The following is a 115,343-nucleotide window of genomic DNA, read 5'->3' as shown; positions in this document are numbered from 1 at the left end:
GAATGCCTGACCATGGTCGATGTCATGCGTCGCGGCGGCGTGCGTGCCACGCTCGTCTCGATCATGCCCACGCGTGAGGTCGTAAGCTCGCTGCAGATCCCCGTGACCTGCGACGCGCTCTTTGATGAGATCAATTTTGACGAGTACGACTGCGTCGTGCTGCCCGGCGGCCTGCCCGGCGCCACCAACCTGCGCGCCGATCAGCGCGTCTGCGACGTGGTCTGCGAGTTCGCCGCGACCAAGCACATCGCCGCCATCTGCGCCGCCCCGTTTATCTTGGGTGAGCTCGACCTGCTCGAGGGGCGCCACGCCACGTGCTTCCCTGGCTTTGAGAAAAGCTTCCCCGAAGGCGCCTATACCGGCGAGAAGGTTACGCAAGACGGCAACATCATCACCGCCAGCGGCATGGCCCAGTCGCTCCCCTTTGCGCTTGAGCTGCTGCGCACGCTCGCCGGCGACAAGGCCGTCGAGAAGGTCGCCGAGGGCATTCAGCTATGATTTTGGCTTCGCAATCACCGCGCCGCATCGAGTTGATGCGCGAGGCGGGCTATGACATTCGCATCATTCCTGCCGATATCGACGAAACGCCGTTTGATGGCGAGGCCCCGCTTACGCTCGTTGAACGCTTAGCACGCGCCAAAGCCGCCGCCGTTGCCGCCGAGCATGCCGAGCCCAATGAGCTGACGGTCGCGGCCGACACCATCGTCACCTTTGACGGCAAGATTCTGGGCAAGCCGGCAACCGAGGACGAGGCGTGTACCATGCTCCGTGAGCTTTCGGGCCGCACACACCAGGTCGCAACCGGCGTCTGCATCGTTAAGGCAGGCGATACGGCCGCCCCACATGCCGCCGAGAGCCTGTCCTTTGTCGATGTGACCGACGTGACGTTCTACGAGCTCAACGACGAACAGATCGAGCACTACGTCGCCTCGGGTGAGCCCATGGACAAGGCCGGCGCCTACGGCATTCAGGGCACAGGAGGACGCATGCTCGTGCATGATATATCGGGCGACTTCTATAACGTGGTGGGCCTACCCATCGCTCGCGTCGCGCGCGCGATTCAAAAACTCTCGTAATTGCATCTGGCGCTGGGTATCCCCCAGCGCCTACAATTTTGGCGTACCGTACGGATCCCGACCGGGCACATGGCGCGGCGGAAAACCGATAGGAGTTAAACATGGATACACTGCTCGAGGCCATTGACGTTTGCGATGTCGATGGCTTTTGCTTTGGTAACTATACCGACGAAAAGGCCGGCACCGGCTGTACCGTAATCGTGGCGTCCGAGGGCGCTACCGGCGGTGTTGACGTTCGCGGCGGCGCTCCAGCATCGCGCGAAACCGACCTGCTGCGACCCGAGAACACCGTCGACAAGGTCCACGCCGTCTGCCTTTCGGGTGGATCGGCCTTTGGCCTCGAGGCTGCAAGCGGCGTCGCTCGCGAGCTTGAGAGCCGCGGCATCGGCCTTCCCGTCGGCCCCACGCAGGTGCCCATCGTGTGCTCCAGCTGCATCTTCGACCTCGCCTTTGGCGATCCCGCCGTTCGCCCCGACATAGAGGCCGGCATCGCCGCCGTACGCGAAGCACTCGACAACACCCCCACCAAGCTCGAACAGGGCAATGTAGGTGCCGGCACGGGTGCCACCGTCGGAAAGCTCATGGGGCCCACCACCTGCATGAAAGCCGGCCTTGGCGCTGCCGCCGTGGCGCTCGGTCCCGTTAAGGTAGGCGCCGTGGTTTCGGTCAACGCCTGCGGCAACGTGGTCGACCCCTTCACCGGCGAGTGGGTCGCCGGCATGCGCGCCGCCGCCGATAGCGACCAGATCGTCGACATGGAACTCGCAGCCTTTGCTGCCGCCGGATCCATGCAGATGCCGCTCGACCGCACCAACACCACCATCAGCTGCATCGTCACCAACGTGGAGCTCACTAAGGCCCAGGCCACCAAGGTCTCCCAGATGGCAGCAGACGCCTACGCGCACGCCATTCGCCCCACGCATACCACCAACGACGGCGACACCATCTACACCCTCGCCAGCGGCAAACTGGGCGCCCAGGCAAGCGCTGCCGTTCCCCTAGACCTGCTGGGCATGCTCGCCGTAAGGGCCCTACAGACCGCCATCGTAAACGGAGCCAAAAACGCCAAAACCTCCCACGGCATACCCGGCGCCGCAAAGTAAACTAGCTCGTCCGGTTGCCCGGTGGGTTTTGGTTATGTTTGCTGCTCTACAGTCCTGGCTCGCACGAAGAGCACATTAAGTGCTCTTCGGCTCGTGCGGAACTCGCGACAAACATAACCAAACCCCACCGGGCAACCTACCAACCAGATTCTTTTCAGCCCAGGCCCCTGTGTACCGCGCGTCGAAGATCTTCAAATTCAAATAACCTGACAATCGATTCTTATAGCAGAGGCCCCTTGGCCTTTAGTTTGCTACAAGTTCCGCACGAGCCGGAAAGCACTCAATGTGCTTTCCGTGCGAGCAGGACTGTTCGCAGTAGCAAACTAAAGGCCAAGGGGCCCTGTCAACCTATCAGCAGCGATTACTCAGCAGTTAGTTGAATTTGAAGATCTTTGAGGCAAGACGGTATAGGCCGAGTGTGGTTTTGTCTCCGGCACGACCGCGGAGGTTAGTGAAGAAGCCGACCACACCGTAACGTGCACGACGATACATACGCTCGTCATAGGCCTTCAAATCATTCCACAGCGTCTTCAGACGCTCATCGGCACAATCCTCGTCGGAAAGCTTGGTGAGCACCGAGCAGATCGCCATCATCATGGTGAAGTAGCCCATCATGTACGAACGCAGACGCGACGACTCGACATCGCTGTACAGGTGGTACGACTCCATCATGATACGCGTAACACGGAACTGCTGGTCCAGACGCTTGACCATCGTGGCCTGGTTGACACTCTGGCCCTCGCGACCGATAAAGTAGCGATAGAGGTCGATGTCGGCGTAGTACATGGTCTTGCAACGCGGCAGCGGCACGTAGGCGTAGATGTTGTCCACATAGAACGTGTGCGGCGGCATGGGCAGGTTGGACTCGCGCAGCACATCCGTGCGATAGCACAGGCTGTGCATGAGCAGATTCTGGTCCAAACGGAAATGGCCGATCTGGTCCCAGGTAAAGATCTTTTTTCGAGGCAGGGCAAACTTGTAACCAATGGCCGTATGCGTACCCTCGTAAACCTTCTCGTACACGTAGTTCGAGATAAACAGGTCAACGCGCTGGTCGCGCTCTTCAAAGCCGCGCAGAATCGACAGCATGGTCGAAAGGGCAGCGCCGTCAAGCCAGTCGTCCGAGTCGACGACCTTGTAGTAGGTGCCCTGCGCCTCGCGCAGACCCGAAAGGACGGCAATACCGTGGCCGCCATTCTCCTGGTGCACCGCGCGGATGATTCCAGGATAACGGGCCTCCCACTCGTCGGCCTTGGCGGCCGTCTCGTCCTTGGAGCCGTCGTCCACCACGATAATCTCGATATCGGTGGCGTAATTGCTCCCCTCCAAGATGGAGGTGATGCAATGGTCCATGTCCTTGGCGGCGTTATACGAGGGAATACCGAATGTTATGACTTTATGCATGGCAGGCGATAATCTCATCCGAAAGATCGAGGGCGGAATTGGTCACGGCATCCATATCGTAGTAACGATACTCGGCCAGACGACCCACCGGGTGGAAGTTTGTCAGGTTCTGGACGCGCTCAAGATAGCGCTCATAGAGCTCACGGTTCTCGGGCTCAAGAATGGCGTAATACGGCGTCTCGCCCGAGCCGGGCGTATAGGCCTTGGAGTACTCCTTCATGATGGTGGTCTTGCCGGGCAGGACCTGACCAGTCATGTTCTTGAACTCGGTAATGCGGGTGTAGTCCTCGCTCGTGGTGTAGTTGACGGTGCCCACGGGCTGGAACTGATCCATATCGAGCGTCTCGAACTTCATGTCGAGCGTGCGGTACGGCAGCGCGCCCAGGTCGAGGTTGAACAGCTCATCGAGCGGACCGGTATAGACGATCTCGCCGCCGTAGACCTTGCCGTCGACCTTGACGGTTGTCTCGTCGATCTCGAAGAGATCGCGAGCATCCACGTCGCAGAACACATCAATCAGGTCGTGGTCGAGCATGTGCTCAAACAGCGCCGTGTAGCCATCCTGCGGCATACCCTGGAAGGGGGCCTGCGGGAAGTAGCGGTCATCGTCGCCCACAAAGACGGGAACGCGGCCGGTGATCGAGGGATCGATCTGGTCGGGCGTCTGGCCCCACTGCTTCATGGTGTAATGCAAAAAGACGTTCTCGTAGACGTAATCGGCGACCTCGGCCAAGTCGGGGTCGTTCTTCTTACGCAGCTCCATGATGGGCACTTTGACATCCTTGCCAAAGGTCTCCACGAGCTTCTGATACAGCTCCTCGCCGCGCTCATCACCAAAGGCGAGCTTGAGACTCGCATGGTTGAAGGGCACGGGCATAAGGGTACCGTTGATGTTGGCGAGCACCTTGTGCTGATAATCCGTCCACTTGGTAAAGCGCGACAGGAAATTATGCACGCGCTCGTTAAAGGTGTGATAGATATGCGGACCGTACTCGTGGATCAGGATTCCGGCCTCGTCAGTGCAGTCATAGGCATTGCCCGCAATGTGGCTACGGCGCTCCAAAACGGCAACACGATAGCCGATGGTCTCGGCAAGACGGCGGGCGCAAACGGCACCGGCATATCCAGCACCGACGACAATCATGTCGTACGCGCCGGCGTTAAAGCCTTCAGGCAGGCCTGAGGTAATCTGCATCGATACTCCTTGTCAAAAGCCACGGGCTCGTTAGCTGGGCTTTTCTCGAACATTCTTCGAGACATATTTATCAGAGCGATTATAGCGCTAATGCGTCCTATAATGAGCTTGCCACACAAGGAAAGCTCAAGCACAGCGGCGAACATAATTGAAAGGTAGACCCGCTAGCAGCGGGTTTATTCGTGAACAGCCGGGCGCCTGGAGCTTAGCGAAACGCTTGTAAGGAGTAACATGAGCGATTTCCTAAACCGTATGAAGTCTGCCGCCAAGGCCGACCTTAAGACCATCGTCCTGCCCGAGGGCGAGGATCCGCGCACCATCGTCGCGGCCAACAAGATCATCGAGGAAGGCCTGGCCAACATCGTCATCCTGGGCGATCCCAACGAGATCAACGTTCCCGGCGCCACCGTCATCGACCCGCGCAATGCCGAGAAGCACGAGGAGTACGCACAGAAGTTTGCCGAGCTCCGCGCCAAGAAGGGCGTTACCATCGAGCAGGCTCGCGCCCAGGTGATGGACGCCACCTACTTTGGCACCATGATGGTCAAGATGGGCGACGCCGACGGCCTGGTCTCCGGCGCCTGCCACTCCACCGCCGACACCCTGCGCCCCGCGCTTCAGATCCTCAAGACCGCCCCGGGCACCAAGCTGGTCTCGGCCTTCTTCGTGATGTGCACCGACACCCCGCAGTTCGGCACCGACGGCACGCTGATCTTCGCCGACTGCGGCCTCAACATCAACCCGTCCTCCGACGAGCTCTCCGAGATCGCCATCGCCTCCGCTCACTCCTGGTCCACCTTCATGGGCAATGTTGAGCCGCACGTGGCCATGCTCTCCTACTCCACCATGGGCTCCGCCGGTGGCGAGGTCGCCAAGAAGGTCCAGGAGGCCGTGAAGTTCTGCAAGGAGAAGGCACCCGAGCTCGCCATCGACGGCGACCTGCAGCTCGATGCTGCTATCGTCCCCACCGTCGCCCAGCTCAAGGCTCCCGGCTCCTCCGTTGCCGGCAAGGCCAACGTGCTCGTGTTCCCCGACCTCGAGGCCGGCAACATCGGCTACAAGCTGGTTCAGCGCTTCGCCGGCGCCGACGCTTACGGCCCCATTCTGCAGGGCATCGCCAAGCCGGTCAACGACCTGTCGCGCGGCTGCTCTGCCGACGACATCGTGGGTGTCGTAGCCATCACCGCCGTCCAGGCTCAGATGGCTGAGTAGCGGACGCACTCGCCCGAAGGCCGTACGGGCTAACCCCTGAAAACGTCCTCGACCAATGAAACGCCCCCGTTCTGCTCCTTCGGAGCTACGAACGGGGGCGTTTCTGGTCTGCGGAATGTTTTCAGGGGTTAGCCCGTACGGCCTTCTACTGCCACGAAGCATTCAGAACATCTGGAGTGGACGGCGGCTTGGCTACGAGCTGGGGCTGAGGATCTGAATGAATGGGTGTCGTTGCTGGGAGCGCTGGCGTTACTGGTGATGATCACTTTGGGACTCGAATTTCCGCCTGCTAGCAAAAAGGCCTCCTGAGCTGCTGCTCAGGAGGCCTTTCGTTCAATCGCAAGCGAACGCACTAGTTATTCGCGGTCAAACGCTCGACGTCGTGGGCGATCATGTATTCCTCGTCGGTGGGGATGACCATGACCGTGACGGAAGAGCCGGCGGCGCTGATGACCTGCGGGCCGTTACCCACGGCCTCGCGGTTCTTGTTGTTGTCGATGCGCACGCCCAGCCACTCGAAGCAGTCGCAGAAGGCCTTGCGGATCGACCAGTCGTTCTCGCCAATGCCGGCGGTAAAGGTAATGGTGTCCACGCCCGCCATGGAAGCGATCATGGAGCCGGCCTGCTGCATGGCCTTGTAGGCGAACATATCGAAGGCGAGCAGGCAGCGCTCGTCGCCCTCGGAGGCGCGCGTACGGATGTCACGGGCGTCGTTGGAGATGCCCGAGATGGCAAGCAGACCAGACTGCTTGTTCATCATGTCATCGACTTCCTGGTAGCTGTAGCCGCCCTCGCGCTGCAGGTAGCACACGGTAGCCGGGTCAATGGAACCACAACGGGTGCCCATCATCAGGCCGTCGAGCGGCGTGAGGCCCATCGTGGTATCGCGGCATACACCGTCCTCGATGGCGGCAAGCGAGGCGCCGTTGCCCAAATGGCACGAGAGCAGGCGGTGGCAGCGCGAGCCCAGGATCTCCTTGGCCATCATCCACTCATAGCGGTGACTCGTGCCGTGGGCACCGTACTTGCGCACGTGGTACTTGTCGCACACGTCCTTGGGCAGCGCGTAGGTGTAGGCGACCTCGGGCATGGTCATGTGGAACGAGGTGTCGAAGACGGCCACGTTGGGCAGCTCCGGATACTTCTCGCGGCAATATTCGATTGCCGCGGCCTCGCCGTAATTGTGCAGCGGGGCGAGCGGAGCAACCTCGAGGATCTTAGCCATGACCTCATCGTCGACGACCGCGGAATCATCGAAGTGCCAGCCACCCTGAACGATACGGTGGCCGATGCCATCGATCGTAAAGTCGGTCTTCTCGAGCTCCTCGAGCACGCGCGCAATGGCGCAGCGATGATCGGGAAAAGGAATCTCCTCGGTCTGCTTGGCACCACCGTTCTCGGAGTGGCCAAAGATGCCCATCTCCGAGCCGATACGCTCGCAGTTGCCCTTGGCGAAAACCTCGCGGGTATCGGTATCCAAAAGCTGATATTTAAGGCTCGAGCTGCCGGCGTTGACAACAAGTACGTTCATGAGACTCCTTTGCAGTGCGATACGGTCGGCGCAGACCCCTTAAGGCGGCCGCATGTTAATAAGAAGTTATCACAACTTGATAAATAGCTATCAGGCATATCGCCCAACGAGTACAAAAGAGGAGCTGAACGGCGCTCGGTCGTCCAGCCCCTCCCCTCTTGCAATTACTTGCCGTTGACGATGCGCTCGACGTCGGAAGCGATCATGAACTCCTCGTCCGTGGGGATGACAAAGATTTTGACCTTGGAATCCTTGGCAGACAGGCACCATGCGCCGTCACCACGCAGGGCGTTGCGGGCATGATCCATCTTGACGCCCATAAAGGCCAGGCGGTCGGCCACGCCGGCGCGGACGGCAGGAGCGTGCTCACCGATGCCGGCAGTGAAGACCAGGGTGTCCATACCGCACATGGAGGTGGCCATCTCGGCAGCCTTGGCGGCAATCTTGTAGACGAACATATCGAAGGCGAGCTGGGCCTCGGGGTCACCGGCAGCGGCGAGCTCCTCGACGTTGCGGCAGTCGTTGGTCTTGCCGCCGGTCACAGCCAAAAGGCCGGACTTCTTGTTCATCATCTCGTCGACCTCGTCGAAGGTGTAGCCGCCCTCGCGCTGCAGGTAGCACACGGTAGCCGGGTCGATGGAGCCGCAGCGGGTGCCCATCATGACGCCGTCGAGCGGCGTCAAGCCCATGGTGGTGTCCATGCACTTGCCGTCCTCGATGGCGCACAGGGAAGCGCCGGAGCCGATATGGCACACGACGACCTTGCGGGCCTCGCCGTTGGTCATCTCGGCGACCTTCTTGGAGATGTAGCGGTAGCTGGTGCCGTGGGCGCCGTACTTACGGATGTGCAGCTTGTCGCAGACGTCCTTGGGCAGGGCGTAAGTCTTGGCGACCTCGGGCATGTTGAAGTGGAAAGCGGTGTCGTAAACCGTGACGTTGGGCAGGTCGGGATACTGCTCCAGGCAGTACTCGATAACGTTGGCCTCGGGGTTGTTGTGCAGCGGGGCGAGCGGAGCGACCTCGCGGATCTTGGCGAGGACATCCTCGTCGACGAGGGAGGAATCGCCAAAGTACCAACCGCCCTGAACGATACGGTGGCCGATACCCTCAATCTTGACGCCGTTGGCCTCGAGGTCCTTCAGGACAACCTCGATGGCGACCTTGTGGTCGGGGAACTCGATGTTCTCGGTCACCTTCTTGGAGCCGTTGGCAGCATGGGTGAAAGTGCCGCCGGTAAAGCAGACGCGCTCGCAGGAGCCCTTTGCGGACACCTTATGGGACTTGGTATCGATGACCTGATACTTAAGGGTCGAAGATCCTGCGTTGACGACCAGAACGTTCATGTGTCTCCCTACTAACAGGCGGTGTGGCGCCGCCAGGTTACATACGCTTCAATAATAAACCCAAACGCCCTCGCGCTCGGGTTTATTGCGTTGATATATAAGTTATCGGTGCCCAAATACTCATGTCCTTTGGCTTGTAAGACGAAAGAGCGCGGGGATATACACCAAAGAAGAGGTTCCGAGTGCGACAAGCAATATGACTCGAATGCCCGCGATGCTGCTCAACACAGCATTGAACAGATAGAAAAGGATGGCGCCCACCGCCACCATCTGGCTTTGAACCGAAATCAGTGAACAGCGCATCGAAGAATCGGCTACTTTTTGAAAAATTGAGTATTTAATTGGAGCAAATAACGAGTACGCAACCGTCTGCAGCACATAGAACACGGGCAGCAAATTAGCCGGAGTAAGGGGAATCAAAAACAAAGCTGTCAGGAAAAGGCGCACGATGCCGCAAATACGCGCAAAGCGGCCCTTGTCGACATGAGCAATCGCGCAGGGCACAATAAGTCCCATGGAGGCCGAGGCAAGGAGCTGGACCGCAATGGTGACACCCGAAGCGACGGCATTCATTCCGCGACCCGCAAGCAGCAGTGAGAAAAAGTCTTCCAGGGCGACAAAAGCAAATGCCTGAGAACAGTCCATGATGAACGCTGAACGAAGAATGCCATTACCCGCAATAGCGGCACCGATCATCTTCGGGCTAATCCCATGTTCAGGTGTCGTCGCAATGCCCCCTCTTCGCATCTCAGGAATGCAGACAACGACAACCAACGTCAACACCATTGCGATGATATCTGCCGAAAGACCAATGAGATATGCACCGACGGACGAAATGAAACCGCCCACGCAAGCGGAGATGGCACAAGAGGCATAGAAAACAAATCGCTCAACGACATTAAGTCTTACGAGCTGGTCCTGAGAGACGCTGTCAATGTAAATCGCTTCGATGGATCCGCTCACACACGCAACGGCAAAACCTTTGAGAGCGAACGCACCGACTAAAAGCAGGGGAGAACGGACGAGAAGCAGGGCGGCGTAGTATCCAAGCATCCCCACGACGCCAACGAGACCGCTTGTCTTTCGTCCAAACCTATCAGCAATATAGCCAGTGGGAACTTCAAGGATGAACTTGCTCACTTGATATGCAATCATCATGCTAGAAATCGATACCATCGAAAGTCCGACGAACTCAAGGTAGACAGTTAGAAAATACAAGATGGTGCTGAAGTTCGACAGAAAAACGAACGTCATATAAAGCAAAACCGTACGGTTTTTCATGCTCCGCCCTCCAAGAGTCAGCAATCTAAATCGGAATCTTGGAAAAGCATGAGGGCAAAGCTGTCAGCTATGTGTTACAAGGCGTCAATAATCACTTGATGCCTCGAAGCCAATTAATCTCACGAAGCAAGATGACGCAATAGGTGCAGAAAAACCGTCTGGTGTCGATCAGTCCAGGAATTTTGCCGATAGCAAAAGTAGATGGGCAAGGTTACATCACGCGAACCTTCAATGGAGCACTCACTCACTTCTGACCCATCCGATGCGAGAGAGGACCCAGACAAACTCAATATCAATCCCCCGGCTTGAAGAAACTCAGTCTGAGCCCTGCTTCCGTATTCAACATCACGGAAGCGAAAATTGACGAGCTGGGCTTCGGGACATTGATTGATTGCATTGAGACAGGGTGACAAATTAATGGGAACAGCGAGCCTGCCGCCCAGTAACTCGCGAATGGTCATGGCGCCCACAGATTGATGACCCGCTGGGCATGAAAGAACCTTGAGCTCCTTTTCACCCAAATATTTTGAAGAAAGGACGCTGTCCCGTGGTTCCTCGAATGAGATAGCCGCATCCGAAATGCCAAGCACAAGTGATTCAAAGCATGTAGCCGTTGGCTGATGCCACACATCAAGGTGAATCTGAGGGTGCGAGCGTTCAAACGAGTCATACCAGCTTTCGGCAAAAAGGCGCCCCCGCCCATGAAGGCAGGGGGCGTAAAGACGAAAGTGGCCATCGGGCGAAACGCCGTCGCCCCTCGATTGAGCGTACTTTTTGAGATCGTCGACTTGTGCCAGGATCACGCGTGCACGACGCGCAAATTCTCTGCCCGCCGGAGACAAAACAGCCTCCCCCGCCGATCGGTCAAGCAAAACAATCTGATACTCAGATTCCAACTTTTTGATTGCCGACGAAACGGCCTGCGGACTCACATGAACGGCGCGAGCTGCTTTGCGCACGCCGCCATAGTTCGCCACCGCTTGAAGGTATTCGAGTTGAGAAAGCTGCATAGATTACTCCAAAGGCAGCCAAGTCGACGGACCAAGCGCCCTCAGATGAGGTTCTCGCCCAGGTTTTTGCCGCCGAGGACGTGCATGTGGAAGTGCATGACGGTCTGGCCGGCGTTGACGCCCTTGTTGGAGATGACGCGGAAACCGTCCTCCAGACCCTTGGCCTTGGCGACCTCTTGGATGGCGTGAGCCATGGCGCCCATGGTCTCGGCAGGCACGTTGTCGGCGATGTCGCTGTAGTGCTTCTTGGGGATCACGAGCGTGTGGACCGGCGCCTGGGGGTTGAGGTCATCGAAGGCGATGACCTGGTCGTCCTCATAGACAACGGTCGAGGGGATCTCGTGGTTGGCAATTTTACAGAAGATGCAATCACACATAGCTGGTTCCTTTCTCACAGACCAAGGTAATTATATTTGGTCGAGATGCTTAGAACGAGAGGTTGTCGTCCGTGTTGGCGGCTTCGCCGTCGGCGAGCACGTCGTTGCCGTCGACGTCCTTAAGGAGCACCGAGACCTTCTGCTCGGCATCGGACAGGCGGGTGCGCAGGCTCTTGAGGAGCTCGACGCCGCGGGTGTAGCTCTCGAGCGACTCCTCGAGCTCCATATCGCCCGACTCCAGGCTGCGGATGATGAGCTCCAGCTCCTGCGAGGCCTGCTTGTACGTAAGCTGCTCTACCGGGGTCTTCTCTGCCATATCTGTTTCCTTTCCTAAGGGTCTATCACTGCGAAACGCGGTCTACTCGACCGCGTTGACGGTTGCCGACACGTTACCGTCCGCCATGCGCACGCGGATGGCGTCGCCCGGCTTAAAGGTCTGGGCACTTATAGCCACACCATCGTCGCTGTACGCGATGGAATAGCCGCGGGCAAGTACCTTAAGCGGCGACAGGGCATCGAGCGAAGCCGCTGCACGGCCCAGGTCGGACGCTGGTTTGCTGAGCATCGTGCGCCCCTGATGCTCCAGACGGGAACTCGTAAGCGTGAGCGCATGGCGTTTGCCGTCGAGCCCTGAGGTGCTTGCAACCAGACGCTCGGGCAGACGCTCGAAGTTGGAGCGGAAGACCCCGACTGAGCGTACTATGGCGCCCGACAGGCGATCGGCAGTCAGTGCAAGCTCCGATTCGCGACGCTCGACCATAAATGTGGGGTCGTTGAGGCACGGGCGACACGCAGCGGCATCGAGCGCATCACCCAAGCGAGCCGTATAGGTATCCCAGGCACGGCGACCGCGCTGATCGAGCATCTCCAGGTCGACCTGGGCCGACCCAATCATCGATGCCATCGCGGCACCCAGACGCTGATGGCGCGCCTCGAGCACATCGGCCAACTCCGTCATAGCCGGCGCCACCGATTCTGCCGCCGCCGTGGGCGTGGAGGCGCGTCGGTCGCTCACCATGTCGCAAATCGAGGTGTCGGGCTCATGGCCAATGCCGGTCACCACGGGCACAGGACAAGCCGCCACCGCGCGGGCAAGCTCCTCGTCATTAAAGGTCATGAGGTCCTCAAAGGAGCCGCCGCCGCGCACCAGCAAAATACAGTCGGGCGCCGGCGTAATGGAAGCGGCGCGGCGCAAGCCCTCAATGAGCTCGGCCGGCGCACCCTCGCCTTGGACCTTGGCGCCCACGCAGACAAGCTCGACGAGCGGGTTGCGACGGCGCAGCGTACGCTTGACGTCGTCGATTACCGCACCGGAAAGCGAGGTGACGACCGCCACGCGTGAGCAAAACACCGGAATGCGGCGTTTGCGGGACTCGTCCATCAGTCCCTCGCGACGTAGCTTTTCGGCCAACTGCGCCACCTGTTGACGCAGCAGACCCTCCCCCGCCAGCGAAAACGAGCGAGCGACAAAGCTCATGCGGCCCGTGGCCTTATAGAGATTGAAGCTGCCCTTAAAGCTCACCTGCATGCCGTCACGTAGATCGAAGGTACGCTTGAGATAGGCGCCCTTCCAGATGATGCAGTCGACGGCGGCCGAGTCGTCCTTAATCTGGAAGTAGCAGTGGCCGCTTCGGGCATTGGGGCCACGGAAGCCCGTGACCTCGCCCAGAACGCTCAGCTGCGGAATGGCATCGAGCGCACCGGCGGCGATCTCTACCGCCTGGCTCACGCTGAGTTCCTTACGCTCCTGCTCGTCCGAACCGTCGAACTCGGCGGAAACGGCATTGCCGGTCAGATTCCAGCCTGCCACGCAGCCTCCTTTCGTCATCGTGCACAAGGGCTCCGGCCCTGCGCAAATTCAAGTCCAACACATAGTACAGCGCCGCGGGGACACAAATCCCCGCGGCGCCCAGCGACCCAATTTGTTATCGGTTGGAGTTTCTGTTGTAGCGAGCCATAAGATAGAGCAGCTGAATAATCGAGGTGAGCGCCGCAGCCACGTAGGTGAGCGCGGCTGCCGTCAGCACCTTCTTGGCACCGTTGACCTGCTTGGAACTCATGCCCGACTTCTCGATGTACGCCACGGCGCGGCGACTGGCGTCAATCTCGACCGGCAGCGTAACCAGCTGGAACAGCACGCTAAACGAGAAGAAAACCAGCGCGAGGGTCGTGAGCCCCGCAATGTTCATGAACAGGCCCATGAGCAGCACGATGGTCCAAGTGTTCTGGGTAAAGTTGACGACGGGAACCAAAGCGGTGCGCACCTTCATCATGGCATAGCCACTTTGACGCTGCGCGGCATGGCCTGCCTCGTGACAAGCGACAGCAACGCTTGCAACCGAGCCGCCCGAACGGTTGGCGTCCGAGAGGTACAGGTTGTTATCCTGCGGGTTGTAGTGGTCGGTGAGCTCACCAGCGACGCCCTTGATACCCACGGCATTGCAGCCGTTGGCGTCGAGCATGCGGCGCGCGACCGCAGCGCCCGTGTCGCCGTCCGAGCGAACCTTGGACCAGGTTTTGTACGTCGAGTTGATATAGCTCTGCGCGGCAAGACCGAGCACTGTACAAACAAGAACAACCAGCAGGTACAGCGGGTCGATGCCAAAGCCATATCCATAGTAATAGGGCATGCGAATTCCTCCGAATCGAGTTACACGTTGGAGGCATTCTACCCACTCGACTGACCAGCAAATCAACATCGATGTTTTGGCAATGTCAGCGAAAACGGTCGAGAGCGAGCAAGGTGACGTGAAAGAGAAGCGTCGCGTACTTTGGTACGCGAGCGACGATTGAACGTCAGATTGCCGCTCTCGGCCGTTTGCAGCGTCGAGCTGTTACGCGGTTTGGTAAAACCGCGTAACTATATGACTATAGAAGCTCGATTTTGCCGTCCTTCACCGTCAGCCCCATATTGCCCGAGAGCAGATCGTCCAGGCGCGAGCCCACAAGCTCAAAACGCCAGCCTTCGCGCAGGGGGCTCTGCTCGGGATGCTCAATATAGTCGGCCAGGTCATCGCGCGAGGCAATGACCGAGGTCGCCACGCCCGAGCGCTCGGCAACCAGGCGGATGAGCGCGTACATCAGGTCCGTCACGCTCTCCAACTCCGGAGAGATCTGGCGATGCCCGCGCACCATGAGCGGCAGGCGATCGTGCGGGCAGCTTGCGCCGCGCTTGATAGCCATGAGCGCACCGTCCACGTCGCGCTCCCCCAGCTGATCGGTGCCGCGGATGCTGCGGAACTCCTCAACGCGCACGGGATTGCGCTTGACGAGCGCAAGCAGCGTGTCGTCGGACATGACCCACTTGCGCGGGATGTTACGGCGCTCGGCGCGGTCCTCGCGCCAGGCGGCGAGCTCGCGCGCGATGCCCAGCTGGTGGCGGCTACACGAGTTGATGCGCTTGACCTTGCGGAATGCCTCGTGACGGTCGGCGCGATAGTGCGACTCGTCAGCCAGCGGGCGTAGCTCGTCGAGCACCCAGTCCACACGGCCCAGCTCGCGCAGGCGACTCATCATCTCGGTATAGGCGACGATCAAGTACTTGACGTCATCAATCGCGTACTCAATCTGCTTATCGGTCAGCGGGCGACGCGACCAGTCGGTCAGCGACTCGGTCTTGGGCAGCGAGACGCCGCAAAACGTCTGAACAAGCGCGCCATACGAAATCTGCTGGCGCTCGCCCAAAAAGGCGGCGGCAACCTGCGTATCGAAAATCGGTCGTGGCAGCACGCCCACGGTATGGAGCATAACCTCCATATCCTGCGAGCAGGCGTGAAAGACCTTAGTCACGCTCTCGTCGGCCATAAGCTCGGCCAGCGGCGATAGGTCGTCAATCACCAGGGGATCGACCGCGACGCTCTCGGCAGGGGTGGCAATCTGAACCAGGCACAGGCGCGGATGGAACGTGCGCTCGCGCAAAAACTCGGTATCGACGGCAATCGCGTCGAACTCACGGGCGCGCTGGCAAAAGTCGAGTAGAGCCTGATGTGTGGAAATGTACATATCAACCCATCGAATAAGGTTAGGCCCGAAAAACACGGGTAGGATATCGGCATTGCCTTACAACTATACTCGGTTAGTCACAGAACGGGAACGTAAGTATGCGCTGCCTTATCATCCACAACCCGGCATCGGGCCCCAGCTCAGATGAAATCTACGCATTCACGCACGCCCTCGCGCAGGGCGGCGACGAGGTCGTGATGCGCTTTATCGGCGATGGCATGGAGCCCGAGGACGCCGTGGCAGACGTGCGCGAGTTTGACCGCGTGGTCGTTTCGGGCGGCGACGGCACCGTCTCCAACGTGCTCGATCAGATGCGCGGATGCGGTGTCCCCACGCTCGTCTTCCCCTCCGGCACAGCCTGCTTGTTCTTTAACAACATCGGTAATGCCCCCGAGGCAGCGGCGCTTGCCAAGGCTTGCCGCGCCGGTCGCACGGTCAAAGTAGACATGGGCGAGCTCTTTTGGCTCGACGAGGACGGCAACGAGAAGCGCCACGGCTTTATCATCATCGCCGGCTCGGGCTTCGACGCCGAAATCATGATGAAGGCCGCTCCCACCAAAAACGACATCGGCGAGATCGCCTACTTCCTCTCTGCGCTCGCCACGCCCAACCCCACGGTGGCGCACTTTACGATTGAGCACGACGGCATTGTCGAGGAGCTCGACGGCATCTGCTGCATGGCGGGCAATACCTCGGTCATCCAAAACGACATCAACCTGTTCCCCGACTGCCGCATGAACGATGGCATGGTCGACATTGCGGTCATCGAACCCGTGCGCACCGTGCAGCTGTTGCCTACTGTGATCACCGCTGCGCTTGACCCCGCCGGTAAGGTACTCGGGCGCCCGCAGTTCAAGATCATCCAGACCAAGGAAGCCAAGATCACCTGCACGCCGTCGTTGGGCATGCAGTTCGATGGCGAGATTATCTCCAGCAATTCGGGCGTCTTTGGAGCCCGCGCGCTTCCGCAATGCCTCGACCTCATCGTCGACGAATTCTCCCCGCTCGGAAAATAGGAGGACCCTATGAACGACAATCCCCTGCTCGGCTTTATCATCATCGTTTTGGCCATGCTCGTCGGCTATGCGATCAACGTGATCCACCGCCGGAAGAAGTAATTCCACATTGGTATGATATTCATCCAATTATCGTCTCCCCTGCTGTTTATGCATTTGCCAAACAGCGGTGGATTTTCTTTGCGCCCCGTGCAAGATGCTTTATTCAGGTACAGTAATTGCAGGGTGCCTTTATTTAAGTAAAGCTACAAACCGAGTATAATTAACCGCTCATCGCATATTTCATTACGCTTATCGAGTAAGTTTCTTTCATAGATGAATATTGTTTCCAGTTCGTTACGCTAATGGGGTGTCTTTATTGGCTGAAGCCCTCTGGCGACAGAGGGCTTTCGCACGCTGGGAGGGAAAATGAGGAAAACTCACCCCGTCAACGCGCTCAAGAAGCTAGGCATAGGCCTCGCCTTTGGAGCTGCAACCATCATGTCCATGCCGACATCTGCGCTCGCCTGCACGCAGATGTACATGGGCAAAGATTTAACAGCCGACGGCAACACGTACTACGGCCGCGCCGAGGACTTTGGCCCGCGCTACCTCAAGCACTTTGGCATTGAGCCGTCGCATGCCCCCGGGTATACCTACGGCTCAGACGAGTCCGACTTCTCATACAGGTCGACCAAGACTACATATCGTTATAGCTACGTGCGCGATCATCCTTCGCAGTGGCACGGGCGCTATGATGCCTACTCTGAGGCAGGCATCAATGAGAAGGGCGTGTCCTGCTCCGCAACGCTGACCACCAACATGAACGATAAAGCCGCCAAGGCAGACCCCCTGACCGACACTGGCATTGGCGAGTATAGCTACGGCAGCGTTATCTTAGGCGAAAGTGCCAAAGCACGTGAGGGTGTCGAGCTCCTCGGCAAGATCATCGACGAGCAGGGCGCCAACGGCAACGATCAGATTATCATCGCCGACAGCAACGAGACTTGGCTGTTTGCCGCACTTTCCGGCCACCAGTGGATCGCCATGAAGCTCGCCGATGACGTCGCCTCACTCAACCCCAACATCGGCGGACTCAATTACGATGTCAACCTTGATGACGCCGAGAACTGCCTCCACTCCGAGGGCATCCAGACCATGCCCGAGAAAAATGGCTTCGCCGAGTACACCGACGGCAAGTTCGACGTTGCCAAGACCTATGGCAAAAGCGTCGCCGATTCCGGCGTTCATCAGTGGACTCGCTATGTCCAGGGCCGCGATTACTTCATGGCCCCGTTGACCAAGGGTGCGGATTACGACATCGTCACGGTTAAACCGAAAAAAGGCCCCGACCAAATCGGAGCCATGGTCAGCGAGATCCAGCCCCTGTTCTTCCAGCCCGGCAAGTCCGACTGGAACACCTTTGAGATGATCCGTGCATTTGGCAACCGCGGCGAAAATGTCCCCGGCCTCAACGCCAACACCGACGGTGTCTACGCCATCGGCACCGAAAGAAGCACCGAGACCAACCTCTTCCAGATCCGTCAGGGCATGGACCCCGAGATCGCGACCATTCAGTGGGAGATGCTCTCCCGCGCCGCCTACTCCGTCGCTATTCCTCTGTACTCTGCACTGCTCACCGAGGTCAGCCCCTTCTTCAGCAATCAGGATGTCTCCTACGATCACTGCGAAGAGACGGACATCGTGAACAACGAGGAGCCCGAGAACTCCATCAACTACGTCCTCATGGACATTAGTTCCCTCTGCTACGAGCACCGCGAGCAGCTCGGCACCGGCGTTCGCGCCTACCTCGACGCTCTCCAGAACGAGCTCATCGAACAGAACCTTGAGGTCGATGCTGCTATGCAGGCCGAGACCACCACTGAGGGCCGCACCGCCCTGGCAAACAAGGCCGGCAAGGCTGCCACTGAGAACACCTACGTCAAGTGCAAGGCCCTGCTCCAGGAGATGCGCGCTTATCTGAAGGCTGAGGATTTCAGCACGCCCTTCACCCCGAGCGACCTGAACACCGAGACCAACGGCCTCAAGGTGTCCATCACCTACGCCAAGGACGCTCTTGCCACCGACCCGGTAACCCCGGATCAGCCTGGCACTCCCGAGCAGCCTGGTACTCCTGAGCAGCCCGGTACCCCCGAGCAGCCCGCTAAGCCCGAGCAGCCCACCACCAAGCCCGAGAAGCCTGGCAAGTCGGACACCACGACCACGGTAACCACCAACAAGGCGAACACCAAGGGCGGCCTGCCCACCACCGGTGATCGTTTTGATGGCCGCGTGGTGGCTGCATTCGCCATCGCTGGCGTTGCCGTCATCTCCGCGGGCGGTTACTTCCTCTACCGTCGCAATAAGGAGTAACGTCCTAGCTGAGCGGGCAAGGCAGCAATGGCAGCCTCGCCCGCTCAGCCCGCTCATTTGACCGGTGGGAAACCCGCCTGAAATCTTTTTAAAAAAGATTTCCCCGCACGCACTTCGCTGTGCTATAGTGCAGCGCAACAGCAACTAGGTGCGACCGTGCCACGGCATCACGAAAGGAGCCACCAACATGAAGAACACGATGAAGTCTCTCAACAACTGGTGGTGGCGTGATGCGAATACGATCGGTCGACAGTGAGTCCCTCACGCCTGTTTTTGCGCTCTAGGTGATTGGAAGGCCTCCGGTTTCGACCGGGGGCCTTTTTCTATCTCGAGCCCGATCGCATTCGCATCACGCGCCTCCGCTTTTCCCTTGCGCTTCCCTTCAGAAAGGATTTTCACCATGTCTCAGAACACCACCGCCACTCAGCCCCGCACCGTCCAGACCGCCGACCGCGGCAAACTCGACGTCCGCGCTCTCGTCCTGCTCGCCATCCTGCTCGCTGCAGGCTTCATCCTCAACTTCACCGTCGGCAAGGCCATCTCGGGCATCTCGGGCGGCATGATCAGCCCCGAGTTCATCATCTCGGCCTTCTGCCTCACCATCCTGGTCGTTCGCCCCAACATCGGCCAGGCGCTCGTCATTGGCCTCATCTCGGCTGCCGTGATCCAGATCACCACCACTTCGCCGTTCGTCGATTTTGCCGCCGAGGGCATCGCCGCCATGCTCATGGCCGGCATCGTCAATGCCGCCGGCAAGAACGGTCAGGTCAAGACCGCCATCGCCATTGTTGCAACCTTCCTGACCACCTTTGTCTCCGGCGCCATCTTCATGGTCATCAAGATGGCCATGCTCGGCGTGGTCGGCGAGCTCGCCGCCGCCATGCTGCCCGTCGTCGCCATGACCGCCGTCTTTAACGCCATTCTGGTCGGCGCCCTCTACTTGCCCATCCAGAAGGCCCTTAGGCTCAATTAACCCGCTCGGCTTTACGAGCCACCCCATCTTGGCGTTCATTCGTCACTCGCGTACCCAAGTACGCTTCGCCCCTCTTTCGCGCCAACCTGGGGCCCCTCGTAAAGCCGTCTCCGCACTCCACCAACAAAGACTGTCCCAAACGACTAGCTTTTGGGGACGTTCTTAAACAACTGGTCATTTAAGACTGTCCCCAATGACTATGAAAGGTATCCATGGAAACGATCATCAACGTCGACGATGTCTCGTTCTCCTATGGCACGCAGACCGAGCAGGCGCTAAGCCACATCTCGCTCAGCGTGAACAAGGGAGATTTCATCGGCATCATCGGGCCCTCGGGCGCCGGCAAGTCCACGCTTGCCGCCTGTCTGTCGGGTGCTGTGCCCCACCACTACACCGGCACGTTCTTTGGGTCCGTCATGGTTGACGGCCGCGACACCTGCGAGGTCTCGCTGACCGACGTATCGCAAATCGTCGGCAGTGTGCTGCAGGATATCGACACGCAGATGGTCGCCTCGGTCGTCGAGGACGAGATGCTTTTTGGCCTGGAGAACTTTGGTGTTCCCCACGACCAGATCGAGCAGCGCGTGAGCGAAACGCTCGAGACCGTCGGCATCAGCGACCTGCGCGACCGCGAGATCGCCACCCTCTCGGGCGGACAGAAGCAAAAGGTAGCCATCGCCGCCATCCTCGCCATGCGTCCGCGCGTCTTGGTTCTCGACGAGCCCACCGCGGCACTCGACCCCGCCAGCTCCACGTTGGTCTTCGAGACGCTACGTGAGGCAAACCGCGCACTTGGAATCACCATTGTCGTCGTTGAGCAAAAGGTCGCCCTGCTCTCGGAGTACTGCAGCCGCGTGCTCGTGCTCAACCATGGCGAAATCGCACTGCAGGGCGAGCCACACGAGGTCTTCGCACATACCGACGAGCTCCGTGCCATCGGCGTCGACTGCCCTCGCGTCACGCGTATCTTCAATAGCCTCGAGGCCGATGGTCTGGTAAGCGGCACCCCCTGCCTGAATGTCGAGGAGGCCGAGCAACTGATCGCGGGGATCGCGGATCCCGACCGTGCGACAAACGGCACCCAGGCACCCGCCGGCTCACCGCACGCACCGTCGTTGCGCCCGCACGCCAAGGACGCCGAGCCCGTGCTCACCTTCGATCATGTTGAGTTTGCCTATCCCAATGGCGGCGCCGCCGTACACGACCTCAACCTGACCCTCTATCCCGGCGAGCTCGTGGGCATCGTCGGCCAGAACGGTGCCGGCAAGACCACGCTCACCAAGCTGCTCACAGGCCTGCTTAAGCCCGCCTCGGGCAGCGTGCGCGTCACGGGACTGGATACCGCAGCCGTTCCCACGAGCCGCATCGCCCGCGAAGTCGCAACCCTCTTCCAAAACCCCGACCGCCAGATCTGCAAGGACACCGTACTCGACGAGGTCGCTTTTGGCCTGGAGCTTGCCGGCATCGACCGTGCCGAGGCACTGCGTCGCGCCCAGCTCGTCATCGACCGCTTTGGCCTGCCTGCCGATGAGGCACCCTTCTCGCTTTCGCGCGGTCAGCGCCAAATGGTGGCACTCGCCTCTGTCGTGGTCGTAGAGCCCAAGATCGTCGTGCTCGACGAGCCCACGAGCGGCCTTGATTACCGCGAGTGCATGACCGTCATGGAAACGGTGCGCACCATGGCCGAGCGCGGTTGCGCCGTTATCATGGTCTGCCACGATATGGAAGTCGTCTCGGATTTTGCCGAGCGCATTGTGGTAATGGCCGACGGTCGCATCCTCGACCGCGGCCGCACGCACGAACTATTCTCGAACATCGATCTCATGCGGCGTGCCTACGTGGAGCCTCCCCAGGTTATTGAACTCTCGCGCCGTCTGGCATCTTCCGTTTCGCCCGCTTTTGCGCAGGTGAGTGAGGTCACCGATGTCGTTCGAATTACCAAGGAGATGGTCCACCGTGGTTAACGTCATCGACTACATGCCGGGCGATACGCTACTGCATCGCCTGAACCCCGTCGTCAAACTGGGCCTCGCCGCCGCCATCATCGTCGGCATCTTCTTGTCCGACACCTACGTGGCGCTGTTGGGCTTTTTGGCGCTCACCCTTGTACTGGGTGCCTATGCCGGCGTCGTCAACCGTCTGTTCTCGCTGCTCAAGTTGCTGATTCCGCTCGCGCTTATCATGCTGGTGCTCCAGCTGGCCTTTATGCGCGATGGCAACGTGGTGTGGGGCTTTATCACCGACACGGGCCTCATCACAGGATCGAAGGCCTGTCTGCGCCTACTGGGTGTGGCGTTACCACTCATCCTCATGCTCATGGTGACCAAGCTCAACGACCTTGCCAACGCCTGCGTCGAGGTGCTGCACGTACCGTATCGCTATGCCTTCACCTTTACCACGGCGCTGCGCTTTGTGCCGGTGTTTGGTCAGGAGATGAACGCCATCATGGAGGCGCAGACCGCACGCGGCGTCGAGTACGACACCAAGAACCCCATCAAGAAGCTTAAGCTCATGCTGCCACTGTGCGTGCCACTGCTCATCTCGAGCGTGGGCAAGACCGATGCCACAGCCTTGGCGGCAGAACAGCGCGGCTTCTATCTGCGCACGCGCGCCAGCTCGTACAAGCGCTACCCCATCAAGGGCCTGGACATCGCCGTGCTCATCGTCAGTATCACCCTCATCGCCATCGGCTTCCTCTTCTAGTTCACCACCGACAGCAACCGCCCAACGCAAAAGGCCTCGGCTCGCACCAAACGAGCCGAGGCCTTTACTGTTTCACCAGATAAAACCTACCAAAATAAACCTGTCCCTTTTTGGCGGGTCGGAAGCTAGAGGCGGTAGGGGGCGCCGCTGCGGATGATGGATTCGCGCACCAGGACATCCATGGCATCGAGGGTGATCTCGGGCATCTCTCGATACTTCTGCAGCACCGATAGCTCGGTGCAGGCCAGAATGACACGGTCGCAGCCGCTACGGGCGAACTCCCACATCACGCGGTCGAACTTATCCATATCGGGCTCACGTCCGGCTTTCACATCATCGTAGATAAGCGACATCACATCGTTCTGGCGTTTCTCGCTGGGATAGACGACCTCAACACCCGCAGCCTCGCATTCGCGGCCGTAGACGCCCGCGCCCACGGTTCCGTCGGTGCCCATGATGCCAATCTTGTGCACCGGCTCGGCCGGCATACTCAGGTTGGGGTCGAACTCGCACTCCCCCATCACCGCACCCGCAAGGGCATAGCGCACCGACTCACGCGGCATGTGAATAATCGGCACCTTCGTAAACGACTGGATCTGGTCGTAGAAGTAGTGAGACGTGTTGCAGGGAATGGCAATGTGCGCGCAGCCCAGCGACTCGAGTGCCTGGGCACACTCTTTCATGGTCGCCAGCAGCTTGGCATGCTCGCCGGTCTTAATGGCCAACGTGCGGTCGGGCATGGTCGACTTGGAGAGCACCACCATGTCGATATGTTCCTGATCGCAGGCAGCAGCCGTATGACGCACCACCTGGTCGTAGTAATACGACGTGGCCTCGGCGCCCATGCCACCGATAACTCCCAGCTTTTCCATCGCCGCCTCCTTGGTGACGCTTGCGCAATTGCGCGTATCATACCCGCGCCCGCCCGATGCAAACCGGACGGGCGCCGCGCTCATCTACTTGTAATACGTCTTGAACAGCTTAAAGTGGCGCAGCTTGGTGTGCCACATGCGCAGCCAGCGGTTAAAGACAAAGTCGCCCTTCATAAACGAAGGGTCGGCGCCCTTGCCTTCCTTGTCCAGGCGATGCACCTTAGCGCGCAGCTCGGGATCCTTGACGTATTTGTCGACGACGCCCATGGGGACGACCATCCACAGCGCCTCGTCCTGCGCCGTCACAAACTCCGGCTCAAACGGGCGGTTGAACACATACTCGTCCACAACATACTTGGCAACGTTAAAGCCACTGTTGGTGACGTAGTAGTTGCTGCGACCTTGGCGCGTGTTGAAATCGAAGAACTTAAACGAGCCGTCGCGCTCGTCGTACTTAACGTCAAAGTTGGAATAGCCCACAAAGTGAAGGTCCTCGAGCAACTTGCGCACGCCGCCCATGAGTTCATCATTGGGCTCGGTGATGATGCAGGCGTGATTACCGACGCCATGGGGCTGATGCTCCTCGAGCAGCACGTGACCCAGGCACATCATGCGGACCTTGCCGTTGCGGTCGGAATAGCTGGTGAGCACGCGCATGTACTCGTCGTTGCCGGGCACGCGATCCTGCAAGATCAGGTCGTCGGTGTAGCCGCTGGCATACGAGTCGCGAATGACCTGTTCCAGCTCGGCACGGTCGGCAATCTCATAGGCCTTTTTCTGGCCCTCGAACTCGTGCTGCCACCACATGATGCCGTCAGAAGGCTTCAGGATCATCGGGTAGGGAAAGTCGATCTGGTCGAGCACCTCGGCGGGAGCCTCACCCTGAGCGTTGAGCATCGCCATGGTGAAGGTAAAGGTATGCGGATAGGGCACGCCATGCTTCTCGCACAGCTCGTAGAAGATCTCCTTCTTCTGGCACTGCTCGAGCATGCTGTAGGGCGCGTAGGGAGCGACGATGTTATCCGCCAGCTCATGAGCATCCTTGGCCTGAGCCACGAGGGCAACATAGTTGTCGCCACAGCCCACAAGGACAATCGTCTTGTCGGCATGCGCTTGGGCAATGCCGTTGACGGTTTTGAGCATCACGGGCATGGTGTCGATATCTACGTTGGGCGTGTAGTCGATAATCTGGCTGCGGTACGCGGGACCCGTCTGGTACTTGCCAAAAACCAGACTCTTGACCTGGTACTCCTCGTAGAAGGCGCGCGCCACCGAATAGGCGTTGATGTCGCCACCGAGCAGCACGGGAATGAACTCGCGCTCTGTAAATTGCAATGCCATGGAAACTTCCTATCATGAACTGCCCACACAACGGGCGGTCTTTGCGCAACTGATTTATTCTAGCGTGCCAAGCCGCCGGCGCCCAAAGCTCCACCGTATCTATGGCAATCGACGTAATCGTCCAGCATAAAGGCCGCACTCACCGCGATGGGGCCTTGTAGCTGCAAACCCCCTGTTGAGATAGCTTTCACGACCGAAAGCCCGTCCGCAAACAGGCCCCCGTAACGTTAAAGTTGAACTCTATGGTTTCTCAACAATTCATCATAACTGCAGGTCAAAGCCAAAGTCTCAAGTTCAACTTGACCCTTTGGAACCTTTAAGGTTCAAGTTGAGGTCGAAAGCAGTAGTAGAATACCGTTCGAACCATAACCTACGATTGATTGCAGAGGGACTGGATGCAGCATTCGAATCATCGCACCGCAGCGCTCATTGCGTCGAAGCCGGCTCGTATCATCACGAGCGTCGCGCTCGCCGTTGCGCTGACGGCCACACCGATGCTCTCCCCCGTTGCGGCGTATGCCGCCTCGCAGGCAACGCAGGACCAGCTTTCCGCAGCCCAGCAGAAGATCGAAGCCGCCACGAGCGCCTACAACGACGCCCGCACCAAACTCGATGACCTGCAAAAGCAGATTGACTCCAATGAGGCGAGCATCGAGGAAATCGAGGCTAAGCTTCCCGAGCAGCAGGCCAAGGCAAGCTCTGCCATGCGCGATCTGTACAAGTATCAGAAGGGCACCAATCCCATCGTGAGCTTCCTGGTCAACGCGCAGAGCCTGGGTGAGTTCATCACGACCTGCAAATACACCAACCAGATCACGAGCTCGAGCGTCGACGAGATCGAAGAGCTCAATAACATGCAAACCGAACTCGAGCAGAACAAGGCCGAGCTCCAGCAGGCCAAGTCTCAGCTTGAGGCGGAGCAGAAAAACGCCGAGGATGCGCTGGCGCAGGCCCAGCAGCTCCGCAGCGAGGCACAGGCAAAAGCCGAGCAGGAAAATGCCGCCGAGCTTGCCAAGCTTGAGGCCGATAAGGCCGCTGCCGCCGAGAAGCTCTCGGGCGAGGGCGTAAGCGGCAGCAATTCCAGCAGCCAGGCCACCAACACCAACACTACCATCGACACCACGGTGAACAACGCCAATACCGGTAGCTCCGATTACGATTCGTTCATTAATGAGTGGACGGGCCGCATCGACAATTATCTCGCCGGCTCCCCCATGGCAGGCCAGGGCTACAACTTTGCCGTCGCCGCTTGGAATACCGGTGTCGATCCCCGTTGGTCCCCCGCCATCGCCTGCATCGAGAGCACCAAGGGTGCTTATTGCGCCAATTCTTACAACGCCTGGGGCTGGAGTGCCCGTGGCGGCGGTTGGCGCAGCTTTGGCAGCTGGAGCGAGGGCATCTCCGCTCACGTCGCCTATCTGGGCGCCAACTACGGCTCCACCCTTACCCCGGCAGCGGCCAAAAAGTACTGCCCGCCCACGTGGCAGGACTGGTACAACAAAGTCGCCGCTCAGATGAACCGCATCTAAGTGCAACTGCAAAGGGCCCCAATGGGGCCCTTTTCTTTTAGGTAGCGGAGGTATCGACGACGCCGGTCGCATTGGCAACCGCGACTATGACGATCATGCATAGGAGCAGCACACCCAATGCCTTGAGCCAAAGTTTCGCGAGCTTCTTGCCGCGATAGCTGTCGAGCAGTGCGAATCGCCGACGAAGACGGCGCTTATCGAGCAACGCAAAATGCATAAGCACCATAAGGCCATCGACAAAGAAAAAATACTCGATTATGAGAAGCCACGTCGGGTAGCTTTGGTTTGCTCCCGTGGGGTGAAAGACGGCAAAGTGACTTCCGGCAAAGAACACAAGCAGTGAGAAGCAGACGAGCGTATTCCAAATACGCCCCAGAGACTCCGGAACGCGAGAGAGCAGACCGCATGCAACAGAGGCGGCAGGCCTAGGAAGCCCTGTGGGGTTCTGGAGCCCTTGGGGCGTCAACGCCGTCTCCAAGGCCGGAGCACGGACAAGCACAGGCGCAGGAGGCCGCACGGGGCGACTTAGATCGTATGCCGCGCGCGTCGCCCGTCCCAACGCTTCCGCGCTCGCAAAACGCTTGGCCGGGTCGAGCGCCATCGACATGCAGACGGCATCGGCAAGTGGAGTGGGAATGCCGCGCGCCTCGCATTGCTCGCGCATGTCGAGCCCTGGTTTAGGGTCGACTCCCGTCAAGCAGAAGAACAACAGGGCGCCAAGTGCGTAGACGTCGCTTCGCACGCTCGTCTGCCCAAACCCATACTGCTCGGGCGGCGCATAGGGCCGTGTCCCAAACTTGACGGTATCGGCATCGGCGCCATCGCGCCATACGCGCGCGATCCCCAAGTCGATAATCACCAGCGATGAAAACGTCAGGCCGTCATCAGGCGTATAGTTGGCACCTGTCACGATGATATTCGACGGCTTGAGGTCGCGATGGATCACCGGCGCCGACGTCTCCCCCGCTATTGCAAAACCGGTGTGGAGCTCGCCCACGGCATCGCATAGGGCAGGATACAATTCACGCGCATAATCGGGGGTGGCTCCCAGACGGTCCACCAGCGCCCTGAGCGTCTCCCCTTCGATGTATTCCATAACCACGTTGAGCTCGTCGCCCACACGATGACAATCGACGATTCTGGGCAGGTGCTCAAAACGCCTGCCTGCCCGCTGGGCGGCAAACAGACGCCCGTATGCCCCGCCGATTTGAGCCGAAGCATCGATGCGTTTACGGACAAAGGGGCCGAGCGAACCACCGCCGGTTCCTTCAAAGTACACGAGCTCGGTTGTTTCAACGGACGAGCGCTTAAGTACACGCTCCACGCGATAGCTGTCGTCGCGATCGAGCGACGCCAGATGTTCGGCAAGCGCTGCGGTCAGCTCGTCATCGGAATATGTTGTGGTCTGAGTATCCATAGCCTCCATCATAGCGCAGGGCGCAGACACCCCATGGCATCCGCGCCCCGTTCGTTTGCATCGTTGTTCGGCAGCTCCGCCGGCTCAGATATCAGCCGCTAACTCACCGTCTCCTCGCCAAAGCGATACAGCTCCTCGTTGACCTTTTGGAGGCTGCACCCGCGATCGATGCAAAAGATGATAATCGCATCACGGCGATCCTTGCAGTTAAGGACGCTTACCCCGGCAGCCGTCAGTGCACGGTTGGCCTCTTTGAGCGTCAGCGCCATCGCAAAGGCAATCTGCAGCACCTTATTGCGACTCGGATTGCGCGAACCAGTAAAGATCTGATAGCCAAAGGTCTCGTTGAGGTCGGCCATACGCACCACGCGCGAACGCTCCAAGCCCTTTTCCTGCAGCAGCTGCTTCAGGTAGTCCGAAAGCGACGGGGCGGCAAAGTCGTGCTCCCTGATATAGCCATCGATGTTCGGCGCATCGAGAAGCTCATTGAGCAGCTCCTCGGTCAGCTTTTTATCGGGCATACGACTTCACCTCCCCCAGTGCATGCAACATGCTAGAAACCGCTTACGTCCGAACGCTCCCAGCTAGCAACCTGGTCGGGAGACACCGTACCCAGCGCCTCGAACTTCCAGGAGCCGCCCGCCTTCAGATGATTGGTGTTTGCAAGAGCCGTTCCAACCTGGTTGCCATCGGCATCATACAGAACATACTCAATCTGAATGTAGCTCTTTTCCTTGTCCGTGTTATTGGTCAGCGTGCCCGTGATCTTATAGGCAAACTGATTGGAGGTGTCTTCAGCCTCGTCAGCAATGGTATACGGTTCTTGCGGTTCTTTTTGCTCCTCAGCCTGCTGTGTCGTCTCGGCAGGTTTTGCCGAATCGCTCGCAGACGAATCGGTTGAATTGCCACCCATAGAGCCCACGGCACCGACGATAACCAGCACTACGATGACGCCCAGGACAATCTTGCCGATCGGCTTCTTTCCCTCTTTTGCCATTATTCATCCTTCCTACGATCCGGCTACCGTGCCGGCACACAGCACATCGTAGAAAGGATTGAACTTGAATTCATTAGCTGAGAGCTAAGGTTGCGGTAAACGGCCAATGCAGCTATCCAGACGCCGAGCAAACGCACTTTGCGTGACCGTCTGCTGGCAGCGCATCAACCCACCGTGACGGATTTCCCGGTAAAGGCACTGATCATCATTAGGACAAAGAACACCAGGTAGCTGATGCTCAATAGGTACGCAATGATCAGGAAGACGACCCAGCCGACATTGGTCTTACCGTCGGCGCGGCGCTGCTCGCGAGAACGGCACAGCCAGACCGTCACGCCGATGGCGGTGATAAACAGTACGAGTGCCGCCGCAGCCAGCCCAGCAAACACAAACATCACGCCAATGCTCACAGCGATGACCGGAAGCAGCAGCAAACCGCATCCGCATCCACCCGGACTATATACGGCAGACTGTCGGCGTCGTTCCATCGTCACTCCAAGCCAAGCAATCGTTTGTAGACATCGAGGCCTTTGAGTAGGATTTCCTCGTCAAAGAGCATGGTATCAGTGTGAAGGGCGCTCGTGGCATAGGCGGGACAGCCATCCGAATCGATCGGATTATCTTGTCCCTCCGGCACGCCCGTACCCAGGAGGAAGAACACGCCTGGCAGATGGCGCTGATAGAAAGCGAAGTCCTCGGCAATCAGCAAAGGCTCATCCACGAGTTGCAGCTCGGACAAGACAGGCGCAATGTGGGCGAACAGCACGGGGTCGTTATCGACCGGCGGATAGCCCTCGGCAAAATCGAGGTCATATGTGCAGCCCGTTGCGACGCAGGCATCGTCCAGCACGCGGCGCACGCCCTCGCGCGCGCGGCCGAACATGTCGTCCGTAAACACACGTAGGCTGCCGGCAACATGGGCCTCCCCCGCCACCGCATTGCAGACGGTGCCGGCCTGCAGCAGGCCGAACTTACCAATGCAGGGCTCGTCGAAACCCAACTCGTCCATGAGCTCGCGCTCGGAAACCAAGAACTTGGCAGCCGCCAGCGCCGCATCGTGCGACTCCTCGACCGGAACGCCATAGGTCTTAGCAATATGGATGCTCGTGCCATGGATATGAATGTGTGTCTCACTCGAACGCGCCAGCAACGGACCGGAGCAGCTCGCCAACGTGCCGGCGGGCAGATCGGGCCACACGTGGAAGCCGAAGATGCGATCCACCCCGTAGCGCTCGAACACGCCGCTCTCGCACACCGTCTTGGCACCACCAGTCGTCTCCTCGGCCGGCTGAAACACAAAGAGCACATTGCGCTTAATGGCGCCCGGCTGCTCACGGATCGCACGGTCGACAAAGGTTGCCGCCGCAAGCGCCATGGCCATGTGTCCATCGTGGCCGCAAGCATGCATCTTGCCGGGATGGGTCGAAGCGAACACTGCCCCCGTTGCCTCGGCAATGGGCAGCGCATCCATATCGGCGCGAATCGCCGTGGCATGCACGGCGCCCGTGCCGGCATCGAAGAAAGCGCAAACGCAGCTGGGGCACGGATGGGTCACCTCGCAGGTGAGCGGTGCCAACACGCCCTCGATATAGGCGATCGTCTGCGGAAGATCGAAGTCGAGCTCCGGGATCCTGTGCAAGTCGCGGCGGTAGCGACAGAGTTCTTGGAGCTCGGCCATATTGGTTCCTTTCGTAGGTGCGCGTCGGCTGCTATCTATTGTGCCGCAAGATTGCTACACCCTTATTTCCAGCATATCCCTGCATTTTTTAAACGTTATATACGAATACTCTTGTTTGGTAAAGTGCAACGTGGTAGGGTCGTTACCACTTGATAGAGGCGCGGGCACGAAGAGCCGCGGGCGAGCCGGCAGGCTTTGACCCCGCGGGGAGGCGAAACCCGCCGAACTGGGTTTTTCGGGCACGAACAGCCTGGTGGGCCTGCGGGAAACACCCGCAGGACTGTCTGCAGCAATGCGGGAGCGCTATCCGGACATTGGGTCCACGCTATGTGGATTCGATGCGCAGGTAGCGCCGTCTGGATAGCGAGGTTTACGGGATATGTCATTGACTCCCAACGAGGCATATGCGGCCAAGCAGCCGTTTGTGGACAAGGAGACGCTCGAGCATATCGTCGAGCAGTTCCCCACGCCGTTTCATCTATACGACGAGGCGGGCATCCGCCGCAACATGCAAGAAGTGCGCGACGCCTTTGCATGGAACCCGGGCTTTAAGGAATACTTTGCCGTCAAGGCCAACCCCAACCCGGCGCTCATCTCCATTCTCAACGAATACGGCTGCGGCTGCGATTGCTCGAGCTATACCGAGCTCATGATCGCCCGCTCGCTGGGCATCACGGGGCATGACATCATGTTCTCGTCCAACGACACGCCGGCGGCGGACTTTGAGCTCGCCGACAAGCTGGGCGCCATCGTCAACTTTGACGACATCAGCCACATCGAGTTCTTTGAGCGTGTTGCGGGACCCATCCCCAAGACGGTCAGCTGCCGCTTTAATCCAGGCGGCCTGTTCCAGCTCTCCAACGGCATCATGGACAACCCGGGCGACTCCAAATATGGCATGACCACCGAGCAGCTCTTCGAGGCCTTCCGCATGCTCAAGGCCAAGGGTGCCGAGGACTTTGGCATCCACGCATTCCTTGCCAGCAACACTGTCACCAACGGCTACTACCCCAAGCTCGCGCGCATCCTCTTTGAGCTTGCCGTACGCCTGGAGCGCGAGACCGGCGCACACGTCGCCTTCATCAATCTGTCCGGCGGCGTCGGCATCCCCTACCTGCCCGAGCAGCAGGCCAACGACATTCGCGCCATCGGCGAGGGAGTACACGCGGCATACGACGAGATCCTGGTTCCCGCCGGCATGGACGATGTGGCCATCTGCACCGAGATGGGCCGCTTTATGATGGGCCCCTACGGCTGCCTGGTCACCAAGGCTATCCACGAGAAGCAAATCTACAAGGACTATATCGGCGTGGACGCCAGTGCCGTCGACCTCATTCGTCCCGCCATGTATGGCGCTTACCACCACATCACGGTGATGGGTCAGCCGGGCGGCGCCGACAAGGCCACAGCGCCCGTCACGAACACCTATGACATCACGGGCAACCTATGCGAGAACAACGACAAGTTCGCTATCGATCGCGAGCTGCCGCATATCGACATGGGTGACCTGCTTGTAATCCACGATACCGGCGCGCATGGCTACTCCATGGGCTACAACTACAACGGCCGTCTGCGCTCCGCCGAGGTCCTGCTGCGCCCCGATGGCTCGGCCGACCTCATCCGTCGCGCCGAGCGCCCGGGCGACTACTTTGCCACGCTCGACGTGCTGCCGTGCGGCCGAGAGTTGCTGGCCAAGTCGCGCGCCGAAAGTGCCCGCCGCCGCGCTCAGGACGAGCGCCTGGCCGTCGCCGCTCAGTGGAACAAACGCATCCAGATCGCGGAAGCGAAGGAGAAGAACATGGACATCCGCAATCTCGAGGGTTCAATCGTCGCCCTTGTCACGCCGTTTAAAAAGGACGGCAGTGTCGACTTTGACGCGCTCGAGCGCCTTATCGATTTCCACCTGCAAAATGGCACCGACGCCATCCTCACCCTGGGCACCACCGGAGAGAGTGCCACGATGACCGACGACGAGGACAACTCCGTTGTCGCCGCAGTGGTCAAGCAGGTTGCGGGCCGAGTCCCCGTTATTGCCGGCTCGGGCTCTAACTCCACGCAGACCATGCTCACTAAGTCGCTCACTTACCAGGGCCTGGGCGCCGATGGTCTGCTGCTCATTACCCCCTACTACAACAAGTCTAACGAAGAGGGCATCTACCAGCACTTTAAGACCGTGGCCGACGCCGTGGACATCCCCTGCATTCTGTACAACATCCCCGGCCGCTGTGGCTGCGGCATCAGCGAGCGCAACGTAGAGCGCTTGGCCGCGCACCCCAACATCATGGGCATCAAGGAGGCCTCGGGCAACGTCGCCTACGCGGCCAAGATCGCCCACCTGCTGTCAGACGACTTCCGCATGTACTCGGGCGAGGATGCCCTCACCGTGCCGCTCATGAGCCTAGGCGCTTCGGGTACCATCAGCGTGTGGGCAGACGTTCAGCCGCAGCTCGTGCACGACATGTGCCGTGCCTATCTGGACGGCGACGTGGAGCGCGCCCGCGATATCCAGATTGCCGGTCAGCCGCTCATCAACGCCCTCTTTAGTGAGGTCAACCCCATCCCCGTCAAAGAGGCGCTCGCTCAGATGGGTATGATCGAGGCAAACTACCGTATGCCGCTGTGCCCCATGGCCAACGACACGCGCGCTGCACTTACCGATGCTTTGAAGGGAGCTGGTCTGCTTGATTAAGACCGTCATTATGGGAACGGGCCGCATGGGCTCGCTCATCCGCACTACCGCCGAGGGCATTGTCAACGCCGCTGGAGAGGCCGTTTTTGACATCGTCGCCCAGATCGGCTTCGACTTGTCCGAGCTCGAGAACGCCCCAGCAGCCGACGTCATCATCGACTTCTCGAACGTTGCGGCCTTCAATGCTGTCGTCGCCTATGTCGAGCGCACGGGCGCGGCGTTGGTCTCGGGCACCACGGGCTACACGCCCGAGCAGATGGATCGCCTGCGCGAGCTGGGTCAGAACGCCCGCGTCATGCACTCCGGCAATTACTCCATCGGCATCGCGGCCCTGCGTCATCTGGTGGCACAGGCCACGCGTGAGCTGCCCGGCTTTGACTGCGAGATTGTCGAGACGCACCACAACCAAAAGGCCGACGCCCCCAGCGGCACCGCGAAGCTGCTGCTCGACGCCGTCGTCGAAGCCGAGCCCGAGGCAGGTTACCACCCCGTCTATGGCCGCGAGGGCATGTGCGGCGCACGCGACCCCAAGGAGATCGGCATGCACTCGCTGCGCGGTGGCACTGTCGCCGGCGTGCACGAAGTGAGTTTCTTTGGCCAGGACGAAGAAGTCACGCTCACACACCGTGCCACGAACCGCCAGATCTTTGTCAACGGGGCCCTGGCCGCCGCCCAGAAGCTCATCACCCGCGACCCCGGCTTCTACACCTTCGACCAGGTCATGTTTGCCTAACCAGGTATCAACCGTATCCACGAAAAGGAGAAACAGCATATGAGTAACGCAGCCGAGATGGATGCACAGGAGATTATCAACTACATCGCCACCGCGCCCAAGAAAACGCCCGTCAAACTGTACGTGCGCGAAAAGCCGGGCATGAAGGTCCAGTGGGGCAATGCGCACGTCTACGGCGGTCGTCGTGGCAAGACCGTCTTTGGTGACTGGGATGAGCTCAAAGCCATCCTTGATGCCAATGCCGATTCCATCGATTACTACGATGTGGAGAACGATTGCCGCAACTCCGCCGTGCCCATGCTCGACCTTAAGGGCATCAACGCCCGCATCGAGCCGGGCGCGATCATCCGTGACCGCGTCGAGATCGGCGATCGCGCCGTCATCATGATGGGTGCCATCATCAATATCGGCTCCGTCATCGGTGAGGGCTCCATGATCGACATGGGCGCCGTGCTGGGCGGCCGCGCCACAGTGGGCAAGAACTGCCACATCGGCGCTGGAACCGTGTTGGCAGGCGTCGTTGAACCCGCAAGCGCCACGCCCGTCATCATCGAGGACGATGTCATGATCGGCGCCAACGCCGTGGTCCTGGAAGGCGTGCACGTAGGCAAGGGCGCTGTCGTTGCCGCCGGCGCCGTGTGCGTCGAGGACGTCCCCGCTGGTGCCGTCGTGGCCGGCGTCCCCGCCCGCGTCATCAAGATGCGCGACGAGAAGACCGACAGCAAGACCGGACTCGAGGAAGGCTTACGCCGGCTGTAGAAGTTACGCGGTTTTACCAAACCGCGTAACGGCTCGACGCTGCAAACGCCCCTAAGCGGCAATCTGACGTTCAATCGTCGGTCGCGTACCGAAGTACGCTTCCCTCCTCTTTCACGTCACCTTGCTCGCCTAGGGGCGTTTTCGCTGACGTATGCTCAGTCTGCAACTCAATTCAGCTCCAAGCAAAAAGGCCGAAGTCCCGAAGGGTTTCGACCTTTGTTTTTCTGCAGCGTCCAAGCGCAGTTTATCTATTCTCGATGCTGCCGATGTTTTTGAGCTCGATGGAAATGAGGCCGTTGGGCTCGTTGACGAACTCGATGTACTCGGAGTTCGAGCCCATCTCGGCCGGAAAGCTGATCTCGATGCCCGTATCGGTACGAATCTTGTGGTTGCGCACGGCCGCACGCTCGACCTGCTTGCGCTCCACGGGCACACGCTCGGGCACCTTCTCTTCGGTCAGCGCCGCTCGTACGCTCTCCTTGATGACCGGCTCGTCCTCAAAGACCTCATCGACGATATCCCAGGGCGGCAGCTCCTCGTCATCCTCAACCTTCTCGGCAACGGCAGCCTTAACCTTAGCGAGCGCTACGGCCGTATTGGCACCGTGCTCCTCGGCGACTTCCTCGACCACGCGCGTCACGGTGTCGATGACCTCCTTGCCCGACACGCCCGTATCGCACTGCAGCAGACCGTCGGGAATGAGCATGCGGTCTTCGCCGGCAATCTTGCGCTTCTTGTCCACATAGCCGATCTCCATGGTGCTCGCACGCACGATGGCATAGCTTGGCACCTTTTGGGAAGGATTCGGCAGGATAGCATAGTGGCGCGCGATGTCGTTGCGTACCTCGCCCTCCTCGCGGCCCACCTCGTGCATAAAGGCCTGCTTGGAGCCCAGCAGCATCACGGCAAACCAGCGGGCATCCTCATCGTCGTCAAAGTCGGCCACGAGCACATCGGTGGACTCGGCTTTTTCGGCCTTGGTAAGCTCGGAGGAAATGAACTCCGCAATCTGCTGCGACAGGTCTACGAACTCGCGCTCGCCAAAGAAATAGCCCTTGAGCTCGCCGCCAAACGCAGAGTTCTCGGCAAACGCGGCGCGTTTATTGTCGGCCGAGGTACGTGCGCGGCGCAGATGCGTGGTCACGAAGTTGCGCACGGTACGGCTCTCGATATCGAGCTCGCGCTGGCTCATAACGTTGACGGCAGAGTCAAAGTCCAGGATATGCAGAATCGCATGATTGATTTTCATATACGGCATTCCGTTCTAGATTGAATTGAGCACGAACCAGTATAGCGGTCGAGCCCGCCCCAGGCGCATCGAAGATTGGTGCATCGGGGACAGGTTGCTTTGCACCAATGGCTAGCGCAGGAGCTCGGACTGCCATACCTCGAGCTGTTCTGCCAGGCTCTTACCACTAGAAGGCACGCTGAACTCGGGACGTTTGGGCAGCAGCGCACACTTAAGAATTGCCACGATGGTCTGCGAGACAAAGCGTCGCGTATCCTTGTCAAACCCTTGCGCAGCCTGGAGCATCACGGGCAGGCTCTCGCGCAGATTCCCAGCGATATCCGCAAACCGCTCAGCACCCGTAGCCTCAAACACGGAGAACAACGCATCTACAAAACGCTCGCGCTCGCTAGGCGAAACTGCAAGCAGCATCTCGCGAATGGAGCCATCAACGTATCGAGCACCGGCGGACAGGCGCTCACAGTACACGAAGTCGCGACCATCAACCACCCAGCTAAAGGGATTGTGCTGCAGCAGGCTGAACTCGGTGCTCTCAACGATGGCATAGTCCTCCTGCGTCTCGAACATCATGCCAAAGATCGACGACCGAGGTAGCGTCTTGTCGATTCGACCGGAAAGATCGGCAAAGGCGTTGCCGTTCAGAAACTCCTCGACGAAACCCGGACCATCATGGGAATACGCCTGTTCGATTCGCGCACGGGCGACATCGGAGCACATCGCCGCACCGTACACCGCAAGGTTTCCACCCTTGGAATGACCTCCGCACAAAAGCGGCCCGTCAATCGCATCCGCCGCCTCGTCCACATAACGCGCCGCGGATTCCTGGGCCGGCACAGGATACCGGAACGCCATGTTAAAGTCCTCTTTCCAGCCCACAATCGTGCTGTCGGTCCCCCGGAAGGAAAGATAGCTAAACCCCGCCGGAAACCGGAACGCCATGGCTGCAAACTGCTCTGTCGCCACCACATCGCTCACGGCACGATAGCCGCAAACGTGCACGCCACGGTAGCGAGGACTTGCTGCCACGGCCTCCAGCAAGGCCTTGCTCCCCTCCGGGTCCCACAAGTCGTCAATCATGTCCCGGTAGCACTCGGCACGCAGCAGCTCGCGTACGTCTAGGCCCTGCCAGTTCGTCAGCTCCGCCATATCACCCGGCAAACGCAAATAGGACAACCACGCAAAGACGAGGCTATCCACCGCGCAGAACGGCCTCTCCTCAAACGGATCAAACGCCGTCTGGGCATAGGTTAAAAAATTAGGCGAATCCGACATGGCCCTCCCATCAACTATGGTGCATTGGGGCAACTATGGTGCATTGGGGTCAGGTTACTTTGCACCAAAAAGGCGCCCGGGCCGTGTGGACCCGGACGCCTTCATTGTAGCTTTTCGCTCTAGCGAGCTTGATTTAGCAGGAGAAGTCGACGCTGTCGATGATGTCCTTGAGGGCCTTGGCGGAGGCGGTGAGCTCATGCTGCTCGTCATCGTTCAGCGGCACGGGGACGCGACAGACGACGCCGTCGCGGCCAACGACCGTCGGCATGGAGATGGCAAGATCGGACAGGCCATACTCGCCCACCATGAGCGAGGAGACGGGCAGAACGGTCTGCTCATCGCGCATGACGGCGGTGCAGATGCGCTTGACGGCCATGGCGACGCCATAGTAGGTGGCGTGCTTCTTCTCGATGATGGTGTAGGCGGAGTTCTTGACGTCCTCGGCGATGCGCTTCTCGGCAGCCTCATGCTCCAGATGACCGTGAAGCTCGCAGAAAGTGTTCAGCGGCACGCCGGCAACCTGGGCGCTGGACCAAGCGACAAACTCAGAGTCGCCGTGCTCACCCATGACATAGGCCTGGACATCGCGCGGGTCAACCTCGACGTGGGCACCAAGCATCTGCTGCAGACGGCCAGTGTCGAGCACGGTGCCGGAGCCGATGACATGGCCCTCGGGCAGGCCGGACATCTTGATGGCGGCATAGGTCAGAACATCGACCGGGTTGGAGACAATGAGCAGAATGCCGTCGAAGCCAGACTTCTTAATTTCGGGAATGATGGACTTAAAGATGTTGACGTTCTTGTTGACCAGGTCCAGGCGAGTCTCACCGGGCTTCTGGGCAGCGCCAGCGGTGACGACGATCATGGCGGCGTCGGCGACATCGGAATAATCGCCGGCGTAGATCTTCATCGGCTCGGCAAACGTCATGCCGTGCGCGATATCCAGGGCCTCACCCTCGGCGCGGTTCTTGTCCACGTCGATGAGGACCATCTCGGAGAACAGACCACTCTGCATCAGCGCGAACGCCGAAGACGAACCAACGAAACCGCAGCCGACAATAGCGACCTTCTTCTCGTTAACCATTAGAAACTCCCATCTCTCTCCACAAACAAGCCGCCCGGGAACGACCCGAGCGGCTTGCCGTAATCCCAATACATCCAATCGGGACTTTGATTATGCTCCTATTCGCAGCCAAAAATCGACCGTTTACCGAAATTGTTTGCAGGATTCGTAAAATAACTGCACGAAATCGGTTTCGAGCTATTGACGAGCGGAATAGCTTTCTAATACAGGCCCGCCTCGCGAATGGCCTCGACAGCCAAAGCGATCTGATCGGGCGGCAGGACCAGCGCCATGCGCACATGCCCCTCACCCGAAGGACCAAAGCTCGCGCCCGGCGTCACCACAACGCCGGCCTTCTCCATAAGCTCCTCGCAAAACGCCATGGAATCGGTGCGACCACCGGGAAGCTTGGCCCACACAAACATAGAGCCATGCGCGTTGGGACGCTCCCAGCCCAAGCCCTCAAGACCGTCGCACAGGGCATCGCGGCGCTCCTGGTACTTCAGACGCTGCGCCTCGACCTCATCGCGCGGACCGTTCAGGCAGGCGATAGCAGCCTTCTGGATCGGGAAGAACATACCAAAGTCGATCTGGCCGCGCAGCTTGGCAAAGGCAGAGACCACGTCCTCGCGGCCGACCAAAAAGCCGATACGCGCACCGGTAACGTTAAACGACTTGGAAAGCGAGAAGAACTCCACGCCCACCTCAAGCGCACCAGGATACTGCAAGAAGCTTCCGCCCGGCTCGCCGTCGAACACGATGTCGGAGTACGCGTTGTCATGGACGATGAGCAGGTCGTGCTCGCGGGCGAAAGCGATGATCTCCTCGTAGACCTCGGGCGTGCCCACCGAGCCGACCGGGTTGGCGGGCAACGACACGATCATATACTTGGCACGATCGGCCACCTCGGGATCGATGCCCGCCACATAGGGCAGGTAATTATGCTCGGCGACCAACGGATAGTACTCGAGCTTGGCATCGGCAATCTTGGCGCCCGCCTCAAAGACCGGGTAGCACGGATCGGGAACCAAAATGGTGTCACCCGGATCGAGCAGGGCCAGGCCCAAATGGCCCACGCCCTCCTGCGTGCCGTTGCACGACTGCACCATAGACGGCGTAATGCCCGAAACGCCAAAGCGGCGCTCATAGTAATCGCACACGGCTTGCTTGAGTTCGGGCAGGTCGCGCAGGGCATACTTCCACATCTCGGGGTCCTGGGCCGCTTGCGTGAGCGCCTCGACCACGTGGTCGTACGGCTTAAAGTCGGGCGTGCCCACGCTCATGTTGTAAATGGTCTTGCCCTGAGCCTTCAGCGCAAGCAGTTTGTTGTTGAGCGAGGCGAAGACCTCCGCGCCAAAGCGGTCGAGACGCTGCGATGCCTGCATGGTGCCACCTTTCGATATGAAAAACGCGGCGCTCCGACAAGAGCGCCGCGCGATACGGGCCATCAGATTGCAAAAGTGTAACGCTTGCACCCGCTGTTTTGGTTCAATTTGGCAACCTTAGTCCATCGGATTGAGCGCGTCAATCTGGGCGAGCCACAGGCGCGAGCTGGCGTCACTCGGCATGCGCCAATCGCCGCGCGGGCTGAGCGTGACCGAACCCACCTTGGGGCCATCGGGCAGGCAGCTGCGCTTAAACTGCTGGGCAAAGAAGCGACGGTAGAACGTACGCAGCCACGTGTGAACGGTCTTGACGTCGTAGGCGCCCTCGAAGCTCTTGAGCGCCATGCGGTAGATCTTGCCCGGCTCAAAGCCAAAACGCAGCAGGTAGTAGAGGAAGTAGTCGTGCAGCTCGTACGGGCCCACCAAATCCTCAGTCTTCTGCGCAATCTCGCCGTCGCCCGTGGGCGGCAGAAGCTCGGGGGACACCGGCGTATCGAGGATATCGAGCAAGACCTCGGCAATACGCCCGCCAAAAACATCAGCGGCATAGCGCACCAGATGGCGCACAAGCGTCTTGGGCACGCTCGCGTTGACGGCGTACATGCTCATGTGGTCGCCGTTGTAGGTAGCCCAGCCGAGCGCCAGCTCCGACAGGTCGCCCGTGCCGATGACAAAACCGCCGGCCTGATTGGCCAGATCCATCAGAATCTGCGTACGCTCGCGGGCCTGGCTGTTCTCGTAGGTCACGTCCTGCACGGCCGGATCGTGCTCAATGTCCTTGAAGTGCTGCTCCACAGCCGCGTGGATCGAAACCTCGCGGAAGCTCACGCCCAGGTCGCGGGCGAGCGACTCGGCATTCGACTTGGTGCGATGCGTCGTGCCAAAGCCGGGCATGGAGACCGCCGTGATACCCGTGCGTGGCAGTCCCAGTGCGTCGAAGGCACGCACGGTCACAAGCAGTGCCAGCGTGGAGTCCAAGCCACCCGAAAGACCGATGACTGCAGCCTTGGTACCCGTATGGGCAAGGCGAGTCTTGAGGCCCGCAGTCTGCAGATTGAGAATAGTCTCGCAACGCTCGGCCAGATCACCGTGGTCGGCCGGCACAAAAGGCGCGCGAGGGAAAACGCGGTCGATATCGCAGGCATCGCGCAGAACAGGCTCTTTGGCCAGCACGCCCTCAAACGAAAACTCAACGGTCGTGGCCTCCGGCGCATCGTCCGCGCGCGTCCACGTCGTCGAGCGGCGGCGCTCGGCAACCAGACGATCGAGGTCGACATCGGCCACCGCCATATCGCAAGTGAGCAGCTTGGTAGCAGCGAGCTTGGAGCCGTTTTCGTAGATAAGATTCTCGCCCGCAAAGACCATGTCGGTCGTGGACTCGCCCTCGCTCGCATCCGCGTAGGCATAGGCGCAGTACAGGCGCGCACTCTGATTGGAGATAAGGCTGCGGCGATAGTCTGCCTTACCGATAATCTCATCCGAGGCCGACGGGTTGAGAATCACCGTCGCACCGGCAAGCGCCATCTCGGTCGAAGGGGGTGCCGGCACCCACAGGTCCTCACAGACTTCAACGCCCAGCACCAGGTCCTCGGCGCCTTCATCACAGCAACGGTAGACAAGCCCCGAACCCAGCGGGACCGGACCCTGACCGGCAAATTCAACCCACACGGGATCCGCAGGCGCCGGAGCAAACCAACGGCGCTCATAGAACTCGCCATAGTTGGGCAAATACTTCTTGACCGTGAGGCCCAAAAGCTCGCCCGCGCAGCACACGGCGGCGCAGTTGTAGATATTCTCGGCAACTGCAACGGGAAGACCGATGGTAAAGACGACCGGCAACTCACGGGTTTCATCGAGGATGTGCACAAGTGCCGCCTCGCAGGCATGCAGCAGTGTGCGGTTATGGAACAGATCGGCCGCGGTATAGCCGCACAGATTAAGCTCGGGCAACACCAACGCGCGAACGCCGCGCTCGGCAGCCTCCCGAACAGCCCCCAGCGCAACCTCGGCATTGCCCTCGACATCGGCCACGCGAATCCGCGGCGACGCCGCCGCCACACGCAAAAAGCCATCGTTCTTATTAGCCGAAACGCAACATTGCCTTGTTGATCTGGACACTGGAGGCCCCTTCTACCCTGAGATTCAGTCTAACGGACGTTCACATATCTCTAACTAGCCAAAGCAACCTCCCAGTTTACTGAGACGCCAACCTGTGCTAAGAGCATGTATTCCAAAAATATCTTTAATTAAAAAAGGAGAAATCGATAATCGACTTCTCCTTTAAGCGAGGCAAGTAAATTCCGAAACTAATGGCAGAATTTATCCATGTAGTCCTCAAAGTCGAACACTTCTACCACGACGCCCTCTTCCTGAGACTCTTTCAGTTGCTCCAAGAGATCTTTGTTTATAACGTCCATGCAGAAACCTCCTCTATCTAATCAATTGTAGTATATCTGCTTTCATGCAATTATCAACCAACGTGTTTAATTGCTCCTCGTTTGCCGATAGTCCCTCTTTTTTCAAAATATCGCGCACCTCGTTCTTAGTAATCGGCTTTTCAAACAACGAAAGCAAAGCGAACGAATAATCATTAACCGCACACATTCTATGGGTGGCACAACTCAGCAGTACTCTTAACCCCTCTTTTGAGCGTCCGACTTCTTTAACAAACGAACTTTTAACCAATTGAAAACCATTATCGTGCATTACATAATCGGCATCGATATTTGTATTCAGCAATCCATAATGCAACAGTTCTTCTATCGCCCTTGTCAGCTCGAGGTCGCCCTGATCAAGAATAAGAGAAATGCTACAATCGGCCTCCAATAAACGGGCCAACTTAAGGTATACCAACTGGGAAACAGCATAGACATGATGGTATTCAGAATTATAGAAGTAGGCAAATGGCTCAACGAGCACGACAGAGGTCTTGGAATCCAGCCAGATTCGATCAGCTGGATTTAGACTAGTTAGCCGTCGCTTTACTTTGGTCAAATGTCCCTTATACCTGACAGCGTGAATAGAATCTAGGATCCAGGTCACCTCTGAAATATGAAGCCGCTGGGGCAAGTCAATTGTGTCGCTACCGTTTATGACCTCTTGCATATAAAAATCAATATGATGCTCATCAGATAAGGATTTTGCTTCATTTAAAGTTAAACCAGTGCCTGAAACATAATCCACTTCGAGGCGCAAATCCTCATATTGGGACTTCGGCATTACAGAGACACCATACTTATCGGGATGATTCCAAACATCCGACCCCATAACGAGACCAAAATTCGTAAATCCTCTCGTGGAATATGGAACACCACATACCTGTTTTGAATAATTCAAAACATTCTCTGTATAAGCTAAGGTGTTCAGAGCCTCTTCTTTAGTTTCGGTCGGAAAGCCAATCATAAAAAATAGATGAACAGGAATACCCGCATTGAGACAATCATGGATATTGCGATCAATCCAATCAACTCTCGTGTTCTTCTTCATTAGATCAAGAACTCTTTGGTTGTATGACTCGAGGCCAAACTGAATCTGCCTACATCCACTTTGGTATATCTTGTTAAAAACGTCTGTACTTAGGGTTGGAGAGAACCTCGTTTCTCCATGCCAGAAAAACGTTTTTCCCGATGCGTTTATTTCATCCGCGAGTTGCTCCATTCTTTTGCCTTCGAATGTTTCATCCACAAAAGAGAAAACTCTCGTGCCGTATTTTTCATTTAACCGACACATTATTTCAAATACTCTCGATATAGGCATCTTTCGGTAACAACCACCGGTAGCACCGGGAATGGTGCAGAAGGCGCAATGATTAAAACACTGCCTAGAGGAATAAACCGGCAATATTAGCTCAGGCATGAAGTATTTAGAAAGGGCGAAGCCATCGAAATCGGGAACTGTATCGTTGATAAATGTTTGCTCAATCCGATGGTTTTTATATATCTTTCCACCTTTAGCATGGCAAAGGTTTGGAACACAGTCGAGATTGTCATCACCAGAGTCAAGAGCCTCAAGAAGACGTGCAAGCGGCTCTTCGCCGTCATACATCATTATCGAATCAATGTATTCAAAAAAGGGATGCCATTCTTTCATGCAGTCATCTGCTAAACGAGTAATGTAATTGCCGCCCAATGAGACGTGTTTAACAGATGGACATTCTTCTTTAATCAGTTTCGCTAACGTAACTGCAGAAATCAATTGGAAACAGCCGCTCACCGAAATCCCAATAAACTCGATTTTTTCCCTCTGAATACGCTTAAGAAAGGCAGTTTCATAGAAGGAAATAAACGGATTATGCAAGGTATCCGCAAGCGATTTCATTATTTCTGGTGTCGAATAATAATCATAGGGCAGATCTATGGAGTTGAACGTGTATTTAACTCCATATGAGACGTGATTTATGATATAGAGTGCATTTCTAAAAATGTTTTCAGCATATTGTCTTTCTTTTAGATTAAAGTATCTCTTCGATCTGAAAATATCTTTTGCCTCGTCAACATTAAGTGCCGACTTTTGTATCAACTCGATTGTTAATTGAACATTCGAACTAAACGAATCCTTTGATTCCCGATACCTTTTACAGCACTCTTCGACATGTCTAAAAGATAGGAGGTCATCGTAAAATTCCACGTTTAAGTCAACAATGTCAACTTTGTATTGTTCAACCTCTTGAAGATATGACTTCAAAACAGGCAAGGCAAGATACGGCCCCACTGGACTCCATCCTGGGGGAAATACTAAAAGCGTTTTAGGCATATCAACGTCACATCTTTCGTAAGTAATTCAATTGAAACACAACTACCATCATAATTGAAAATACACCAAGTCCTGTAACGAGAATTGAGAACATCGCGATGCTCGTGAACAGCGAAACAAGAAGTGTTGAAATAACAACAGCAACCGATTGCAAAGACTCCCTAATTGAAAACAGGCTTATCGATTCAGATCCGTCTCTCGCCAAATCCTGCAGCGATGTTATGAGAAGCACATCTTGAATGGCGTTTCCGGCACCGACGATAAAAAGGAAAATAAACGATATCCCAGACGCATAGCGATAGCCAAACGCCAGATACGCACCGAGCGCAAGATACGTCACAAAACAATATGATTTAACGCAATCGGAACCACTGATTAAACGACCATATATTGTATTTCCGAACAACAGTCCGATTGTAAGACTACTCTGAAGGAATCCGTATTGTATCGATGACGAGTCAAATTGCAATTGCGCTATAGCTGGCAAAAGAGAATTCAGAGAGCCGAATGCCACGCCACTAGAAATATCGATTAATAGGAAACCAATTGCCAAGTGCTTCGCGCTAAGATCACTAAATGCAGTCCTGTTTTTTTCATTTTTGCTTATTCCCTCTTTATCATTAACCTCGATAACCGACGGAACATCTCGCAGCAACCAGAACGACGCGGCAAAAGAAAGCGCGTCTAATGCAAGAACAGCCTCCGCCCCAAATTGAGCGACAACAAAACCGCCGGCAACTGGCCCCAGAACCATCATTAAATTCTGCAGGAACCCAAACGAATTATTAATTACGTCGCGATTGATACTATTCGTATTGGCTCTTAACAACGAGTAAAAGCAGGGCATTTCTACCGTTCGGCAAAGCGATACCGCGCACGTAATAGCAAACATACTCCATTTACTATCAACAAAAATATAGCAAACGAATAATCCCGCGCGAATTAAGTCTGCCAATCTCATGGCCTGCAGTGTCCCGATACCCATCTTCTGAGGCAGCTGCGCGAGCGCAACTGAAAACAGAGAGGGGGCAAATCTGCAGCAGACCATCAAAGCAGTTGCAGAAACATCGTGAGTTACCTCGTAAATCAGCATTGGCAAAGCAATATTCGCACACCAATTGCCTATTTCGCTTATCCCTCTAGCAATATATAGGACCCGAACCGGACGGCTAGCTCTCAATACCGTGAACATCACGATTAACCTCGTATTTCAGGCCTCGTTCATCCCTTAATAGGAATCCATAATCAACCAAGCACCGCCTCAACACGGCATAATCAGGATAGAGCTGTGACAGTACACGATTAACCTGAAGCTCCGTATAACTTGTATTTAATTCAAAGAAAGAGACGGCCCATAGCAGCATGATTCTTTTATAGCTTTCCTTTTTTGGAATTGAAACCAGCTCGCCATTCTTGAGAAATCGTTTTTTAAAGTCTATTAGCTCATCCATTCACATCCTCCATTTCATACGCATCTAATACTAAAAATGCATACGCTTTAGGTCATAGCATTCAGCTTCTTTATTCGAACTAAACTCGAACTAATCTAAATTATTTGCTCAGACACTCTTCGAAAGCTCGCTTTTCACTCTGAGTAAAATGCCCTTCCCAGTCAGTCCACGAACAGGAAGGCAACTCACAACGAGCGGAGTCGAAGCCCTCTGCCGTCGGTCGTTCAAAATGCACGATGACCTTTTCGATATCGCCATCTGTAATCAGGTCAGAATGAATGACCTCGGTTCCATCTTCGAATGTCATATACGGGTACATCACGTAAACCACCTCGCAAACATAAATCCAGTTTAGCATCAAGTTATTGCACCAAAGACAGCAAGCCCCCTTGATGAGTTGATGGTATCTGTTAAATGTCACGTACGATTCACATCTGGTGGGTAACCTGATGGCTACACGAAACGAAGCAGATTTACACCGGGAGGACCCCGTATGACAACCAAGTACACCGACGCGCCGCGTACACGCGTCATGACTCCCGCCGCACTGAACAACGGCGTTCACGAAAACCATTCCATCGGCCAGACCATGGCCATCGCGCCCAAAAAGGGCCTGTTCGACGACATTTCCATTCCCCAGATCATCGCCGGCGCCGCAGCTGCCGCAACGAGCGTCGCGCTTGCCTCCAAGATCGGCATTGCCGGCTCGGTGATTGGTGCCGCTGTGAGCTCAGTCATCACCGTTGTGTCCTCGCAGATCTACCGCCACTTTATCTCTGCCAGCGCCAAAGCCATCAAAGGTACGCATGCCGCCGTCGACTATCCCGTCGGCGCCTACGAACCCGTTGAGCTCAATGCAAACGAGCACCTGGGCGGAGCTGCGACTACGCAGGAGATGCGTCAGGTTGCTGGGCGCGCGACTACGGCGCGTGTCGCCCCTAACAGCCTACGTGCCAAGGCGGCGGCAGAGCGCAGCCAGACGCAAAAGAAGGTCATCGTCTTCTCGATCGCCATCGCCATCGTCGCGGTCATCGCCTGCGCCGGCGCCATCCTTATCACCACCGCCGGCGAGGGTCTGGGTGAGCGCCCCGAACCGATCCTTTCGTCGCACACACCCGAGCACGACGCGGATAGCAGCGATCAATCGCAAAGCAAGCAGGACGACTCGCAGGGCGACTCCGCATCCACCGATTCTTCCTCGACCGCCCCTGACCAGTCGCAGGGCGCCGATTCCTCCGCAAACAATAATGGCGCGCAATCCGGAACGACCGATTCCAGCCAAACGACTGACGGCTCTCAGCCGAGCACGAGCGACCAGACAAACGGCAACGCATCGGGCACGGGCTCTACCGACAGCAGCAACACCAACAGCTCGAGCGGAACCGCATCCGGCACGGCATCTGACAGCTCGAGCCAAGGCACGACATCGGGCAACTAAGCACGATGGCCTCCCATAGATAACCAACCTGTACAACGGGCGCGAACCGGCAACGGTCGCGCCCGTTTGCCTTGGGCGCCGAGGTAGCACGCCCCGTGCGATGGTAAGATGCTTTGGTGTGTAAAGAGGAGATTTGCCATGAGCAAGACAATAGTTACGCCCACGCTATCGCTGGGCAACCACATCTATCTGTATCGCCTGCTGCGCGACGCGATTGGGTGCGGCAAGCAAACGTTTATGACGCAGGTCGAAGAGGCGCTCGCCGCTGGCGACATGACTGCTTATGACCTGGGCTTCGAGTCCACGCGCGAGTTGCTCGAGGAGCTCGACGACTGCATTAAGCTGACCGTCTTTAAGGGCGGTCGCCTGTATGCCACCGTCATCGCCAACGAGGCCTGGGATGCCGCCCTTGCCAAGGGCGAGGACAAGCCCAAGGCAGCCAAGGGAGCCAAGCAGTCCTACAAAAAGAAAAAGCGCGGCGAGAAGGACCTCAAGGCCGTGCGTCCCAAGCACGTTAAGCGTCCCGAGCCAGAAACCATGGTTGAAGCCGTGCCGGAACCCGAACCCGAGGCAGAGATCGAAGTCGCTATTGAGGTAGCAGCAGAAGCCGAAACCGAAATCGCCGCCACGACCGATCCCAAAGCCATATCCGAGCAGGAAGCCACTGCAGAGCTCGATGAGGCTCCCAAGTCGACAATCGAAGAAGCCACTAACCAACCCGAAACGCCTGCGTTCCAAAACAGCGATGTCTTTGGCGATGAGGCTGAGGACGATCAGTCCGACGAGCCTGCCGATCAAGACGCTACCGAGTCGGTGCCGGAGCCCGAGGCACCGCAGCCTGCCATCTCACTCACGGTCGTCTATGACCCCGAGAACGCAAACGCCGGCATCACCACCATGGCATCCACGCCCATTGAGGCAAAGCCGAGCGTCGAGAACGAGAACGCGACGCAGGTTGAGGTTGAAACTGCAGCTGCAGACGCGCCCGTCACCGTAAAGCCCGCAGATTCCACGATCAAGCCGAAAGTAACGCCGGAGCCCGCACCCGTCATCGAATCCATGCCCGCCGCTGCTTGCGACCAAATACCCGCATCCGCACCGGCTTCGGTACCCGCAGCGGCCCCAGCCCCCGCACCTGCAGCGCCCGCCATCCCCAAGGACTTCCCCGTCGATTTCGCAACCGTGGTCTTCTGCCCCGGCCCGCTTCTGCACCAGTTGTCGACCTATCTCCCCTACGGCGCTGACACGCTCGGCATCGTCGGCGAGTACTACTGGATCGCCCGCGAACGCGGTACCATTGAGGCCGCGCGAAACCGCGCAAGCTTCCCCCTGCGCTACACGCAGGCCGGCGAGCGCCGCGAGGTTACCGTGCGTATCCGCCGCAACACCACCGGCGGTCTCGGAGCCACCTGGGCCATCGACAAGGTCGAAGCCCCGGTCGAGTAAAAAATGGCCTCGGATAGCCAATTGACCATCCGAGGCCATTTGAATTCAGGCCTTTTAGTTGTCATCGGCGCATATAGACACCAGAGAAGCAAGCTCATCCTCAAGTTGCGGAGCAAAGTATCTAAAAGAAACCTGCGCTCCAGTCGGTATCGACTCAATCATATTCGCAGCATTATCTGAAACTCGGTACGATGCAGTTTCACCTGTCTTCAAATCCTCTATTGAGCAGACAGCGTCTTCAGCATCAATCGACCTAAGCACGCCTTTTCCTTGTAACATCACATCGGCATGCCCGCCAGCTATTTCTAATGAACCTGAGTCTGTCGCAGTCACTTCTCCGGAACCTCCGCGCGATATCTCTTCCTTTGTTGAACAGCCCACCAATGAAGCCATCAGCACCAAAGACAGAGCTAGACGAATCGCCCTACTTCGAAAAAGTCGTTCCATAAGTCCACGCATAATAGCTCTGATCATACTTCAGGAAGGATAAAGATGAATTCCAGCCGTCCGCTATGCCAATCATCTGCCTCGTCTCTCCAGTTTTCTTACCAGTAAGTGTGGCGTAAGCCTCCGCTGTTACAGAATGGGCTGATCCGTTGTACAAACTCGCATGTAAAACATTCGGTCTATTAGAGTTAATCTCATTTTGAATGCTCGCGATAGCCGGAGAGGAGACAGTGCGGGCGATAAGAGTACTTCCTCTGCTTGCGCAGTAATTTGTAAACCCCGTTGCACAGGTTGATATCGGCGTTCCACCCAAAACAACGCCGGGAACAGTCTGTTCTTCATCGGAAAGAGCATGGGTATTGGTGTAATTCCATATCTGCATATATTGCGAAGGGTCGCTATATAAATTGGCAATGCCATACAGTTCCGCAACGTTCGAAAAAGCTGTCACCATACAAGCATAGTGGGCAGTAAGCCTCTTAATCTCGCTTTCATCATATGACATAAACTGAGAAATGGAACGAAATCCAGATACTGTGTAATCCTGCATTTGAGTTGCGTAAATTACGACATCGTTCCAGCTTGAAGGTTTATTCGATAAAACGGCAGGCCGTCCTTCTATGGAAACAGCCGGGATTGTTCTTCCGCAATTTGTTGTTATTGAACCGTCCAAAGATTGCACACCGAATTCGAATGGATTGATCATTACGACTGGGTTATTGAAAGAATAAGACTCAACACCAAGATCTCCTCCCCGATCCATAGGGCTGACTAAGCCGTCTCCAAAACGATATCCCGTAAGTATTTCATCATCTGAAGCATCTAAAACCAAATAGCCCGCGGCTCTATTGAATGTCACAACCGGAACAATGTAGCCAAGCGGGGACCCATCAACGTCTACAAAAGGAATAGGGTCAGAGGGCGTATACGAAGAGCCGAGGAGTCCCTTTATATATTTATCGGCAAGCTCTTGCGCAATTTCTGAAGTAAATTGTATCTGCTCACCATCAATATTGCCCGTCGAAGCAAAAACCTCTTTCGGACGTGCGGCTAAGGCGACAATTGAAGACGCGACAAGTTGCAGAAAACGACGACGCGAAAGCATATGTTCTTCTTTCTAGAGGAGCGACTTATAAGATACTCCTATTCTATAACCTTTTTTGTAACGTTACAGCACTGGTTATATTTCAATTCGATTTGCTTATGTCCTTGTAGCCCAATACGTCTTTACGTTTTAAACGGAATTAGAAAATCACTCATAGCAAAAACGGGCTTTAATCCCAAAGAGATGACTTTGATTATGAATCAAACCAGCAGCCAGGGCATAGCTGCAGTGCAATTGCTACAAGAAAGGCCGCCCTTGCTGGCGGCCTTTCTACTTGCTACTAATCGCGCGTCAGCTTGCGGTGAATACGATGCGGCTGGGCTGCGTCCTCGCCCAGGCGCTCGATACGGTTGGCCTGATAGGCCTCGAAGTTGCCCTCGAACCAATACCAGTTGCCCGGATTCTCGTCGGTGCCCTCCCACGCCAGGATGTGCGTGGCGACGCGGTCCAGGAACATACGGTCGTGGCTAATGACCACCGAGCAGCCCGGGAACTCGAGCAGCGCCGCTTCAAGCGAGGACAGCGTCTCGACGTCGAGGTCGTTCGTGGGCTCGTCGAGGAGCAGCAGGTTGCCGCCCTGCTTGAGCGTAAGCGCCAAGTTCAGACGGTTGCGCTCGCCACCGGAGAGTACGCCAGCGCGCTTCTGCTGGTCCTGGCCCTTAAAGCCAAAGCTCGCCACATAAGCGCGGCTCGGAACCTCGGTCTCGCCGACCATCATGTGGTCCAGGCCATCCGAGACGACCTCCCACAGGTTCTTGTCGAGGTCGATGCCGGAACGGTTCTGGTCGACGTAAGAAATCTTGACGGTCTCGCCCACCTCGAGCTCGCCCGAAGTCAGCGGCTCCAGGCCCACAATCGTCTTGAACAGCGTGGTCTTACCGACACCGTTGGGGCCGATAACGCCCACAATGCCGTTGCGCGGCAGGGTGAACGAAAGGTCATCGATGAGCACGCGGCCATCGAACTCCTTGTGCAGGTGATGGGCCTCGAGCACCTTGTTGCCCAGACGCGGGCCCACAGGGATGCGGATGTCGGTCCAGTCGAGCTTCTGGCTTGCGCGGGCCTCGGCCTCCATCTCCTCGTAGCGAGCCAGACGGGCCTTGTTCTTGGCCTGGCGAGCCTTGGGCGAGCTGCGTACCCACTCGAGCTCGGCCTCCATGCGCTTGGCGAGCTTGGCATCGCGGTTGCCCTGCGCCTCAATACGCGCGGCCTTGGTCTCCAGATACGTGGAGTAGTTGCCCTTGTAGGGATAAAGGTGGCCGCGGTCGACCTCGCAGATCCACTCGGCAACGTTATCCAGGAAGTAGCGATCGTGCGTGACGGCAAGCACCGCGCCCTGGTAGTTGTGCAGGAAGTGCTCGAGCCACAGGATCGACTCAGCGTCCAGGTGGTTCGTGGGCTCGTCGAGCAGCAGCAGGTCGGGAGCCTCGAGCAGCAGCTTGCACAGGGCCACACGGCGGCGCTCGCCGCCGGAAAGCACGTTGACCGGCATGTCGGAATCGGGCAGCTGCAGAGCGTCCATGGCCTGGCCGAGTTTGGAATCGATATCCCAGCCGTCGGCGGCGTCAATCTCGTCCTGGAGCTTGCCCATCTCTGCCATGAGGGCGTCCATGTCGCAATCCGGGTCGCACATCTCCTCGCCGATCTTATTGAAGCGATCGACCTTGGCGATCATGTCGCCAAACGCCATGCGCACGTTCTCGATGACGGTCTTGTCGTCGTCGAGCGGCGGCTCCTGCTGCAGGATACCCACGGTGTAGCCGGGGGTGAGCCTGGCATCGCCGTTGGAGACCTCCTCAATGCCGGCCATAATCTTGAGCAGGGTCGACTTGCCCATGCCGTTGGGGCCCACGACACCGATCTTGGCACCGGGGTAGAAGCTCAGGGTCACGTCGTCAAGGATTACCTTGTCGCCATGGGCCTTGCGAGCCTGATACATCTGGTAGATAAACTCCGCCATTGTCCTATTTTACCTTTCTCACCTGCGAAATCGCTATCGTGTACATAAACAGTAGAAACGTTTTGTAGAAAAAAGTTCAAATGAACTTCTACAAAAAGAAGGGGATGCGGTTTCCCGCACCCCCATAATACAGGGCCGCATTGCCCTATAAATTCAGCCGAAGAGCCTTACGCTACTTCTCCGCATCCTTGCCCTGCTTCTTCTCTTCCTCTGTCTTGCGCCTCTTCACAGACTTTTCGGCCTGTTTCTTCTCTTCCTCTTTTGTATAGTTATCGGCAAACTCAGCGTAGCCCGTGAAGTATTCCCTCAACGCACTTTCTGCGGCAATGGAGAAATAGACTTCGAGGGCATCTACGATAGTTATGTAGACATACTTGTAATCATCGAAAGCCTCTTCTTCAAGAGCGGTCTTAGCATTGTTATAAGCAATCAGATTTGCCCTAACGGTCTGTTCAACAGTCTTAGAGCGCGGCTTATTGAAACTAAAGGCACCCGATTCTTCAGAGTCAACAAACAGGGCCTTACAAATATCAAGGTTGGTCTTAGTTAGTACTTCAGCCAAAGGACTGGGCTTAAAGGCAAGCTGAACATTAGGGTGAGTCTTTTTAAGGACTTCAAGAGCCTTATTCGCTTCTGCCTTGGCTTCTTTATCAATAAACTCGGCATATTTCTTATGAATCGTAGCTTGATACTTAATCTCGGGCTTTTTAGGCTTCTTATCCTTTGCGACAGCCATAATTCAACCTTTCTAGCGACAAAGGGCTAAACTCAAGGAAAATAATAAACTCATTTCATTAGATAGAAAACAGAAATGAGCGTTATTCTCTACAGCAAGAAAGGCTAATTTCATTAATTGAAAGGCGCTATAGATGAAAAGCAAGAAACTAATCAAGCCGATTTGCCTCGCACTGGTTTGTTTGATTATCGTTTTCAGCTGTTACCTACTATTCAACAAAGAGCCGATTGTAGGAACTTGGAAACTAGATAATCCGTCTAGCGTGCAAGAAAGCGATAGACGTGATTTAAAATTTAACTCTGATGGAACCTTTATCTATAAGAAAAGCGGAACAGAATCCTATCTAGGTTCAACTTATCGTTGGGAAAAATGCTTTGACAAAGGATACACCGTAAGCGGCGAAAAGTTCCACGTTTATAGATTGGTAACTCATAACTCAAAGTACTTTTTCAAATTTCGCTATGCGATGGTCAGCAACAAACATTTCTATGCTTTTAAAACAGAGGATGATTTAAAAAACTTCATGCTCAATGGAAGCAATTTTGATAAGACCAGAATGGAATACTCAAAAGAATAACTTTCTCTTCCGTATTACAGAATTCGCCACTATCTATCACCTCATTAGTTGGTGCACAATGCGTGCTTCAGCTAATGAGGTGTAGTCATTTCTAGCCGCATTTCAATTCAATCGGTATCTTATTTTTAATATCTGGTAGTTCGTCTTGTATTGCGTCTAAGTACAAGGCGTTCTCTAGTTGCTCATCGCTAATAATGGGTTTATCCCATTTACTGCGAATTTCATCACCCAGAAGCCTGTGAACTTTATCTATCTCTCTGCTGGTTGCCTTGGTTGCTTCTAGAGTGCCTTTGTCCCGTATTTGCATTGCGTAACGTTCTTGCTGTTTGGTATCAAACTCTAGATTGTCTAAAAGACGCTCAGCCATTTGCTTACCTGTTACTGTGCCGTTGCCAAGCAGGTTGTATGCATCTGTAATGACTGCTTCTTGCTTTGCCGCATTAAGTACCCTGTGAAGCCCATCCCCTGTGTACCAAAGGGCATAACACTTAGTTACATTCATAGATACCTCTATTCGTTTTTCGGTAATTCAATAATTGCTTTTGGTCGGTAAGTTGAGCGGGTGGACGGGATTTAATCAAACCGTTTTGGAGAATCCCGTAACATACCCCGCCCCTATTCTCTACCTATCTATAACTTCATCCGCATCCCTAATTACCAGATTGCTAAAGAGATAGACCGTTACACCTTCTTCGCGTAACGCCCTAGCGCGTCCTGCGGACTGCTCTGTATCAGATTGGATGTTTTGAAGTTGTAGCTTACGCATCTCTTCATCCTCAAAGAGGTATAGAGATTGCCGCACGCCGTTAAGCTCTATAACCTGATTCTGCCTCGTAAGTTCCTGCGGCGATTCATGGCAATCATCGTAGTAGTCTTGATAGGCTTGTTGAGGCAAATCTGACTTACCCGCGATTATCAGTGATTTACCCTTAAAGCAATCTAGACCGCTATTGTTTAGCAGGTGTATTTGATTCCCTTTGTTCTCCGCCACGTTGAATCCTTGGCTCTGCCAAAAATCAACTTCCTCTTTACTGCCCTTGAAGGTAATCAGAATTGATTTATCTATTATTTCCTGCGGCAACTTTTCCTTTATGTACTGCGCAAGTTTGGGAAAGTTGTCATTGTGCATCCCTCTAGCACCACTAAGGCCGCAGAATTGCACAATCTTGCCTTTATTCTCTGCAAGCGGCGCTTCAATGACCTCAATCTCTACTCCGTAGTACATTTCAGTTCGTTTGGTTAAAGGCGTTGCAGTGAATACCCTAACGGGAATACCGTTTAACTTGGCATCGCCAATTAACGTACTTTTGCGAACCATTCGCACGCAATTATTTCCCGCATTGTCTTTCGAAAGCCTGCCGTCTGTCTTGTAACACTCAAATAGACCGACTGCTATTGAGCTTGTTTGCGTTGACTGAATGTAACTATCTAGCCGCTCTTCTACTTGCGGCGCTACTCTCTCTCGTAAGATGGTTAGGTCAATATCTAAACCTTCGTCACGCTTTCTATCTTTTACATCATTAATGAATTGAGTAAGCTCTTGGGATGTTTGTAAATCTAGAAAAGGAATTGTCGTTGCTAGGTTGGTTAGGCCTAGTTTCGTCTCTTTGATTAAGCTCGAATCAATTTCTTCGTCTACGATAATCAAATCCGCATTCAAGTTACTTAGATTTGTTAGCAGGCTGTGAGTTAATAGAAACAGCCCCTTTTCATCGGGGCTGAATAACTTATCTATGAAGCCTTTTCTCTTTGCGCTTCTTGTTTTTGCGGGTAGACCCAATTGTAGATATAGCAAATCAGATTGAGTAACTTCTTTTTGCGGGCAACGATGAATTAATGCTTTCTGATTAAAGGTTGCCTTGTTGAATAAGCGCGTCTCGACCTCTTCTAGATTTGAATGCTTGGGTGCCGCATAAATCACCTTGGTCTTTTCAAGTTTAACCTTAGTAAGAAGATAGTTGATTATTCGCTCGGTCTTTCCCGAAGCTGTTTGTGACTTAAGAATCTTAATACCAGCGTCTCTATCATCTAGAAACTGCGGTACATGTTCGTCCATCCACTTATCTAAGTTCTCTAAAGGAACCTTGCTTAGATTAGGAACTATTGGAATATCTATGTTTTGAGAAAGAAACTCTGGGATTGTTTGCGGTACGCCTAAAGGCCCTTTGACAATCGGACAAGGCTTTAGACTGCTATCTCTGAATTTCTGCCTAATCTGTCCTTCATCGCAGGTATGACCTTCATACGTCTCGGGAACGAAGAACTTTAAAACATCCTGAACGACAAACCTATTCTTGTCGCTGTATCTAAGGAATCGAAGGTTGCTGAATAGTGCAAGGCGTTCGTTGTAATCGAGGTAATCGCCCTTAGTCCATCTGTCCCATAAATTACAACGGCCCTGAAGTTTGCGGTACCAGCCCTCATTGACCTGCACGGCATCAGGCGTTGGCATATCCGCATACTCAGGTATGAAGTTCTTCTTTTGCCTCATTGCCTTGTTAGGCTCAGTACCAGAAGAAACCTTATCTAAGGCCATCATGCGCCCAATAAGAGCCGTATCAAGTGGCTCTTGGCTAATTACCTCATAGCCCAGTTTGCCGCCATACCAGAGCCTTGAGCAGTCTTTTGTGGCTCTATCAGGAGCGAACTTGCCAAACAGCCCTAGAAGCGCTTTGTAGATGCTTTCATATTCACGAGGTTTGATTTGACGTTTAAGGCACCAAACTATGCGGTAATTCCAACCGTCTTTATATACTCCGTTTTTAGACCCAAAATCGCCGTTTTGCACCTGTGTACTTAATAGATTACTTATAAGTACACAGGTGGAATCCGCACTTTTTGCTTCTTTTTTCAGAGTTTCGGGATTCATTGAAAAGCTCGGATACCAGAATGAAACAGGTAGACCAACGTTCGCCGCATATTCTATTGCTTCGTATGGGCTTGTCTCGACCTTATCAAAATCAAGTGCTATCAACTGTGCGGCCTGAGCGTCCTTCTTCTTGAACGTGCCATTATTCAAATCGTAGATACCAGCACGCCAACAATGCCCAGTGCCGCAAAGTCTAGCTATATCTTCAATTGATAAATCGTCTTGTCGATAGTTCTCTTTCCTTTGATACGGACTGGGATTACTTGGCTTTTTACTAAGTGCATCTACTGAATAGCAGAACAGCACTAGTCGTAAATGCCGTTTAAGATATTCTGCTTATGGGTGTTCAGGCGTTCGATTTCCATGCGGCCTAAACGCTCAACTCTAGAATCGTATTGCTTGCGATATTCGCCATTAGGTTTAAGAATCCAGTAAAGACCCGTTCCTGCGGCCCTATCTTTGAACTCAATTACGTTAGTTACCCTATCGTCTACAGCTAATTCAATTAGACCTGTAAGCGTTAAGCCCTTTCCATGAGCATCGCAGTAATCTTCCCAGAGTTTTTTCTTTTCCTCAGAAATACGAATGGTTACTTTCGTATCTTTTGCCATATCAGTCTCCTTTCAATAGAAATGATTTCTTCTATCTCTATTTGAAAAATAGACTGTACGAATTACAGATTTTTGCCCACGTTTTAGAAAAATGTCCTAACGCTTTAGCACCGTCTCAGCAGCATACTTTTTGATACAGCGCATTGAGACACTAAGATAACGTTAAAATACCTGCTAATGAAATTCTCAAAACTCGTCTCTTTATTTAGTATCTCAATATTCTATAATTTGAATTATTGAGACGCTATCTAGACGGGAGATTAGCAAAATGAAATTTGGATACGCTAGAGTTTCCACCATCGAGCAGAATCTTGATAGGCAGATTGAAGCCTTACACAAGGCAGGCGTTGAGGACAAGAACATCTTTTGCGATAAAATCTCAGGAGCAAAAGCAGAGCGTCCAGCTCTAGACGATATGCTCTCGCGACTCCGCAAAGATGATACTGTCGTTATCCTATCTTTCGACAGGTTGGCACGTTCCACTAAGCAGCTTCTCGATTTGTCTAACAGATTTGAGGCTGAGGGCGTAAACCTCTACTCAATCAAGGAACAGATTGATACCTCAACGCCGCAAGGTCGTTTTTTCTTTACCGTTAGTGCCGCTGTAGCGCAATTCCAGCGTGAAATAATCAGGGAAACCCAGCGCGAGGGCTATGAGGCTGCTAAGGCAGCAGGTAAGAAGATGGGTAGGCCCAAGGCAAGCAATGCCGCAAAGGAGCGTGCCGTAGAGCTTTATCGAAAAGGCGAAATGTCCATTGCAGAAATCTGTGCGGCTGTCGGTTTGAGTAGGGCCACTGTCTATAGGGCTATTGAGGCATCTAGGGAAAACTAGACCTCTATGGCTATTGAATATATTTGAATAGATTCCTAGCGTAATCCTCTGTCCATAGTAGTTCGCGAAACCTGTCTCTTACCTCAATTCGCTCTTTATCTTGAGTATTCAACAGTTGATAGGCGTAAGTAAGGCACTCCGTTGCCCACTCCCTATCGACTAGACAATTGGATTCATCGAAGAAATTTGGCATATACTCTGGAATCTCTAAGAGCAGGAACGTAAAGGCTGGAACGATAACTAAATGGAAGAACTCTACGTAGGATTCTCCTTCAATTCTGTCTAGAATCCGATTCCAAAAAAAGAATTGCGGCCCTACGTAGTTTTCTACATCGTTTAGAAGTAGACCTTTATCAATTTCAATAAGCGTCTCCGCTTCTACGACACACAGCAAATCACCTGTGCTTGGCTCCTGTCCTCCATCCCTGTTCATTTGCTTTTGAAGCCTGTTTAACTCTATGTAAGCACCCTCTTCAGCCGAAAACAGCATCTCAGGGTTAAACTTTTCTTCTAATGAAATCTTATTTTTCATGTACTCCTTGTATTGAATTACCTTAGATTGGTAATCCCAAAGCTCACTCAGCTGCATTAGAAATCACTATCCTGTTTTTCCGCAAACAGATTACCCAAGTTCTGAATATTAATCTGCTTGGCCTGTTCATCATCGCTTGCGTAGATGTTCAGCGTCATTGCCGCATCTTTATGACCAAGGATAGATGCTAACGATTTAATATCCATCTTGCTTTTAACGCCAAGGGTAGCGAAAGTGTGCCGAAGGCCATGAAACGTAATTGGTTTTCCTAAGACGCTATCTAGCTTATTGCGGCTTGACCATTTTTGAAAAGCACTGCCCAAATACCTAGGATTTCTCCAATGGCAAACATAGTCCTTATCGTTTGGCCTACTCTGTCTTTGCTCAGCTATCAGAGCATCTCTAAGCTGCGGCATCATCGGTACTGTTCTTCTTGAATAGGTCTTTGTATCGCCTTCAACTACTACATTTTTGCCTTCTTTATCTTTAATCTGCTTCTCTGCTTTAGTGATATAGATATTGTTTGTCGCTAGATTAATATCATTCCACCTTAAAGCACATACCTCACCAGCACGCAAACCACCGTATAGCGCAAGGCAGATAGGAATATAGAGGTTATTATTCCTAGCGCCTATTATCTCGCCACCGTCAATTAGCGAATAGAGCTTGTTAAGACCTTCGCTATCGAGATAAGCGATTTTATGCTTACTAGTATTTCTTGGCATAATCAAACCAGCTCTAGCATCTTTGACTATCTTGCCTTGATGAAATGCGGATTTATACGCTTTGTTGAAAATAGCGTAGAAGCCCTGAACTGAACTCATGGCATATCGTTTTGCTAAAGCATTAATCCAATTTTGTAAGGTTTCAGACGTAATCTCATAGAAGTTCTCTTCTCCTATGTAGGGGAATATCGCATATTCGCCTTGTCTGATATTTCTTTGGTAAGTGACTGTGTCGATTTGCCCAAGAGCATATTGACCTTCAACGTAATCACGAATGGCCTTCTCAACCGTGGTGTATTGAATGTCTCGCTTACTTAGCTCTTCCTCATAATCGCGCCATTCGTTCACTAGTTTCTTAGCGTCTCGATTGTATTTGGTATTGAACGTCTTGTATTTCTTTTTGGCCTTACCCTCTTCATCTTTGTACAGAAGGTAGCCACGCCATCCTTTTGAAGTCTTTTTATCAATACCGCAAGACGTGTAGAACATTTCCAAGGCCTCTTCTCCCTCTGATTTCTTTCTCTTCCATTTTAACAAGAGTAGAAAATTTAGTAGAAAAAATTACCTGCGGAAATGTCTGAAGGCACAATTGTTAAGCTATCTACCTGCGGTTTTGTATAAGCCTCATCTGGTAGATAAACTCTGCCATTTGCCTGTTTTATCCTTTCTACCTGCTGTTTCCCTATTCTTGATTCGCTTTAGTGGAAACGAAATGAGGAAACCAGCTCTGAAACTTAACGAAAAAGGGGCATGGTTGCCCACACCCCCTAATACTACCTGGGAAAAGTCCCCCAGAACATACTATGAACTGCGTACGCTAGTTTTCCGCAACCTTAGCGAACGGCTCGCTGCGATTTACGCCACAGCAGATACGAATAGACGTAGGCAGCTCCGGCTGAACCAAACGCCAGAACCGCAATCACCGCGGCAACGACTTCACTCGAAAGCACCGCACCTGCCACGCCCATCACAATCAGGCCAATACCCAGCACCATAAAGCAGGCGCCGCCAAAACGCTGCGTACGGCGCCAGTTCTCGGGATCGGCAAGCGCCCAAGGCGTCTTGATACCGAGCGTATAGTTCTGCTTCACACGCGGCAAGTAGTTGCCTACGCCGATGAACAGCAAACCGATAGCACCGGAAATCAGCACGTTGACCGAACCGACCGCCGGCACCACGCCCCAGACCGTAAGCTCTCCCAGCCAGCTTATGGCGCACATGAACAAGGTGAAGGCGATTACGAAGCCCTGATAGAACTTGCCCGAGGTTCGATATGCCTCACCTTTGGGATCGATGCGCGGCACCACGCAGAACATTGCGAGAAGCGCCAGAGGCAGCACGCCGAGCGCGGAGGCCATCCAGCTAGGACCCCAACCATCGACGGCGCCGTTCGCGCCCCAGTGCGTGGGAATCTGTGCAGGCAAGCTCGGCATCACCATGAGGTGCGCTACGACATTGGCGACGCACAGAACGACCAGCGCAATCCACACGCGCGACGATACCCCCGTGGGGTGAATGCCCTTGTTTTCGTTATTCATCCTTATCACCTTCCGTGTTTGTAAAGCCCATAAACCAGCCAATCAAGTCCTGCATGACGGTGGTGTTTAAGCTGTAAACGATGTTTTGGCCATGGCGCTCGTCGGTCACCAGCCCGGCGTTTTTGAGCGTCGCCAAATGATGGCTCAATGACGGCTTGCTGATGTCAAAATGCTCGGCAAGCTCCCCGGCCGTACAATTGCCCTCGCGCAGCAACTCCAAAATGCGCCGTCGCGTTGGATCGGCAAGCGCCTTAAAACCCTCTCCCGGCATAGGACCTCCTCTCAGCACCCCTCATGACGCGCACACTATACTCGATATTTAGATGTTTGTCTAACTATCTAATCTTGTACTCAAAAAAAATAGCCGCCTCCGCGTAATGCGAAGACGGCCACTTCTCACGCCATAAACGTGTTTCGGAGTTGGCTAACCCGCGGCAACGGGTGCCATCTGCTTCATCTTATGCGAATCACCGCCTCATTTCAACAAGCCCCTAGGGCTCAAATGGAATAGCGATAATACCTATAATGGTGATAGCTAAAACACGATTCGCTTCCCCATCGGAGGATGTCTATGACCGAAACCGCCGCTCTCGTCGAGACACGCGACACCAAACTCGAGATCATCATGGGCCGTGAGGCACTCGATAGACTCGCCAACGCCACGGTGCTGGTGCTCGGCTGCGGAGGCGTGGGCTCCAACTGCTGCGAGGCACTTGTCCGCGGCGGCATCGGTCATTTTGTGATTCTGGACAAGGATATCGTCGCGCCCAGCAACATCAATCGACAGGCCATCGCCTTTCACAGCACCGTCGGCAAGCGCAAGGTTGACGTGATGGAAGCCATGATCCACGACATCAATCCCGCCGCCAGCGTTATCAAGCGCACCGAATACCTGCTGAGCGACAACATCGACGAGTTCTTCGCGGGCGTTTTGGAGCAGACGGGTGGCAAGCTCGACTACGTCGTCGACGCCATCGACACCATCTCGGCCAAGCTCACCATTGCCAAATATGCTCAGGACCATGACATCCGTTTGGTTAGCTCCATGGGCGGGGCCAACAAACTCCATCCCGAGTGCCTCCGCTTTGCCGACATCTTCGATACGGTACGTGACCCCATGAGCCGCATTATGCGCAAAGAATGTAAGAAGCGCGGAATCAAGAGCCTACACGTACTGTTTAGCTGCGAGGAATCGGTTAAGACACAGCCCCGCGATCCTTCCAACATCCACGAGCGCACCGAGCTGGGAACCGCCAGCTTTATGCCGCCCATCATGGGCCAGATGATCGCCGGCGAGGTTATCCGTCAGATCAGTGGCCGCGGCACCGAGCGCGTGCGCGCCGATAGCCAGCGCCTAGACTAGCGGAGCGCGCCGAGATGGAGCCCCGGTTATTTGATGCACACTGCCATCTTGATCTAATGGCTCACCCGGACGCCGTTGCCGATGAGGCAACGGCACTGGGCCTGATTCTATTTGACTGCGGCGTCGATCCGCACGACTTTGCACGCGCCAAGAAGCGCGCCTGCGGCCGTTCAAATATCTTTGCCGGCATCGGCCTCCATCCCTGGTGGCTCGCCGACGGACGATGTGGCAACGCTGAAATCAATCTGCTTTGCGAAGTCGCTGCACAAGAACGCTTGATCGGCGAGGTCGGGCTCGACTTTTCCGCTCGTTTTGCCGGAAGCGAGTCGCTACAAGTACAGGCATTTGACCGGCTCTGCGATGCACTCGTGCAGCACCCTCTTGCCGGACGCGTGATATCAATTCACGCCGTTCGTTCGGCAGGAACCGTGCTGGACGTCCTCGAGTCGCACGGACTACTCATCCCAAATCCCGACTCCCCCTTTATCATCTTCCACTGGTTTAGCGGCACCTCGGACGAACTCGTCCGCGCGCGCGATGCAGGCTGCTATTTTTCCGTCAGCGAGCGCATGCTCGCCACCAAACGTGGGCGCGAATACGCCCGACAGATTCCACTCGACCGTCTACTGCTCGAGACCGATGCGCCGGCCGAACCAAACACAGAAACAAGTGTGCAATCGCTCATCAGATCGCTCGCAAGGACCTCGATGCACATTGCTTCACTCAAAAACTGTGACGCAAAGCGCATCGAGTCGGTAGTTTTAGCAAATGCGCACTCTGTTTTTGACCTTCGCTAACCCCTGTGGGCAAAAATGCCAAGGGACATGCGAATCGCACAACGCAGTCCCTATTGGCAGGCAGTACAATTCGGCAGCATTACACCAATTCGTGCATGAGATCACGGTTGCGTGCATACAATTCGTCAAAGATATGACGACGCGACGCATATAGCTCGTGGGCATCCATATCGGGCACGATTGTTTGTGCAACGCCAAGGACTTGGGCGAGTTCATCCCATGATGCATAGGCGCCACCTGCGAGAGCTGCCATGATGGCATCACCGAAGCATGCGCCCACCGTAACCTTGGCAACCGAGACCTCGCGCCCGCATACGTCGGCGATAGCCTGCATCCAAACTGGATTCTTGGTTCCACCTCCGACAAGCATAATGCGCCCAATTGGCAGTCCATGCTCTCGCTCGATAATGTCGACATGGGATGCAACGGTATACGCGACGCCTTCCAAGGCGGCGCGAACCATATGGGCTCGCGTATGCCTTCCGGTCAGGCCAAAGAAGACGCCACGTGCCTCGGGATCGTTGAGCGGAGTACGCTCCCCCGCAAAGTACGGCAGGCACAGGAGCCCATCGGCACCCGGCGCCACATCGGCGGCATCATGCGCCATGACCGAATATGCATCGGGGCCACCGTGGCCCTCGGCCTCCACGGCGTCGCGATACAGCTCTTGGCGCAGCCACGATGTGAGTGCACCCGCCGTATTGGTCCCCGCGCAGATCCCGTAAGTTCCGGGAATGATAAACGTCCCTGGCCACAGGCGGGCATCATCGACCATATGATCAGCTAGGTAGATGAAATACGCCGTGCTCCCCAACTGAACCATCATATCGCCGGGACGAAATACACCCGTCGAAATGGCCTCGGCACCAGAGTCGCCCGTTCCCACTAAGACAGGTGTCCCTGCCGCGAGCCCTGTCGCCTCAGCCGCGCGCTGCGTAATCGCCCCGGCAATATCGGTAGCCGACATTACCTCCGCCATCTGGTCAGGCCGGCAGAAACGAGCACATTCCCGAGCATCAACCCTCCAAGTGTAGCGGTCGTATAGGGGAAGAAAATCCTCCGCCAAGTAACGGTCCACCGTAAAACGCCCCGTCAACTTTGCGCATAGAAACGATGATGCCGTCAGGAACTTCGCGGCACGTTCGTGCACCTCGGGCATATTCTCCTTAAACCATAAGATCTTAGGAGCAATATCTGATGAGCAGGGATCGTGCCCGAAAAGTTCGCGTGCGCGACCTGACCCATATTCGGAAAGGAGCTCGTCAATCTGCGGCTTCGAACGTGCATCGACTCCATACAAAATCGCGGGCGCCAGCGCGTTGCACTCGGTATCGACCGGCACACAGTCGCAACCCAATGCGGAAAGGCCCACGCATCCGATCTGCGCCGCGTTAACCCCCGATAGCATCACCAGCTCGCGCGACAAGCGGCAAAAATCGCCCCACCAAACTGCCTCAGCATCATGCTGGTACCATCCATCACACGGGTTGTCCGTCTCATGTCCACAAGAGGCTTGGCAAACGATGTTGCATCGATCATCGATTAAAACGCCTTTAGAGGCGCTTGTCCCAATATCAATACCCAGATAGAGCGCCATAGGTGCCTACTCCCCTCGCGCCGTACGAGCGGCAGCCATAAAACGAACCACCCGCTCAACATCAATCGGGGCATCCAGCTTTCCGTCGCGCTTTAAGCACGTGCCGACAAACGCGCCATCGTAGTGAGCAAATACGTCAGCCACGGTATTTTCGCGACAACCGGTGCCACATACCACGGGCACTTCGCCAACACGCTCGCGGACCTCGTCGGCAAGCTCGCCCGAAGCGCCACGACCGGCAGCCGAACCGCCGATGACCATCGCATCCGGTAGGCAATTAAAGAGAAGTGAATCGGCAATGTCCGCGGTCGTGCGGTCGTTGAGATAAACCTCGCCCTCGCTCGTGATGAAGTGAAAAAGCTTGAGGTCGTCCAAGCGCAGCGCCGCCTTGCGACGCATGGTGTGAGCGAAATCTCGGTTAATCAGCCCGAGATCACCGGCCCAGGCACCGCAAAAATTGCAGCGCGTGAACTGCGCGTCGACGGCAGCGCACAGCTCGATTGTGGCATCACCATCGTAAATTGCCTCAGCTCCCCAAGGAGTCGACAGATCATGGGACAGAGCCCCGATTACATAGCCCATCGATGCAAGGGTTGAGGGAGAAACATGCTGCTCATAGGGCATCGAGAGCTCATTGGTAATCAAAATGCCATCGACACCGCCCTGCTGCAACGCCTCGAGATCGCGCTTGGCGGCTTCCACGACCTGCGATACGCTTCCGCCCGGGTAATACAGCGGATCGCCCGGCAGAGGACGCAGGTGCAGCATTCCGATAACCGGCTTTTCGTTCTTGAACATCGAAGTTAGAAACGACATAACGTGCTCCTTCATAGGGTTATTGCAGGGACGTTACTCCCCCAGCACCTCGACGTACACTTTTCGCTTCTGCGGACCGTCAAACTCCGCAAGATAGATGTTCTGGGCACCTCCGCACACGATGTGGCCATCTTGGACGGGAAAGAAGCAACTGTTTCCACAAATCATGCTCTTGATATGCCCACAGGAGTTGTTACCAGTGGCTCCATAGCTCGGCAGGAAGTGTGCATGCGCATAGGGGGCATCGAGTGGGGCGATGCGATCAAGCGTCTCCATAAGATCCGTCTCCACGCAGGGCAGCCCCTCGTTTACCACGATTCCGCAGGTCGTATGCGACAAAATAATCGCCGCCAAGCCATTGGTCACCGAGCTGCGTTCGATGGCAGCGTGCACGTCCTCGGTAATATCGATGAACTGGTCCGGAGCAGTCGATAGATAGCTCAATGTCTCGAGCGTCACCATGTTCACTCATCCCCTTCAAGAAAACGCAGGGCATTACCCCAGTAGAGCCTTTCTCGCGCATCATCGCGCATGGGCACGGTATCGAGCGCCCGCTTGAGTTTGAATGCACGGAAGCGCGGCGTATTGCTGGCGAACATCACTTGGTGCGATAACGCGCGCTCATACCACAGCGGCCCCATATCGACCGTGAAAAGACGCTGCATCATCTCCTCGGGCGAATCGATGTAAGTGATAGAGGTGTCCGCGTAGCAGTTGGGATACTTGAGCAGCATCGCCACGGTCTCGCGCACCCAGGGCCAGCAAAAATGGGTCAAACTAAAACGCACATTTGGATGCGTTGCGATTGTGTGCTCAAATGCAAGCGGGTTACTGCGCGAGAGCTCTGCGCCCGGCTCCCAAGACATACCGGCATGGAAAACCACCGGCTTGTTATAGCGCTCGCACAGTTCGTAAAGCGGCTCGGCCACAGCATCATCGGGGGCAAAACCCTGCTTTGCAGGATGCAGGCAAAGCCCCTTTGCCCCCAACTCGGTAAAGGCGCGCTCCAATTCGTCTGCGGCACCGCTCACCTGCGGGTCTACGCTCGCAAATCCCCACAGACGATCGGGATGTGCGGCAACCAGCATGGCAATCTGGTCATTGGTGCCAAAGTGCCCTCCGCATGCCGTGGTTACATCGAGCGGCATGAGCACGCTCTTCTGCACATCGCAGACGTCCATCTCGACTTGAAGCTCATCCCAATCCATGGGGCCCATATGCCCCATACCAAATTCTCGTGACCAAAAACCGAATCCATCAGGCTCATCACCCGGCGTACAGATCTCGCCGTAGAGCATAGGATGGACCAACATGTCGATAACCATTTCGTACTCCTTTCCAGGCATTTGACCCTAGTACGGCTCAAACGAACCAATCACTCGGGACGACAGCTCAGCGCCCGCCTTCATACACGCCGGAATATCAAGGCCATCGATCACGCCCTTGGTAAACCCGGCGATATACGAGTCGCCGGCACCCACGGTATTAACGACCTTCTCCGCTGGCACGATCCCACACTCATAGAAGCGCTCACCGTCATAGGCAATGCTTCCCTTCTCGCCAAGCGTGGCAACCGCAACGCGCGGTCCCAATACCTGCACGCGGCGTACCCAGTCTCGTAGCTCCGGAGTGTCCTCTTCAAACGACATGAACGCATAGTCAACGTAGGGAAAATGGTTCTCGCAGGCATATTCGGGATCCTGGCTGAACACCGAGAAGTCCATAACCACCGTCTTGCCCGCATCATGCCATTCGGGCAGGAGGTCCAAACAATTGCCAAACAGGTCGGTGTGAATGATGTCATGTTCTAGGATAAACGCCCGGTCATCTTCATTCGGTCGATATGTCTCCATTACGCCATCGATTGCCTCGAGATGTACGCGATCGACGCCGTCTTTCAACGCCATGAGCATCACCGAGGTGTCGCCATCCTCCACCCGCAGATGTGAGATATCGAACCCCTCGGCGGCCAGCGCCTCCCTCATCTTGTCTCCGTACTCGTCCTTGCCGACGACCGACACGGCGGATACCGAAACGCCCATTCGTGCAAGATGGATACCCCAGTCAATGCCATTACCAGTCGGATAGAACACGCCGATGTTTTGATAGACGTCCGCGCAGCAAAAACCAGCCGCACACGCTTTAATACCCATACTCTTCTCCAATGTTCAAAAGGGGGCCCACCACATAACGAGCCCCCTTTTCGCGTTTCGCTTATTGTTTTGCATCGGTTGTCCAAGGCCTCATAGCCAGACCGCCGTACGCTTTCTTAAGCTATTCGACGATTGGTGCTCCGTGGCCCCAAGAACCTTCCATGCCGCACACGGTCGAGGCAAACCCGGCAGCAAAGTCGAGCGCGCGCTCGATGGCCTCGGCGCCATCCTCGCCACGCTTGGCGGAATCGAGATAGCACATCAAAAACGAGGTGAGGAACGAGTCGCCCGCCCCCATGGTGTCCTTCATGTCCGTTACCGGTTTAGCCAGCTGGCGGTAATAACGCTTGCCGTCGTAAGCGATGCAGCCCTCGGCGCCCGCCGTAGCCGACACAAAACGCGGACCCAGACCCTTCACCCATGCCAGACGCTCGCGAATCTCGTCCTCACTCGCGGCATCCGCCGCACTAAAGAAAGCAAAATCGACGTAGGGCGCAATCTGCTCGTAGTACTCGTCGGTGGAGTCGTCCGAAAAGTCAAAAGAGACCGTGACGCCCGCAGCCTTCAACTTGGGCAGCTCGCGCTCGGTAAAGCAATAGTTGCCCGAATGAACCACATCGAACTGCTTCATGTACGAAAGGTCAAAGCGATCGAGGACATAGCGCGCATCGCCACGGATACCGCCCTCGTTGGAGCCGAGGAAGACACGGTCACCGTCAACGACGGTCACGCGAGCCGCTCCGTTCTCGCCAATCATCTGCTCGCACTTACCAAGCTCGATACCCTCATCCTCGAGGCTTGCAATGACATGCTCGGCAGCGGCGTCATTGCCAAAAATGCCCATGTATGCAGAGCGTGCGGCACCGCATTTCTTGGCATAAACGGCGAAGTTCACCGCGTTGCCGCCAGGATACATGGTGTGGATATGCTCGTAGCGATCGACGACGTTGTCGCCAAATCCGAGCGCGTTAACGTTAAATGCCATGGCCTTTGCCCCTTCTAGTACTCGACAACACCCATATAGCGACGGAAATCGGGATCGTGATCAAACACCTTGCCGCGTGCAGCACGCAGCTCGCAGTTCATGGCGTAGAACAGCACCGGGTCCAGATAGGCACGGACGCTCGCCGGCACGGCTTCCATACCGTACTCCTTGGCATCGAGCACCATCAGCGTATCGGTATGCGTCTTAAGGAACGCCAGGGCGCGCTCGTCCATAGCACGGCACTCGCTGGAGCCCATCTGCAGGAAGTAAAAAACGCCATCCTGAGTAGCCTCGAAGGGACCGTGGAAGTACTCGGCAGAGTGGATGTAGCTGCAGTGCTGCCACTGCATCTCCATAAGAGAGCAGATAGCGAAACCGTAGGTCTGGCTAAAGTTGGGACCGCTGCCCAGAATGTAGAAGAACTCGTGCTCCTGGCAAAGCTTGGCAAAACGATCGCCCAGCTCGGCATTTACCTTCTCACGTGCCGGGGGAAGAATCTTATCCATCTCGGCGATACCGGCATACATATCGGCAAGATCGGCGTAGCCCTCCTGTTGATCGAGCAGCTCGGCCGCAAGCGACAGCGAAATGCCAGCAGGGACCTCGGCCTGCGGCACGCCCTCGCCCCACGGGTAGACCCACGTGGTCCACTTGCCGGAGTCAATCTTGGATCCAGCGTTGTCGGTCTGGGCGATTACCGTAGCGCCGGCAGCAAGGGCAATCTCACAGCCCTCGACGACCTCGGGGGTGTTGCCACTGTGGCTGCAAGCAATGACCAGGGATTTCTCACCTAAGCGGCGTGGGCGCATGATATCAAACTCGCGAGCCGTATAGATATACGAAGTGAAGGTGGTTGCCTCGCGCTGCAGAAGCTCATGAGCCGGGATCAAATCGATCATGGAGCCACCGCAAGCAATCCAGTAGACGCTGTCGAACTTGCCCTTCTCGGCAATTGCCTCTTTGATCAGATCGTGTGCGTTCATATCCAGTTCCTTTCTTGTTTGGCCCGCAATCAATGACGTTGGTTGCGTAGCCGATAGTTGTTTTAGTCAATCAGATATTTCTCGAATGCGGCCATGTTCTTGGCATCTGCCGCCGCGGGGTCATCGTAGTAACGACCGTCCGTGATTTCCTGGCCCAGCATGCCGTCGAAACCATGGGCGTTGAGTGTGGCGACGAAGGCGTCCATATCGTGCTTGCCATCGCCCCACACCAGATGGCCATACGGATCACCGTCGATAAAGTGCATCTCGTGTATTGCCCCATCACCAAAGGCGGCAAACCAGTCCTCGAGCGTCTCACCTGCAACGCCCATCGCGGTTGTATCAACCATGGGCTGCAAGTACGGGCTCGCGACCTCGTCAATCATGCGCTTCGCATCGGAAACCGTCGTCACAAGGTTGCTCTCCTCGGGACGCAGGCTTTCCATCGTAAGCACCAGACCGTGCTCGCCGGCATACTCCGCCAGAATGGACAAGTGCTCGCGGCTGCGCTTCCAGGCTTCCTCGCGGTCCTCGTCCCAGTCGCCCCAGCCCGAGTTGACGGACATACGGTCGCACCCAAGTACCTCGGCAAGCTCAATGCCGTGCTTAAAGTACGCCAGGCTGCGCTGTTCATGCAGCGGTTTGCGTGCGCAATACTGCCAAGGATAGACAACATTCTCGGGGCACAGAGTACGATACCTAAGCCCACGGTCTGCAGCCTTTTTTGCCAGGACCTCAGCCTCAAAGTAGCCCGTGTGGTCGAGTGTCACATGCGGCTCCGCACACCACAGCTCAATGGACTCAAAGCCCAAACGCTGCTGCACATCAAGGAAGTAATCGAGCGACCACATGATGTAGTGGATATTCATGCCCGCAATCTGTTCGCGGCGCAGCGTCGGTTTGGATTCAGACATCTTATGCCTCCTTATTTCGATCGAACACGATTCGTCCGTCCGACATCGTCATATCAACCGCAAGATTGCGTGCGTCGTGATAATCGAGGTCGAACACATCCCGATCGAGCACGCAGATATCGGCAAGCTTGCCGACCTCGAGCGTACCCAGCTCGTCTTCGCGCATCAGATCGTACGCGCCCCCGGCAGTCCAAGCGCGCAAGAGCTCGACAAGTGTCAGCGCGTTGGCCTCATTCACGGGCAGTCCATCGTCGAAGTATCCGCCGCACGCGCTGTAGATTGACTCGCCCAGGCTCGGAATCAGCAGCGGCAAATCCGTACCACAGCACACCGTGCATCCGGAATCTTCCATGCCGCGGCGATTCCAGCTGTGCAAAAGTCGCGTCTCGCCAATTTGTCGACGCATCATCGACAGGCAATCCTCGCGCCGGTCCAGCGTCAAAATCTGCGGATAGACCTCGCAAATTCCACCTAACTTGCCAAACTCGACAAGATCGGTCGGATCAGAGTTCTCGAGATCGGTAATCGCATGGCGGCGAAGCAACCGTCCATGCTCGTCTCGAGGCAGCGAGGCATAGAGCGCCACGGTGCGACGAACGGCGCCATCGCCCTGGCAATGCAAGGAATATCGGAAGCCGTCAGCATCAATTGCGCGCAGCTCGTTCTCAATCAGATCCCACTCGGGCTCCTCGACGACCGTCTTGCCGGCAGCGCCCGCATCGGCCGTGTCCTCATAGGGGTCAATCATCTCGGCAAGCCCCGCCCATACGCCGCGGTCGGTCATACGGTTGAAGCCAGAAAAACGAACGAACGGACCCCGGAAGCGCTCTCGTGCCTCGCGAGCATATGACAGATTTGCACCGGCACCCACCGGCTGCGACATCATAGAGACGCGAACCGTCAGCTCACCAGATTCCTCACGGCGAGCCATTTCGTCGGCAAAACCGTAGTAGTCATCAAACGCCATCTCCTTGATGGCGGTAACGCCGCGCTCGTTAAGCATGCCCATGTAGTCCGAATACCCCGCACGTACCTCGGGCAGCGCGAGGAAATCGCTCATCATGCGCCAGATCTTCTCGGCATAACACGCCTGGGGTGTGAAGCCGTATCGCGCACTGGCGGCAGCATTGAGAACGCAGGTCTCCGCACCCGGTGTAAAGCAGACGACAGGGATATCGCCAAAACAATCGTCAAACACAGCTGCCGTATTTGCGTTCTCGGCATCCGATGCCAACGTTTCGGGCAGGTTGTGGCCAAAAGCCGCCGCGCAATCCGGATGATCTTCTTTCCATGCACGCAAGAGCGACACGGTCTCTTTGGCATCGGCGATGCCGGACAGATCAGACCCCAACGTCCGCAGCGCCCAGCCTGTATAGAAGGTATGCACATCGATCAGGCCAGGCATGACGGTGCGGTCGCCCAGGTCAACTACCTCGTCCGCCTGGGTCAAATACGAAGCTACCTCACACTTGGTGCCAACCGCCTCAATTCGATTGTCACGGACCGCTACGAAACCTTCAAACGGCAGGTCCCCCGTACCGGTAAAGACGCTCTTAGACGTCAGGACCGTCAAACGATCGGACATTATAATCACCTACGCCGGAAGCATGCCAGAAATGGCAGTAATGACCAAGCCAAACACGACCATAAAGATGAAGAACTTCCAAATGGTCTTCCACCATTGGCCAAACGAAATTTTAGCCACGCCAAGGCCGGCGACCGTCATGCCCGCCACGGGACTGATGGTGTTGATGGTCTGGTTGGCAAACTGGAGCGCGGTAACGGCCGCCTCGGGATTGAGGCCCATGAGCTCGGTCAGGGGGCCCATAACGGGCATGGTGAGTGCCGCCAGGCCAGAACTCGAGGGAACCAGCAAAGAGAGCAGGCCAAGGACGATATACATAAACGTGGTGTAGACGGCGGCGGGTGCACCGGCGAGCGCAGTAGCGAGCGCCTGGAGGATGGTGTCGATGATCATGCCGCCCTCGGCGATGACCAGAATACCGCGAGCGATACCGATAACGATGGCGGCGTACGCAAAGTCGGCGAGACCTTTAACGAACTCCTCGGCAATCGTCTGCTGGTCAAGACCGCCCAGGATACCGGCAAGCAAGCCCATGCCAAGGAACACGGCGGAGATCTCATTCATGTACCAACCCTGGGTAACAAGACCCCAGACGATAATGCCCATACCGCAAGCAAAATCGATAAGCACGAGCTTCTGACGGGTAGTGAACTCTTCCTCGATGGAGGCATCGGTCACGGAAAACTCGATACGCTTGAGCTTATCGTCCTCGTACGTAATGGACGACTCGGGGTTTTTCTTGACGCGCATGGCGTAGCGCATAGCCCATGCGATACCGACGGCAGTGAAGATGACCCAAGAAACGGCGCGCAGCCACAGTTGCGGATTGCCCTCGATGCCAATGATGCCTTGGGCGATCAAAACATTAAACGGATCGATGGTCGAAGCACAATATCCCAGGTTAGGACCAAGGAAGCAGATGATGAATGCCGTCATCGAGTCATAACCGATACCCATCATGATGGGAATGAAAATGGCATAGAACGGCAGGGCTTCCTCAGACATACCAAACGTGGTGCCGCAAATGGACAGCAACGTCATCGTGATGGGAATGATGAGGATGTCCTTGTTCTTGAGCTTTTTAATCACACGGCTCATGCCGGCATTCAAAGCGTTGGTCTTGGTGATGATTGCGAACGATCCGCCAATCAATAAGACGAACGCAACGACGTCGGCAGCCTCCTGGATGCCCTTAGTGGGCGCTTGCAGGACCGCGAAGATATCCTGACCCAGATTGATGGTCTCGCCGGTCTCGGAATCGGTGTAGTTCTTATCGACCTGTTCATAGGTTCCAGCAACGGCGACTTCACGCTCGCCCGCCGCTGTCGAAATCATCTTGCGCTGATACTGACCAGAGGGAACGATCCAAGTCAAGACCGCAAAGACAACGATCAGCAAGAACATGATCGTATAGACATGCGGTAATTTGAACTTAAAACGTCTGTTTGTCTTCTTCGCCTTCGTATCTGACATAGATACCTCCAAAGAACTCGAGACTGCATCGCATCTCGCCTCAACGTTTGCACAAGGCAAACGTTCTATGACGTTCTATAGATTACCAGCAGCTTTTCTCGTCATCATGATAATTTCAAACTGATTGCCGCAACGCGGTTGAACGGTTGCGTTTGCGCCGTGAACGGTATGGAGACGCCCGGTGAGATGATCCACCGGGCGCTTCCATTCGCAATGTCCTAGATGTCAAAAACGTAGCGAGACCCAACGATCCGCTGACGACCGATGATAAACGGCCGCCGCTGTTCATCGAAAAAGAAGGCTTCCATATAAAACAATGGTTCGCCAACGGGAACTGCCAACAACCGAGCGACCTCGGGCGACGCGCACGCGATCTCAAGCGTGCATGGGTCGGTAAACGCGGGCGTGCGGCCCGTCCGGTTGCGCACGAACTCAAAAATGGATTGGTTAGATAGAGGTGCCGTTGATAGATAGGCGTTGTCCTCGTAAACATATATGTTGTTCTCGAGCATGACAGGGACGCCATCGGCAGTACGCACGCGCTCAACGCAGATCAAGTCAGTTCCAACGGGAACACCAAAGAACTGTGCTTCGGTGGAATCCGCCGGCAGTATCTTTCTCGAAATGACACGCGCCCCCGGTTCCATTCCGTTTACGCGGCATGCGTCCGAAAAACTCTGGACGTCATCCTTCTGGCGAATCTTGCGTTTGAGCTTGGGGGCATTGACAAACGTGCCTTTCCCCTGTCGCTTCGTTAGATAGCCCTGTTGGACGAGCTCCTCAATAGCGCGTCGCACGGTAACGCGGCCAACTTTATAGCTCTCAGCCAATTCGAATTCGTTGGGTATCCGCGCGCCTGCCTTGTAGGCACCGGAGTTGATTTCGTTTTTGATGATATCGATAACCTGTTGGTACAGCGGTATCGCTGCTTTACCGTCAGCTAGCCCTTCAGTCGGTGGCATATACCCTCTCCAAGCACAATTAAGTCTAAAACGGACTTAGGGGCATTCAACAAGTCCTTAAGCCCGCATTAGCTTAAAGTATGCTAGGTGTCGCACCAAAATGTCGGCTATTTACTCATCAGACCCGAAAAACGCGCAACTACCGCGCTCCTAAGAAAGCGTGAGCAGCTCCGGCAGCTGGTCGATGATCTTGTCCGCGGCATCCTGGCTAAAGCCGAAGCGCTCCTCGCGCTTGGCAATGACTGTCAGGCCGGCTCGCTTGCCGGCAGTGATGCCAGGCACCGAATCCTCAACGCAGCAGCAGCGGTCCGCGGGCAGCCCCAGCAAGTCCAGCGCATGCAAGTAGATATCGGGCTCGGGCTTGCTCTCCTTAAACTGCTCGCCGCTCACCACATATTCAAAGGCATCCGACAACCCGCACGCGTTGAGCACTTCCTCGATGCTATCCACGGGAGACGAGCTGGCAAGCGCCACGCGAACGCCACGGCGCGGCAACTCTCGAATCGTATCCACAGCGCCCGGGTTAATCAAAGCCTGGTAGTCACGCAGACGCTTATGCGCCCACTCGTCCCAACGGGCCAACGCTTCTTCGCCAGTGAAATGCCCCTTACCGGCACGCTCAAACCAATCGACCAGCATATGCAGGAAGAACTGATGCGAGGTACCGACCTGCCCATTCAACTCCTCTTGAGTCAGGTTCAACCCAAGCTCCTTGGCAAACGCGGCAGTCTCGCCCAGGTAGTAATACTCGGTATCGACAATGACACCGTCCATGTCAAAGATAACGGCGTCGAACGGAAATGCAGACACGGCACCCTCCCTAACAAAAGGGCGCCTGTAAGCAGGCGCCCGAACCATGCATTATCGGCGATTCTAACCCAGCAGCTTATCCAGCGCCACCGCAATACCGTCTTCGTTGTTATTGGCGGTCACCATCTGGGCCACAGCCTTAACCTCATCGACGGCGTTGCCCATGGCAACACCGGTGCCGGCCCACTCAATCATGGACTTGTCGTTCTGGCCGTCGCCAAACGATACGACCTCACTGGCATCGATGCCGAGCTTGGGCAGGGCACCCTCGAGCGCACGGGCCTTGTCGATACCGGGCGCCGTGTACTCAAAGTACCAGTCAGCCGTAAACATGCCCGAAAGCGTCTGGGTAAAGGGCGCATACATTTCCGCGTAATGCGCCTGCAGGTAGGTCGGATCGCCCGCCGTCAGCAGCTTGTCCACGGGATAAGCATCAACGACCTCATGCAGGCTTTCCACCTCGCGGATCTTAAGATCGCACGCATCGCGCTCATACTTGACGATGTTTTTCTGAGAGCCGTCAGGCAGCGTGATCATGCAATGGTACGAGTCCTCGACGTGCAAATCGCGACCGAGCGAAATCATAGGGATCACGTCAAAATTGCGCAGATGATCAATCAGACGGTGCAGCTCGTCAGCCGGCATGGCTTGGTCAAAAAGGACCTCATCGGTCTGAGCGTCGACCACATGCGCTCCATTAAAGGCAACTAACAGACCGTCATGGTTTTGAAGGTCGAGCTCCTGCGCCAAGGCGTGAAGACCCCAGGCGGGACGACCCGAAGCCAAGATGAGCTTAATACCCGATTCCTGCGCCGCGAGCAGCTTCTCGCGCGTACGCGGGCTGATCACCTTCTGGTCGTTGGTGAGCGTACCGTCGATATCCATTGCGATGGCCTTAATTGCCATATGTGCCTCCCTGTCATTGAGCAACCTTGTCTGAGCCATCATACAGAACACCCACGGCGGCGCTGTTTGCAACGGGAAAAATATCATATTGTCCCAAACATGGCCGGCGCGCCTTCGACGATTGCGATGCCCGTCGAGGCGCCTCCCGATACATTCCATCCTATCCAAATAGCAAAGGGCCCGCATCCCAACGGATACGGGCCCTTGTCGGCTATGCGTTAGTTTTCGCAGCGAATCCTACTTGCGGTGCGCGCGATAGAACTCGATGAGCGCCTGGGTCGAAGCGTCCTGCTCGGCCTTGGCGGCGTTATCGTGGAAGGCCGGGGTGATCTGCTTGGCAAGCTGCTTGCCCAGCTCAACGCCCCACTGGTCGTAAGAGTCGATGCCCCAGACCGTGCCCTCGACAAACGTGATGTGCTCGTACAGGGCGATGAGCTCGCCGAGTGCGAACGGGGTCAGCGTGTCGCCGAAGATCGAGGTCGTCGGGCGGTTACCCTCAAAGCAACGGGCCGGGACGATCTGCTCGGGCGTGCCCTCGGCACGAACCTCGTCGGCTGTCTTGCCAAAGGCGAGTGCCTTGGTCTGGGCCAGGAAGTTGCCCAGGAACAGCTCGTGCACGTCCTGACCGCTATCGGTCGCAGGGTTGGCGGTATTGGCGAAGGCGATGAAATCGGCCGGGACCACCACGGTGCCCTGGTGCAGCAGCTGGTAGAAGGCGTGCTGGCCGTTGGTGCCGGGCTCGCCCCAGAAGATCTCACCGGTGTCGGAGGTCACGGCGCTGCCGTCCCAGCGGACATGCTTGCCGTTGGACTCCATGGTGAGCTGCTGCAGGTAGGCCGGGAAACGGTGCAGGTACTGGCAGTACGGAAGCACGGCGTGGCTCTTGGAACCGAAGAAGTTGACGTACCAGACGTTGAGTAGGCCCATCAGCGCGACGGCGTTGTTCTCGAGCGGGGTGCTGCAGAAGTACTCGTCGATGGCGTGGAAGCCCTCGAGGAACTGCTGGAAACGCTCGGGGCCGAGCACGACGATCAGCGACAGGCCCACGGCGGAGTCGACGGAGTAGCGGCCGCCGACCCAGTTCCAGAAACCAAAGGCGTTGGCCGGGTCGATACCGAAGGCCTCGACCTTCTCGAGTGCGGTGGAAACGGCGACGAAGTGCTTGGCCACGGCCTCGGCGTTCTGCTCATCGGAGCCATCGATGGCGCCCTGAGCCTTGAGCTGCTCGAGCATCCAGGTCTTGACCTCGCGGGCGTTGGTGAGGGTCTCGAGCGTGGTGAAGGTCTTGGAGACGATGATCACGAGCGTTGTCTCGGGATCCAGGCCCTTGAGCTTCTCTGCCTGGTCATTGGGGTCGATGTTGGAGATGTAGCGGCAATCGATACCGGCGTCGGCATAGGGACGCAGAGCCTCGTACGCCATGACCGGGCCCAGGTCGGAGCCGCCGATGCCGATGGACACCAGGTGCTCGATCCTCTTGCCGGTAACGCCCTTCCACTCACCGGAGCGCACGCGCTCGGCGAAGGCGTACATGCGGTCGAGGACCTCGTGCACGTCGGCGACGACGTCCTGGCCGTCGACGATGAGCTGGCCCTTCTCGCTCGCCGGGCGGCGCAGCGCGGTGTGCAGGACGGCGCGGTCCTCGGTGGTGTTGATGTGCTCGCCGGAGAACATGGCGTCACGGCGCTCCTCGAGCTTCACCTCGCGGGCAAGATCGCACAGCAGCTTGACGGTCTCATCGGTCACCAGGTTCTTGGACAGGTCGAAGTGCAGGTCACCGGCGTCAAAGCTCAGCTTGTTCACGCGCTCGGCATCGGCGGCGAACCAGGCCTTAAGGTCGATACCTTCGGCCTCGAGCTTCTCCTGATGAGCCTCGAGCGCCTTCCAAGCGGCAGTCGACGTAGCATCGATAGGTGCGGCAACAGTTGCCATAGGGTCCTCCTCAGCATACGGGCACACGCCTCCATGCGCCCGGACATTCAGATGCCACTATTCTAGCGCAGGTCAAGACTATAATCAGCGAGCGTTGCCAATCGGCCCCCCAACGGCAACCGACCAAAAAGGGACAGGTTTATTTTGGCAGGTCAAACGCTTTGCCAATCAAAAATAACCCATCCCTTTATGGTAAATATTAGGCCGCGGCGCACACGCTGCCGAGCAGCTCGCGCAAGGGCGAGCCGATACCCTCCAGCAGTTCGGGGGCGATGATGGCGAAAACGGGAACCTCGCCGGCGCCCACAACGGCGGGCACTTTTCCCTCGGAGACGATGCATCCGTAGGGAACAAAGCCGTCCTCGCCGGCATCGAGCACGGCCATGCGACGAGCGAGTTCGCGCGCAAAGCCCGCCGTATCGGCATCGCCGATCGCCAGGACAAAGTCCACGCCCTCATCGGTCGCCAGGGCTACGGCCTCATCGACCAAATCGTCTCCCCCGTCGCCCCCGACCAAGCCGCAACGAAAGAGCACGCGTTCGAGCAGGGCGCGATCGAGCGAGCCCAGCGCCGCCGAAACGAGCTCATCACGCGTGTGCTTGTCGCCTCCCAGCACGACCAGTGTCTTGGTGCCGCCATAGTGGGCAACCAATCGCCCGCACCAGCGAGCCACGTCCCCATCCGCAACCAAGCGCGTCGGCATACCAAACCCATAGTTAACCATTATCCCCACAACCCTTCCGTGCTTTATGGTGGCATCAATCGTTAGTCTCATGCTACGAAGCAAGCTTTTCCGAGCTGTTTCGCGCTCTTTAGGGCTGCGTTAAAACCCGATGCAGCCGCACGACCATACCTGCCAAATAGGGACAGATTTTGACGGTGTCCGGTCGAGCAGGTATTATCGAACAGGTATTCGATAAGAACATGTGTTTGATGGGAGGGCTCGGATGGCGCACGAGCAGCACACCTACATCTGCATCGACCTCAAGACGTTTTATGCCAGCGTCGAGTGCGTCGATCGTGGGCTCGATCCGCTCACCACCAACCTGGTCGTTGCCGACGAATCGCGCGGACGCACGACTATCTGTCTCGCTATCACGCAGGCTATGAAGGACCTAGGGATTCACAACCGCTGTCGCCTGTTCGAAATACCCGATGGCATCGACTACATTAAGGCCGTACCGCGCATGCAGCACTACATGGAGGTGTCGGCGCGGATCTACGGTATATACCTGGAATACGTCAGTCCGCAAGACATTCACGTCTACTCAATTGACGAGTGCTTTATCGACGTGACGCCATATCTGGACCTCTATCACACCGATGCGGAAGGCTTCGCCTGCATGTTGCGCGACGAGGTCCTCGCGCGCACCGGCGTCACGGCGACGGTCGGTATCGGCCCCAACCTATTCCAGGCCAAGGTAGCGCTCGACATTACCGCCAAGCACGCACCCAGCCGCATCGGCATACTCGACGACGAGACCTTCCGCAAGGAGATCTGGCCCCATCGTCCCATTACCGATATCTGGGGCATCGGCCCCGGCGTGGCAGCCCGCCTCGAAAAGTACGGCGTCTACGATTTGATGGGCGTCGCCGCGCTCGACGAAAACCTGCTTTACGATGAGCTCGGCGTCAATGCCGAATATCTTATCGACCACGCCTTCGGGCGTGAGCCGACAACCATCGCCGATATCCAAGCTTATCGCCCGCAAGCGACCTCGACCACCACGGGGCAGGTGCTCTCGAAGGGCTATGCCTACGAGCAGGCCTACACCGTCCTGCGCGAAATGGTCGATGCCGCCGTGCTGGATTTGATCGACAAGCACGTGGTGTGCGACAGCATCTCGCTCTTTGTGGGCTATGCAAGCGAGCGCGCCGACATACGCCGGCTCAACGCCAGCGGCACGGCGCAGTATATAGACGGCTGCGGGCACCTGCGCTCGAGCACCTCGGGCATCGAGCCCGCAGCGACCGACGGTCCCGAGCTCGCGCCCCGTGCTCCCAAGCCCGTCCAGCGCGATGACGAACGGCGCCGCCTGGTGCGCGAAGCGCAGGCAATCGATGGCATCTTTGTGGGAGAGCATGGCGGCAAACCGCGTGGTGGCTATGCCGCACTCTTTGCGCACTCCAACGCCTCGCGAAAGCTACCCGAGCGCACCAATTCGTTTAAGAAGATCATGGGCTATTTCGATGACCTTTGGGCACAAACGGTCGATCCCAAACGACCGGTCAAGCGCATCAACCTGGGATTTGGCAACCTCATGCCCGAGGAATTTGCCACCATCGATCTGTTCAGCGATATCGAGGCCGATGAGCGCGAGCGCGACCTAGCGCGCGCCGTCCTGGCCGTGAAAGGCAAGTACGGCAAGAACGCGCTCGTCAAGGGATTAAGCTTTACCGCCGGCGCCACCGCGCGCGAACGCAACGAACAAGTTGGAGGACACCGTGCCTAAACCCAAACAACAGCCCGTGCGCCCGCCGACCGCCTTCGAGCGCCTGGCGGACCCCGAGGGCAGACGCCGCGCCGCCGACCCCAACCTCACTGCCAATGGTGCCGTGCGCGCCAACCGCGCCGCACAGTTTATGCCCTTTGCCGCCCTCACGGGATACTACGAACTCGTGCGCAAGCAGGAAATCACCGTCGAGCCAAAACGTGAGCTCACGGAAGAAAAAGCCCTCGTGCTTTCTAAAAAACTCGAGGGTCTCAAACGTGGCGACTTGGTTCGTGTCACCTATTACGATACATACGGCTATCGCAGCCGCACCGGCATCCTCGACGAGGCGCTCCCCGCCTTCAAGCTCCTCAAGCTCCGAGACATCGCCATCGACTTCGACGACATCCAAGACATCGAACTGCGCGGACGAGCCTAGCCAAGGAAGCGCATCCAGAGCGACGCTTACAGCGTCATGACGTAGTAGCCCGCGTCTTTCACGGCCGTCTCGAGGACACCACGATCAACCGGCTGCTTAGAGCGCACGCGTGCCGTGTGGTCCGCATACGTCACCGTTGCCCACACACCATCCAGCGCATTGAGGGCATTGGCCACGTTCTGAGCGCAGCCGTCGCAACTCATGCCGCCGATGAGCAGCTCATCGCTATAGGGATAGTGTGACGCATCGGTATCCACCACAACAACCTTTTTGGCCTTCTTGCCGCTCGCACCATCGCTGCAGCAACTCTTCCCGTGTGTCGAAGCGGCAATGCGACGCAACCCAAAAAACATGCCGACGGCAATGACGGCTAGCACGATGAGATTCGCAGGGTTGAGCAAGTCACTCATGCGTTCCCCTTTCAAGTAGCACTATCTAGATACCCCCATGGGGTGTCCCCATCTTAACCCAAAATCATGTCCGTTCGGTCAATAGTTTCCCTATTCAAACTTTTTAGTTGACCAAGGCTTACTTTCGTGTATAAGTTTTCCTAGGCTAACAAGTGAGGGCTCGAAAGGGGCAACGTGACTCGAACCATTGACATCCCAACATACCAAACGGCTGTCGTGCGCAACTGCTCCCCTACGCTCGCAGGTATCAAGCCGGCTTCACTCTTTACCTATCCCGGCGTTTACGCCAACCAAAACGGAAAACCCGGCGCCGCCCATATCGAAGAGCGACGCTCTCGCCTGCTCGCCGTCATAGCCCAATGCAACCGCGAGCTTCAGCCACTCGGGATCCATATGAGCGTTTTGGTCTGGCGCCCCTGCGGAGCGCTCATCTATGTGTACCGCCCTGCGGACCTTATGCAATACCTCTCCGACCCCCGCGCCATGACGGCGCTTGTCACCGAAGGTTACGATGTCCACAACCTGCCCGCATCCTTGGTGCATCTCGCCGCGCGCATCACGCTGGCAAGCAGCAATGCCGCAGAAAGTGCCTATGACGGCAGCGTCTGCGCACTCGCGCGAAATAGGCACTGTGATACGGGCCGCACGTGCGAGTTCCCCCACGAAATTGGCTATTTTTTGGGCTATCCCTACGAAGATGTCCATCAGTTTATCGTCCAGCACGGCGAAAACTATAAGGTCTTTGGCGCATGGAAGGTATACACAAACGTTGAGCAGGCGCTCACGACCTTCGATTCCTATCGCACATGCACGCAATACCTTACCTACATCTATCAACAGGGCTGCACTCTGGGACAACTTGTCCAGGCAACCCGATAGAGCATACAAAACGCGGCCGCACGCCGCACAACCGAAAGGAAGACATATGAGCAAGATCGCCGTCGTCTACTGGAGCGGTACAGGCAACACCGAGGCCATGGCAAACTTCGTTGCCGAGGGTGCAACCGGTGCCGGCGCCGAGGCAGAGGTCATCTCCTGCGCCGACTTCTCCGCAGACAAGGCCGCCAACTATGACGCCATTGCCTTCGGCTGCCCCGCCATGGGTTCCGAGGAGCTTGAGTATGACGAGTTCCAGCCTATGTGGGACGAGGTCAAGGAGACCCTCGGCGATAAGAAGGTCGTCCTCTTTGGCTCTTATTCGTGGGCCGAGGGCGAGTGGATGGACAACTGGAAGGCCGATGCCGACGAGGCGGGCGTCAATGTCGTCGATTCCGTCATTTGCTACGATGCGCCCGACGATGAGGGCGAGACCGCTTGCAAGGCCCTCGGAGCCGAGCTCGCGTAACGAACCCAGGACCTCCAAAAGAGTCTGCATCAAAGCGCATCCTTATCCCTACAAAAGAGCGGGGGTGCAGTTCAAGTCCAGCCCCCGCTCTTTTATAACGGCAGTTACATCAACCGGCTACGAGATATTGCCCAAGAACGCCTTGGTGCGCTCGCTCTTGGGGTGGTCGAAGACCTCGCTCGGCGTACCCTCTTCCACAATGACGCCGCCGTCCATAAAGACGACGCGGTCGGCGACGTCGCGGGCAAAGCCCATCTCGTGCGTCACGACGATCATGGTCATGCCATCGCGTGCCAGGTCGCGCATGACACCCAGAACGTCGCGAACCAGCTCGGGATCGAGCGCCGACGTGGCCTCGTCAAAGAGCATAACGTGAGGGTTCATCGACAGGGCGCGGGCGATGGCAACGCGCTGCTGCTGGCCGCCCGAGAGCTGGCTCGGCATAAAGTCGATACGCTCGGCAAGACCGACCTTGGTCAGCTCCTCGACGGCGATCTTCTCGGCCTCTTCCTTGCTGCGCTTGAGCACCTTTTGCTGCGCAAGCATGACGTTCTTTTTGACCGACAGGTGCGGGAACAGGTTGAACTGCTGAAACACCATGCCCAAGTGCGTACGCACCTTATTGAGGTCAACGCCCTTGGCGCACACATCCACGCCCTCGACGACAATCGAACCACTCGTAGGATGCTCCAGACGATTGATGCAGCGAAGCATCGTCGACTTGCCCGAGCCCGAAGGACCCAGAACTACGACGACCTCGCCCTTATGCACATCCAGATCGATATCGCGCAGGACCACGTTATCGCCAAAGGCCTTCTGGAGGTTCTTAATGCTGACGACGACCTCGTTCGAGTTATTGGTTTCGCTCATGATAGGACCTCCTTACAGACCGGCGATGTGATCGGCAGGCGTCGCGACAACCTGTCCGGCGCTCTTGGCGGGACGCTTCTTCTTGGTCTCGGTCGTACCCAAAAGCCTCGCCTCAAGACCGCTCACCAAGCGAGCGAGCGGCAGGGTGATGACCAGATAGAACAGGGCGGCAACCACGTACGGTGTAATGGAGCCCGTCGTGGCCACGATGGTACGGGCGTTCATGACGATTTCGACCACACCCACGGCGGCAAGCAGCGACGTATCCTTGTAAAGCAAGATAAACTCGCTGGTCAGCGTAGGCAAAACATTGCGGAACGTCTGCGGAATCATAACGTAGAGCAGCGTCTGGAAGGCATTCATGCCCAGAGAGCGAGCAGCCTCGTTTTGGCCCTTGGGAATCGATTGAATACCGGCACGGAAGATCTCGCACAGGTACGCAGACGAGTTCATGGCCATGACGATAACGCCCAAAACATAGTCGTCCACCTTGACGCCGGCCAACGGCAGACCGAAGAACGCGATATAGATCTGCAGGAACGCCGGCGTACCGCGAATGATATTCACGTAGATGCCGGCGAGGCAGCGCAGGATGCGCGACTTGGAGATGCGCATAAGCGACAGGGCAAAGCCAAAGGGAATTGCCAGCGGAAACGCCACGAGCACGATCGAAAGCGACATAAGGAAGCCCTTGAAGACGATCGGCAGGCTCTGGACCAAAATGACCGGGTTCAGGAACAGGCGCAGGAACATATTGGAGTTCCACGCCTCGACCCACGGCTGCTCCTTAAGGTCGGTCAGGAAGTTATCGAAGGCCGTCACGCCCTTGATCTCCACCGACGGAATCTTGGAGATCTTCTTGGTCGAACCGTCGGCGAGCGTATAGGTGCCGCTAAAGGCCTCATCGCCGCCCTCGACGGGAAACGTCACACCGTAAACCTCGACGCGGAAATAGCCGCCGGCAGGCGCCGTCTCGCCAAAGTCAATCTTGAGCGTCTGGCCGTCAGCCTTGCACGTGGGCTTCATGGGCGTACGATCCATGAGGTCCTCGCCCGAGAGCATCGTCAATCGCGTGTCATCGGTACCAAACGTCGTGCCGTCGACAAACGTCAGCGAAAGACCGCTCAGCTCCTCGTCGGCATCGGCCTGAACTTCCCAAGTGATGCGCGTCTCGGTGCCGCCGACCACATCGCTACCCGAACCGGTATTGGGTCGGGCGGTAATCTTTGCGGTCTCAAGCGCCTGGGCGGTCGTGGGCACGCAGGCCCCCGCGCATACCAGGGCGAGCGCCACAGCCAGGGCACAGGCCAGCTTTTGGAGCATCGAGGGCAGTGGAAAACGCTGCTCCGCGGCCCCTTTGTTCAGTCGAGACAAGGTGGCTCCTATCGTAGAAGTTGCCGGCAAAACGAGACGGAAACGCTCTCCGTCAAGAGAAGCGCAAAGGCCCTTTCCGCCAAAACGGAAAGGGCCCGCGCGCAATCAAGTAGTTATTTTACTTGATATTGTACTTAGCCATGAGGGCGTCGACGGTACCGTCGTCGGTCAGGTCCTTGATAGCCTGGTTGATGTCGTCCTTGAGCTTGGTGTTGCCCTGGTTGATGGCGATGGCGTACTCCTCGCCGGTGCTGATCTGCTTGATGGTCTGGCAGGTGTTGAACTGCTCGGCGGTCAGCTGGCTCGCAACGGAGCGGTTGGTGACTACGGCGTCGCCCTTATCGGACTGCAGGGCGCTGAAGCACTCGGTGGCGTCCTTGTAGGGGACGATCTTGGCCTTGGGGAAGTTCTCCTGGGCAAAGGCCTCGGCGGTCGAGCCAGACTGGACGATGATGGTAGCGTCGGCGTTGTTGAGCTTCTCGCTGTAGTTGTCGGCCGTGATGTCGGTGTTATCGACCTTGGTCACGATAGCCTGATCGTCCATGTAGTAGGAATCAGAGAAAGTGACTTCCTTCTCACGCTCGGGCGTGTCGGTGATAGCCGCGATGGAAACGTCATACTTGGCGCCCGAAGCGACGCCCGGAACCAGCGTGTCAAAGTCATTGTTGACGTACTCGACATCCAGACCCAGCTTGTCACCGATAGCCTTGATGAGCTCAAGGTCAAAGCCCTGGTAGTCGCCGTTGTCATCCTTGTACTCAAACGGCGCGTACTCGGCAGAGGTGCCGACGGTCAGCGTGCCGTCCTTGACGAGCGCGTACTCCTTGGAGCCGTCGACCTTCTCGACCTTAGCGTCGTCAGAGCTGCTGGAACCGGCATCAGAACCAGAGGTGGCGTTGGACGAACCGCAGCCCGTCAGAGCAAGGGCGAGTGCCATAGCACCCGTGGCGGCAAATGCGCCAAGCTTCTTCAGCTTCATAATCAGTCTCCTTCCGGTGACCTCGTTTGATTCAGAGGTCTGCAAAAACTGTTGGCTATTATGCACCCGGAATTACGAATCTGCAATGAGAAAACTGATTGAAACAAACCCATAACGTGAATGGAATACTCTACTTTGTGACAGTCATTACTGCTGCAATGACCTTAATAGTCTAATTTCAGCTGCATAACCTGTAAGTTCGTTCGGAGTCTCCAAAATAAACGGCAGCGAACGCAAGTGGCCATTCGATACAATATTCTGCATAGCCTGCATACCGCCACCAAATTCCTCGCTGCCAAGGTATCCCTTGCCGATGCACTCGTGACGATCTTTATGGGCGCCACAAGGGTTCTTCGAATCGTTGATGTGTACGGCATGCAAGCGATCGATACCCACCACGCGGTCGAACTCGTCGAGTACGCCGTCCAGATCATGGATGATGTCGTAGCCGGCATCGCTCACATGGCAGGTGTCCAGACACACGCCCAGCTTGTCCGATAGCTCTGGACGCCTGGCGGCAGCACCCTCGATAATGCGCGCCAGCTCTTCAAAGCTACGGCCCACCTCGGTACCCTTTCCCGCCATGGTCTCGAGCAGCACCGTCGTCTGCTGCCCCTCAAACATCACCTGACACAAGGTGTCGACGATCATCTGAATGCCAGCATCAGTCCCCTGCCCCACATGCGCGCCGGGGTGGAAGTTGTAGTAGTTGCCGGGCAGCGCTTCCAGACGCTGCAAGTCCTCGGCCATTGCCTCCAAGGCAAACTCGCGTGCCCGCTCTTTGGCAGAACAGGGGTTGTAGGTATAGGGGGCATGAGCCACAAGCAGGCCAAAGTCGTTTTTCTCCATAAGCTCGCGCAGGGCCGCCACGTCATCCATGTCAAGATCTTTCGCCTTGCCGCCGCGCGGGTTGCGCGTGAAGAATGCAAAGGTGTTGGCGCCAATGGATAGCGCCGTCTCCCCCATCGCCCGATAGCCCTTCGTCGTCGAAAGATGACACCCAATCGTCAGCATCTCCAGCTCCCCCTCATCAGTTGCGGTGAAATAGTTCCTGTCGATGCCCTATTCTGCCGCAAACAGGAACTATTCCACCGCAACTTATAAAAGGGGCATCAGGAACGCGTTTTGCAAAAGGCTTTAAGCGCGGCCGTTACGGGGCCAGGCTGGAAACGTCGGCGCACATCGTCGAGACGCTCAGGAATATCGATGTGCTGCGGGCAGTGACGTGCGCATTTGCCGCATTTGACGCAATTGCTCACCAACTTGGGCTCACTCGTCCGCACCGCGCTCGCCGTAAAATACTGCGACAGGCCCGTAAACCAGCTGTGCGCATAGCTTGCGTTGTAGGCGGCGAAACACCCAGGGATATTGATGCCTTTGGGACACGGCATGCAGTAGCCGCAGCCCGTACAGGGCACGCGATTCGATTTCTCAAACTCTCCCAGCACACGCGCGATGGTATCGAACTGCTCTGTCGTCATCGAATTCGGCAGTGCGCGATCCGCCAATGCCGCGTTCTCGTCCACCTGCGCGGTATCGGTCATGCCCGAAAGCAGCATCGTGACTTGAGGATGGTTCCACACCCACGAAAGGCCCCAGGCGGCAGGAGTGCGCAAATGCGGGTCAGGGGCGCCATCGAGCACAGCGCGGGCCCGCGGCGGCAGCTTGCCCGCTAAACGCCCGCCCAGCAGCGGCTCCATCACAAACACCGCGAGCCCGCGCTCCGCAGCCGCCATGAGTCCCGCCGTTCCCGCTTGGTAGCGCTCTCCAGCGTAGTTGTACTGGATCTGGCAAAAATCCCAGTCATACGCGTCGAGCATCGTCAGGAAGTCCGCCGCACTGCCGTGATACGAAAAACCTATCTGGCGAATACGCCCCGCAGCCTTTTGGTGCGCAATCCAGTCCTCGATGCCCAACGCCACCACGCGCTCCCACTGGGCGGGCGAGGTGATGTTGTGCATAAGGTAGTAGTCGATATGGTCGGTCCGCAAACGGTGCAGCTGCTCGTCAAAAAAGCGGTCGAAATCCTCCGCACATTTGCACGAAGCGTGCGGCAACTTAGTCGCCAGCAACACCCGGTCACGCAGCCCCAAGCGCTCAAGTGAGGCGCCCACGCACACCTCGTTACCGGGATAAAGATACGCAGTATCCAGATAATTAATCCCCTGTTCCACCGCACGGGAAATGATGGCATCGGCCGTCTTCGCATCGGGGTGTCCCGGCGCACCGGGAAATCTCATGCAGCCCAGACCCAGAGCAGATATTCGGTTACCACTTTTGGGGTCAACGCGGTATTGCACGGCCCCTCCTTTCGCCATCAGCGCCCCGGCAAGACGAAACACAATGGTCACGCGGCCGAAACATCGTGGAATCGCAATCGAGAACGTATCGTAACGCAGCAGAAATCGAGCTGTCACGGCACCGCTTTAACATCAGCAAAAAGCCCGATGAAAGGAGCAACAAACAAATACGGCCATCCGGTGCACGCAGCATGGTCCGGCAGCATACAATCCATCAGGCGCCCCTTACGCGGGCGCCTTTTATATGGGGAGATGATTCGCATGCAGATCAACAAGATCGCCTTTATCGGCAAGGGCGGCGTCGGCCTGCTCTACGGCAGCATGATTGCCAAGGCCCTCGGCAATGACGCCGTCGAATACGTTATGGATGACGCCCGTTTTGAGCGTCACGCAAACGATGCGCTCACCGTCAACGGCAAGCCCTGTGCGCTCAAGTCCGTCCGCGCCAGCAAGGCAACGCCCGCCGATCTGGTCATCCTGACGGTCAAGACCACCGGTCTCGACCAAGCACTCAAGACTATGGAGCGCGTCGTGGGACCCAATACGCTCATCGCCTCGCTGTGCAACGGCATCACGAGCGAGCAAAAGATTGCCGAGCGCTTTGGCTGGGAGCATACCGTTCTTGGTATTTGCCAGGGCATGGACGCTGTGTTTCTCAACGGAGAGCTCACCTTTACCAACACGGGCGAAATCCGCTTTGGCGCGGCGGCCGGTACGGATCCCGCAGCCATCACCGCAATCGACGAGCTCTACACGCGCTGCGGCATCGCACACACCGTCGAGAGCGACATTGCGCACCGCATGTGGGCCAAACTCATGCTCAACGACGGCATCAACCAGACCTGCATGGCCTACGGCGGCACGTACGGAAGTGCCACGGAGCCGGGCTCCGAGCAGCGTCGCTGCCTTGTTTCCGCCATGCGCGAAACGCTTGCGGTCGCCAACGCCGAGGGCGTTGAGCTGACCGAGGCAGACCTGACGCAGATGGTGCACCTCATCGAAGGAATCGATCCCGCCGGCATGCCCTCGATGGCGCAAGACCGCGTCGCGCGGCGCAAAACCGAGGTCGAGGAGTTCGCCGGCACCATCTGCCGTCTGGCGGCCAAGCACGATATCCAGGCACCGCAGAACGAATGGCTCTATCAGCGCATTCGCGATATCGAGGCAAGCTGGTAGCGCCCGACTCACCACGTCAACAGACTCAACAGCAAAGCCGCCGCAAGGGCACTCCCCTTACGGCGGCTTTCATCTTCATCTATAACCAGTAGTCGATGTCCCGACGGTTAGAGCTGCGACTCCGAGGCCTGGCCCTCATCGTCGCGACAAAGGACTACACCCGCACTTCCCAGCAGCGCGGCCGCAATCAGCGCGCCGACCACGATTGGAGCAGCCCCGCATGACCCCTGCACGCCCGCAATGAGCGCGGCCGTAGGACCAAGGCAACCAAGCACCAATGCGACGACGGCAACGGCGATATCTCGAGCGTTCACAAGACCACTTCCTCCAAGAGAAAGACCTTATTTCTCATGAACTAGTGTGCCCCGCGCCCATATGCGCGGCGTACTGCCACGGTAAGCGCTCTGTTAACTCAAGCACGCACAAAAAACGAACGCCCTTACGTTGCCCAAAGGCTCGGTAAAGACGCCCGCCCGTCATGTCCTATTGGCTTATGGCAGATTACCAGCCAGTGTAGTAGTCGGTGGTTCCGGCGGCGCAGCCGGAGTCATAGACCTTGCAATCACCCTTGGAGCCCGTAAAGGTCGAGCCCTGGGCCATATCGCCCGCGGCAACAACGTAATAGCCGTCGGAATCGCGCCAGAAGCCCTCAGAATCCTGCGTCCATTCGCCCGTGCGGTGGTGATACAACACGTTGCTGCTGTAATAGGTCTCACGGCGCCCGTTGTAGTTATTGACACCCGCAGAGCGCGTCAGGCCCGATCCGTTCGCGTAGGACGCGGCAGACGCGTAGGGCGGAGTGTAACCGGCGTTGTAGTACGAAGCCTGGGCGGCCTCGGCAGCCTCCGCCTCGGCTGCGGCGGCCTCGAGCGCTTCGCGCTTGGCATTCTCAAGCGCAGTGCGCAGCTCATCGAGCTCGGTCGACTTCGCGTCGACCTCCCCCATCGTCAACAGACTACCCGCACCGTCGATACAACCCTGCAGCACAGCGCGCTCGTCATCGGTAGCATAGTCGCCATACATATTCATAATGATCTGAGCGCGCATCTCAAGGGAATCGCGCTTGGCCTCCATCGAGGCGTTCCACTCCTGCATGGAACCATAACCATCGCCGCGATAATCAACGGGCTGTACCAGCGTCGCCTCGGACGGCGTAGATCCAACCGTATCGGACAGTGTTGCCGCGTGGGCATCAGTTGCGCCGGCGCCTGCCAAAAGTGCCACGGTCAGAGCGGCGGAAAGGGCAGCGGCTTTCGGTTTTCGTGAATCGATCCTCATGTAGCTGGAAACCTCCGTAGTGCGTTTTTGCTGCATTTGAGCTGCGTGTGATTCGATCGCGCTGCATAGTACCTCGAGCAAATCGCGACCTGCGGTTTTACTCAAAAGGCGCACGTCAATTGCGTAAAACTCACATCCTCTCAACAGGAGTTTTCCACAACTCAAATGCATAAAGCATGCCAAAAACCCTGTAATAGCGCCCTTCCTATGCAAAAAAGACGCCTGCGCAACCATTGCTTGCGCAGGCGCCTTGAGCAGGCATTTATGCAGTTATACCTATCGAGTCGCAAGGGGTCCTTGCACAAGTCGCCTTACTCGTCCAGCACGGCGAAGGCCTTCTTCAGATCCCAAATGATGTCCTCGGCGTTCTCGGTACCGATGGAAAGACGGATCGTGGAGGGCGTGATGTTCTGCTCGGCGAGCTCCTCGGCAGAGAGCTGGGAGTGCGTGGTGGTAGCCGGGTGCACGACGAGCGACTTGACGTCGGCCACGTTGGCGAGCAGCGAGAACACCTGCAGATGATCGATGAACTTCCAGGCAGCCTTCTGGCCACCCTTAATCTCAAAGGTGAAGATCGAAGCGCCGCCGTTGGGGAAGTACTTCTGATAGAGCTCGTGATCGGGGTGCTCAGGCAGGCTCGGGTGGTTCACCTTGGCAACGTGGCTGTCGCCGGCAAGGAACTCAACGACCTTCTTGGTGTTCTCGACATGACGGTCAACGCGCAGCGACAGGGTCTCGGTGCCCTGGAGCAGGACCCAGGCGTTGAACGGGCTGATGCAGGCACCCTCGTCACGCAGCAGGATGGCGCGGACATAGGTTGCGAAGGCGGCGGGACCGGCAGCCTCGGCAAACGAGACGCCATGGTAGGAGGGGTTGGGCTCAGCGATCTGGGCGTACTTTCCGCTCGCCTTCCAATCGAAGTTACCGCCGTCGACGATCACACCGCCCAGCGAGGTGCCGTGGCCGCCGATGAACTTGGTTGCGGAGTGGACAACGATGTTGGCGCCATGCTCCAGCGGACGAAACAGATACGGGGTGCCGAAAGTGTTGTCGACGACAACCGGCAGACCGTGCTTCTTGGCGATCTCGGAGATGGCGTCGATGTTGGGGATGTCAGAGTTGGGGTTGCCGAGCGTCTCGAGATAGATGACCGTGGTATTGTCCTTGATGGCACCCTCAACCTCTTCCAGGTTGTGGGCATCGACAAACGTGGTCTCGACGCCAAACTGGGAGAGCGTATGCTCGAGCAGGTTGTAGGAACCGCCGTAGATGGTCTTCTGAGCCACCACGTGGTCACCAGCCTGGGCAAGAGCCTGCAGGGTATAGGTGATGGCAGCGGCACCGGAGGCGACGGCAAGACCGGCCACGCCACCCTCGAGCGCGGCGATACGGTCCTCAAAGACGCCCTGGGTGGAGTTGGTCAGACGGCCGTAGATGTTACCGGCGTCGGCAAGACCAAAGCGATCGGCGGCGTGCTGGGAGTTGCGGAACACATAGCTCGTGGTCTGGTAGATAGGCACGGCGCGGGAGTCGGATGCGGGGTCGGCGCTCTCCTGGCCAACATGAAGCTGCAGGGTATCGAAACCAAAGGTGTGCTCGGGGTTGTTGATGAACTGGCTCATGATGATCTCCTTGATCGAACGAAAGTAAATAAATAAGAGAGAAGTAAGTCGCTGTCTCCTGATCACGCCGACGGGCGCAAACAGGAGCCCGGCATTCGTCTTGGTAAGCAGTTCATATGCGGTCCTCCTTTTGACATCCCGGTTCCGTGGTCGGCTTAATTACCTACCGCCTTTGTGTGTTTTGAATAGTACGAGCATTGTTTCGCTCGGTCAATCACTTAAAAGCGCTAACCTGTTATCGGTTTTTTAGATAGCTATCGAAAGGACGGGCACCGATGACACTCCAGCAGCTTCGTTTTCTTATCGCCGTGGCAGAGTCCGGCTCAATCAACGCCGCAGCTCAGCGCCTCTATACCGCTCAGTCCAACATCTCAAACGCCGTCAAAAGCCTAGAACAAGAGCTCCATCTGGAGATCTTTACGCGCTCCAGCCGCGGCGTCACGCTCACCAACGACGGCACCGAGCTTTTGGGCTATGCGCGCCAGGTCGTAGAGCAGGCCGACATGCTCGAGGCACGCTACGAGGACGGTGGCACCCCGCAAGCCCGCCTCGCCATTTCCGCCCAGCACTACGCCTTTTCGGTCGAGGCCTTTGTCAACGTAGTCGAGCGCTGCCGCGACAGCAAGTTCGAGTTCATCATGCGCGAGACCACCACATCGCAGATCATCGATGACGTCCGCGCATTTCGCAGCGACATCGGCATCCTCTATCTGGACGACTTTAACGCCCGCGTTCTGCAGAAGGCTTTTGCCGATGCGCGCGCGAGCTTCCATCCCCTATTCGACGCGACGGTCCACGTCTTCGTTAGCGAGCGCCACCCGCTTGCCCGCCGCCCGCAGCTGTCCCTTGCCGACCTCACACCATATACGCGCTACAGCTTTGAACAGGGGACCTCAAACTCCTTCTATTACGCCGAGGAACCTTTTAGCTATATCCCTTGCGACCGCAACATACGAATCTCGGACCGCGGAACACTTACTAACTTACTTATCACGTCGAACGGCTACACCCTGTCGACCGGTGTCCTCTCCAATGAAATGCAATGGGGTATGGCATCGATCCCGTTAGCAGACGCCCCAACGATGCACGTAGGCTATATCATGCACGACGAGCGCAAGCCCTCTCCCCTCTTGCAGCAATACCTCGACGAGCTCAACCGCATCATCCATGCCAACTAACTGTCGGAAGACGGGGTAGAAATCGTAGATTGCTAGCCCCCGGCGGGCATGGCGCTACAATGGTCACTCACACGAAACGTACCCAACGAAAGGAAGCCCGTGAAGGTCATCATCTATACCGACGGCTCGGCCCGATCAAATCCGGGACGCGGCGGCTACGGCGCCGTGCTCAAATACACCAACCCCGCCGGCAAGACCTTCACCTCCGAGCTTTCGCGCGGCTACGCCAAGACCACCAACAACCGCATGGAGCTCATGGCGGTCATCGTGGCGCTCGAGGCACTTAACCGCCCCTGCGAGGTCGAGGTCCATTCCGATTCGCAGTACGTCGTCAACGCCTTTAACAAGCACTGGATCGACGGCTGGAAAAAGCGCGGATGGAAAACCGCCAACAAGCAGCCCGTCAAGAACCGCGACCTGTGGGAGCGCCTACTCACCGCCAAAAGCAAGCACAAGGTTGAGTTCATCTGGGTTAAGGGTCACGCCGGCCACGAGCTCAACGAACGCTGCGATGAGCTCGCCACCACGGCGGCCGACGGCAGCAACCTCGATATCGATACCGGCTTTAACGAGAGCGACCTGTAACGGCGTTTTCGCACGCTATTTCCTGCCCCCTCGCGCTACACTCATCCTGTAAACCGAACGGCACGAGGGGGATACATGCTGCGTATAGCGACCATCGGCACATCCATGATTACCGACGACTTTATCCAGGTCGTCAACGCCAACGACCAAGCCGCGTTTGTGGGCACGCTCTCGCGCGATGCCGAGCGCGGCGCCGCCTTTACCGCCGAACACGGCGGCGAGCGTAACTTCACCGCACTTGACGAGCTTGCGTCCGCCGACGACGTCGACGCCGTCTACATCGGCAGCCCCAATGCGCTCCACTACGAGCAGGCCCTTGCCTGCATCGCCGGTGGCAAGCACGTCATCGTCGAGAAACCCTTCTGCGCCACCGAAGCGCAGGCGCTGGAAGTCTTCCGCGCTGCCGAGGCAGCAGGTGTCGTGGCCCTCGAGGCCATGCGTCCCCTCCACGATCCCGCCTTCCACGCCATCGAGGACGCCCTGGGCGAGATCGCCCCCATCCGCCGCGCCTCATTGCGCTTTGGCAAGTATTCCTCGCGCTACAACGAGATTCTCGCGGGACGCGCCACCAATATCTTCGACTGCAATATGGCATCGGGTTCCCTCATGGACATTGGCGTCTATACCGTCGAGCCCATGGTCGAGATCTTTGGCATGCCCTCCGGCCTTACGAGCATGACCACTCTGCTCGATCCCACCACGCGACAGCTCACGCACGGCCCCATCGATGGCTGCGGTTCCATCCTCGCCAGCTACGGCGGTGGCCGTATCTCCGTCGAGCTCACGCACTCCAAAATTACGAATGACCTGCTGCCCTCGCAGATCGAAGGCGAGCGTGGCACTATCCAGATCGACCATCTGTCCACGCCCCGCAACGTCCGCATCGACTATCGCGGCGACGTCGTACGCGGCTCGGCGACCGAGGCACCGCGCGAACAGGGAGACAACGGCCGCGTGCTCGACCTGCCCAAATCGAGCAACACTATGGAATACGAACTCACAGACTTTATCACCGCCATCGGCGGCATCGATAACGTTAAGGAAGAGATTTGGGAGACCCCGGCGGGACGTCACGAACTTGGCCACTACCGCGATGTCACGCTCGTCTCATTGCGCATCATGGATGCCGTGCGCCAGCAGGCCGGCATTACCTTCCCGTCCGACGCAGGCAAGCAGGCCTAGCGATGGGCTTCTTCGATGCGTTCTTCTCCAGCGTCACCGGCGGCAGTCGAGAGCCTCAAAAACCATCAAACATTGAGCTCGAGTTGCGCCGCAGGCTTACTGTGCTCGCAAGCGACGAGGCCACTCAAGACACTCCCCTGCGTTATTTCCTGCGCTGGGCGGGGCAAGTCCAGGGCGTCGGTTTTCGCTTTACCAACACCAACCTCGCGCAGGCACGCGCACTCACCGGCTGGGTGCGTAACATGGAAGACGGCTCGGTCGAGATGGAGATACAGGGAGCTCCGGCAAACATCCTATCTCATCTCGAGGCGCTTCACGCCTCCTACGAGCGCATGGGAACGCGTTTTCGCCTCGTAGACGCCCAGGCCCGAGCCCCACTTGCCAATGAAGACGGTTTCATTCCTCGTTATTAGTATTGTGTGCTAAATACGGTATCATTTACCTACGACCGTTGATAGAAAAGAGGCGAGGCGCATGGCGGTGCAAAGAAGGAATACCAGGCAGCGAAAGCTGGTTCTTGACGCTGTGCGCCAAAGCTATAACCATCCCACCGCCGACGAAATCTACAACGTCGTGCGCGCGCAGGATGACAAAATCAGCCGCGGTACGGTCTACCGCAATCTCAATCTCTTGGCCGACGCCGGCGAGATCCTCTCCATCAAGACGCCGGGCGGCAGCCGCTTCGATCGCACCATCGAGCCGCACGCACATATCATCTGCACCTCGTGCAGCCGCGTCATCGACGTGCCACTCCCCTTCGACGCCCAGCTCGACGCCAAGGCGTCCGAGCAAATCGGCTGGCACGTCACGTCGCACTACACCATCTTCGAGGGTCTCTGCCCCGACTGCCGGTAGATGTTTGGGACATGCCTACTCAGCAAGTAGACGACGCAGCTCCTCTTCGACCGTGCGTACGTAACGGACGCGGTCGTTGATGCCACGCATAGAGGGATTGCAGCTCTCCATTAGATAGGGATGGCCCACTACGTTGAGCATGTCGCGGTCGTTTTCGTTATCGCCAAACGCCATCATCTCATCGGGCGAAATTCCCAGGGCACGACCGTAATCGGCAAGCGCGGAACCCTTACCCGAATCAAAGCCGATAAAGTCCGTCCACTCGGTTCCCGACGTCATCACGTCGACACGGTCGCTAAAGAGGCACTCGAAATACTCCAGGGCCGCCGGCTGATCCACCTCGGGCGTCTGGAAGGCAATCTTAATGACGTCCTCGTCGATGTCCTCGGGGCGGTCGACCACCGCCACATCGCAGTGGACCTCATAGCGCAAATGGTCGACGAACGCATCGTTGCCGCTTATGGTGTAGAGGTGCCCCTCGCAGGAAAGGGTAACGCCGGCATGGGGGTAGGCGACCACGGCATTCGCGATATCCATCGCCAGGTCACGCTCCATAGAGCGCTTGACAACGGCACGCCCCTCGCTCATCACCAGGGCTCCGTTTTCGCATACATAGGCGAGCTCATCGGCCACCGGGGCAAACAGGTAGCGCAAGCTCGCATATTGACGGCCGCTCGCCGGCATAAACACGATACCGCGACGATGCAGTTCATCGATGAGTTCAAAGGCCTCGGAACGCGGCTCGCGCTCCCCCGGATGCAGCAACGTGCCGTCCAAATCGCATGCAATCAGCTTGATTCCCTCAAGACCCATATGCTTCCCCAAAGCCTCCTATCAACAGCAAGACGGACCTTGATTGGTCGCCCCTCAAAGCCCGCCTTGCGTATATACGCGCTTAGCCGCGCGTCTTTTTTACGATGGTAAAGTCGGGAGCCATGCTCACGACGGCCTCCGCCGCACTCGATGCAAAGCGCCGGTCCGCATCGAGTTCACGGGTAACCACCGAGAGCCGAACACCCTCGACGCCCCGGAGCATGCGGCCCAAAACAGGCTGCACCGGCGTATACATGCGCACGGTATGCTCGTCCGAATCGCCTCGGAAAAGCGGCGCGTGCATATTGCCGATCTCCCAGCACGCATGCGCGAGCGCAATCGGATCCATGCGGTCGACTTCGACCAAATAAACCTCGGCGCTGCGCAGGCGCACGACAACCGCCACGGGCACCATGCCCGAACGGTCGATGGCGAGCACGTCGCCATCGGCAAGACGACCGCCGTCGGCAGCATCCAGCCGAACATCGATCGTGCGCCCCAGCTCCGTCACGCCCGCAAACGCGCATACATCAGCCCGGTCCCAATCGAACAGTAGCTCGTCAACTTCAAAGACGCCGCCCAACTTCCGGCGAAGCAGGAGTTCATAGGACGGATCGTTGAGATTTCCCAAGCATGTCGTCGAAACCAAGCGTTCAGGCATACTCTAACCCTCGACCTCAACGAGCTCGATATCAAAGTTGAGGTCCTTGCCGGCCAGCTCGTGGTTGGCGTCGAGCGTCACGGCCTCAGACGTTACGTCGATGACCACGGCGGGGACGGGCATGCCGCTCGGCGTGGACAGGAAAAGCTTCATGCCCTTCTCGATCTGCTCGATGTTGGGAACCTGTTCGGCCGGGAAGGTAATAACCATCTCGGGGTTGTGCTCGCCGTAGGCATCGGCAGCAGGAATGTGCACGGTCTTCTTCTCGCCCACCTGCATGTCGACAACAGCGGCGTCGAAGCCCTTGATCATCTGACCGGCGCCGCAGGTGAACTCCAGCGGCTCGCCGCGATCGTAGGAGCTATCGAACTGCGTGCCGTCGTCGAGCGTGCCGCGATAATGAGTCTTGACCTTCTTGCCCTGGTTGGACATGGTAACCTCCGTGATAAGGGCGGCGCACAACGTGGGCCGCCATGAACATATGGCGCTAACTATACCCTAGTCATACAATTCAAAGACAGTTTGCAAAGAAACGCTGCAACCGGAGGAACCATGGCATATCCCGTATTTGACCTACACTGCGACACCGCCGACCGCATCGGCTGGGCCACGCTCGATCTCGACCTGCGCTTTACCGCCGGCACCGACGGTTATTTCCCCGGCGACGAAACGCATCCGCAAGATTTCGACCTCATCGAGGGCAACGCCTGCGCCATCTCGCTCGCAAAGATCGGCAACACGCCGTGGGCGCAGTGCTTCGCCACGTTTGTCCCCGACGAGATTCCCACCGCCCACGCCGCGCGCTTCCAGGCGCAGATCATGGCGCACATGAGCGGCCAGGCAATGCTCAACCACGACCGCATGGTCAACGTGCGCAGCGCCGCAGACATTCGTCCCGCGCTCAAGGACGGCAAGGTCGCTTGCATCCACACCATCGAAAACGCCACGTTCTTTGCCGAGGACCCCGCGCTGATCGAAGTGCTCAAGAGCCTGGGCGTGCTCATGTCATCACTCAGCTGGAACGCGCAGGGACCGCTCGCGAGCGGACACGATACCCACGCCGGTCTCACCGCCGCCGGCATCGAGGCACTTACGCAGATGGAGCACGCCGGCATGGTGCTTGACGTCTCCCACCTCAACGATGAGTGCTTTGACGAGGTTGTCGCCCACGCCACGCGCCCCTTCGTCGCCAGTCACTCCAACTCCCGTGCGGTTTGCGGCGTCAAGCGCAACCTCACCGACGACCAGTTCCGCACCATTCGCGACATGGGTGGCATCGTCGGTCTCAACTACTGCAGCGAGTTCCTTTCCAACGACGCAACCGACAAGACCGCCGCAGACGTCACCTTCGACCAGCTGGCGGCACATATCGAGCACTGGCTCGACCTGGACGGCGAGGACGTCATCGCGCTCGGCGGCGACTGGGACGGCGCCACTGTGCCCGCTTTCCTCTCCGATGCCAGCAAGATGCCCGAGTTCCAGAACATGCTTTCCAAGCATTTTGGCAAGACCGTGATGCAAAAGCTCTGCAGCGACAACGCGCTTGCCTTCTTCGAGCGTTATTAATTTCACATCCCTTGAGCGGGCCGGCATGCCGAACGGTCGACATGCGGCCCCGTCCCCAATCTGAAGGACCGCTTTTGACGCAGCAGTTTACGATTTCCGTATCCCGACCGGATGGGACGCCCATCCCCGTCGTCGTTACCAAAAAGCGCGTCAAGAACTTCAACCTACGCGTCACATCGAGCGGCGAGGTCCACGCCAGCGCACCGCTCGGCGCCAGCCGCGAGCGTATCGAAGCGTTTGTGAAGCGCAACAGTGCCTGGATTATCAGACGACTTGTCCAACGCGAGCAACGTCAGGCGACGACGCGAGAGCCGCTCGGTCCCTCGTCTATCATTGCGCTTTGGGGCAAACCCATCACCGTTCAGGATGCACTCGACCACAACTTTGAGCCCCCCGCGCCGCGGCCCAAGCAGGCTACCTTCGCAAGTTTTATGGGTACCGACGAATCGGACGAAGGCCCACAGGCCAAGCGGTGCGCAATCCTCGACGGCCTAACGTCCAACGAGCTCCAAGTCCATATCGACCAGCTCTATACGTCCGAAGTCACATCGGCGCTGCGTGATATGGTGCACGCATACGAAATCGCAATGGGTGTCGCCGTATCCCGCGTTTCCGTGCGCGGCATGAAAACGCGCTGGGGATCATGCACGCCCAAGACCGGAGCCATTCGCATCGCACGCGAACTTGCCGCCTATCCCATCGAATGCCTCGACATGGTTGTCGCCCACGAGCTCGTCCACTTGCTCGAGCCAAGCCACAACCAGCGGTTCCACGTCCTGCTCGACACATACTGCCCCAACAATAGAGCACTGTCCCAGCGGCTCAAGCAGCCACCCATAGAGACATATTAGTACCGGTTAGCGCACGCGCTCGATCTCGACACCGCAGCTTGCCAGGGGAAGACCGACGGGCGCCCAAGGCTTATCGAGCTTGATGCGCACACCAAGCAGCGAGGGATAACGGCGCAGCAGCATCTGGGCCGTACCCTCAGCTGCCGCCTCGATGAGCTTAAACGTATGCTCGCGCAGATAGCCATCGACATCGTGGCACACCGAGCCGTAGTCAATCGAGGCGTCCAGGTTATCGTGCTCCCCCGCAGCGCGCAGGTCGGCATAGAGCACCAAGGACACGATGAACTTCTGGCCCAGCGCGTTCTCCTCGGGATACACACCATGGTTGGCAAAAACCTCAAGCCCGTCAATGACAATACGGTCGGCATGGCGCAGATCGTCATAGCTCACGTGGGGCACCGCCGTTGCGGTGGATATTTCGCCCCTGCCACGGCGGGCGAGCTCGGCGCCTTCAGTCTTGGTTGCATTCTCGGGCAGCTTTTTGTTACTCATCGCGATCGTCTCCTTCGTTTAGAACCCCGACCGCGCAAACTAACTACACGCGAATCGACAGGTTCTTTTTATCATCGCTCCAGTTGCAAGCATTGCGCGCGGGGCATGCGAAGCAGGCGCGCGAGGCCTTGTCGGCCGCATAGAGCAGACGCTCAAGCGGTTGGCTGTTCACGCGCAGCTTTCGATGGCCCAGAATGGCCGTCTTAATGGCTGCGGCATCGGCCGACTCAAACGCCACGTCATCGGGCATGCCGCCGAGAATTGCATCAGCGACGCGCTCGCTTGCAACATCATGGGATATACCCGATTCATACTGTTCATCTTTGCCGATATCGTGAAGAAGTGCCGTGGCGTAGACAACCTCGCGGTCAAATTCGAGCTGCTCCTCGAGATTCTTAATCCACATAATACGCGCGACATCCAGCAGATGGTCAATACCGTGGCGGCAGAAGATGCGCCCCGATTCCAACTGTGCAATGTTGCCCAGGTGCCGCCGGAACAGCCCGTTGGCACAAATGTAATCAATGCGAGGCATGGCGCCAAAAGGAGTCAGGCCCGAAGCCATAAAGCCGCGACGCGGCGTCCCCTCATCGGTCTTCGATGTAAAGTCGTTGACGACTCTCATGGTTAGCGGCCCAGCATCCTAAAGAACCGCTCCTCGAGCGCGGGATCGGTCTCAAAGACGCCGCGGCGAGCGAGCGTCACGGTCTTGGTGCCGGGCTTTTGCACGCCGCGCATGGTCATGCACATGTGCTCGGCTTCCATCAGCACAATCGCCCCTTGGGGAGCAAGATATTCCATGAGGGCATCGGCAACCTGTGCGCACAGCTGCTCCTGCAGCTGCAGACGACGGGCATAGACCTCAACCGTGCGAGCAAGCTTAGACAGACCTGCCACGCGACCGTTAGGGATATAACCAATGGCGGCCTTGCCATAAAACGGCAGCAGATGGTGCTCGCACAGCGAGTAAAACGTAATGTCGCGCTCGATAACCAAATCGTTCGAAGCGACGGCAAAAGTTTTGGACAGGTGCTCCTCGGCACTCTGGTCCATACCGCCGGCAATCTCGCCATACATACGGGCGACGCGTGCCGGAGTCTCCAGCAGGCCCTCACGAGTTGGGTCCTCGCCTATACCTTCAAGCAGCAGCTTAATGGCAGTCTCGACTTTTTCCTGATCGACCATCTGGGCCTCACTTTTTCGATTTCGCGTTCGCGCTATGGTACCACGCCGGCACGCAACCTCTGTCAGCTACATAGTATGGGTCGAATAGACCGGATCATCACGCCAAAGTTCAACCGCATCACAAAGCGCAACGCCCTCGCGCTCAGCACGGGCGCGCGTAGCGTTCATATCGATCACGCGCTGGTTGCTCGAGCCCCTAAAGCGCAGCGTGATATCGTACAGGTCCTGAACAAACGGGCCGTCCACCAACATGTCGAGGCAGGCAAGGATGCGGTCCGTCACCTCGGTATGATGACGACCGCCCGGCATAAGCTCCTCGAGTACGTCGCCAGTAAAGCACCAAATAGTCTTCCCCGACCCCACTGGATAGGCCGCGCGAACACGCTCGACAAAATCAACGAGCCCAGCCTGATTCTCGGGCTCCATGGGCTCCCCGCCCAGAATCGTCAGGCCATCAATAAAGGGATGGTCGAGGCTCTCGATAATCTTATCCTCGACGGCGCGATCGAACGGCTCGCCCGCAGCAAAGTCCCACGCGACAGAGTTAAAGCAGTTCTTGCACCCACGACGGCACCCACTCACAAACAGAGAAGTACGAACGCCTTCCCCATCAGCAATGTCGAAATACTTAATGTTCGCGTAGTTCATAGGTAACTCTCCCGGGAGGCCGGGACATATCATCCCGTCCTCAAACATTCTCGGCCTTCGGCCTGCGAAACTGCGGGCGGGACGATTTGTCCCGGCCTCATGCAAAGGGTAACTCAATGAACAAAGCGAACATCGAGTATAGGGTTCGAGGTCCAATAAAAACTTTGTTGCAGCTCAACCGCCATCGCAAGCAAAGCGTTGTTGCAAGTCAACTCATTTCCGCTAAGAACTTCGAGGAGTGAGCAGGCTGTGTGCTGCATCTCAGCTACGTCAGCTCGGCTGCCCCGTAGCGAGGCCCCGGACCTTTGCTCGATATGAGTTCCGCACGAACAGGAGGCGCCAGTGGCGCCTCCGTCGTGAGCCAGGACTGTCCGAAATAGCGAGTAAAGGTCCGGGGCCTCGCTACGGGGCAGCCTGGGATGGTTATTAGAGATGCAGCACGCGGTCGCGGATCTCCTCGGTTCGACCCTGGTTCCAGAACTGGGTACCGATGTAGCCGCACGTGCGACGGGCGACATTCATCTTCTCCTGGTCGCGGTTGCCGCAGCTGGGGCACTCCCACACCAGCTTGCCGTCATCCTCGACAATCTTGATCTCGCCATCGTAGCCGCACACCTGGCAGTAGTCGCTCTTGGTGTTGAGCTCGGCGTACATGATGTTGTCGTAGATATACTGCATCACGCGGATGACAGCCTTGAGGTTGTCCTGCATGTTGGGAACCTCGACGTAGGAGATGGCACCGCCCGGCGAAAGCTGCTGGAACATGCCCTCGAACTTGAGCTTGTCGAATGCGTCGATCTCCTCGGACACGTGGACGTGGTAGCTGTTGGTGATGTAGCCCTTGTCCGTCACGCCCGGGATGATGCCAAAACGACGCTGCAGGCACTTGGCGAACTTGTAGGTCGTCGACTCAAGCGGGGTACCGTACAGCGAGAAGTCAATATCGCTTTCGGCCTTCCACTCGGCGCACTTGTCGTTCATGCGCTGCATGACTGCCATGGCAAAGGGCGTGCCCTCCTTCTCGGTGTGGCTGTGGCCCGTCATGTACTTGACGCACTCATACAGGCCGGCATACCCCAGGCTGATGGTGGAATAGCCGCCCACGAGCAGCTTATCGATCGTCTCGCCCTTCTTCAGACGCGCCAGGGCGCCGTACTGCCAAAGAATCGGCGCGGCATCCGAAAGCGTGCCCATCAGGCGCTCATGACGGCACAGCAGGGCACGATGGCACAGCTCAAGGCGCTCATCGAAGATCTTCCAGAACTTGTCCATGTCCTGATGCGAGCTCAGCGCGACATCGGGCAGGTTGATGGTCACAACACCCTGGTTAAAGCGGCCATAGTACTTAGGTTTGGTCGGGTCATAGTTCAGCGCGTTGGCAACATTGTTAAAGCCGTTGCCCGAGCGGTCGGGCGTCAGGAAACTGCGACAACCCATGCAGGTGTAGCAATCGCCGTTGCCGGCGGTCTCGCCCTTCGACAGCTTGAGCTCGCGCATCTTCTTCTCGGAGATGTAATCGGGCACCATGCGCTTGGCGGTGCACTTGGCGGCGAGCTTGGTCAGATAGAAGTACGGCGAATCCTCGCGAATGTTATCGTCCTCGAGCACGTAGATAAGCTTGGGGAATGCCGGGGTAATCCACACACCGGCTTCGTTCTTAACGCCCTCATAGCGTTGACGAAGCGTCTCCTCCACGATCATGGCAAGGTCGTGCTTCTCCTGGGGCGTACGGGCCTCATTGAGATACATAAAGACCGTCACGAACGGCGCCTGGCCATTGGTGGTCATAAGGGTCACGACCTGATACTGAATCGTCTGGACGCCGCGACGGATCTCATCGCGCAGACGGTCCTCAACGACCTCACGGACCTTTTCGGCAGATGCCGAAACACCGAGCTCCTCGAGCTCGCGGGCAACCTCGCCGCGAATCTTTTGACGGCTCACCTCAACAAACGGGGCAAGATGGGTCAGCGAAATAGACTGGCCGCCGTACTGGGAGGAAGCAACCTGGGCGATAATCTGCGTCGCGATGTTGCAGGCAGTCGAGAAGCTGTGCGGCTTCTCGATCAGCGTGCCCGAGATAACGGTGCCGTTCTGGAGCATGTCCTCCAGGTTCACCAGGTCGCAGTTATGCATGTGCTGGGCAAAGTAGTCAGAATCGTGGAAGTGGATCAGGCCCTCATTGTGGGCATCCACGATCTCCTGGGGCAGCAGCACACGCTGAGTCAGATCCTTTGAAATCTCGCCGGCCATATAGTCGCGCTGGACGGAATTGACGGTCGGGTTCTTGTTAGAGTTCTCCTGCTTGACCTCTTCGTTATTGCACTCGATCAGCGACAGAATCTTGTCGTCGGTCGTGTTCTTCTGGCGCTTCAGGCTCTGAACATAGCGATAGATGATGTAGTGGCGGGCGACCTCGTAGCAGTCGAGACGCATGATCTCGTCCTCGACCAAATCCTGGATCTCCTCGACCGAAACGGTGTGGCCCGCGTTCTCGCATGCCTCGGCGACGTTTTGCGCCGCATAAACCACCTGGCGGTCGGTAAGACGAGAGCTCTCCTCGACCTCCAAGTTTGCGGCGCGGATGGCATTGACGATCTTATCGATGTCAAAGACAACCTCGGTGCCGCTGCGCTTGATGATCTTCATCCTCTTGCCTCTTTCGCGTCGTAGCCTCATTGCGCTTCAGAGCCAAACGATGCCCGGCAGGGCCTGCCCCTGCCTTGCGGCGCCGTCGCGCAATCTGTGTTCTCGATAAACCATAAGCCTCCATGCGGACATTCCCTAGAGCCAATCAAGCGGTTCAAGGACACGTTCAAAAGAGGCAGTTAAGGTCTTCGTTCTCTGTCCGCCATCTATCATACGACAAAGAAGCATCTATATCCTGTATTCTTTTTTTAGGTCAAACACAACATATAGTGTTTCAGCAGGTCAAAGCAATTGGTCATTTTGCAGACGCATTAAAAATGAGGGGTATTTGACAAGTCGGTAAAACGTTACCAACACGGCTACCTGCATGGCAGTTATAAAACCCCCTTAGTCAAGCCGCTGACAAATCCTACCAAAACCAAGCCGCTCACGCCAAAAGAATCCAAAAGATTATGCTTGACCAACATGTTGCGGTCACGATGGACCAGGACACATGCAATCTGCCGGCGCCCCCACGGGATGCGAAGACCATCGCGTACAGACCTTGGATCAATATTTGGCGGCTTATTTGGCGGCGTGCTTGGTGGCAAAACAAAACAGCCCAGAGGACATAGCCTCTGAGCTGCGAACATTTGGTGGGCGTTAGAAGATTTGAACTTCTGACCTCTTCCGTGTCAGGGAAGCGCTCTCCCCCTGAGCTAAACGCCCAAATGGAGCGGACAACGGGGCTCGAACCCGCGACCCCAACCTTGGCAAGGTTGTGCTCTACCAACTGAGCCATGTCCGCCTGCGAGGATTTAATATACGGGATGATCCACCCAAATGCAAGAACTTTTTTTGAAAAGTTTTGCGACGCCCTCGCGAACCTCGCGAAGACATCAGCCACCACGGAAGGTGTAGGCAAACGCAAGCTCGCCGCAAGAGGCCCCCTACAACTCAGCGAGCATGATCCAGGCAGAGCTGTCCTGCGCGAGCCTGCCATCTGCAAGCGGTGATGAGGTGAGCAGGACCCTACCCGCCGGCAGCTCCACGGGTGCTGCACCGAAGTTCGTCACACACGCCCAGCCGTTGTCGCGGCGATAGGCGATGACGCCGCCCTCAGCGCCCTCGGCACCATCCGCAAGGCCGGTGCACCCGTCAAGATCGAGCCACGCAAGATCGTTGGCGCACCCGCGCAGCTTGCGCCGCAGCCAGAGGGCGTCGCGATAGAACGCAAGCATCGATGCCGGGTCCGCTTCTTCCCTATCGGCAGCGTAATCGGAAAACCATGCAGGCTGTGGCAGATGGGGCGCCGCATCGGCGTCCGCCGGTGAAAACCCAAACGATCCGCCCTGCGCGGGATCGTCCGCTGCCACCCACGGCAGGGGCACACGACAGCCGTCGCGCCCCTTCTCGCGCTTCGGTCCGTGCGTATTGGTCGCAGTGGGATCTTCGAGTGCAGCCCACGGGATGTCAGCCACCTCAAAAAGGCCGAGCTCCTCACCCTGATACACGTATGCCGAGCCCGGAAGCGCCAACTCAAGCAAAAGGGCTGCCCGCGCGCGGCGCTCGCCGAGTTCACGGTCCTCGTCATAAGACGACCCGTCGCGTAAGAGCCAGTCGAGCGCAATCTGATGGTAGCGCGTCGCCTTGATTTGCGGCAGGGCATAGCGTGTCGCCACGCGCGGCACGTCGTGGTTGGAGAGTACCCAGGTCGAGGCGGAATCGGATTCGATGGCCGCCTTCAAGCCCTTCTCGATTGCAGCGTGCATGTCATCATAGGTCCAAGTGGCCTTGGCGAACTCAAAGTTGAATGTCTGGCCAAGCTCGCTGGGGCGTGCGTAGAGATACTGGCGCTCGGGCAGAACCCACGCCTCGGCAACGGCGCTGCGCGGCGGATCATAACGGTCGAACACGCGGCGCCACTCGCGATAGATCTCATGGACCTCGTTGCGGTCCCACAGCGGATGGGTGCCGTCCTCAACCATGTCATCGCCCTCGGCGAGATGCCACCGGTCGAGGTCATCGCGGTCGAGATCCTTGGCGAGACCGTGCGCCACATCAATGCGAAAGCCATCGACGCCTCGATCGCTCCAAAACGCCAGGACGTCGCAAAAGAACGCATGAACCTCGGGACACGACCAGTCAAAGTCCGGCTGCTCGGGCGTAAACATGTGCAGATACCACTGACCGTCCGCGACGCGCGTCCAGGCGGGGCCGCCAAAGTTGGCATTCCAATTGGTGGGAGGCAGCTCGCCGTGCCCGCCGCGACCATCGCGGAAGATATAACTGGCGCGCTCGGGTGATCCGGGGCCGGCGGCAAGAGCGGCTTTGAACCAGGGGTGCTGGTTGGACGAATGGTTGGGCACGATGTCGACGATGACCTTGATGCCGTGCGCATGAGCCGCAGCGATCATGTCATCGAAGTCGTCAAGCGAGCCGAGACGTGGGTCGACATCGCAGTAGTCCGCCACATCATAGCCGCCATCGACAAGAGGCGATGGGTAAAACGGGCTCAGCCAGATAGCCTCGATGCCCAGCTGCTCAAGATAGTCCATCTGCTGGGTAATGCCCGCGATATCGCCCAGACCCGAACCAGTCGAATCCTTAAACGAGCGCGGATAGATCTGATAGATCGCGGCATCGGACATCCATGGGCGCGACGAGGACTTTTCTGTAGCCATGGGATGAGTCTCCCTTGCAACGAGGTTTTGCGAGATGCCCACGATGATACGCCCAAAGCGGACATTCGCGGCAAACAACGCCACAGCCACGCCCCAAAACGCTCGCTCCCTCTCGGGTTCGAGTCTCCTGGGACGAATCGATCGATCAGTGAAAAGAACGGAAGGCCCACTCCTCCGGCCACGACAGCGAGCGGGCTCCGGGTGCCCCAAGTTGCCGCGAAAGAGGAGGGAAGCGTACTTTATGTACGCGACCGACGATTGAGGGGCAAGATGGGGTGCCCGGGGCTCGCGCAGCGTCAACAAAAAACGCGGTTCGTTAGAACCGCGTAAGATAGTTGGAGCGGACAACGGGGCGTCTGCGTATTCGCTTCGCGGATCCGCACCGGCTTCGGCCGCCTGCCGGCGTCCTCGCCAGCTCGCTACAAACGCTCCGCGTTTGCTTAACGCTCGCTCCCCCTCGGGTTCGAGCCCAAGCGACGGGTACGAAAAAGCCCGGCTACCGTAGTAGTCGGGCTGCTGCGTTTGGAGCGGACAACGGGGCTCGAACCCGCGACCCCAACCTTGGCAAGGTTGTGCTCTACCAACTGAGCCATGTCCGCATATGTAAAACAAATCGGGCGCCGGAGCGCCCGGATGTTGCCTGGAGGCGAAGCCCGGATTCGAACCGGGGGTAAAGGCTTTGCAGGCCTCTGCCTTACCACTTGGCCACTTCGCCGAAAAAGGACCGCCTAAACGGTCCGGAAATGCAATGGAGCGGACAACGGGGCTCGAACCCGCGACCCCAACCTTGGCAAGGTTGTGCTCTACCAACTGAGCCATGTCCGCTTGCGGGTTATTAATTTACGCGAGTTGTCCAAAAGACGCAAGTACTTTTTTCAAAAAACTTGTCTGCCGCATGTTCTTAGTAGCTAAACGCGCTAAAGCGATTGGCTAGGCACACGACTCCAGCGCTCCGCTAAACAGCTTCACCATCTGCACGCGCGTGCCGGCGCCGTCCGTACGACGAGCAACCTCCACGTTATCGACGAGCATACGCATAAGCTTGATACCACGGCCGCGCTCCTCTGATGCGACCGGTTCGCTCGTTTCATCGATAGAATAGCCGGCACCTCGATCAAGCACCTCAACCACAACGCGATCGCTATAGGCCTGAACCGTCAGGACGCAGCCGATACCGCCCGCATGGTCATAGGCATTACCCAGCGCCTCCCCCGACGCCAATGCGACATCGTAGCGCTCGTCACGGCGCAACGGAAGCGATTCAAGGAGTTCGGCGATGCGATGTCGGTAGTATGGAAGATTCTCGATACCCTGACGGACCTCGACGCTCTTACTCCAGCGAGGCAGCTCCCCCACCGGAATGGCGGGAATAGACTCCCGTGCCGGCCCCGCGACATGAAGGATATCGACAAGCCGAGCAATCTCCAAAAAGCGAACAACTCCACCTGATGCATTGACGAGCGAAAGCAGGCCTTCTCGCCTCATGAGCTCACGAGCGCGCGTAAGCAGGAATGCCAAGCCCGTCGAATCGATAAAGCTAACTGCCTGACAGTTGATGACGACACGACGCACGCCGCGGCCAATCAAAGCATCCAACCGCCGACGCAGCGCAGGCACCGTGGCGATGTCGATATCGCCTGGTGGCGTCAAAACCGCTATGTCATTCCACTCATTCATACGACCATGGTTCCCCAAAAAAGCCCACTCGATGCATTCGTTTCCCCAACCGTACGGATTCAGCCCGCCCAGCGTCGTCTATGAACGACCCCGTAAAAACTCAAGGGACACCAATGCAATGTCATCGTCCAGCGCCGATTCGGTAAATCGGTCAAGCTCGCCCAAGACCTTGCCGCAAATGCCCGACACGCCCTCACCCGAGACAGAGAGCAGAAGGTCGCGAAGGCGCTGCTCGCCAAAGAAAGCACCCGAGCGGTCACGTGCTTCGATTGTTCCGTCGGTGTACATAAATAGCATGTCACCAGGAGCGAACGTAAACACGCCTGTCTCGTACACCATGCTCTCAAAGGCACCGATTACCCCCGATTGGCATCCAAGCAGCTCGACCTCTCCCCCACGAGCCTCGTCGCCACCCAGCGGCATCGACTCTGGCCTGATGACCATGGTCGGAGGATGGCCCGCCGAACAATACGTTGCGCGTCCGGCTTTAAGGTCAATCTTGGCGATAAAGGCCGTCACGAACGTCTCGACCCTCGAAAAGCCCATGAGCATGCTGTTAAGGGAGCGTGCCATGCGGGCCGGTCCAGCGCCCTCCCAGGCATATGCCGTCAGGGCCGTCTTGACGAGCGCGGACATCGATGCAGCCTCAATGCCTTTGCCAGACACATCGCCCAGAATCATGACGGCGCAATCGTCGGGAAGACGGATGAGCGTATAGAAATCGCCGCCGACCAACGCCGAATTCGTGGCCGACAGGTACACCGAATCGGCGGCGATTCCCGGAACATCCCCCAGTGAATTTCTCATGCCAATCTGGAGCGTCTGAGCGATATGGCGCTCCTCACGCTTTTGAGATTCGCCTTCATAGATCAGTTCAAAGTCATGCGCCAAGTGCACCAAGTAGTCATATTCAAGGTCATCAATCGGCTCTTGGCTACCATCACGAAGCAGCAGCGCGCGCGTCGTCGGGCCCTTCGCAACAGAAGCAGGAACAATCGCGTCGTTACTGTGCTTGCCATCGCCCTTAGAGCGCGGACGCCCCGCCTCGATGCCGGCGTCGACGTAGAGACCCTGGCAAGGCAAGCCATGCGCCCTAAGCCAGCCTCCCATAGGCATCGATTCGTCAACGCGAGTTATACGGACGTGTTTAAGGTCCTCGGCACTCGTGCCGCCCAAAACAGATGCCTCAAAGCCATCAGGGCCAGCCCCCAGACGTGCTGCTGGCGCCGTCGTGGAAAAGAAAAGCTTCTCGGGATCGTCCGGCAAAGCAACGCGGCTGCCGCCTTCAAAATCTATGACGTAGGAATCCAGACTGGCGTCATACTCAATAGGGCAAAAATGGCAGTTGAGCATATTGCAGATCTCGGACGATACCGCCTGGGTAGCCGCGGCGGAATCGTCTAGAAAGGTAAACAACTCATCACGCAAGACATTGAGCGAGCGGCCAAGCTCGGCCGTGCGACGGGAGCGAAGGCTCGATGCCATGCCGACCAGCTGGATAGACAGGTAATCGCAAATGACCTCGAGCACATTAACGTCATAGGCGAGCGGTGCCTGGTGGCGTTTCCAACCAACTTCCAGCACGCCGAGGATCTGCGTACCGTAAAAAACGGGAAGACAGATCTCGCTGCGGTACGGAGGCATATCCTGCATGCGCAACAGGTGCTTTGAACGATTATCCAGGTCCATGAACATACCGGAGGCGGCCTTATCGCCCTCAAGGTCCTGTTGGATCGACAAGCGACAGGCACGCGACTCGCGAAGAACATACGTCGGAATGCCAGCGCCATACGGCAAAAACTCGGGCAGGTAGCTGTCGAGCAGCTCCTTGGAAACACCGCGAAGCTTAAAGCCGCCGCTCTCAGAAAAATAGATAGCGGCACCCGAAGCATCGAGCGTTCCTACAAGCTGGTTCAAAACGGTATCAAGCAGGCTGGGCAGCTCATCGGAGCCCACAGTGCTCATAATGACCGAGAGCGTGCCAGAGAGACGCTTGTTCGCCACTCTAAGCTCCGAAAGCGCACGCTTGAGCTGACGGTCGTGAGAATACTGTTCCTCGATACTGTGAAGCGCCACCAGGACACGTGGTGCGCGGCGCCCAAAGATGCGCGGAGGCGTTACGGAGCCCGCACGAACCAAGACGGGAATAAAAGAGCCGTCACTCAGCTTGAGCATCAGTTCGTTCTCGGAGCCATCAGTTTCAAATGGCAGACGATGTTCCGTCGCACGTTCAAAAGCGGACGAGTACAGGACGTCTTTTACATCTCCGCCGATGACGTCGGCGCGTTCCTCGCACATCAAACCAAGTAAGCGATTATTCACATGCAGAATGGTTCCGTCGAGCTCGCAGATGATGACAGCATCGCTCGTGATCTCGACTAGTTGGGCAACGTCTGCCCACTCGTTGCGTTCAAGCGTTTCCATCGTGGACCTCACCGTCTATCGGTAACAAAAAAGCCTCCGAAGAGGCTTCTCAAATGCGATGGTGTCGGAGGCGGGACTTGAACCCGCATGACCAAAAAGCGGTCACTAGCACCTCAAGCTAGCGCGTCTGCCAATTCCGCCACTCCGACATGCTATGTTGTTAATTCGCGGTTCGCTTTGTTAGACCCGCGCTTTCAACGAGGAAGATAATAACCTATGATTCGAGAACTGTGCAAGCACTTTTTTCAAAAAAGTTTACGAATTTGTAATTGCGCAGGTAGACCGACCTGTTCGGGCAGGAATGAGGTCGCTTTCCAACGCGTCCTCGGGCATGCGGCATTATTTTGATCCGCGCTTCGCGCTACAAAATAATGCCGCCCCCTGCGGAATGCGTTGGAAAGCGACCTCATTCCTGCCCTAGGGGCACATGCTTCATGCACAGTTCTCAAACATGTTTTGGGGGCTGATGCAAATTTGGTGGCTCGGCAAAGCCGAGCCCTTATATGGGGAGGCCGGAGCCAAAGCTCCGGCCTCACTAACTTTCCTATTAGATTAAGTGAGCGATCAAGGAATCTCACTCCCCTCTGCCGCGTTAACGCAGGGCCCGCCCTGGTGTTGCTTTTCAGAACGTCCCGCAGGACGGAGGAAGCCCCGCAGCGCGTAGCGCGCAGCGGGGCTTCCGACATGTCCGAGGACGTTCTGAAAAGCAACACCAGGGCGGGCCCGAACGAGAACACCGACTACAGGTCGATGTGCGATTCCTTGATCGGGAACGGCTCGGCGAAGTGGCAGGCGCAGCAGGGACCCGGTGCGACTTCCTTAAACTCGGGAAGCTTCTCGGAGCAGATGCCCTGCGCGATCGGGCAGCGCGTGTGGAAACGGCAACCGGTCGGCGGATCCAGCGGCGACGGCGGATCGCCAGCGAGAATGATGCGCTTGCGGGTCTTCTGGATATCCGGATCGGGCACCGGCACGGCAGACAGCAGCGACTGCGTGTACGGGTGGTGCGGCTCACTGTAGAGCGTCTTCCAGTCCGAAACCTCGACCATCTTGCCCAGATACATAACGGCAACGCGATCAGAAATGTGCTGCACGACAGAGAGGTCGTGAGCAATGAAGAGATAAGCCGTACCGAACTTGTCCTGGAGCTCCTTAAGAAGGTTCAGAACCTGGGCCTGAATGGATACGTCAAGCGCAGAGACGGGCTCATCGCAGATAATCAGCTTGGGCTTGAGCGCAAAGGCGCGGGCAATGCCGACACGCTGGCGCTGGCCGCCCGAGAACTCGTGCGGATAGCGGTTGATGTGCTCGGGGTTCAGTCCGACGACGTCGAGAAGCTCGCGGACACGCTCGATACGCTCTTCCTTGGTACCCACGCCGTGAATGGTCATGGGCTCGGAGACGATCTCGCCGATGGTCATACGAGGGTTCAGCGATGCATAAGGATCCTGGAAGATAAACTGCATCTCACGACGCATATCCTTGATCTCGTGCTTGCTCATCTCGGCAACATCTTTGCCCTGGAAGAACACCTTACCGGCAGTCGGCTTGGTCAGACGCATGATGGTGCGACCCGTGGTGGACTTACCGCAACCAGACTCGCCGACCAGGCCAAAGGTCTCGCCCGGATAAATCTCGAACGAAATGTCATTCACAGCAGAGACGACACGCTTGGAAAAACGCTTGGCGAACATGCCGGACTCTGCAGGGAACTCCTTAGAGAGGTGCTCAACCTTCAGCAGCGGAGTACGCTCATTATTGTCTGCCATTTACGCCTCGCCTCCCTTCTTGGAATCCTTGCGCGTACGGGACGTCTCAGGAGCGTTCTTGAGGAACTCGGGGTCACCGGAGTAGTGGCACGCAGAGTAATGGCCAGACTCGGTAACAACGCGCTCGGGGCGCTGCTTGCGGCACTTGTCCGTCGCATAGGGGCAACGAGGAGAGAAGACGCAGCCCTCAGGCAAGTTCATGAGCGAAGGCGGGTTGCCGTGAATCGGCGTAAGAGGCTTCTTCTCCTCGATGGCCTGCTCCGGAATGGAACGAATAAGACCCCAGGTGTAGGGATGGCGGCTCTCGTAGAAGATTTCCTCAGCAGTACCGAACTCGACGGGACGGCCGGCGTACATAACCATGATCTTATCGGCCATATCGGCGACGACGCCCAAGTCATGGGTAATCATGATAATGGCGTTGCCGTTCTTCTGCTGCATCTCCTGCATGAGCTCGATAATCTGAGCCTGGATGGTAACGTCCAGAGCAGTCGTGGGCTCATCGGCAATCAGGATATCGGGATCGCAGGCAAGCGCCATGGCAATCATGACGCGCTGACGCATGCCACCAGAGAACTGGTGCGGATACTCGTTGACGCGCTTCTCGGGCTCGGGAATGCCAACGAGGTCCAAAAGCTCGGTGGCTCGCTTGAGCGCCTCCTGCTTGGAGTAGCCACGGTGCAGACGAAGTCCCTCGCCCACCTGCTTGCCGATCTTATAGACCGGGTTCAGGGAGGTCATAGGATCCTGGAAGATCATCGCGATATCGTTGCCGCGAATATGCTGCATTTCTTCCTCGGTCATCTCGAGGATCGAACGACCGCGGTAGCGAACGTCGCCGCCCTCAATCTTTCCCGGAGGCATCGAGATGAGGCCCATGATGGTCATGGCGGTCACGGACTTACCAGAGCCGGACTCACCGACGACACCCAGGGTCTCACCGCGATCGAGCGTGTAGGACACGCCATCGACAGCGCGAACAACGCCATCCTCGGTGTGGAAATACATCTTAAGGTCATCGACCTCGAGCAGATGCTGGCCCTCGGGAACCGGCTGGTCCTTCAGGTCCACATAGTTCTTGTTCTTCTTCATCCTTATGCGTCCTTCATCTTGACGTCGAGGGCGTCGCGCAGACCGTCACCCAGCAGGGTGAAGGCGAGCACCGTCGAGAGAATTGCCAAACCGGGCATGATCATCATCCAGGGAGCAGTCAGAAGATACTGCTGACCGTCCTGAATCATGGAGCCCCACGAAGGCGTAGGCGGAATAACGCCCATGCCGAGGAAGGACAGAGCGGACTCGGTCAGAATGGCGCCACCGATGTTCATGGTCGCGTAGACCACGATGGAAGCAACGGAGTTCGGGAAAATATGGCGCATTACGATGCGGGCATCGGATGCACCCATGGCGCGAGCGGCGTCAACATAGTCGTTCTCTTTGACCGTTAGGATCGCAGATCGGAAGACACGGGCAATCGAGGGCCAGCCGAGAATACCGATGGCGATGAAGACATTCTGAAGACCACGACCGATAACGGCAATCATGGCAACAACGAACAGCACGTACGGGAACGCCAGGAAGATGTCCGCACAGCGCATGATGATCGTATCCCAGATGCCGCCATAGAAACCGGCCAGGGCGCCCATGACCAGACCGATCACCGTAGAGATGGCGGTGGCCATAATACCGACGGAAAGCGAAACGCGTGCACCGTAGATAACACGGACGAGAATGTCACGACCAAGAGAGTCGGTGCCAAACGGGTGCTCGGCACACGGAGCCAGCAGCGAAGTCTCGGCCATGGTGGTCGAGTCAGAAGCCGTAGGAGAGCCGAGCCAGGGCTTAGCCCACAGATCGGCGGTCAGGGCGACCACAACAACGATGATGATCCAGCAGACACCGATAACGGCGAGCTTGTTCTTACGAAGACGCTTAAAAGCATCGCCCCACAGCGTGCGGGACTTGGCGGGAGCAGATGCGGCCTTGGTGGCGGTAGCCTGCTCCTGAGACTGAGAATCAGTTTCCTGCATGAGACGTACCTCCCTTAGGCCTTATCCGACGGA

General features: G+C 57.0%; 107 protein-coding genes, 6 tRNA genes and 1 riboswitch (2 of these 114 running past the window's edge). Of the genes, 31 read left to right on the top strand and 82 right to left on the bottom strand.

Annotated elements, in window-relative coordinates; genetic code table 11:
- The 3 genes from DW892_RS05280 to DW892_RS05270 form a co-directional block, all read left to right on the top strand.
- Positions 1-498 carry the 3' portion of a DJ-1 family glyoxalase III gene (locus tag DW892_RS05280; protein ID WP_117766178.1) on the top strand. 45 nt of this gene lie to the left of the window's left edge, so the window shows 498 of its 543 coding nt (coding positions 46-543); the start codon falls outside the window, past its left edge; it ends in the stop codon at positions 496-498.
- A complete protein-coding gene (locus DW892_RS05275) occupies positions 495-1,076 on the top strand; it encodes a nucleoside triphosphate pyrophosphatase (RefSeq protein ID WP_117766176.1) in 582 nt (193 codons plus the stop codon). The genes DW892_RS05280 and DW892_RS05275 overlap by 4 nt, the downstream gene beginning before the upstream one ends.
- A gap of 101 nt (positions 1,077-1,177) precedes the next feature.
- The gene (locus DW892_RS05270; protein WP_117766174.1) at positions 1,178-2,179 is read left to right on the top strand and encodes a P1 family peptidase; all 1,002 of its coding nucleotides are present in this window, start codon (positions 1,178-1,180) and stop codon (positions 2,177-2,179) included.
- A 372-nt stretch (positions 2,180-2,551) separates the two neighbouring features.
- Here DW892_RS05270 and DW892_RS05265 read toward each other — a convergent pair whose 3' ends face one another.
- The gene (locus DW892_RS05265) at positions 2,552-3,583 is read right to left on the bottom strand and encodes a glycosyltransferase family 2 protein (RefSeq protein WP_117766172.1); all 1,032 of its coding nucleotides are present in this window, start codon (positions 3,581-3,583) and stop codon (positions 2,552-2,554) included.
- A complete protein-coding gene (gene glf / locus DW892_RS05260; RefSeq protein WP_117583930.1) occupies positions 3,576-4,778 on the bottom strand; it encodes a UDP-galactopyranose mutase in 1,203 nt (400 codons plus the stop codon). The genes DW892_RS05265 and glf overlap by 8 nt, the downstream gene beginning before the upstream one ends.
- Before the next feature lie 231 nt (positions 4,779-5,009).
- Here glf and pta point away from each other — a divergent pair, with 231 nt between their 5' ends.
- A complete protein-coding gene (pta, locus tag DW892_RS05255) occupies positions 5,010-5,990 on the top strand; it encodes a phosphate acetyltransferase (RefSeq protein WP_089573084.1) in 981 nt (326 codons plus the stop codon).
- Positions 5,991-6,342: 352 nt separating this feature from the next.
- Here the strand turns inward: pta and DW892_RS05250 are convergent, their stop codons facing one another.
- From DW892_RS05250 to rnd, 9 genes are all read right to left on the bottom strand, one after another.
- On the bottom strand, positions 6,343-7,521 hold the full coding sequence (locus tag DW892_RS05250) for an acetate/propionate family kinase (protein WP_117735754.1): 1,179 nt from the start codon (positions 7,519-7,521) through the stop codon (positions 6,343-6,345).
- 164 nt (positions 7,522-7,685) lie between these two features.
- A complete protein-coding gene (locus DW892_RS05245) occupies positions 7,686-8,864 on the bottom strand; it encodes an acetate/propionate family kinase (RefSeq protein WP_006234305.1) in 1,179 nt (392 codons plus the stop codon).
- A gap of 120 nt (positions 8,865-8,984) precedes the next feature.
- A complete protein-coding gene (locus tag DW892_RS05240; protein WP_117766170.1) occupies positions 8,985-10,145 on the bottom strand; it encodes an MFS transporter in 1,161 nt (386 codons plus the stop codon).
- Between the two features lie 119 nt (positions 10,146-10,264).
- Entirely contained in the window at positions 10,265-11,155 is an 891-nt protein-coding gene (locus DW892_RS05235; RefSeq protein WP_117766169.1) for a LysR family transcriptional regulator, read from the bottom strand.
- Between the two features lie 41 nt (positions 11,156-11,196).
- A complete protein-coding gene (locus DW892_RS05230; RefSeq protein ID WP_035137921.1) occupies positions 11,197-11,532 on the bottom strand; it encodes a histidine triad nucleotide-binding protein in 336 nt (111 codons plus the stop codon).
- A gap of 49 nt (positions 11,533-11,581) precedes the next feature.
- Entirely contained in the window at positions 11,582-11,848 is a 267-nt protein-coding gene (gene xseB / locus DW892_RS05225) for an exodeoxyribonuclease VII small subunit (protein WP_006234311.1), read from the bottom strand.
- Positions 11,849-11,890: 42 nt separating this feature from the next.
- Positions 11,891-13,342, bottom strand: a complete 1,452-nt coding sequence (xseA, locus tag DW892_RS05220) for an exodeoxyribonuclease VII large subunit (protein ID WP_369831985.1) — start codon at positions 13,340-13,342, stop codon at positions 11,891-11,893.
- Between the two features lie 115 nt (positions 13,343-13,457).
- Positions 13,458-14,162, bottom strand: a complete 705-nt coding sequence (locus DW892_RS05215) for a zinc metallopeptidase (protein ID WP_117766167.1) — start codon at positions 14,160-14,162, stop codon at positions 13,458-13,460.
- Between the two features lie 238 nt (positions 14,163-14,400).
- Positions 14,401-15,534 carry a ribonuclease D gene (rnd, locus tag DW892_RS05210; protein ID WP_006234315.1) on the bottom strand — a complete coding sequence of 378 codons (1,134 nt, stop codon included), beginning with the start codon at positions 15,532-15,534 and terminating at the stop codon, positions 14,401-14,403.
- Between the two features lie 98 nt (positions 15,535-15,632).
- Between rnd and DW892_RS05205 the strand changes: the two genes are divergently transcribed.
- The 5 genes from DW892_RS05205 (at position 15,633) to DW892_RS05185 (ending at position 22,578) form a co-directional block, all read left to right on the top strand.
- Positions 15,633-16,550, top strand: coding sequence for a diacylglycerol kinase family protein (locus DW892_RS05205; protein WP_117766165.1), 918 nt, complete (start codon positions 15,633-15,635; stop codon positions 16,548-16,550).
- Between the two features lie 408 nt (positions 16,551-16,958).
- Positions 16,959-18,902 carry a C69 family dipeptidase gene (locus DW892_RS05200; protein ID WP_117766163.1) on the top strand — a complete coding sequence of 648 codons (1,944 nt, stop codon included), beginning with the start codon at positions 16,959-16,961 and terminating at the stop codon, positions 18,900-18,902.
- Between the two features lie 400 nt (positions 18,903-19,302).
- Positions 19,303-19,875, top strand: coding sequence for a hypothetical protein (locus tag DW892_RS05195; RefSeq protein WP_117766161.1), 573 nt, complete (start codon positions 19,303-19,305; stop codon positions 19,873-19,875).
- Between the two features lie 212 nt (positions 19,876-20,087).
- Positions 20,088-21,839 carry an ABC transporter ATP-binding protein gene (locus DW892_RS05190; protein WP_117766159.1) on the top strand — a complete coding sequence of 584 codons (1,752 nt, stop codon included), beginning with the start codon at positions 20,088-20,090 and terminating at the stop codon, positions 21,837-21,839.
- A complete protein-coding gene (locus DW892_RS05185; RefSeq protein WP_117766157.1) occupies positions 21,832-22,578 on the top strand; it encodes an energy-coupling factor transporter transmembrane protein EcfT in 747 nt (248 codons plus the stop codon). Before DW892_RS05190 ends, DW892_RS05185 begins: the two co-directional genes overlap by 8 nt.
- A 125-nt stretch (positions 22,579-22,703) precedes the next feature.
- Here DW892_RS05185 and DW892_RS05180 read toward each other — a convergent pair whose 3' ends face one another.
- Together DW892_RS05180 and DW892_RS05175 are read right to left on the bottom strand one after the other, a co-directional pair.
- On the bottom strand, positions 22,704-23,450 hold the full coding sequence (locus DW892_RS05180) for an aspartate/glutamate racemase family protein (RefSeq protein WP_055287235.1): 747 nt from the start codon (positions 23,448-23,450) through the stop codon (positions 22,704-22,706).
- 84 nt (positions 23,451-23,534) lie between these two features.
- On the bottom strand, positions 23,535-24,791 hold the full coding sequence (locus tag DW892_RS05175; protein WP_117629769.1) for an ATP-grasp domain-containing protein: 1,257 nt from the start codon (positions 24,789-24,791) through the stop codon (positions 23,535-23,537).
- A gap of 395 nt (positions 24,792-25,186) precedes the next feature.
- Here DW892_RS05175 and DW892_RS05170 point away from each other — a divergent pair, with 395 nt between their 5' ends.
- The gene (locus DW892_RS05170; RefSeq protein WP_117766155.1) at positions 25,187-26,320 is read left to right on the top strand and encodes a glucosaminidase domain-containing protein; all 1,134 of its coding nucleotides are present in this window, start codon (positions 25,187-25,189) and stop codon (positions 26,318-26,320) included.
- Between the two features lie 37 nt (positions 26,321-26,357).
- Here the strand turns inward: DW892_RS05170 and DW892_RS05165 are convergent, their stop codons facing one another.
- The 5 genes from DW892_RS05165 to DW892_RS05145 form a co-directional block, all read right to left on the bottom strand.
- Positions 26,358-27,737: a protein kinase gene (locus DW892_RS05165; RefSeq protein ID WP_158567028.1), complete on the bottom strand. Its 1,380-nt coding sequence runs from the start codon at positions 27,735-27,737 to the stop codon at positions 26,358-26,360.
- Between the two features lie 98 nt (positions 27,738-27,835).
- Positions 27,836-28,258: an XRE family transcriptional regulator gene (locus tag DW892_RS05160; RefSeq protein WP_117583918.1), complete on the bottom strand. Its 423-nt coding sequence runs from the start codon at positions 28,256-28,258 to the stop codon at positions 27,836-27,838.
- Positions 28,259-28,290: 32 nt separating this feature from the next.
- Complete coding sequence (locus tag DW892_RS05155; RefSeq protein WP_117766151.1) at positions 28,291-28,734, bottom strand: FxLYD domain-containing protein; 444 nt, start codon at positions 28,732-28,734, stop codon at positions 28,291-28,293.
- A gap of 164 nt (positions 28,735-28,898) precedes the next feature.
- The gene (locus tag DW892_RS05150) at positions 28,899-29,222 is read right to left on the bottom strand and encodes a hypothetical protein (protein ID WP_143759215.1); all 324 of its coding nucleotides are present in this window, start codon (positions 29,220-29,222) and stop codon (positions 28,899-28,901) included.
- 2 nt (positions 29,223-29,224) lie between these two features.
- A complete protein-coding gene (locus DW892_RS05145) occupies positions 29,225-30,412 on the bottom strand; it encodes an amidohydrolase (protein ID WP_117766149.1) in 1,188 nt (395 codons plus the stop codon).
- A 145-nt stretch (positions 30,413-30,557) separates the two neighbouring features.
- Positions 30,558-30,726, top strand: a riboswitch (Lysine riboswitch).
- 65 nt (positions 30,727-30,791) lie between these two features.
- Here DW892_RS05145 and dapA point away from each other — a divergent pair.
- Genes dapA through dapD form a run of 3 tightly spaced genes read left to right on the top strand, consistent with a single transcriptional unit; the run spans position 30,792 to position 34,593 of the window.
- Positions 30,792-33,101 carry a 4-hydroxy-tetrahydrodipicolinate synthase gene (gene dapA, locus DW892_RS10570; RefSeq protein ID WP_117766147.1) on the top strand — a complete coding sequence of 770 codons (2,310 nt, stop codon included), beginning with the start codon at positions 30,792-30,794 and terminating at the stop codon, positions 33,099-33,101.
- A complete protein-coding gene (dapB, locus tag DW892_RS05135) occupies positions 33,094-33,834 on the top strand; it encodes a 4-hydroxy-tetrahydrodipicolinate reductase (RefSeq protein WP_199577680.1) in 741 nt (246 codons plus the stop codon). The genes dapA and dapB overlap by 8 nt, the downstream gene beginning before the upstream one ends.
- A 39-nt stretch (positions 33,835-33,873) precedes the next feature.
- Positions 33,874-34,593: a 2,3,4,5-tetrahydropyridine-2,6-dicarboxylate N-acetyltransferase gene (gene dapD, locus DW892_RS05130; RefSeq protein ID WP_117637490.1), complete on the top strand. Its 720-nt coding sequence runs from the start codon at positions 33,874-33,876 to the stop codon at positions 34,591-34,593.
- Positions 34,594-34,837: 244 nt separating this feature from the next.
- Here dapD and DW892_RS05125 read toward each other — a convergent pair whose 3' ends face one another.
- The 8 genes from DW892_RS05125 to DW892_RS05090 form a co-directional block, all read right to left on the bottom strand.
- Positions 34,838-35,842, bottom strand: a complete 1,005-nt coding sequence (locus DW892_RS05125; RefSeq protein ID WP_117583913.1) for a nucleoid-associated protein — start codon at positions 35,840-35,842, stop codon at positions 34,838-34,840.
- A gap of 111 nt (positions 35,843-35,953) precedes the next feature.
- A complete protein-coding gene (locus DW892_RS05120) occupies positions 35,954-37,114 on the bottom strand; it encodes an Mbeg1-like protein (RefSeq protein ID WP_117583912.1) in 1,161 nt (386 codons plus the stop codon).
- A 133-nt stretch (positions 37,115-37,247) separates the two neighbouring features.
- Positions 37,248-38,198: an L-lactate dehydrogenase gene (locus tag DW892_RS05115; protein WP_006234343.1), complete on the bottom strand. Its 951-nt coding sequence runs from the start codon at positions 38,196-38,198 to the stop codon at positions 37,248-37,250.
- A gap of 200 nt (positions 38,199-38,398) precedes the next feature.
- Positions 38,399-39,562: a pyridoxal phosphate-dependent aminotransferase gene (locus DW892_RS05110; protein WP_006234344.1), complete on the bottom strand. Its 1,164-nt coding sequence runs from the start codon at positions 39,560-39,562 to the stop codon at positions 38,399-38,401.
- 117 nt (positions 39,563-39,679) lie between these two features.
- On the bottom strand, positions 39,680-41,680 hold the full coding sequence (locus tag DW892_RS05105) for an NAD(+) synthase (protein WP_117766146.1): 2,001 nt from the start codon (positions 41,678-41,680) through the stop codon (positions 39,680-39,682).
- A 312-nt stretch (positions 41,681-41,992) separates the two neighbouring features.
- The gene (locus DW892_RS05100; RefSeq protein WP_117766144.1) at positions 41,993-44,314 is read right to left on the bottom strand and encodes a radical SAM protein; all 2,322 of its coding nucleotides are present in this window, start codon (positions 44,312-44,314) and stop codon (positions 41,993-41,995) included.
- A 7-nt stretch (positions 44,315-44,321) separates the two neighbouring features.
- A complete protein-coding gene (locus tag DW892_RS05095; RefSeq protein ID WP_082435530.1) occupies positions 44,322-45,506 on the bottom strand; it encodes an MFS transporter in 1,185 nt (394 codons plus the stop codon).
- On the bottom strand, positions 45,484-45,765 hold the full coding sequence (locus DW892_RS05090; RefSeq protein WP_117766142.1) for a DUF2087 domain-containing protein: 282 nt from the start codon (positions 45,763-45,765) through the stop codon (positions 45,484-45,486). Before DW892_RS05090 ends, DW892_RS05095 begins: the two co-directional genes overlap by 23 nt.
- Positions 45,766-46,258: 493 nt before the next feature.
- On the opposite strand from DW892_RS05090, the gene DW892_RS05080 reads away from it, so the two are divergent.
- Together DW892_RS05080 and DW892_RS05075 are read left to right on the top strand one after the other, a co-directional pair.
- Positions 46,259-47,203: a hypothetical protein gene (locus DW892_RS05080; protein ID WP_117766140.1), complete on the top strand. Its 945-nt coding sequence runs from the start codon at positions 46,259-46,261 to the stop codon at positions 47,201-47,203.
- A 138-nt stretch (positions 47,204-47,341) separates the two neighbouring features.
- Positions 47,342-48,649, top strand: coding sequence for a hypothetical protein (locus DW892_RS05075; RefSeq protein ID WP_117766138.1), 1,308 nt, complete (start codon positions 47,342-47,344; stop codon positions 48,647-48,649).
- Positions 48,650-48,703: 54 nt separating this feature from the next.
- Here DW892_RS05075 and DW892_RS10300 read toward each other — a convergent pair whose 3' ends face one another.
- The 4 genes from DW892_RS10300 to DW892_RS05060 form a co-directional block, all read right to left on the bottom strand.
- A complete protein-coding gene (locus tag DW892_RS10300) occupies positions 48,704-49,096 on the bottom strand; it encodes a hypothetical protein (RefSeq protein ID WP_147327748.1) in 393 nt (130 codons plus the stop codon).
- Entirely contained in the window at positions 49,074-50,201 is a 1,128-nt protein-coding gene (locus tag DW892_RS10295) for a hypothetical protein (protein ID WP_147349850.1), read from the bottom strand. The genes DW892_RS10300 and DW892_RS10295 overlap by 23 nt, the downstream gene beginning before the upstream one ends.
- Positions 50,202-50,481: 280 nt before the next feature.
- On the bottom strand, positions 50,482-52,161 hold the full coding sequence (gene ettA, locus DW892_RS05065; protein WP_117766136.1) for an energy-dependent translational throttle protein EttA: 1,680 nt from the start codon (positions 52,159-52,161) through the stop codon (positions 50,482-50,484).
- Positions 52,162-52,333: 172 nt separating this feature from the next.
- Positions 52,334-52,897: a hypothetical protein gene (locus DW892_RS05060; RefSeq protein ID WP_117766134.1), complete on the bottom strand. Its 564-nt coding sequence runs from the start codon at positions 52,895-52,897 to the stop codon at positions 52,334-52,336.
- Positions 52,898-53,030: 133 nt separating this feature from the next.
- Here DW892_RS05060 and DW892_RS05055 point away from each other — a divergent pair, with 133 nt between their 5' ends.
- Positions 53,031-53,474: a hypothetical protein gene (locus DW892_RS05055; RefSeq protein ID WP_117766132.1), complete on the top strand. Its 444-nt coding sequence runs from the start codon at positions 53,031-53,033 to the stop codon at positions 53,472-53,474.
- A 91-nt stretch (positions 53,475-53,565) separates the two neighbouring features.
- Here DW892_RS05055 and DW892_RS05050 read toward each other — a convergent pair whose 3' ends face one another.
- The 3 genes from DW892_RS05050 to DW892_RS05040 all read right to left on the bottom strand — a co-directional run bounded on the left by DW892_RS05050 (position 53,566) and on the right by DW892_RS05040 (position 56,954).
- The gene (locus DW892_RS05050) at positions 53,566-53,976 is read right to left on the bottom strand and encodes a hypothetical protein (protein ID WP_117766130.1); all 411 of its coding nucleotides are present in this window, start codon (positions 53,974-53,976) and stop codon (positions 53,566-53,568) included.
- 120 nt (positions 53,977-54,096) lie between these two features.
- Positions 54,097-56,649, bottom strand: coding sequence for a hypothetical protein (locus DW892_RS05045; protein ID WP_147349849.1), 2,553 nt, complete (start codon positions 56,647-56,649; stop codon positions 54,097-54,099).
- Positions 56,649-56,954 carry a hypothetical protein gene (locus DW892_RS05040; RefSeq protein ID WP_117766126.1) on the bottom strand — a complete coding sequence of 102 codons (306 nt, stop codon included), beginning with the start codon at positions 56,952-56,954 and terminating at the stop codon, positions 56,649-56,651. The genes DW892_RS05045 and DW892_RS05040 overlap by 1 nt, the downstream gene beginning before the upstream one ends.
- Positions 56,955-57,222: 268 nt before the next feature.
- On the opposite strand from DW892_RS05040, the gene DW892_RS05035 reads away from it, so the two are divergent.
- Entirely contained in the window at positions 57,223-57,786 is a 564-nt protein-coding gene (locus DW892_RS05035) for a recombinase family protein (protein ID WP_117766124.1), read from the top strand.
- Between the two features lie 10 nt (positions 57,787-57,796).
- Here DW892_RS05035 and DW892_RS05030 read toward each other — a convergent pair whose 3' ends face one another.
- The 4 genes from DW892_RS05030 to DW892_RS05015 form a co-directional block, all read right to left on the bottom strand.
- Positions 57,797-58,318 carry a hypothetical protein gene (locus tag DW892_RS05030; protein ID WP_147349848.1) on the bottom strand — a complete coding sequence of 174 codons (522 nt, stop codon included), beginning with the start codon at positions 58,316-58,318 and terminating at the stop codon, positions 57,797-57,799.
- Between the two features lie 56 nt (positions 58,319-58,374).
- On the bottom strand, positions 58,375-59,532 hold the full coding sequence (locus DW892_RS05025; protein ID WP_117766120.1) for a site-specific integrase: 1,158 nt from the start codon (positions 59,530-59,532) through the stop codon (positions 58,375-58,377).
- A 344-nt stretch (positions 59,533-59,876) separates the two neighbouring features.
- Positions 59,877-60,581 (bottom strand): SdpI family protein, encoded by a 705-nt coding sequence (locus DW892_RS05020; protein WP_117629760.1) that lies wholly within the window; start codon positions 60,579-60,581, stop codon positions 59,877-59,879.
- Positions 60,574-60,852 (bottom strand): autorepressor SdpR family transcription factor, encoded by a 279-nt coding sequence (locus tag DW892_RS05015; protein ID WP_022094448.1) that lies wholly within the window; start codon positions 60,850-60,852, stop codon positions 60,574-60,576. Before DW892_RS05015 ends, DW892_RS05020 begins: the two co-directional genes overlap by 8 nt.
- Positions 60,853-61,152: 300 nt before the next feature.
- On the opposite strand from DW892_RS05015, the gene DW892_RS05010 reads away from it, so the two are divergent.
- Together DW892_RS05010 and DW892_RS05005 are read left to right on the top strand one after the other, a co-directional pair.
- Entirely contained in the window at positions 61,153-61,944 is a 792-nt protein-coding gene (locus DW892_RS05010) for a tRNA threonylcarbamoyladenosine dehydratase (protein WP_316242605.1), read from the top strand.
- A gap of 14 nt (positions 61,945-61,958) precedes the next feature.
- Positions 61,959-62,741 carry a TatD family hydrolase gene (locus DW892_RS05005; protein WP_117766116.1) on the top strand — a complete coding sequence of 261 codons (783 nt, stop codon included), beginning with the start codon at positions 61,959-61,961 and terminating at the stop codon, positions 62,739-62,741.
- 79 nt (positions 62,742-62,820) lie between these two features.
- Here the strand turns inward: DW892_RS05005 and DW892_RS05000 are convergent, their stop codons facing one another.
- The 15 genes from DW892_RS05000 to DW892_RS04930 form a co-directional block, all read right to left on the bottom strand.
- Positions 62,821-64,338 carry an FGGY-family carbohydrate kinase gene (locus tag DW892_RS05000; protein ID WP_117629757.1) on the bottom strand — a complete coding sequence of 506 codons (1,518 nt, stop codon included), beginning with the start codon at positions 64,336-64,338 and terminating at the stop codon, positions 62,821-62,823.
- Between the two features lie 6 nt (positions 64,339-64,344).
- Positions 64,345-65,154: a BtpA/SgcQ family protein gene (locus tag DW892_RS04995; protein WP_233503156.1), complete on the bottom strand. Its 810-nt coding sequence runs from the start codon at positions 65,152-65,154 to the stop codon at positions 64,345-64,347.
- 33 nt (positions 65,155-65,187) lie between these two features.
- Positions 65,188-65,616, bottom strand: coding sequence for a secondary thiamine-phosphate synthase enzyme YjbQ (locus DW892_RS04990; RefSeq protein ID WP_117735290.1), 429 nt, complete (start codon positions 65,614-65,616; stop codon positions 65,188-65,190).
- Positions 65,617-65,618: 2 nt separating this feature from the next.
- The gene (locus DW892_RS04985; RefSeq protein ID WP_233546833.1) at positions 65,619-66,479 is read right to left on the bottom strand and encodes an amidohydrolase family protein; all 861 of its coding nucleotides are present in this window, start codon (positions 66,477-66,479) and stop codon (positions 65,619-65,621) included.
- Positions 66,480-66,506: 27 nt separating this feature from the next.
- Entirely contained in the window at positions 66,507-67,307 is an 801-nt protein-coding gene (gene frlD / locus DW892_RS04980) for a fructoselysine 6-kinase (RefSeq protein ID WP_117766112.1), read from the bottom strand.
- Between the two features lie 121 nt (positions 67,308-67,428).
- Positions 67,429-68,292, bottom strand: coding sequence for a PfkB family carbohydrate kinase (locus DW892_RS04975; RefSeq protein ID WP_117766110.1), 864 nt, complete (start codon positions 68,290-68,292; stop codon positions 67,429-67,431).
- Positions 68,293-68,306: 14 nt separating this feature from the next.
- Positions 68,307-69,275, bottom strand: a complete 969-nt coding sequence (locus tag DW892_RS04970) for an SIS domain-containing protein (RefSeq protein ID WP_022094440.1) — start codon at positions 69,273-69,275, stop codon at positions 68,307-68,309.
- 62 nt (positions 69,276-69,337) lie between these two features.
- On the bottom strand, positions 69,338-70,189 hold the full coding sequence (locus tag DW892_RS04965) for a sugar phosphate isomerase/epimerase (protein WP_117629752.1): 852 nt from the start codon (positions 70,187-70,189) through the stop codon (positions 69,338-69,340).
- 1 nt (position 70,190) lies between these two features.
- On the bottom strand, positions 70,191-71,774 hold the full coding sequence (locus DW892_RS04960; protein WP_117766108.1) for an amidohydrolase: 1,584 nt from the start codon (positions 71,772-71,774) through the stop codon (positions 70,191-70,193).
- 9 nt (positions 71,775-71,783) lie between these two features.
- Positions 71,784-73,247, bottom strand: coding sequence for a YfcC family protein (locus DW892_RS04955; RefSeq protein WP_117766106.1), 1,464 nt, complete (start codon positions 73,245-73,247; stop codon positions 71,784-71,786).
- 218 nt (positions 73,248-73,465) lie between these two features.
- Positions 73,466-74,209 carry a GntR family transcriptional regulator gene (locus tag DW892_RS04950; protein ID WP_117766104.1) on the bottom strand — a complete coding sequence of 248 codons (744 nt, stop codon included), beginning with the start codon at positions 74,207-74,209 and terminating at the stop codon, positions 73,466-73,468.
- A 150-nt stretch (positions 74,210-74,359) separates the two neighbouring features.
- Complete coding sequence (locus DW892_RS04945) at positions 74,360-75,019, bottom strand: HAD family phosphatase (protein WP_316242604.1); 660 nt, start codon at positions 75,017-75,019, stop codon at positions 74,360-74,362.
- A gap of 63 nt (positions 75,020-75,082) precedes the next feature.
- The gene (locus DW892_RS04940) at positions 75,083-75,925 is read right to left on the bottom strand and encodes a Cof-type HAD-IIB family hydrolase (protein ID WP_187364984.1); all 843 of its coding nucleotides are present in this window, start codon (positions 75,923-75,925) and stop codon (positions 75,083-75,085) included.
- Positions 75,926-76,162: 237 nt separating this feature from the next.
- The gene (gene pgi / locus DW892_RS04935; protein WP_117766098.1) at positions 76,163-77,857 is read right to left on the bottom strand and encodes a glucose-6-phosphate isomerase; all 1,695 of its coding nucleotides are present in this window, start codon (positions 77,855-77,857) and stop codon (positions 76,163-76,165) included.
- A 199-nt stretch (positions 77,858-78,056) separates the two neighbouring features.
- Positions 78,057-78,581 carry an iron-containing alcohol dehydrogenase gene (locus tag DW892_RS04930; protein ID WP_158551284.1) on the bottom strand — a complete coding sequence of 175 codons (525 nt, stop codon included), beginning with the start codon at positions 78,579-78,581 and terminating at the stop codon, positions 78,057-78,059.
- Between the two features lie 223 nt (positions 78,582-78,804).
- Between DW892_RS04930 and DW892_RS04925 the strand changes: the two genes are divergently transcribed.
- Both DW892_RS04925 and DW892_RS04920 read left to right on the top strand, forming a co-directional pair.
- Complete coding sequence (locus DW892_RS04925; RefSeq protein ID WP_117766096.1) at positions 78,805-80,310, top strand: DNA repair protein; 1,506 nt, start codon at positions 78,805-78,807, stop codon at positions 80,308-80,310.
- The gene (locus DW892_RS04920) at positions 80,303-80,728 is read left to right on the top strand and encodes a hypothetical protein (RefSeq protein ID WP_233540402.1); all 426 of its coding nucleotides are present in this window, start codon (positions 80,303-80,305) and stop codon (positions 80,726-80,728) included. Before DW892_RS04925 ends, DW892_RS04920 begins: the two co-directional genes overlap by 8 nt.
- Positions 80,729-80,754: 26 nt before the next feature.
- Here the strand turns inward: DW892_RS04920 and DW892_RS04915 are convergent, their stop codons facing one another.
- A complete protein-coding gene (locus DW892_RS04915; protein WP_117766094.1) occupies positions 80,755-81,138 on the bottom strand; it encodes a heavy-metal-associated domain-containing protein in 384 nt (127 codons plus the stop codon).
- Between the two features lie 174 nt (positions 81,139-81,312).
- On the opposite strand from DW892_RS04915, the gene DW892_RS04910 reads away from it, so the two are divergent.
- Both DW892_RS04910 and DW892_RS04905 read left to right on the top strand, forming a co-directional pair.
- The gene (locus DW892_RS04910) at positions 81,313-82,017 is read left to right on the top strand and encodes a DUF3793 family protein (protein ID WP_117766092.1); all 705 of its coding nucleotides are present in this window, start codon (positions 81,313-81,315) and stop codon (positions 82,015-82,017) included.
- A 46-nt stretch (positions 82,018-82,063) separates the two neighbouring features.
- Entirely contained in the window at positions 82,064-82,483 is a 420-nt protein-coding gene (locus tag DW892_RS04905) for a flavodoxin (RefSeq protein ID WP_117640805.1), read from the top strand.
- Positions 82,484-82,600: 117 nt separating this feature from the next.
- On the opposite strand, the gene DW892_RS04900 is transcribed toward DW892_RS04905, so the two are convergent.
- The 5 genes from DW892_RS04900 to DW892_RS04880 form a co-directional block, all read right to left on the bottom strand.
- The gene (locus DW892_RS04900) at positions 82,601-83,353 is read right to left on the bottom strand and encodes an amino acid ABC transporter ATP-binding protein (RefSeq protein ID WP_055251428.1); all 753 of its coding nucleotides are present in this window, start codon (positions 83,351-83,353) and stop codon (positions 82,601-82,603) included.
- 12 nt (positions 83,354-83,365) lie between these two features.
- Positions 83,366-84,727 (bottom strand): ABC transporter permease subunit, encoded by a 1,362-nt coding sequence (locus DW892_RS04895; RefSeq protein ID WP_233546831.1) that lies wholly within the window; start codon positions 84,725-84,727, stop codon positions 83,366-83,368.
- Between the two features lie 118 nt (positions 84,728-84,845).
- Positions 84,846-85,706 (bottom strand): ABC transporter substrate-binding protein, encoded by an 861-nt coding sequence (locus DW892_RS04890; RefSeq protein WP_099431468.1) that lies wholly within the window; start codon positions 85,704-85,706, stop codon positions 84,846-84,848.
- Positions 85,707-85,853: 147 nt separating this feature from the next.
- Positions 85,854-86,720, bottom strand: a complete 867-nt coding sequence (locus DW892_RS04885) for a deoxyribonuclease IV (RefSeq protein ID WP_117766088.1) — start codon at positions 86,718-86,720, stop codon at positions 85,854-85,856.
- Positions 86,721-86,818: 98 nt separating this feature from the next.
- Complete coding sequence (locus DW892_RS04880; protein WP_117766086.1) at positions 86,819-88,006, bottom strand: aldo/keto reductase; 1,188 nt, start codon at positions 88,004-88,006, stop codon at positions 86,819-86,821.
- A gap of 261 nt (positions 88,007-88,267) precedes the next feature.
- Between DW892_RS04880 and DW892_RS04875 the strand changes: the two genes are divergently transcribed.
- A complete protein-coding gene (locus DW892_RS04875) occupies positions 88,268-89,182 on the top strand; it encodes a ketopantoate reductase family protein (protein ID WP_233503834.1) in 915 nt (304 codons plus the stop codon).
- A 107-nt stretch (positions 89,183-89,289) separates the two neighbouring features.
- Here DW892_RS04875 and DW892_RS04870 read toward each other — a convergent pair whose 3' ends face one another.
- The 3 genes from DW892_RS04870 to DW892_RS04860 all read right to left on the bottom strand — a co-directional run bounded on the left by DW892_RS04870 (position 89,290) and on the right by DW892_RS04860 (position 92,082).
- The gene (locus tag DW892_RS04870; protein ID WP_117766084.1) at positions 89,290-89,496 is read right to left on the bottom strand and encodes a hypothetical protein; all 207 of its coding nucleotides are present in this window, start codon (positions 89,494-89,496) and stop codon (positions 89,290-89,292) included.
- A gap of 187 nt (positions 89,497-89,683) precedes the next feature.
- Positions 89,684-90,460: a hypothetical protein gene (locus DW892_RS04865; protein WP_147349847.1), complete on the bottom strand. Its 777-nt coding sequence runs from the start codon at positions 90,458-90,460 to the stop codon at positions 89,684-89,686.
- Positions 90,461-90,771: 311 nt separating this feature from the next.
- Entirely contained in the window at positions 90,772-92,082 is a 1,311-nt protein-coding gene (locus DW892_RS04860; RefSeq protein WP_117766080.1) for an O-acetylhomoserine aminocarboxypropyltransferase/cysteine synthase family protein, read from the bottom strand.
- 275 nt (positions 92,083-92,357) lie between these two features.
- On the opposite strand from DW892_RS04860, the gene DW892_RS04855 reads away from it, so the two are divergent.
- The 5 genes from DW892_RS04855 to DW892_RS04835 all read left to right on the top strand — a co-directional run bounded on the left by DW892_RS04855 (position 92,358) and on the right by DW892_RS04835 (position 95,882).
- Positions 92,358-93,260: a LysR family transcriptional regulator gene (locus tag DW892_RS04855; RefSeq protein WP_117766079.1), complete on the top strand. Its 903-nt coding sequence runs from the start codon at positions 92,358-92,360 to the stop codon at positions 93,258-93,260.
- A gap of 48 nt (positions 93,261-93,308) precedes the next feature.
- Positions 93,309-93,845 (top strand): ribonuclease HI, encoded by a 537-nt coding sequence (rnhA, locus tag DW892_RS04850; protein WP_117637459.1) that lies wholly within the window; start codon positions 93,309-93,311, stop codon positions 93,843-93,845.
- Between the two features lie 75 nt (positions 93,846-93,920).
- On the top strand, positions 93,921-95,027 hold the full coding sequence (locus DW892_RS04845; RefSeq protein ID WP_117766078.1) for a Gfo/Idh/MocA family protein: 1,107 nt from the start codon (positions 93,921-93,923) through the stop codon (positions 95,025-95,027).
- A 2-nt stretch (positions 95,028-95,029) separates the two neighbouring features.
- Positions 95,030-95,440, top strand: coding sequence for an acylphosphatase (locus DW892_RS04840; RefSeq protein ID WP_089572979.1), 411 nt, complete (start codon positions 95,030-95,032; stop codon positions 95,438-95,440).
- A gap of 61 nt (positions 95,441-95,501) precedes the next feature.
- Positions 95,502-95,882 carry a Fur family transcriptional regulator gene (locus DW892_RS04835; RefSeq protein WP_172677978.1) on the top strand — a complete coding sequence of 127 codons (381 nt, stop codon included), beginning with the start codon at positions 95,502-95,504 and terminating at the stop codon, positions 95,880-95,882.
- A 15-nt stretch (positions 95,883-95,897) separates the two neighbouring features.
- On the opposite strand, the gene DW892_RS04830 is transcribed toward DW892_RS04835, so the two are convergent.
- From DW892_RS04830 to DW892_RS04820, 3 genes are all read right to left on the bottom strand, one after another.
- Positions 95,898-96,695: an HAD-IIB family hydrolase gene (locus tag DW892_RS04830; protein WP_117766077.1), complete on the bottom strand. Its 798-nt coding sequence runs from the start codon at positions 96,693-96,695 to the stop codon at positions 95,898-95,900.
- Between the two features lie 82 nt (positions 96,696-96,777).
- Entirely contained in the window at positions 96,778-97,356 is a 579-nt protein-coding gene (locus tag DW892_RS04825) for an urease accessory protein UreE (RefSeq protein ID WP_089572974.1), read from the bottom strand.
- A gap of 3 nt (positions 97,357-97,359) precedes the next feature.
- Positions 97,360-97,788 (bottom strand): peptidylprolyl isomerase, encoded by a 429-nt coding sequence (locus DW892_RS04820; RefSeq protein ID WP_117766192.1) that lies wholly within the window; start codon positions 97,786-97,788, stop codon positions 97,360-97,362.
- A gap of 120 nt (positions 97,789-97,908) precedes the next feature.
- Between DW892_RS04820 and DW892_RS04815 the strand changes: the two genes are divergently transcribed.
- Together DW892_RS04815 and DW892_RS04810 are read left to right on the top strand one after the other, a co-directional pair.
- The gene (locus DW892_RS04815; RefSeq protein ID WP_117766076.1) at positions 97,909-98,922 is read left to right on the top strand and encodes a dipeptidase; all 1,014 of its coding nucleotides are present in this window, start codon (positions 97,909-97,911) and stop codon (positions 98,920-98,922) included.
- Between the two features lie 74 nt (positions 98,923-98,996).
- Positions 98,997-99,773 carry a M48 family metallopeptidase gene (locus DW892_RS04810; RefSeq protein ID WP_158567026.1) on the top strand — a complete coding sequence of 259 codons (777 nt, stop codon included), beginning with the start codon at positions 98,997-98,999 and terminating at the stop codon, positions 99,771-99,773.
- Positions 99,774-99,779: 6 nt separating this feature from the next.
- Here the strand turns inward: DW892_RS04810 and folB are convergent, their stop codons facing one another.
- The 18 genes from folB to DW892_RS04720 all read right to left on the bottom strand — a co-directional run.
- Positions 99,780-100,265, bottom strand: coding sequence for a dihydroneopterin aldolase (gene folB, locus DW892_RS04805; protein WP_055251396.1), 486 nt, complete (start codon positions 100,263-100,265; stop codon positions 99,780-99,782).
- A 43-nt stretch (positions 100,266-100,308) separates the two neighbouring features.
- Positions 100,309-100,890, bottom strand: a complete 582-nt coding sequence (locus tag DW892_RS04800) for an HD domain-containing protein (protein ID WP_187364983.1) — start codon at positions 100,888-100,890, stop codon at positions 100,309-100,311.
- Positions 100,891-100,892: 2 nt separating this feature from the next.
- Complete coding sequence (gene folE, locus DW892_RS04795) at positions 100,893-101,450, bottom strand: GTP cyclohydrolase I FolE (protein ID WP_117766073.1); 558 nt, start codon at positions 101,448-101,450, stop codon at positions 100,893-100,895.
- Between the two features lie 66 nt (positions 101,451-101,516).
- Complete coding sequence (nrdG, locus tag DW892_RS04790; RefSeq protein WP_117766071.1) at positions 101,517-102,098, bottom strand: anaerobic ribonucleoside-triphosphate reductase activating protein; 582 nt, start codon at positions 102,096-102,098, stop codon at positions 101,517-101,519.
- Positions 102,099-102,524: 426 nt separating this feature from the next.
- Entirely contained in the window at positions 102,525-104,747 is a 2,223-nt protein-coding gene (gene nrdD, locus DW892_RS04785; protein ID WP_117766069.1) for an anaerobic ribonucleoside-triphosphate reductase, read from the bottom strand.
- 633 nt (positions 104,748-105,380) lie between these two features.
- Positions 105,381-105,455 (bottom strand) — tRNA-Val (locus tag DW892_RS04780).
- A 3-nt stretch (positions 105,456-105,458) separates the two neighbouring features.
- Positions 105,459-105,534 (bottom strand) — tRNA-Gly (locus tag DW892_RS04775).
- A gap of 142 nt (positions 105,535-105,676) precedes the next feature.
- Positions 105,677-107,410, bottom strand: coding sequence for a glycoside hydrolase family 13 protein (locus tag DW892_RS04770; protein ID WP_147349846.1), 1,734 nt, complete (start codon positions 107,408-107,410; stop codon positions 105,677-105,679).
- A gap of 523 nt (positions 107,411-107,933) precedes the next feature.
- Positions 107,934-108,009 (bottom strand) — tRNA-Gly (locus tag DW892_RS04765).
- 42 nt (positions 108,010-108,051) lie between these two features.
- Positions 108,052-108,125: transfer RNA gene (locus DW892_RS04760), tRNA-Cys, on the bottom strand.
- A gap of 34 nt (positions 108,126-108,159) precedes the next feature.
- Positions 108,160-108,235 (bottom strand) — tRNA-Gly (locus DW892_RS04755).
- Between the two features lie 105 nt (positions 108,236-108,340).
- Positions 108,341-109,087 carry an anti-sigma factor antagonist gene (locus tag DW892_RS04750; protein WP_117766065.1) on the bottom strand — a complete coding sequence of 249 codons (747 nt, stop codon included), beginning with the start codon at positions 109,085-109,087 and terminating at the stop codon, positions 108,341-108,343.
- Between the two features lie 78 nt (positions 109,088-109,165).
- Positions 109,166-111,511 carry a GAF domain-containing SpoIIE family protein phosphatase gene (locus DW892_RS04745; protein WP_117766063.1) on the bottom strand — a complete coding sequence of 782 codons (2,346 nt, stop codon included), beginning with the start codon at positions 111,509-111,511 and terminating at the stop codon, positions 109,166-109,168.
- 59 nt (positions 111,512-111,570) lie between these two features.
- A tRNA-Leu gene (locus DW892_RS04740) sits at positions 111,571-111,660 on the bottom strand.
- A 591-nt stretch (positions 111,661-112,251) separates the two neighbouring features.
- Positions 112,252-113,280 (bottom strand): ABC transporter ATP-binding protein, encoded by a 1,029-nt coding sequence (locus tag DW892_RS04735; protein ID WP_117766061.1) that lies wholly within the window; start codon positions 113,278-113,280, stop codon positions 112,252-112,254.
- A complete protein-coding gene (locus DW892_RS04730) occupies positions 113,281-114,372 on the bottom strand; it encodes an ABC transporter ATP-binding protein (RefSeq protein ID WP_117766059.1) in 1,092 nt (363 codons plus the stop codon).
- 2 nt (positions 114,373-114,374) lie between these two features.
- Entirely contained in the window at positions 114,375-115,310 is a 936-nt protein-coding gene (locus DW892_RS04725) for an ABC transporter permease (RefSeq protein WP_117640785.1), read from the bottom strand.
- Positions 115,311-115,324: 14 nt separating this feature from the next.
- A protein-coding gene (locus DW892_RS04720; protein ID WP_117758574.1) for an ABC transporter permease crosses the window boundary here: on the bottom strand, positions 115,325-115,343 show its 3' end. It continues 1,019 nt past the right edge of the window; only the last 19 of its 1,038 coding nucleotides appear in the window; the start codon falls outside the window, past its right edge — the gene reads right to left on this strand; it ends in the stop codon at positions 115,325-115,327.

It is taken from the genome of Collinsella sp. AM40-7AC, from assembly GCF_003468125.1.
Lineage (GTDB): Bacteria > Actinomycetota > Coriobacteriia > Coriobacteriales > Coriobacteriaceae > Collinsella > Collinsella aerofaciens_O.
This window is presented reverse-complemented; position numbering and strand designations above follow the sequence as displayed.

Bases quoted from the DNA above. Each gene is read 5' to 3' on its own strand.
- DW892_RS04830 (WP_117766077.1), bottom strand. From the start codon at position 96,695: ATGGGTCTTGAGGGAATCAAGCTGATTGCATGCGATTTGGACGGCACG.
- frlD (WP_117766112.1), bottom strand. From the start codon at position 67,307: ATGGGTATTAAAGCGTGTGCGGCTGGTTTTTGCTGCGCGGACGTCTAT.
- DW892_RS05250 (WP_117735754.1), bottom strand. From the start codon at position 7,521: ATGAACGTACTTGTTGTCAACGCCGGCAGCTCGAGCCTTAAATATCAG.
- DW892_RS04890 (WP_099431468.1), bottom strand. From the start codon at position 85,706: ATGAAGCTGAAGAAGCTTGGCGCATTTGCCGCCACGGGTGCTATGGCA.
- DW892_RS04825 (WP_089572974.1), bottom strand. From the start codon at position 97,356: ATGCCTGAACGCTTGGTTTCGACGACATGCTTGGGAAATCTCAACGAT.
- DW892_RS04955 (WP_117766106.1), bottom strand. From the start codon at position 73,247: ATGTCAGATACGAAGGCGAAGAAGACAAACAGACGTTTTAAGTTCAAA.
- DW892_RS05240 (WP_117766170.1), bottom strand. From the start codon at position 10,145: ATGAAAAACCGTACGGTTTTGCTTTATATGACGTTCGTTTTTCTGTCG.
- DW892_RS05205 (WP_117766165.1), top strand. From the start codon at position 15,633: ATGCGCTGCCTTATCATCCACAACCCGGCATCGGGCCCCAGCTCAGAT.
- dapA (WP_117766147.1), top strand. From the start codon at position 30,792: ATGTCATTGACTCCCAACGAGGCATATGCGGCCAAGCAGCCGTTTGTG.
- DW892_RS04735 (WP_117766061.1), bottom strand. From the start codon at position 113,280: ATGGCAGACAATAATGAGCGTACTCCGCTGCTGAAGGTTGAGCACCTC.
- DW892_RS04770 (WP_147349846.1), bottom strand. From the start codon at position 107,410: ATGGCTACAGAAAAGTCCTCGTCGCGCCCATGGATGTCCGATGCCGCG.
- DW892_RS05165 (WP_158567028.1), bottom strand. From the start codon at position 27,737: ATGGATACTCAGACCACAACATATTCCGATGACGAGCTGACCGCAGCG.
- DW892_RS05055 (WP_117766132.1), top strand. From the start codon at position 53,031: ATGAAAAGCAAGAAACTAATCAAGCCGATTTGCCTCGCACTGGTTTGT.
- DW892_RS05015 (WP_022094448.1), bottom strand. From the start codon at position 60,852: ATGCCGGGAGAGGGTTTTAAGGCGCTTGCCGATCCAACGCGACGGCGC.
- DW892_RS04745 (WP_117766063.1), bottom strand. From the start codon at position 111,511: ATGGAAACGCTTGAACGCAACGAGTGGGCAGACGTTGCCCAACTAGTC.
- DW892_RS05155 (WP_117766151.1), bottom strand. From the start codon at position 28,734: ATGGCAAAAGAGGGAAAGAAGCCGATCGGCAAGATTGTCCTGGGCGTC.
- DW892_RS04750 (WP_117766065.1), bottom strand. From the start codon at position 109,087: ATGAATGAGTGGAATGACATAGCGGTTTTGACGCCACCAGGCGATATC.
- DW892_RS05060 (WP_117766134.1), bottom strand. From the start codon at position 52,897: ATGGCTGTCGCAAAGGATAAGAAGCCTAAAAAGCCCGAGATTAAGTAT.
- DW892_RS04970 (WP_022094440.1), bottom strand. From the start codon at position 69,275: ATGAACGCACACGATCTGATCAAAGAGGCAATTGCCGAGAAGGGCAAG.
- DW892_RS04905 (WP_117640805.1), top strand. From the start codon at position 82,064: ATGAGCAAGATCGCCGTCGTCTACTGGAGCGGTACAGGCAACACCGAG.
- DW892_RS05020 (WP_117629760.1), bottom strand. From the start codon at position 60,581: ATGAATAACGAAAACAAGGGCATTCACCCCACGGGGGTATCGTCGCGC.
- DW892_RS04820 (WP_117766192.1), bottom strand. From the start codon at position 97,788: ATGTCCAACCAGGGCAAGAAGGTCAAGACTCATTATCGCGGCACGCTC.
- DW892_RS04990 (WP_117735290.1), bottom strand. From the start codon at position 65,616: ATGGTGACGCTCGAGACATTGAGCTATCTATCGACTGCTCCGGACCAG.
- DW892_RS05160 (WP_117583918.1), bottom strand. From the start codon at position 28,258: ATGCCCGATAAAAAGCTGACCGAGGAGCTGCTCAATGAGCTTCTCGAT.
- DW892_RS10295 (WP_147349850.1), bottom strand. From the start codon at position 50,201: ATGCTTTCGCGTCGTCGTTTTCTGCAACTTGTCGCGTCTTCAATTGTC.
- DW892_RS05005 (WP_117766116.1), top strand. From the start codon at position 61,959: ATGGAGCCCCGGTTATTTGATGCACACTGCCATCTTGATCTAATGGCT.
- DW892_RS05215 (WP_117766167.1), bottom strand. From the start codon at position 14,162: ATGCCCTATTACTATGGATATGGCTTTGGCATCGACCCGCTGTACCTG.
- DW892_RS05030 (WP_147349848.1), bottom strand. From the start codon at position 58,318: ATGAAAAATAAGATTTCATTAGAAGAAAAGTTTAACCCTGAGATGCTG.
- DW892_RS05100 (WP_117766144.1), bottom strand. From the start codon at position 44,314: ATGCCTAAAACGCTTTTAGTATTTCCCCCAGGATGGAGTCCAGTGGGG.
- rnhA (WP_117637459.1), top strand. From the start codon at position 93,309: ATGGCGCTACAATGGTCACTCACACGAAACGTACCCAACGAAAGGAAG.
- DW892_RS05275 (WP_117766176.1), top strand. From the start codon at position 495: ATGATTTTGGCTTCGCAATCACCGCGCCGCATCGAGTTGATGCGCGAG.
- DW892_RS04915 (WP_117766094.1), bottom strand. From the start codon at position 81,138: ATGAGTGACTTGCTCAACCCTGCGAATCTCATCGTGCTAGCCGTCATT.
- DW892_RS04865 (WP_147349847.1), bottom strand. From the start codon at position 90,460: ATGAGGATCGATTCACGAAAACCGAAAGCCGCTGCCCTTTCCGCCGCT.
- DW892_RS04885 (WP_117766088.1), bottom strand. From the start codon at position 86,720: ATGCTGACGATTGGGTGTCATCTTTCGACGACGAAGGGCTATCGGGCG.
- DW892_RS04925 (WP_117766096.1), top strand. From the start codon at position 78,805: ATGGCGCACGAGCAGCACACCTACATCTGCATCGACCTCAAGACGTTT.
- xseB (WP_006234311.1), bottom strand. From the start codon at position 11,848: ATGGCAGAGAAGACCCCGGTAGAGCAGCTTACGTACAAGCAGGCCTCG.
- folE (WP_117766073.1), bottom strand. From the start codon at position 101,450: ATGGTCGATCAGGAAAAAGTCGAGACTGCCATTAAGCTGCTGCTTGAA.
- DW892_RS05090 (WP_117766142.1), bottom strand. From the start codon at position 45,765: ATGGATGAGCTAATAGACTTTAAAAAACGATTTCTCAAGAATGGCGAG.
- DW892_RS04875 (WP_233503834.1), top strand. From the start codon at position 88,268: ATGCAGATCAACAAGATCGCCTTTATCGGCAAGGGCGGCGTCGGCCTG.
- DW892_RS05265 (WP_117766172.1), bottom strand. From the start codon at position 3,583: ATGCATAAAGTCATAACATTCGGTATTCCCTCGTATAACGCCGCCAAG.
- DW892_RS04800 (WP_187364983.1), bottom strand. From the start codon at position 100,890: ATGAGAGTCGTCAACGACTTTACATCGAAGACCGATGAGGGGACGCCG.
- DW892_RS05230 (WP_035137921.1), bottom strand. From the start codon at position 11,532: ATGTGTGATTGCATCTTCTGTAAAATTGCCAACCACGAGATCCCCTCG.
- rnd (WP_006234315.1), bottom strand. From the start codon at position 15,534: ATGTACATTTCCACACATCAGGCTCTACTCGACTTTTGCCAGCGCGCC.
- DW892_RS05175 (WP_117629769.1), bottom strand. From the start codon at position 24,791: ATGGCATTGCAATTTACAGAGCGCGAGTTCATTCCCGTGCTGCTCGGT.
- DW892_RS05080 (WP_117766140.1), top strand. From the start codon at position 46,259: ATGACAACCAAGTACACCGACGCGCCGCGTACACGCGTCATGACTCCC.
- DW892_RS04985 (WP_233546833.1), bottom strand. From the start codon at position 66,479: ATGGTTATCGACATGTTGGTCCATCCTATGCTCTACGGCGAGATCTGT.
- DW892_RS05170 (WP_117766155.1), top strand. From the start codon at position 25,187: ATGCAGCATTCGAATCATCGCACCGCAGCGCTCATTGCGTCGAAGCCG.
- DW892_RS05010 (WP_316242605.1), top strand. From the start codon at position 61,153: ATGACCGAAACCGCCGCTCTCGTCGAGACACGCGACACCAAACTCGAG.
- DW892_RS05120 (WP_117583912.1), bottom strand. From the start codon at position 37,114: ATGTCGGATTCGCCTAATTTTTTAACCTATGCCCAGACGGCGTTTGAT.
- DW892_RS04725 (WP_117640785.1), bottom strand. From the start codon at position 115,310: ATGCAGGAAACTGATTCTCAGTCTCAGGAGCAGGCTACCGCCACCAAG.
- glf (WP_117583930.1), bottom strand. From the start codon at position 4,778: ATGCAGATTACCTCAGGCCTGCCTGAAGGCTTTAACGCCGGCGCGTAC.
- DW892_RS04965 (WP_117629752.1), bottom strand. From the start codon at position 70,189: ATGTCTGAATCCAAACCGACGCTGCGCCGCGAACAGATTGCGGGCATG.
- DW892_RS05200 (WP_117766163.1), top strand. From the start codon at position 16,959: ATGAGGAAAACTCACCCCGTCAACGCGCTCAAGAAGCTAGGCATAGGC.
- DW892_RS04840 (WP_089572979.1), top strand. From the start codon at position 95,030: ATGGGCTTCTTCGATGCGTTCTTCTCCAGCGTCACCGGCGGCAGTCGA.
- DW892_RS04835 (WP_172677978.1), top strand. From the start codon at position 95,502: ATGGCGGTGCAAAGAAGGAATACCAGGCAGCGAAAGCTGGTTCTTGAC.
- nrdD (WP_117766069.1), bottom strand. From the start codon at position 104,747: ATGAAGATCATCAAGCGCAGCGGCACCGAGGTTGTCTTTGACATCGAT.
- DW892_RS05035 (WP_117766124.1), top strand. From the start codon at position 57,223: ATGAAATTTGGATACGCTAGAGTTTCCACCATCGAGCAGAATCTTGAT.
- DW892_RS05050 (WP_117766130.1), bottom strand. From the start codon at position 53,976: ATGAATGTAACTAAGTGTTATGCCCTTTGGTACACAGGGGATGGGCTT.
- DW892_RS04855 (WP_117766079.1), top strand. From the start codon at position 92,358: ATGACACTCCAGCAGCTTCGTTTTCTTATCGCCGTGGCAGAGTCCGGC.
- dapD (WP_117637490.1), top strand. From the start codon at position 33,874: ATGAGTAACGCAGCCGAGATGGATGCACAGGAGATTATCAACTACATC.
- pgi (WP_117766098.1), bottom strand. From the start codon at position 77,857: ATGGCAACTGTTGCCGCACCTATCGATGCTACGTCGACTGCCGCTTGG.
- DW892_RS05025 (WP_117766120.1), bottom strand. From the start codon at position 59,532: ATGTTCTACACGTCTTGCGGTATTGATAAAAAGACTTCAAAAGGATGG.
- DW892_RS05235 (WP_117766169.1), bottom strand. From the start codon at position 11,155: ATGCAGCTTTCTCAACTCGAATACCTTCAAGCGGTGGCGAACTATGGC.
- DW892_RS05150 (WP_143759215.1), bottom strand. From the start codon at position 29,222: ATGGAACGACGCCGACAGTCTGCCGTATATAGTCCGGGTGGATGCGGA.
- DW892_RS04860 (WP_117766080.1), bottom strand. From the start codon at position 92,082: ATGAGCCAGTTCATCAACAACCCCGAGCACACCTTTGGTTTCGATACC.
- DW892_RS05095 (WP_082435530.1), bottom strand. From the start codon at position 45,506: ATGTTCACGGTATTGAGAGCTAGCCGTCCGGTTCGGGTCCTATATATT.
- DW892_RS05115 (WP_006234343.1), bottom strand. From the start codon at position 38,198: ATGGTTAACGAGAAGAAGGTCGCTATTGTCGGCTGCGGTTTCGTTGGT.
- DW892_RS04900 (WP_055251428.1), bottom strand. From the start codon at position 83,353: ATGAGCGAAACCAATAACTCGAACGAGGTCGTCGTCAGCATTAAGAAC.
- DW892_RS04975 (WP_117766110.1), bottom strand. From the start codon at position 68,292: ATGGCATTTAACGTTAACGCGCTCGGATTTGGCGACAACGTCGTCGAT.
- DW892_RS04815 (WP_117766076.1), top strand. From the start codon at position 97,909: ATGGCATATCCCGTATTTGACCTACACTGCGACACCGCCGACCGCATC.
- DW892_RS05195 (WP_117766161.1), top strand. From the start codon at position 19,303: ATGTCTCAGAACACCACCGCCACTCAGCCCCGCACCGTCCAGACCGCC.
- DW892_RS04845 (WP_117766078.1), top strand. From the start codon at position 93,921: ATGCTGCGTATAGCGACCATCGGCACATCCATGATTACCGACGACTTT.
- DW892_RS05270 (WP_117766174.1), top strand. From the start codon at position 1,178: ATGGATACACTGCTCGAGGCCATTGACGTTTGCGATGTCGATGGCTTT.
- DW892_RS04960 (WP_117766108.1), bottom strand. From the start codon at position 71,774: ATGTCCGATCGTTTGACGGTCCTGACGTCTAAGAGCGTCTTTACCGGT.
- DW892_RS04950 (WP_117766104.1), bottom strand. From the start codon at position 74,209: ATGCCACCGACTGAAGGGCTAGCTGACGGTAAAGCAGCGATACCGCTG.
- DW892_RS05000 (WP_117629757.1), bottom strand. From the start codon at position 64,338: ATGGCGCTCTATCTGGGTATTGATATTGGGACAAGCGCCTCTAAAGGC.
- DW892_RS05075 (WP_117766138.1), top strand. From the start codon at position 47,342: ATGAGCAAGACAATAGTTACGCCCACGCTATCGCTGGGCAACCACATC.
- DW892_RS10300 (WP_147327748.1), bottom strand. From the start codon at position 49,096: ATGGAACGACTTTTTCGAAGTAGGGCGATTCGTCTAGCTCTGTCTTTG.
- DW892_RS04940 (WP_187364984.1), bottom strand. From the start codon at position 75,925: ATGGCAATTAAGGCCATCGCAATGGATATCGACGGTACGCTCACCAAC.
- nrdG (WP_117766071.1), bottom strand. From the start codon at position 102,098: ATGAACTACGCGAACATTAAGTATTTCGACATTGCTGATGGGGAAGGC.
- DW892_RS04995 (WP_233503156.1), bottom strand. From the start codon at position 65,154: ATGTCGTTTCTAACTTCGATGTTCAAGAACGAAAAGCCGGTTATCGGA.
- folB (WP_055251396.1), bottom strand. From the start codon at position 100,265: ATGAGTAACAAAAAGCTGCCCGAGAATGCAACCAAGACTGAAGGCGCC.
- DW892_RS05245 (WP_006234305.1), bottom strand. From the start codon at position 8,864: ATGAACGTTCTGGTCGTCAACGCAGGATCTTCGACCCTTAAGTATCAG.
- DW892_RS05190 (WP_117766159.1), top strand. From the start codon at position 20,088: ATGGAAACGATCATCAACGTCGACGATGTCTCGTTCTCCTATGGCACG.
- DW892_RS05040 (WP_117766126.1), bottom strand. From the start codon at position 56,954: ATGGCAAAAGATACGAAAGTAACCATTCGTATTTCTGAGGAAAAGAAA.
- DW892_RS04930 (WP_158551284.1), bottom strand. From the start codon at position 78,581: ATGGTTAACTATGGGTTTGGTATGCCGACGCGCTTGGTTGCGGATGGG.
- DW892_RS04730 (WP_117766059.1), bottom strand. From the start codon at position 114,372: ATGAAGAAGAACAAGAACTATGTGGACCTGAAGGACCAGCCGGTTCCC.
- DW892_RS05145 (WP_117766149.1), bottom strand. From the start codon at position 30,412: ATGGCCGAGCTCCAAGAACTCTGTCGCTACCGCCGCGACTTGCACAGG.
- DW892_RS05110 (WP_006234344.1), bottom strand. From the start codon at position 39,562: ATGCAGGCATCGCAGCGTCTCGACCGCTTTGGCGCGGAGGTCTTCGCC.
- DW892_RS05180 (WP_055287235.1), bottom strand. From the start codon at position 23,450: ATGGAAAAGCTGGGAGTTATCGGTGGCATGGGCGCCGAGGCCACGTCG.
- pta (WP_089573084.1), top strand. From the start codon at position 5,010: ATGAGCGATTTCCTAAACCGTATGAAGTCTGCCGCCAAGGCCGACCTT.
- ettA (WP_117766136.1), bottom strand. From the start codon at position 52,161: ATGGCGGAGTTTATCTACCAGATGTATCAGGCTCGCAAGGCCCATGGC.
- DW892_RS05125 (WP_117583913.1), bottom strand. From the start codon at position 35,842: ATGAAAATCAATCATGCGATTCTGCATATCCTGGACTTTGACTCTGCC.